The organism is Gardnerella sp. DNF01198P (genome assembly GCF_049244165.1).
Taxonomy (GTDB): Bacteria; Actinomycetota; Actinomycetes; order Actinomycetales; family Bifidobacteriaceae; genus Bifidobacterium; species Bifidobacterium swidsinskii.
In genome coordinates, this window is record NZ_CP058382.1 from 634,384 (window position 1) to 749,726 (window position 115,343).

General features: G+C 39.3%; 75 protein-coding genes, 3 tRNA genes and 1 pseudogene (2 of these 79 only partly in view). 56 read left to right on the forward strand and 23 right to left on the reverse strand.

Translation table 11 applies throughout. The features are described from left to right. On the reverse strand, positions 1-2,983 hold the 5' portion of the coding sequence (gene hrpA, locus HXT44_RS02845; protein WP_421783116.1) for an ATP-dependent RNA helicase HrpA. 1,103 nt of this gene lie to the left of the window's left edge; 2,983 of the gene's 4,086 nt are visible here — the first part of the coding sequence; it begins with the start codon at positions 2,981-2,983; its stop codon lies off the left edge, out of view. Positions 2,984-3,045: 62 nt separating this feature from the next. After that, the gene (locus HXT44_RS02850) at positions 3,046-3,744 is read right to left on the reverse strand and encodes a class I SAM-dependent methyltransferase (RefSeq protein WP_004110795.1); all 699 of its coding nucleotides are present in this window, start codon (positions 3,742-3,744) and stop codon (positions 3,046-3,048) included. Positions 3,745-4,008: 264 nt separating this feature from the next. On the opposite strand from HXT44_RS02850, the gene hflX reads away from it, so the two are divergent. The 4 genes from hflX to HXT44_RS02870 all read left to right on the forward strand — a co-directional run bounded on the left by hflX (position 4,009) and on the right by HXT44_RS02870 (position 8,638). Beyond that, entirely contained in the window at positions 4,009-5,463 is a 1,455-nt protein-coding gene (gene hflX / locus HXT44_RS02855; RefSeq protein WP_119504550.1) for a GTPase HflX, read from the forward strand. 143 nt (positions 5,464-5,606) lie between these two features. Next, a complete protein-coding gene (locus HXT44_RS02860) occupies positions 5,607-6,569 on the forward strand; it encodes an L-lactate dehydrogenase (RefSeq protein ID WP_004107125.1) in 963 nt (320 codons plus the stop codon). Positions 6,570-6,694: 125 nt separating this feature from the next. Then, entirely contained in the window at positions 6,695-8,179 is a 1,485-nt protein-coding gene (locus HXT44_RS02865) for a sensor histidine kinase (RefSeq protein WP_004110792.1), read from the forward strand. 186 nt (positions 8,180-8,365) lie between these two features. After that, on the forward strand, positions 8,366-8,638 hold the full coding sequence (locus tag HXT44_RS02870) for a WhiB family transcriptional regulator (protein WP_004110789.1): 273 nt from the start codon (positions 8,366-8,368) through the stop codon (positions 8,636-8,638). Between the two features lie 6 nt (positions 8,639-8,644). On the opposite strand, the gene HXT44_RS02875 is transcribed toward HXT44_RS02870, so the two are convergent. The 3 genes from HXT44_RS02875 to HXT44_RS02885 form a co-directional block, all read right to left on the reverse strand. After that, positions 8,645-10,468, reverse strand: coding sequence for an FtsK/SpoIIIE domain-containing protein (locus HXT44_RS02875; RefSeq protein ID WP_421783118.1), 1,824 nt, complete (start codon positions 10,466-10,468; stop codon positions 8,645-8,647). A gap of 235 nt (positions 10,469-10,703) precedes the next feature. After that, positions 10,704-12,002, reverse strand: a complete 1,299-nt coding sequence (locus HXT44_RS02880; protein ID WP_421783120.1) for an LCP family protein — start codon at positions 12,000-12,002, stop codon at positions 10,704-10,706. Between the two features lie 104 nt (positions 12,003-12,106). Further along, a complete protein-coding gene (locus tag HXT44_RS02885; protein ID WP_421783122.1) occupies positions 12,107-13,540 on the reverse strand; it encodes an LCP family protein in 1,434 nt (477 codons plus the stop codon). Positions 13,541-13,862: 322 nt separating this feature from the next. Here HXT44_RS02885 and HXT44_RS02890 point away from each other — a divergent pair, with 322 nt between their 5' ends. Next, entirely contained in the window at positions 13,863-17,264 is a 3,402-nt protein-coding gene (locus tag HXT44_RS02890) for a glycosyltransferase family 2 protein (protein ID WP_421783124.1), read from the forward strand. Next, a complete protein-coding gene (locus tag HXT44_RS02895) occupies positions 17,251-18,837 on the forward strand; it encodes a DUF5719 family protein (RefSeq protein ID WP_421783126.1) in 1,587 nt (528 codons plus the stop codon). Before HXT44_RS02890 ends, HXT44_RS02895 begins: the two co-directional genes overlap by 14 nt. A 76-nt stretch (positions 18,838-18,913) precedes the next feature. Here the strand turns inward: HXT44_RS02895 and HXT44_RS02900 are convergent, their stop codons facing one another. Next, on the reverse strand, positions 18,914-19,342 hold the full coding sequence (locus tag HXT44_RS02900; protein WP_012914044.1) for a metallopeptidase family protein: 429 nt from the start codon (positions 19,340-19,342) through the stop codon (positions 18,914-18,916). Positions 19,343-19,461: 119 nt separating this feature from the next. On the opposite strand from HXT44_RS02900, the gene HXT44_RS02905 reads away from it, so the two are divergent. Both HXT44_RS02905 and HXT44_RS02910 read left to right on the forward strand, forming a co-directional pair. Beyond that, positions 19,462-20,283, forward strand: coding sequence for an HAD-IIB family hydrolase (locus HXT44_RS02905; RefSeq protein ID WP_012914045.1), 822 nt, complete (start codon positions 19,462-19,464; stop codon positions 20,281-20,283). Between the two features lie 91 nt (positions 20,284-20,374). Continuing rightward, a complete protein-coding gene (locus HXT44_RS02910) occupies positions 20,375-21,268 on the forward strand; it encodes a ComF family protein (RefSeq protein WP_102155267.1) in 894 nt (297 codons plus the stop codon). Here HXT44_RS02910 and HXT44_RS02915 read toward each other — a convergent pair. The 3 genes from HXT44_RS02915 to glgB form a co-directional block, all read right to left on the reverse strand. After that, positions 21,265-22,440 (reverse strand): sensor histidine kinase, encoded by a 1,176-nt coding sequence (locus HXT44_RS02915; protein ID WP_004110763.1) that lies wholly within the window; start codon positions 22,438-22,440, stop codon positions 21,265-21,267. The two genes, HXT44_RS02910 and HXT44_RS02915, sit on opposite strands and share 4 nt — an antisense overlap. A gap of 87 nt (positions 22,441-22,527) precedes the next feature. Beyond that, positions 22,528-23,280 carry a response regulator transcription factor gene (locus HXT44_RS02920; RefSeq protein ID WP_004110759.1) on the reverse strand — a complete coding sequence of 251 codons (753 nt, stop codon included), beginning with the start codon at positions 23,278-23,280 and terminating at the stop codon, positions 22,528-22,530. A gap of 16 nt (positions 23,281-23,296) precedes the next feature. Continuing rightward, on the reverse strand, positions 23,297-25,570 hold the full coding sequence (gene glgB, locus HXT44_RS02925; RefSeq protein WP_041160487.1) for a 1,4-alpha-glucan branching protein GlgB: 2,274 nt from the start codon (positions 25,568-25,570) through the stop codon (positions 23,297-23,299). Between the two features lie 134 nt (positions 25,571-25,704). On the opposite strand from glgB, the gene HXT44_RS02930 reads away from it, so the two are divergent. After that, the gene (locus HXT44_RS02930; protein ID WP_012914048.1) at positions 25,705-26,301 is read left to right on the forward strand and encodes a CarD family transcriptional regulator; all 597 of its coding nucleotides are present in this window, start codon (positions 25,705-25,707) and stop codon (positions 26,299-26,301) included. A 212-nt stretch (positions 26,302-26,513) separates the two neighbouring features. Here HXT44_RS02930 and HXT44_RS02935 read toward each other — a convergent pair whose 3' ends face one another. After that, on the reverse strand, positions 26,514-27,566 hold the full coding sequence (locus HXT44_RS02935) for a metal ABC transporter solute-binding protein, Zn/Mn family (RefSeq protein WP_116994806.1): 1,053 nt from the start codon (positions 27,564-27,566) through the stop codon (positions 26,514-26,516). Between the two features lie 121 nt (positions 27,567-27,687). On the opposite strand from HXT44_RS02935, the gene HXT44_RS02940 reads away from it, so the two are divergent. The 20 genes and pseudogenes from HXT44_RS02940 to glgX all read left to right on the forward strand — a co-directional run bounded on the left by HXT44_RS02940 (position 27,688) and on the right by glgX (position 57,766). Next, positions 27,688-28,572, forward strand: a complete 885-nt coding sequence (locus HXT44_RS02940; RefSeq protein ID WP_004110747.1) for a bifunctional methylenetetrahydrofolate dehydrogenase/methenyltetrahydrofolate cyclohydrolase — start codon at positions 27,688-27,690, stop codon at positions 28,570-28,572. Positions 28,573-28,718: 146 nt separating this feature from the next. Further along, entirely contained in the window at positions 28,719-30,221 is a 1,503-nt protein-coding gene (gene rpsA, locus HXT44_RS02945) for a 30S ribosomal protein S1 (protein WP_012914051.1), read from the forward strand. A gap of 250 nt (positions 30,222-30,471) precedes the next feature. Continuing rightward, entirely contained in the window at positions 30,472-30,801 is a 330-nt protein-coding gene (locus HXT44_RS02950; RefSeq protein ID WP_012914052.1) for a TM2 domain-containing protein, read from the forward strand. Between the two features lie 70 nt (positions 30,802-30,871). After that, a pseudogene (locus HXT44_RS02955) lies at positions 30,872-30,988 on the forward strand (dephospho-CoA kinase); the annotation flags it as partial. Between the two features lie 224 nt (positions 30,989-31,212). Beyond that, positions 31,213-31,785: a TM2 domain-containing protein gene (locus HXT44_RS02960; RefSeq protein ID WP_004111293.1), complete on the forward strand. Its 573-nt coding sequence runs from the start codon at positions 31,213-31,215 to the stop codon at positions 31,783-31,785. A gap of 69 nt (positions 31,786-31,854) precedes the next feature. Next, positions 31,855-32,559: a dephospho-CoA kinase gene (coaE, locus tag HXT44_RS02965; RefSeq protein ID WP_103013973.1), complete on the forward strand. Its 705-nt coding sequence runs from the start codon at positions 31,855-31,857 to the stop codon at positions 32,557-32,559. Between the two features lie 52 nt (positions 32,560-32,611). After that, on the forward strand, positions 32,612-34,726 hold the full coding sequence (gene uvrB, locus HXT44_RS02970) for an excinuclease ABC subunit UvrB (protein ID WP_421783130.1): 2,115 nt from the start codon (positions 32,612-32,614) through the stop codon (positions 34,724-34,726). Between the two features lie 235 nt (positions 34,727-34,961). Further along, positions 34,962-36,401, forward strand: coding sequence for a pyruvate kinase (gene pyk / locus HXT44_RS02975; RefSeq protein ID WP_004111304.1), 1,440 nt, complete (start codon positions 34,962-34,964; stop codon positions 36,399-36,401). Between the two features lie 232 nt (positions 36,402-36,633). Then, positions 36,634-36,707: transfer RNA gene (locus tag HXT44_RS02980), tRNA-Leu, on the forward strand. A 224-nt stretch (positions 36,708-36,931) separates the two neighbouring features. Continuing rightward, positions 36,932-38,509, forward strand: coding sequence for an alpha-amylase (locus HXT44_RS02985; RefSeq protein WP_421783207.1), 1,578 nt, complete (start codon positions 36,932-36,934; stop codon positions 38,507-38,509). A gap of 258 nt (positions 38,510-38,767) precedes the next feature. Continuing rightward, the gene (gene pulA / locus HXT44_RS02990; protein ID WP_421783209.1) at positions 38,768-44,422 is read left to right on the forward strand and encodes a type I pullulanase; all 5,655 of its coding nucleotides are present in this window, start codon (positions 38,768-38,770) and stop codon (positions 44,420-44,422) included. A gap of 669 nt (positions 44,423-45,091) precedes the next feature. Beyond that, positions 45,092-45,718: a hypothetical protein gene (locus tag HXT44_RS02995; RefSeq protein WP_421783132.1), complete on the forward strand. Its 627-nt coding sequence runs from the start codon at positions 45,092-45,094 to the stop codon at positions 45,716-45,718. 143 nt (positions 45,719-45,861) lie between these two features. Then, positions 45,862-46,443, forward strand: a complete 582-nt coding sequence (locus HXT44_RS03000; RefSeq protein ID WP_012914058.1) for a tryptophan transporter — start codon at positions 45,862-45,864, stop codon at positions 46,441-46,443. A gap of 202 nt (positions 46,444-46,645) precedes the next feature. After that, on the forward strand, positions 46,646-48,529 hold the full coding sequence (locus HXT44_RS03005; RefSeq protein WP_064621540.1) for an ABC transporter ATP-binding protein: 1,884 nt from the start codon (positions 46,646-46,648) through the stop codon (positions 48,527-48,529). A 59-nt stretch (positions 48,530-48,588) separates the two neighbouring features. Continuing rightward, positions 48,589-49,362 carry an energy-coupling factor transporter transmembrane component T family protein gene (locus tag HXT44_RS03010; RefSeq protein WP_064621539.1) on the forward strand — a complete coding sequence of 258 codons (774 nt, stop codon included), beginning with the start codon at positions 48,589-48,591 and terminating at the stop codon, positions 49,360-49,362. A 54-nt stretch (positions 49,363-49,416) separates the two neighbouring features. Continuing rightward, positions 49,417-50,502: a 1,4-dihydroxy-2-naphthoate octaprenyltransferase gene (gene menA / locus HXT44_RS03015; RefSeq protein WP_102704498.1), complete on the forward strand. Its 1,086-nt coding sequence runs from the start codon at positions 49,417-49,419 to the stop codon at positions 50,500-50,502. Between the two features lie 232 nt (positions 50,503-50,734). Further along, complete coding sequence (locus HXT44_RS03020; protein WP_004111325.1) at positions 50,735-51,523, forward strand: ANTAR domain-containing response regulator; 789 nt, start codon at positions 50,735-50,737, stop codon at positions 51,521-51,523. Positions 51,524-51,601: 78 nt separating this feature from the next. Then, positions 51,602-54,649 (forward strand): DNA polymerase I, encoded by a 3,048-nt coding sequence (polA, locus tag HXT44_RS03025; RefSeq protein WP_421783135.1) that lies wholly within the window; start codon positions 51,602-51,604, stop codon positions 54,647-54,649. A 21-nt stretch (positions 54,650-54,670) separates the two neighbouring features. After that, complete coding sequence (locus HXT44_RS03030) at positions 54,671-55,555, forward strand: Nif3-like dinuclear metal center hexameric protein (RefSeq protein WP_004106979.1); 885 nt, start codon at positions 54,671-54,673, stop codon at positions 55,553-55,555. 81 nt (positions 55,556-55,636) lie between these two features. Continuing rightward, positions 55,637-57,766, forward strand: coding sequence for a glycogen debranching protein GlgX (glgX, locus tag HXT44_RS03035; RefSeq protein WP_032835386.1), 2,130 nt, complete (start codon positions 55,637-55,639; stop codon positions 57,764-57,766). 107 nt (positions 57,767-57,873) lie between these two features. Here glgX and HXT44_RS03040 read toward each other — a convergent pair whose 3' ends face one another. Next, entirely contained in the window at positions 57,874-58,977 is a 1,104-nt protein-coding gene (locus tag HXT44_RS03040; RefSeq protein ID WP_421783137.1) for an ABC transporter permease, read from the reverse strand. 184 nt (positions 58,978-59,161) lie between these two features. On the opposite strand from HXT44_RS03040, the gene HXT44_RS03045 reads away from it, so the two are divergent. Continuing rightward, a tRNA-Pro gene (locus HXT44_RS03045) sits at positions 59,162-59,235 on the forward strand. A gap of 81 nt (positions 59,236-59,316) precedes the next feature. Beyond that, positions 59,317-60,678: a 3-phosphoshikimate 1-carboxyvinyltransferase gene (gene aroA / locus HXT44_RS03050; RefSeq protein WP_033888764.1), complete on the forward strand. Its 1,362-nt coding sequence runs from the start codon at positions 59,317-59,319 to the stop codon at positions 60,676-60,678. 80 nt (positions 60,679-60,758) lie between these two features. On the opposite strand, the gene HXT44_RS03055 is transcribed toward aroA, so the two are convergent. The 3 genes from HXT44_RS03055 to HXT44_RS03065 all read right to left on the reverse strand — a co-directional run bounded on the left by HXT44_RS03055 (position 60,759) and on the right by HXT44_RS03065 (position 66,610). Continuing rightward, positions 60,759-61,988, reverse strand: coding sequence for an acetate/propionate family kinase (locus HXT44_RS03055; protein ID WP_064621523.1), 1,230 nt, complete (start codon positions 61,986-61,988; stop codon positions 60,759-60,761). A 150-nt stretch (positions 61,989-62,138) separates the two neighbouring features. Next, positions 62,139-63,845, reverse strand: a complete 1,707-nt coding sequence (pta, locus tag HXT44_RS03060; protein WP_410310462.1) for a phosphate acetyltransferase — start codon at positions 63,843-63,845, stop codon at positions 62,139-62,141. Between the two features lie 287 nt (positions 63,846-64,132). Beyond that, entirely contained in the window at positions 64,133-66,610 is a 2,478-nt protein-coding gene (locus HXT44_RS03065; protein WP_004111342.1) for a phosphoketolase, read from the reverse strand. Positions 66,611-67,012: 402 nt separating this feature from the next. On the opposite strand from HXT44_RS03065, the gene guaA reads away from it, so the two are divergent. The 11 genes from guaA (at position 67,013) to HXT44_RS03120 (ending at position 81,860) form a co-directional block, all read left to right on the forward strand. Next, positions 67,013-68,575, forward strand: coding sequence for a glutamine-hydrolyzing GMP synthase (gene guaA, locus HXT44_RS03070; RefSeq protein ID WP_004111344.1), 1,563 nt, complete (start codon positions 67,013-67,015; stop codon positions 68,573-68,575). Positions 68,576-69,544: 969 nt separating this feature from the next. Then, positions 69,545-69,676: a lacticin 481 family lantibiotic gene (locus HXT44_RS03075; RefSeq protein WP_004111352.1), complete on the forward strand. Its 132-nt coding sequence runs from the start codon at positions 69,545-69,547 to the stop codon at positions 69,674-69,676. A 34-nt stretch (positions 69,677-69,710) separates the two neighbouring features. After that, positions 69,711-72,416: a DUF4135 domain-containing protein gene (locus HXT44_RS03080; protein ID WP_116440595.1), complete on the forward strand. Its 2,706-nt coding sequence runs from the start codon at positions 69,711-69,713 to the stop codon at positions 72,414-72,416. Further along, a complete protein-coding gene (locus tag HXT44_RS03085; RefSeq protein WP_004111355.1) occupies positions 72,403-74,493 on the forward strand; it encodes a cysteine peptidase family C39 domain-containing protein in 2,091 nt (696 codons plus the stop codon). Before HXT44_RS03080 ends, HXT44_RS03085 begins: the two co-directional genes overlap by 14 nt. A 52-nt stretch (positions 74,494-74,545) precedes the next feature. After that, the gene (locus HXT44_RS03090; RefSeq protein ID WP_421783139.1) at positions 74,546-75,427 is read left to right on the forward strand and encodes an ATP-binding cassette domain-containing protein; all 882 of its coding nucleotides are present in this window, start codon (positions 74,546-74,548) and stop codon (positions 75,425-75,427) included. Beyond that, positions 75,424-76,176: an ABC transporter permease gene (locus HXT44_RS03095; protein ID WP_421783141.1), complete on the forward strand. Its 753-nt coding sequence runs from the start codon at positions 75,424-75,426 to the stop codon at positions 76,174-76,176. Before HXT44_RS03090 ends, HXT44_RS03095 begins: the two co-directional genes overlap by 4 nt. Continuing rightward, positions 76,173-76,913: a hypothetical protein gene (locus HXT44_RS03100; RefSeq protein WP_004111359.1), complete on the forward strand. Its 741-nt coding sequence runs from the start codon at positions 76,173-76,175 to the stop codon at positions 76,911-76,913. The genes HXT44_RS03095 and HXT44_RS03100 overlap by 4 nt, the downstream gene beginning before the upstream one ends. Then, a complete protein-coding gene (locus HXT44_RS03105) occupies positions 76,910-78,139 on the forward strand; it encodes a sensor histidine kinase (RefSeq protein WP_004111360.1) in 1,230 nt (409 codons plus the stop codon). The genes HXT44_RS03100 and HXT44_RS03105 overlap by 4 nt, the downstream gene beginning before the upstream one ends. Further along, complete coding sequence (locus HXT44_RS03110) at positions 78,132-78,815, forward strand: response regulator (RefSeq protein WP_004111361.1); 684 nt, start codon at positions 78,132-78,134, stop codon at positions 78,813-78,815. The genes HXT44_RS03105 and HXT44_RS03110 overlap by 8 nt, the downstream gene beginning before the upstream one ends. Positions 78,816-79,524: 709 nt before the next feature. After that, positions 79,525-80,913 carry a PTS ascorbate transporter subunit IIC gene (locus HXT44_RS03115; RefSeq protein ID WP_421783143.1) on the forward strand — a complete coding sequence of 463 codons (1,389 nt, stop codon included), beginning with the start codon at positions 79,525-79,527 and terminating at the stop codon, positions 80,911-80,913. 215 nt (positions 80,914-81,128) lie between these two features. Then, positions 81,129-81,860 (forward strand): GntR family transcriptional regulator, encoded by a 732-nt coding sequence (locus tag HXT44_RS03120; protein ID WP_421783145.1) that lies wholly within the window; start codon positions 81,129-81,131, stop codon positions 81,858-81,860. 94 nt (positions 81,861-81,954) lie between these two features. Here HXT44_RS03120 and HXT44_RS03125 read toward each other — a convergent pair. The 5 genes from HXT44_RS03125 to HXT44_RS03145 form a co-directional block, all read right to left on the reverse strand. Beyond that, positions 81,955-82,042: transfer RNA gene (locus HXT44_RS03125), tRNA-Leu, on the reverse strand. 114 nt (positions 82,043-82,156) lie between these two features. Next, complete coding sequence (locus HXT44_RS03130; protein WP_004111364.1) at positions 82,157-84,103, reverse strand: FAD-binding protein; 1,947 nt, start codon at positions 84,101-84,103, stop codon at positions 82,157-82,159. Between the two features lie 40 nt (positions 84,104-84,143). After that, complete coding sequence (dprA, locus tag HXT44_RS03135) at positions 84,144-85,688, reverse strand: DNA-processing protein DprA (protein ID WP_415692968.1); 1,545 nt, start codon at positions 85,686-85,688, stop codon at positions 84,144-84,146. Next, the gene (locus HXT44_RS03140) at positions 85,685-87,328 is read right to left on the reverse strand and encodes a YifB family Mg chelatase-like AAA ATPase (RefSeq protein WP_004111366.1); all 1,644 of its coding nucleotides are present in this window, start codon (positions 87,326-87,328) and stop codon (positions 85,685-85,687) included. The genes dprA and HXT44_RS03140 overlap by 4 nt, the downstream gene beginning before the upstream one ends. Next, positions 87,328-87,876 (reverse strand): YraN family protein, encoded by a 549-nt coding sequence (locus HXT44_RS03145; protein WP_285089296.1) that lies wholly within the window; start codon positions 87,874-87,876, stop codon positions 87,328-87,330. Before HXT44_RS03145 ends, HXT44_RS03140 begins: the two co-directional genes overlap by 1 nt. Before the next feature lie 320 nt (positions 87,877-88,196). On the opposite strand from HXT44_RS03145, the gene HXT44_RS03150 reads away from it, so the two are divergent. The 4 genes from HXT44_RS03150 to HXT44_RS03165 all read left to right on the forward strand — a co-directional run bounded on the left by HXT44_RS03150 (position 88,197) and on the right by HXT44_RS03165 (position 95,673). Then, positions 88,197-89,519, forward strand: a complete 1,323-nt coding sequence (locus HXT44_RS03150; RefSeq protein ID WP_102703033.1) for an O-acetylhomoserine aminocarboxypropyltransferase/cysteine synthase family protein — start codon at positions 88,197-88,199, stop codon at positions 89,517-89,519. Positions 89,520-89,788: 269 nt separating this feature from the next. Further along, entirely contained in the window at positions 89,789-90,628 is an 840-nt protein-coding gene (locus HXT44_RS03155; RefSeq protein ID WP_004111369.1) for an ABC transporter ATP-binding protein, read from the forward strand. A 17-nt stretch (positions 90,629-90,645) separates the two neighbouring features. Continuing rightward, the gene (locus tag HXT44_RS03160) at positions 90,646-93,339 is read left to right on the forward strand and encodes an ABC transporter permease (RefSeq protein WP_421783148.1); all 2,694 of its coding nucleotides are present in this window, start codon (positions 90,646-90,648) and stop codon (positions 93,337-93,339) included. A 381-nt stretch (positions 93,340-93,720) separates the two neighbouring features. Then, entirely contained in the window at positions 93,721-95,673 is a 1,953-nt protein-coding gene (locus HXT44_RS03165) for a chromosome partitioning protein ParA (protein ID WP_421783150.1), read from the forward strand. A gap of 81 nt (positions 95,674-95,754) precedes the next feature. Here the strand turns inward: HXT44_RS03165 and HXT44_RS03170 are convergent, their stop codons facing one another. After that, the gene (locus HXT44_RS03170; protein ID WP_410310459.1) at positions 95,755-96,528 is read right to left on the reverse strand and encodes a response regulator; all 774 of its coding nucleotides are present in this window, start codon (positions 96,526-96,528) and stop codon (positions 95,755-95,757) included. A 12-nt stretch (positions 96,529-96,540) separates the two neighbouring features. Beyond that, complete coding sequence (locus tag HXT44_RS03175) at positions 96,541-99,090, reverse strand: sensor histidine kinase (RefSeq protein WP_421783152.1); 2,550 nt, start codon at positions 99,088-99,090, stop codon at positions 96,541-96,543. Between the two features lie 117 nt (positions 99,091-99,207). Between HXT44_RS03175 and HXT44_RS03180 the strand changes: the two genes are divergently transcribed. From HXT44_RS03180 to HXT44_RS03195, 4 genes are all read left to right on the forward strand, one after another. After that, entirely contained in the window at positions 99,208-100,590 is a 1,383-nt protein-coding gene (locus HXT44_RS03180; protein WP_421783154.1) for an alpha/beta fold hydrolase, read from the forward strand. Positions 100,591-100,716: 126 nt separating this feature from the next. Continuing rightward, positions 100,717-101,520, forward strand: coding sequence for a pyrroline-5-carboxylate reductase (gene proC / locus HXT44_RS03185; RefSeq protein WP_064621611.1), 804 nt, complete (start codon positions 100,717-100,719; stop codon positions 101,518-101,520). Between the two features lie 54 nt (positions 101,521-101,574). Further along, entirely contained in the window at positions 101,575-102,663 is a 1,089-nt protein-coding gene (gene ychF / locus HXT44_RS03190) for a redox-regulated ATPase YchF (protein WP_012914083.1), read from the forward strand. A gap of 146 nt (positions 102,664-102,809) precedes the next feature. Beyond that, positions 102,810-103,595: a L,D-transpeptidase gene (locus HXT44_RS03195; protein ID WP_421783156.1), complete on the forward strand. Its 786-nt coding sequence runs from the start codon at positions 102,810-102,812 to the stop codon at positions 103,593-103,595. 102 nt (positions 103,596-103,697) lie between these two features. Here HXT44_RS03195 and HXT44_RS03200 read toward each other — a convergent pair whose 3' ends face one another. Continuing rightward, complete coding sequence (locus HXT44_RS03200) at positions 103,698-104,759, reverse strand: YeiH family protein (RefSeq protein ID WP_033888753.1); 1,062 nt, start codon at positions 104,757-104,759, stop codon at positions 103,698-103,700. A gap of 221 nt (positions 104,760-104,980) precedes the next feature. On the opposite strand from HXT44_RS03200, the gene HXT44_RS03205 reads away from it, so the two are divergent. The 3 genes from HXT44_RS03205 (at position 104,981) to HXT44_RS03215 (ending at position 110,346) form a co-directional block, all read left to right on the forward strand. Then, positions 104,981-105,346, forward strand: coding sequence for a DUF488 domain-containing protein (locus HXT44_RS03205; protein WP_116431753.1), 366 nt, complete (start codon positions 104,981-104,983; stop codon positions 105,344-105,346). Positions 105,347-105,684: 338 nt separating this feature from the next. Next, on the forward strand, positions 105,685-106,974 hold the full coding sequence (locus HXT44_RS03210; RefSeq protein ID WP_004119362.1) for a uracil-xanthine permease family protein: 1,290 nt from the start codon (positions 105,685-105,687) through the stop codon (positions 106,972-106,974). Positions 106,975-107,295: 321 nt separating this feature from the next. Further along, entirely contained in the window at positions 107,296-110,346 is a 3,051-nt protein-coding gene (locus HXT44_RS03215; RefSeq protein WP_421783159.1) for a UPF0182 family protein, read from the forward strand. 101 nt (positions 110,347-110,447) lie between these two features. On the opposite strand, the gene HXT44_RS03220 is transcribed toward HXT44_RS03215, so the two are convergent. Beyond that, the gene (locus HXT44_RS03220; RefSeq protein WP_421783161.1) at positions 110,448-111,239 is read right to left on the reverse strand and encodes an ABC transporter permease; all 792 of its coding nucleotides are present in this window, start codon (positions 111,237-111,239) and stop codon (positions 110,448-110,450) included. A 309-nt stretch (positions 111,240-111,548) separates the two neighbouring features. Here HXT44_RS03220 and HXT44_RS03225 point away from each other — a divergent pair, with 309 nt between their 5' ends. From HXT44_RS03225 to mfd, 3 genes are all read left to right on the forward strand, one after another. Further along, entirely contained in the window at positions 111,549-112,601 is a 1,053-nt protein-coding gene (locus HXT44_RS03225; RefSeq protein WP_421783163.1) for an ABC transporter substrate-binding protein, read from the forward strand. 139 nt (positions 112,602-112,740) lie between these two features. Next, the gene (pth, locus tag HXT44_RS03230) at positions 112,741-113,340 is read left to right on the forward strand and encodes an aminoacyl-tRNA hydrolase (RefSeq protein WP_064340215.1); all 600 of its coding nucleotides are present in this window, start codon (positions 112,741-112,743) and stop codon (positions 113,338-113,340) included. After that, on the forward strand, positions 113,330-115,343 hold the 5' portion of the coding sequence (gene mfd, locus HXT44_RS03235; protein ID WP_421783165.1) for a transcription-repair coupling factor. It continues 1,595 nt past the right edge of the window; 2,014 of the gene's 3,609 nt are visible here — the first part of the coding sequence; the start codon lies at positions 113,330-113,332; the stop codon falls past the right edge of the window. Before pth ends, mfd begins: the two co-directional genes overlap by 11 nt.

A 115,343-nucleotide genomic window follows, 5' to 3' on the forward strand; every position in this document is an offset into this window, starting at 1 on the left:
TGCTTTCTGTTTCTCCAGTCCCAGGAAGCTCGTCGTAATGTTCGTCAATCCAAGAGCGAATTTTTTGAGCAGTATCAGGAGCTGGAACAAACTGTACTCGTAGAGCTTTAGGCAAAGATTTAATCATGCCAATAATAAGCTCATCTAATAAACCTGGAACATTCCAAGTAAATTCTTCAGGAGTTAAGCGCGAAAGTACGTAAAGCGGCACATGCACAGTTACGCCGTCCAAAGGATTAGCCGGATCATACACATAACTTAAACGCAACCTTATAATCTGACCATCTGTACCAACTGTATCCCAATGGTCAGGATAGTCAGCTAAATCAGTACTTTGCGTAGTTTGTAAACGTTCAACTTCATCGGGATTAAAGTCTAACTTGTGTGGATTTTCTTCGCGGTTATCTTTCCACCATTTTGCAAGAGCTGCAATAGTAGTTGCTTCTTGAGGAATGCGAGTGTCGTAAAAAGTAAATAAATCTTCGTCGTTTACAGTTTCGCTTATTTGACGAGTGCGATTTGCTTGATTATCTGCATCTTCAAGCACATTGTGATTATTTACAATAAACTCATCGTGTGCAAAACGCTGTTGCACATCTGCTTCAACTAAGCCTTGACGAATCATAATCATACGAGCTTCGTAAGGATTAACTCTAGTCCATTGAACTGTACGATCTTGAACAATAGGCAATCCGTATAGTAATACTTTAGATTTTGCTACAGCAGCACCTTTAGAAGCACTCCAATGAGCGTCAGAATACGTGATTCTAGTAAGATTTTTAGCAAGAGGCTCGGCCCAAGCAGGATCGACTTGTGCGCAATATCTTGCCCAAAGTCTAGATGTTTCAACTAATTGCGTACACATAACCCATGAAGGAGTTGTTTTCGAAACAGATGAAGCTGGGAATATTGCGAATCTTCCTCCGCGTGCGCCTTGATAGTCGTTTTTAGCCATTTTTTGAGCGCGTTTCATAGCTCGAATTTTTGCTGATCCATGCAAATTAGCAAAATCTGAAGCTTTTGGTTCACGCACTACTTGCATTCCCAACATAGAAAGCAATCCTGCAAGCATCGACGAGTGTATTCCTTGCGAATCCCAAGAGCAGCACAAGCTGTGAGCAGCCTGTTGATTATTAGGAAGCTGACGAATTTCCAAAGATACTCTTTTAGATGGAATAGGCTCGCCAACTTTATAATGCAACTCTTTACACAAGTCTTGAAGTTGATTAACTAAATCTTTCCACTGTTTTAAACGCAAAAAGTGGAAGAATTCCGCTTTACAAAGTTTGCGAAGAGCATTATTGCTCATATTTCCGTCTGCTTGGAAAATATAATCCCAAATATTTAAAGCAGTTAAGAAATCGCTTGTTTCATCCGCATAACGATTATGAAGTCTATTCGCTTCTTCACGCTGTTCTTCAGGACGCTCGCGAGGATCTTGCAAACTCAAAAACGCAACAATTACCAGCACAGCTGCAAGAGTATTCGGAGTTGTTTTACGCGCCGCTTCAATAATCATGCGTCCTAAACGAATGTCAATCGGCAATTTAGAAAGCTCGCGGCCAATATGAGTTAAAGTGATGAAACCTGTTTTTCTACTTATTGCGCCAAGCTCGTTAAGCTCATTAAAGCCATCGCTTACAGCTTTTATGTCTGGCGGATCAATAAAACCAAAATTAGTAATATCTTCGCCAGTTTTAGCAACACCAACCGAAAGCATATGCAAAACTACTGCACCAAGAGAAGTGCGCAAAATTTCAGGATCGGTAAAACGAGGGCGAGTTTCGTAATCTTCGCGCGAGTAAAGTCTAATAGCAATTCCGTCCGCGATTCGTCCGCATCGCCCAGAACGCTGATTTGCGCTCGCTTGAGAAATTGGCTCTATAGGAAGTCTTTGCACTTTTGCAGACTTAGAATATCTGCTAATTCTCGCAAAACCAGGATCGACAACGTATCGAATCCCAGGAACAGTAAGCGAAGTTTCAGCAACGTTCGTAGCAATAACAATGCGTTGATGAGAGTGATGTTCAAATACTCGATGCTGATCTTTTGCAGAAAGACGCGCAAAAAGCGGCACTATTTCAATAGCATCAGCTCGCTTCATATCACTTGCTCGAGTGCCAAAATATGAGCGTAATCCTGCTTCAAACTCTCGAATATCGCGCTCGCCAGAAGCGAAAACCATAATGTCGCGCGCGCCTTGCTCGTGGTTTGAATGAATCACTAATTGAGCACATGCGCGAGTTACTGCAGATGTCATATCTTCATCTGTAATATCGTCTCGATTGCTTTCGTTAGATTGGCTTTCTGCAACAGTTTCCTCATCCATTGTTATGTCTGCAAAGCCGGGGACGTGTTGCATAAGTGAAGGAGCGGATCCAAGTGGTTCATAAAGAACTCGCACAGGGTAAGTGCGTCCAGAAACTTCAATAACAGGAACTTTTGTGTGTAAAGCTTGCTCAAAATGTTCACGGAATTTTGCAGAATCTATTGTTGCTGAAGTAATAATCAGCTTCAAATCGCGTCTTTGCGGAAGTAAAGTCGTTAAATATCCTAGCAAAAAGTCAATGTTAAGACTGCGTTCGTGAGCTTCGTCAATAATAATCGTGTCGTATTTAGTAAGAAGAGGATCTCGCTGAATTTGCGCAAGTAAAATACCGTCAGTAACAATTCGAAGCTTTGTTTTAGGTGAACTTTCGTCGGTAAATCGCACTTGATAGCCGATTTCTTCGCCTAGTTTTACTTCCATTTCGTTTGCGATTCGCTCAGCAACAGTGCGTGCAGCTAAACGGCGAGGCTGAGTGTGCACGATTTGCTTACCTCTTCCGCCTCTTCCAAGCTCAAGCACCATTTTTGGGATTTGCGTAGTTTTACCGGAGCCAGTCTGTCCGGAAACAATCACGACTTGTGAAGACTTAATTGCTTCTATTATTTCGTCGTGTGCTGCGCAAATAGGAAGCTCAGCAGGGTAGTCGAATTTCATAGTGTATATTTCTTTTCGTAGATTTTTGCTTTTTAGTACTTCTTTAGTATTAGTACGTTTTATTATTTCGTTTTTATTACTTCTATAATTCGGTATCCTTTAGAACTTGCATATTTTTCAACTATGTAGTTTTCGCCAAGATTTTCAGCAAGCCAAGGAATAAGTGAGTCTGAGCCAAGATTTTTTTGCACAACTAAGTAAGCTGCTCCTCCTACTTTTAAACGCGGAATCCAAGTCATCAAAATGTCGTGCAGCATTTCTTTTCCAACGCGAATTGGGGGATTGGACCATATGAGATCAAAATTATTAAATTCCAAAGTATTATTTTCTTTTAAAGCGTCATCTACTAAAGAAGTGCGAATATGCTTTAAGCCAGCGTTTTTTGCGTTTAGCTCAGTAAGCTCTAGCGCGCGCTCATTTACATCTACAGCTACAATCTCAGCTTCTGGAGATTCTAAGCCCATTGCAATGCTGATAGGCCCCCATCCGCATCCAATATCAAGGAATTTGCCATTTTCCGGTGGTTTTGGAGCATGTTTTAGTAGCACAGACGTGCCTAGATCAAGCTTAGAAGCACTAAATACTCCGTTTGAAACTTGTACAACAGTTTCATGATTTCTCAAAGTTACATGTAACGTTCTTCGCTCATCGCAAGATGATGGTGTTGCAGAAAAGTATTGTTCGCCACTGATTTTTTGCGTTTTTTCTGATTTTGGTGATTTGGTTTTATCGTATTGTTTAAATTGTTGATGACTGTCCATGATCTCGCTCAAAAATACCGTATTTCGCCTATAAATTTAGATTTATTAATATACTTTTTTCTATTGTATCTTTATTTACATATCATACATATATGTTGTGTTCATATATTGTCGTCTCAAGTTACCATAATAAGACAAACGTTGTAAAACGCTATTTACAATGAAATAGAGGAGGGACAGTTGGCGGATAGTAATGTGGCATCCGGGCGAGATGATGTGCTTAATTCAAACGATTTTTCCTCCCTCGAAAATGATTCTAATAATATGAATGAGCATAATCTCACCAATAATGCAGTGCTTTATGCTCATTCGGATGTGCTTCTAGACACTACTTCTGACAGTGAAAAGCATGATGAAGTTTGGCAGGAGCGTGAATCTCGTAATGCTTTAAAGCGAGTAGCTGGTCTTGGCGAATTACAAGATGTTACCGAAGTTGAGTATAGAAAGCTTCGTCTTGAGCGCGTTGTGCTAGTAGGAGTGTGGTCTAGCGCAAAAGGAACTCTTGCTCAAGCTGAAGAATCGTTGCGTGAGCTTGCAGCGTTGGCACAGACTGCTGGTGCTGTTGTTTGCGATGGCATGTTGCAACAAAGATATAGGCCGGATGCTGCAACTTATGTTGGTTCAGGTAAAGCGCGTGAGCTTGCAGCAGTAGTTGCTCAGCATGATGCGGATACGATTATTGTTGACGATGATTTACCTCCTAGCCAGCGTAGAGCTTTAGAAGATGCGACTAAAGTTAAGGTTGTCGATCGCACTGCTGTTATTTTGGATATTTTTGCTCAGCACGCTACAAGCCGTGAAGGTAAAGCTCAAGTTGAGCTTGCTCAATTGCAATATATGCTACCTAGGTTAAGAGGCTGGGGTGCTGCTCTTTCTAGGCAGGCTGGTGGTAGAGCTGCAGGAGATGCTGGTATTGGTTCTAGAGGTCCTGGCGAAACTAAAATCGAAATGGATCGTCGAGCTATTCGCAATCGTATTTCTAAACTTCGTCACGATATTGCGAATATGGCACCTGCGCGCGATGTAAAACGTGGTTCTCGTAGACGACAAGATATTCCAACTGTAGCTGTTGTTGGATATACGAATGCTGGCAAGTCGTCTATTATAAATCGCCTTACTGGATCACAAGAATTAGTAGAAAATGCACTGTTTGCAACTCTTGATACTGCAGTACGTCGTTCTCAAACTCAAGATGGTAGAAGCTATACTTTGGTAGATACTGTTGGTTTTGTTCGCAGACTTCCAACTCAACTAGTTGAAGCATTTAAATCCACTTTGGAAGAAGTTGGACAAGCAGATGTTATTTTACATGTAGTTGACGGTTCGCATCCAGATCCTATTTCGCAAATTAATGCAGTAAACGAAGTTCTCGCTAATATTTCTGGTGTAGAAGATATACCTCAAATTATGGCATTGAATAAATCAGACATGATGAGTGATGCTGCGCGAGAACGTTTTTCTTCTCTTTATTCTGATGCCGTTATTGTTTCTGCATTTAGTGGCGAAAATTTGCAAATATTGCGCAATCGTTTAGAAGAATTGTTACCGTCTCCTCGTGTTCGTGTAGATGTAACTTTGCCGTACGAGTTTGGTGGATTATTATCAAAAGTTCGTGAAAATGGTGTAGTTGAAAAAGCAGAATATGTAGATTCGGGGGTTGAACTTATTGCTTGGGTTGGACCATCGTTAGCTGCAAAACTTATGAAAGTAGCGTTGTAATAATAAATTCCGGTGGTGCGATTAGAGTAAAGGTGTTCATACCAAAAGCTCTTAATGTGAGAGCAGCCCTTAGTAATGCATAAATCGTGGTATTTTGTGTGCTTATAAGGGTGTGATAGGTTGTTGAAAAGAGGTTTTTGCTCATGGTGAGTTCGCAGGTTAAGCCAACTAAGCTTGCAATTATTGGTGCCGGCGCGGTCGGATCTACTCTCGCTTTCGCTGCTGCTCAGCGTGGTGTTGCGCGTGAGATTGTGCTTGAAGATATTGCTAAGGAACGTGTTGAAGCTGAAGTTTTGGATATGCAGCATGGTTCTAGCTTCTATCCTGCAGTTTCTATTGCCGGTTCTGACGATGTGGAAATTTGCCGTGATGCTGACATGGTCGTGATTACTGCTGGTGCTCGCCAGAAGCCAGGTCAGACTCGTTTGGAGCTTGCAGGTGCCACTATCAACATCATGAAGTCAATCATTCCGAACGTTGTGAAGGTTGCTCCTAACGCAATTTACATGTTGATTACTAATCCTGTTGATGTTGTTACGCACGTTTCTATGAAGCTTTCTGGTCTTCCAGCAAACCAAATGTTTGGTTCTGGTACCAACCTTGATTCCGCTCGTCTTCGTTTCTTGATTGCTCAGCACACTGGCGTTAATGTTAAGAACGTTCACGCATACATTGCTGGCGAACACGGTGACTCTGAAGTTCCACTGTGGGCTTCTGCAACCATTGGTGGTGTTCCAATGTGCGATTGGAACGCTCTTCCAGGTCATGAGCCACTTGATGCTGCTAAGCGCGAAGAAATCCATCAGGAAGTTGTTAACGCTGCTTACAAGATTATCAACGGTAAGGGTGCAACAAACTATGCTATTGCTATGTCTGGTGTAGATATTGTTGAGGCTGTTCTTCGCGATACTAACCGCATTCTTCCAGTGTCTTCTTTGCTCGATGACTTCCACGGCATTTCTGATGTGTGCATGTCTGTGCCAACATTGCTTAATCGCAATGGTGTAAACTCTCGTCTAAACACTCCAGTTTCTGATCGTGAGTTGGCTGCTTTGAAGCGTTCTGCTGAAACTTTGCGCGAAACTGCTGCTAAGTTTGGTTTCTAGTTTTAAAGAGTAATTTATAAATTATTAAACCGCTTCTTCTTTTAATTGAGGAGGAGCGGCTTTTCTTATTTAAAACAACAACATACCTCACAGAATTTTCTGTGAGTTCGATATATTATTACATTATGGCTGATTTTTCTAACATTCTTGCTACTCGTCCTGATTTTAATGACAGTGATCGTGAGTGGCTTCACCATTTGGTGGTCGATTGGCAGGTTATTGCAGATTTGAGTTTCGCAGATTTGCTGCTGATTATTCAAAATGGTGACGGTGATTATGTTGTTGCTGAACAATGTCGTCCTTCAACAGCTATTACTTTGCGTACTGATGATTTGTTAGGTAAAAAATTAGATGATTCTTTAGTACCTGAGCTTAATGAGGCGATGAAATCTGAGACAAGTTTCCACTCTTCGACCTTACGTTCTATTGGTAGAGCTACTGTATGCTACGTTTATGCTCCAGTTCGTCATAGGGGTAAAACTCTTGGATTGGTTATGCGCGAAACTAATTTGGCAACGCGTGAATCTAATGGTCGTTATGAAACTGAAAGTATTAATGCTGGTAAGACTTTATTTGACATGATTCCTCGTGAACAATTCCCATATCGTGAATCTGTATTAAATCAACGACATAATGCTCGAGTATCCGATGGTTTTATTGTGCTAGAAGACGATGGAATAGTTCGTTATGCTTCCCCTAATGCCATTAGTTGTTTCCGCAGACTTGGCGGATTAAACACTATGCAAGGTGAATATTTAAGCGAATTTGGCACTAGGTTGTTGCATACGAACGATAATGTTCCCGAAAGTTTACCTCTTGTATTAACTGGAAAAGCTGATGTAGATTGTGAACTTGAAGCGAACCATTCTATAGTTTCCATGCGCTCCTTGCCTCTGTGGGGTCCAAATAATCGTGTTGGAGCTGTAGTGTTATGCCGTGATGTTACTGAAGTTTTGCGGCGCGAACAAGAATTGCGTACTAAGAATGCCACTATTTCTGAAATACATCATCGCGTAAAAAACAATTTACAGGCTGTTTCTGCTCTTTTGCGTTTGCAAGCTCGTAAAACAAAATCTATTGAAGTTAGAAAAGAACTTGAGGAAGCTCAACGTCGTGTGCAAACTATAGCACTAGTTCATGAAGGCTTGAGTCAAACTGCTGACGAAATTGTTGATTTTGACAAAGTTATTTCGAGTTTGTTGAAGATGTCAATTGAGTTGGCATCTCAGAATCAAAATATCGATATTGATTTTGTTGGAAAATTTGGCAGATTAGCAGCTCAGGATGCTACACCATTATCTCTTGTTTTAACTGAGCTAGTGACGAATGCAGTTGAACATGGTTTTGAAGGTCGTGAAAAAGGTCATATTCGTATTGCAGTTGGTAGGGGCGGAGACAATCTTAATATTGTCGTTGAAGATGATGGAGATGGTATAGATAGCGAGTCTTCTCATGGAATGGCTAAACCATCTGGCTCTGGCCTTGGAACGCAGATTATAAACACATTTGTCACTAACGATTTTGGTGGTACAGTTCGTTGGTCTCCTCGAAGAGAGGGCGGAACTAGGGTAGTGTTAGACATTAAATTGCGCGTATCTGGTATTGAGTAGCTTTAGTAAAAATTGTTTTCCAACGTGCATTAAATGTTATACATTTAGTGTAAAAAGTACAGGAACAATTAAAATTGCTAATAAAGATGCAAAATACCTTGAAAAAACTTTCTTTTCATGATTTCCTTACATTCAGGGGAACTTCTAAAGCTCACCGTTGTAGGTAAGAAATGAGGATAATAATTCATGAGCAACTCGTTTGATTGGCGCACAACAGCAGCATGTAGTGACAAAGATCCTGAACTGTTCTTTCCTCTTGGAAGTGCTGGTACAGCAGTTCAACAGCTTGAAGAAGCAAAAGCAGTATGTCGCTCATGTGATGTTGCAACAGAGTGTTTAAAATGCGCATTAGAAACTAACCAAGATTACGGTGTGTGGGGAGGATTAAGCGAGGATGAGCGTAGAACTCTAAAGCGTCGAGCAATGCGCGCACGTAAAAATCAAGATGCGTCACTATAGATAATTTTATTCTAGGTGCACTATTTGAGTTAAACTTGCTGATCCTGGAGTGATTAAAACGCATCGTCCTGGAAGTTGATAGTCTTCAATATCAAAACTTTTAGATAAAGCAGAAGGTATTCCAAGCATTGTATCTGTGCCCACATCTCCTGTTGGAAATATTATCCTTACTGGTGCTTGCTCAGGTAAACGTAAGTAGCGAGAAGTGCTAGTGCTCATAATAACTGGGCATTGTTTACTATTTAATCTTTTTTGAAAAGCAATAGCAGTTTGTTTAGTATTTAGCGGATCAAGCAATTCATCTGCATCGTCAATAATGATTGGCGTATTTTCGTTGTAAATGTTATTAATGTTTTGTTCATATAGTGATTTTCCTGAATATATTGGCAGGTTTAAAGTTTTAGAAATTATTTTTAATATTGTTGTTTTGCCTTGTTTCCTACTACCAATAACAGCTATATTTCCAAGGTGAATTGGTAATAGAGCAGGATATAAGTGTATGGTATCGTCTTGCAACCCAATAATAATATGCTTCGTATAAAATTCTTGAGTACGTAAACTTTGAGATATTTTTTGCTCCGAATTTTTGTATTTGTAATTATTTGAATACTCTGCAAGTTGTTTTGCTGAAAGAATCGACGGCAATGGTTTGCTAAATAATTCTGGAGAATGATCATGATGGCAGAATCTACCAGCTAACTGTATTGCTCGTACTAAATGTGCAGGATTGCTGCTTTGAGCACATCGCAAAGCTTCTACTCCTTCTCCAATATTGTAATATGCGGCTCCTGGCGTATTTGGGCTTATTCTAGCTGCATGCGCTGTTCCTAATAATTCTTGCGATTGTATTCCGTCTCTAACTCTCAAGCAAATATTAATAGAAATATTAGCTTTCATATCTGCGCTTACTTGTGCGAGTGGATTTTGAGTTCCAGCAATAATATGCATTCCCAAAGATCTGCCTACTGATGCAATTCGTATAAGACGAGGCATGTAGTTGGGAAGTTGATCTTTTAGAGCATGAAATTCGTCAATAACAATAAGCAATGAAGGTTCAGCTGGGGTTACTTGTGCAATATTATTACATCCATGATGAGCTACTAGTCTTTCTCGTCTATTTAGTTCTAGTTCGAGACCTTTTAGAGCGCGTATTGCGTGTTTAAGATTTAAATCTCCCACATTTCCCATAGCATGTGGGAGTTTAGATAGTATGTCAAAAGTTGCTCCTCCTTTAAAATCCATAAAAACAAACCGTAGCTGCTGCGGACCGTATTGAAAAGCCAAAGCTAAACACCAAGTCGTAAGAAGTACTGATTTACCAGAACCAGTTGTTCCAGCAACTAAAGCATGTGGCCCATTGTTAATTAAATCTAAATAGCAGTAGCCATTATTACTTATTCCAAGTGGAGCTATAAGGTGTTTAGTTTTTGAATTAGGCAAGTAGTTATAAATATTTGTATTTAGATTTTCCTTCATACTATTGGATTTGTTTTTTATGTCGTATGTTCCTGCATTTTTTAACCATGTTTGCAATACTTCTTTCCAGTGATGTTGCGTATTAGAAATTGCATTTCTTCTCATAAGTAATGTTTCTAAACTTACTGGTGTAATAGTATCTGGCAAACTTTCTACAGTTTGTTGATTATAAGTTACGTTATTTGACGATTGCGTGGTGTTTAATAATTGAATTTGCTGATTTTGTTGAACATTTTGAACAGAATTTTTCTCAGATATGTATTGAAAAATTTGTGGAATAAGACTTGCTATGTACATCATAATGCTTGGAATAATCATGGTTAGCATCATCCAATTATCTTGCATCCATGCCATTATAGCCAATGCTACGTGAGCGAATATGGGAACTATACTCGCTGTCATCTGTACATGCATAAGTACTTTAGTTGTAGACATTCCTGTATTAGATTTGTTACTCATAAATGTATGAGACAATATTTTTGATTTTTGTGCAATACTTATGCAAGATTGTGGTTAAAAGATACGAGTTTAGTGCTTTCTAAGTTGTGGTATCTAATTAAAGTGTTGTTTACACAACAATACTTCGAAATTATTGTTGCTCTGCAAGAGTTCCAACTGATCCAGGTTTATGAGTTCCTGATGCAAGTTGGTTGAATAAATCTAAGTTTTTAGCATCATCGAGAAGCACGGATGAACCAACTCCTGGAACTTGATAATCAGGATTCGTCCAATATATTGTTCCAGATATGCCTGACGGCCCAGTTGCTTCTTTGAATGCTTGAGCCATTTCCCATAATGTTCCTGGATTGGTTTTCTCGTCAAAAATAACTGAAGCAAGTCCCGTTTCAGCAAGTTTTTTTACTTTTCCAAAATTCAATAAGGTATTGTGATCTAATGCTTTTTTCATAATAGATGCAATAACCATTCGTTGACGTGCAGCTCGTCCAAAATCAGATTCTGGATCTGCGTATCGCATTCGCGAAAATGCCAACGCTGTATTCCCATCAACGTGATGGCATCCAGAAGTCCAATTTAACCCGCTAAACTTATCACTTACTGTACGGTTGTAGCATAAATCAATGCCATCTATAGCGTTAACAACATTAGTAAGACCGCCAAAACGTATTTCTGCAACATGGTCAATGCGATGACCTGTAATTTTTTCTATTGCTGCTGTTAATGCTTTATCTCCAGCTGCTTGCGCAACGCTATTAATTTTTACTTGTTCGCCATTTAAAGAAACAAGAGAATCTCGAGGAATAGAAATTAGAGAGCTGTGACCATTGCTCGGCTTTGTCAATACAAGAATAGTATCTGTTCTAAATCCTGTTATCTCTTTAGCTTCTTCGCCTTCTCGTTGATCAGAACCAAGAATAAGCCATGCTTTGCCTTGAGTGCTAGGAGTACTAGTAAGCCAAGTAGTGCGGTTAATTCTTGAGTCAACCCAGTTCCATGAATATACCCCAAAACCAGTTACACCTATTGCCAGAACAACAAAAAATGCAATAAATGCATGTAAAATTCTGTGCGGTTTGTGCGGTAGTATTTTTGCTGTACTTCCAACTGCTTTATTTATAGTTGTTGGAATACGCATTTGTGAAATAGAACTTGTGCGCGGTGCTGGTCTTGGTTGCAATTGCGATGTGTAAGAAACAGGTCTAGAAGAACATTGTTCTGGACTTTTTAAGATTCTTGTTCTTTGAGTTGTAGGCGCAAAAGACGGCGCTTGTGATGGAAGCGCATTAGACTCTATTTTGCCTCTTTTTACGCGTTTTGGAGTGAAACTAGGAGGCACGTTCGAGTTAGATGAATCGTTATTATGAGAAGGAGTGAAGATAGGTGGGTTTATATTATCTTCAGAAGGGTCCTCATACAATCTCGAATTCATTCATCCTCCAAAATAAGCATGTATCTTCAATGACTATGAATACATAATATATAAATTTTATGTTCGTACATTATATATTCATAGATTACATCTTGCTTAAGTGTTTATTTTTTTCTAGGCACAGCGCAAAGTACATTGTTTGCATACTTGTCTGCAAAGCCAACGTATTGTCCTGTTTGTGGATTGTGAATAGTTCCATTTTCAGGATTTACAATTCCTCCAGTATTTGGATCAATAAGTTGTCCTTGAGAATTTTTTATTAATCCTGTTTTTGGATCAACACGTCCCATCTTCTTTGGATCTGTAGTTTTATTAAGCTTGTCGTTTTCGTTTATATTGCTATCGTCATCCGTATCTTCATTGTCTTGATTATTCGTATTCTTAGACGAATTATTTGCATTCTTTTTGTTAGTGCCGTTAGTTTTATGATTTAGCGATAGCGGTTTATTTTCACGCATCAAATCCCAAATATTGTTTGCTTCATCAGACCACACAACACGATTTGGATCATAAGAATCTGGAATAACAGGAGTAGTACGAGCATAAATATGTGAAGAATCTAATTTACGCATGCTTAATGCCAAACCGACCAAAGTGGTAGGATTTGCCAAGCCTTCACTTATATTCAATGCTCCCAACGATGCTTTTGCAAGCTGGTAAAGCTCACTTGTCTGAGTAAATAAGTTTTTAGACAGTGCTTGATGTAAAAGCTGTTTAATCAAGTATTGCTGTCTTGTTGTTCGCATTATGTCAGAGCCATCGCTTGCTGTATCGTGACGCATTCTAGCGTATTGAGTAGCAAGTCGACCATTAAGATGCTGCATTCCTTGTTTGAAATTCACGCCCGTATAGGCATCGCGAGTTGCTGTTGGGATGCACACAGATACTCCACCAACTGCATCAATCATATTGCTTAATCCACTGAAATCAGCGACTATAAAATGATGAATATTTAAACCAGTAAGTGAATTAACAGCTTTTAACGAGCATGATGCTGCTGAAGCTAAATCTCCACCTTGCGCATATCCTAAGGCGAAAATTGAATTAAACATCACATGTTTTCTTGCAGGAATATGTCCTTTTGTAGTGTCGCATGCTGGTGCGTTTACCATAGAATCTCGTGGAATAGAAACGATATTCATGTATGATCTATCTGCGCTAATTTGAACTACCATAGTAGTATCTGACTGATGATCACCAGTTTCGCCGTCATGTGTAAAGCTCTGATTATTCCCATCTCGAGAATCTTGACCTAAAACAAGAAAAGTTACTGGTTTGCCTGCGTTAATATCAAGTGTTTGATTAGCTTCTGGATCTTTAGATATAACGTTTATGACTCTGTTACTTACAGCAGAAGAAAAATCTAACCACACTGCAGCTATGATTGTTGAAAAGAATGTAAGTACTGAAATAACAAACATGCACAGTATCTTGCGCGTGCGGTTAATCATTCTATAACCAAGACTATGATGAGGAGTTGAGTTCCAATCTTCGCCTGGTTGGTACCGCATGTCTTCAGGATACCGTGAAGTTGTCATCGTACCTTCTTTCTCAATAATGAGTAACCTTTTAGGTTGTGGCAATATCATTTCTTTTGTCATCAAATAAATCAATATTCAATGGACACATATAGCGTGTAATTATAGCATGCTGCAGTGAGATTTATGACATCTGGTTGTGTTGAATATTATTTGATATTTTAAAGAAAATTTTAATAAGTTTACGCAAATATTCTAATTAAATTTATATGAAGCATACTGGTTAATATGAGCAAAAATAATTAATAAAATATGTATAAATTTATTTAGAATTACGACTTGTGTTTTGGCGGATACATACCCCCTGCGTAAACTGGTAAGTATGGATTCGATAACCGCTCATAATCTTACATTTGAAGACGAAGTTTTACAGGTGCTGTCATCTGCGAAAGATGCGCATCCTCATGATGTGGATTCGTCCATTATGGCAATGATGTGTGTGGAGCGAGATACTCGTTTTTATGCTGATACGTTACATGCAGTACTAAGTCAATCAATTCTTCCTGGAACTTTAGTAATAGTCGATTGTGCTAGTCGAGTAAAGCAGACTATGCAAACGAATTTACAAATAAAAATTAATTCATCTAAGCTTGCGGGAGCAATTAATACTAGGAAATCATTATTGCAGAATGCTAATAATATCGATTCCAATAATGCAATTGATAGCGATTCAAAATATAGACCAAATACTAATCGCGTAAATAATACTCGCGTAAACAATAGTGAAAATAAATCTGTACACATAATTATTATTCCCATTTCTTATGCTCATTCTTTTGGAGATGCAATAGAAAAATCTTTGCGCAAGATTTTGCCTTGTGCAGGAGTTTCTGCATTATGGCTTTTGCATGATGATTCTCGTCCTGCAGACTTCCATTGCTTAGAATATTTGCGTGAAACTTGGCGCAATACTCCGACTGCATCAGTATTGGGAGCTAAACAAGTTGATTGGCAAGGAAATATCTTGCACAACGTTGGAATGTATGCTTGGCGTCACGGTGTTCATACTCTTACTGTTGACGGCGAGCCAGATCAAGAACAGTATGATGGGCGTGGAGATGTGTATGCAGTATCGCTAGCAGGTGCTTTAGTCACATTAACTGCATGGCAGACTTTACGCGGTACGCAACAATGGATGACAACTTTTGGCGAATCAAGAGATTTTTGTCGTAGAGTATGTCTATCTGGAGGTCGTGTTGTTGTAGTTCCTTCAGCTCGTATCGCACACAGGCGTGCAAGGTTAGAAGGTATCCGTACTCGTAACGGTGATGCTAGAAATCATAATAATTCAGGATCTAAGTATGGTGTAGCAGCTTCTCTCGTAGCTAAGCAGCGTTACAAATACACTGATATTAGTATTTTTTTGTGGCCTCTTATATGGATTCTTAGTTTGCCTGCTTGTTTCGTTGGCGCTTTGCATTCGCTGTTTGCTAAACATCCTTATATAGCGTGGATTCGTCTGCTTTTGCCATGGCTTGCTATTATGCAATTACCTAGAGCAGTTTTTGCTCGCAGAAGGGTTGCAAGGAATACTCGTGTTCCATTAAAACGACTTGTTCCTCTTATCGCAGATCGTCATCAAGTTGCACGTTGGCGTGATCGTAGTTCTGCTTTCCAAGCTCAACAGCATTTCGTGCTGTTGAGTCCTCTAGCGAAGCGGCATTTGCATATTCGAGTGTTGCGTAGGTGGAGTGCTGTTATTCTTGCGTCTCTTCTTCTTTTTGCAGTCATATTGAATTTATATGGCTCTCCATGGCGTGAAATTTTAAGTGGCGCTTCTTGGAATGCACAGCAATGGTTACCAACGGGTGCAGATTTCAATCAACTATGGAATTCTGCTATTGGTGCATGGGTTCCTGATGATGGTTTTGGACCTGCAATTCCTCCAGCACCATGGCTAAGTATTTGGGCAATCGCATCAATTGTGGTTGGTGCTAACCCGTTATTGGCTGTCACATTAATGTTCTTCTTAGCTGCTCCAGCTATGTGTTTAAGTTTTTGGGCTCTTGCTGGCGTATTTACGCGCTCGGATACTGTGCGTGTATGCGCTGGTATTTGCTGGACTATGATTGCTATTGCTTTTGGTTTGTTTGCACGCGGTGATTTGCCAATGTTAATGACTATGGCATTTTTGCCTGCAGCATTTGCTTTTGCGTTCCATGCTGTTGGAATGTACGTAACAGAAGATCCTGTGCGTCCTGTTAAATCCACTCAATGTGCAGCATGCGCAGCATTATGCTTTATGGTTCCAGTAGCTGCAGAACCGCAGCTTGTTTTGCCTCTTATTGTTATTTTTATTGCGTCGTTTATTATGGTGCGCTCTCATCGTATTATGTTCGCGCTTATGCCTATACCATCGATAATTGTTTTGCTTCCTACAATAGGAAGTGCTATTAGATATGGCGAATCTGGAATGTGGCGTCAATTGTTCTCTAGTATGGCTTTGCCATTGAGAAGTGTGCAAGGTGCTCCACGCGTAAGCGATTACGCTGATGTTTTGTTGCACGCTTTTAATATGGCTTCTCCTAATGTTGAAATTAATATGCCATTGATGAGCTTAAGAACAATAATAATGGTAATTTTTGCAATTCTAGCTGTTGTTATGGCTGTTACGTCATTAACTTTGCCTTTTGCTTTGCGAGTTTCTCGAATGATGTGGGTTGTGATTATTTCCGGAATGCTGTTATCTCTTATTGCCGCTCGTGTTGTAGTTGCATCCGATATTTCAGGACCTGTTGCTGCAAGCGTTTTGCCTGGAGTCGCATTATCTACTGTCGGCATTTTATCTTGTATGTGCATGGTTGCCGGTCAAGCTGTTCGACGCTTTGAGCCACTACGTACTTCGAAGGAATCTGAGTCTCAAATTTTTGATAACTATAAAACTCGTGCAAGTAGACGTGCTGCAATGCGTCGTTCTGCGGCACAATTGTTGCAGCGCATAATTCGCATAGCACGCGCTGTTCTTGCAAGTAGCATGTTGACTATGGCGGTTCTTTTGGGTCTTTTTGCTGTATTGAGCGGACCTGCTACATCTATTTGCGCAAATAACAATGAGCTCCCTATGGTTGTTTCTGATTATTTGCGAAAAGACGATACTCGGCGAATACTTGCTTTAAGAGCTCAAAGTAGCCATGATTTGTCAATCTCTATTATGCGAACATCTAAGGGAGATGCAATAGACGAATCTCCAGCACTTCGTGTTAGACAAGTAATGTTTGGTGATTCATCAAGCAATAAAGCAATATATCGTGCCTCAGCACAATTGTTATCTCATACAGATAATGGCGCAATTTCAACGTTAAAGCAACTTGGAATTGGCGGTATTTATATTGTTAATAGTTCAGAAAATAAGCAGGTTTCCCATAAAACTTCTATGTCAATACAACAATTGTTACATCCTTCTGTGCAAACAGTGAGTAATGTTAACAAAGAAGCTACTGAACAATTAATTGCACACGTTAACGCTTCTGACGGTACACAATTGGTTGTTTCATCACCGCAAGGAACTTATTGCAGATTTGATGGTGTGCCTGATTCTAAGTCGTTGTCTTCTACATCTCCGTATTATCGATCTAGGCCTCTTGCGTGGAGAGTTCCTTGGATTATTGTTTCTTCTATGGTATTACTGCTGTACTGTATTGTTGCCGTGCCTCGATTTGGCAGACATGCAATGATAGAACGTTCAGATGACAGGCATGAGGAGGAATTAGATGAACTGGCATAAAAATCCTCATGAGGGCTCTAAGCATGGTGAAGTAAATGCGGATGTAGATATTAATCGCAAGAACAAAATAGTCAGTATTGTCTCACTTGCTATTTTTAGTGCAATAATACTTATTGCTTCTGCATGTGTTGTTGCATTATGCTTACCAATGTCTCACTTTGTAGACAATCCTAATACTCCATCTAGTGGCGTTATAAGTAGTGTTGGTTCTACTCGTTTGCAAACTATTTGTCCTATTCGATTGTCTCTTCCAGATTTGACTCAATATGGTGATAGCGAATATAACGAATCAGAAGGCGATTTACAATCTTCTGCTCGTTATGGTGCTTTTGGAGATGTGTATAGTTCTAGCTTGCGTAACATACGAGATAACAATGATCAATCTATTACGTTGAATTCAAAATCAACTGATGATGATACGTCAGCTTTTATTGCTAACAATAATGTAAATCATGACGCTCAAGTTCTAGAAGGACATTTGTCACGAGTTGGATCTGGCACTGGAATATCTGCTTCCATGGTTTCATGGGCTACTAAAGGTGACGTAAAAGGTTTATCTGCAACTACCTGTTCAATGCCGTCTATGAAACAGACATTCCTAGTTCCGGAATCTGCTGATGGAATTTCTATTCGTTTAGAAGCGTTTAATGCTGCTTCAAAATCCACTGTTGTTCGTGTTAGAGCTTGGTCTGCAGAGCATGGCAGTAATCAGTTAAATCTTTCTACAGGAAGTGCTTCTACTGTTCCTGCTCGTTCTCATGCATATTTTGATCTTGCTGCTGCCTCTCCTAAGACTTCTGGATTATACGTGCAAGTTGAAAGCGAGCAGACACCTATAGCATCATTTGTAAAAGTCATTCATATGAGTGGCTTATCTGTAAAAGGTGTAGATATTGTTCATGAATTAAGCACTCAATCTAATACAAATATTCTTTCAGGTATTAGTGAAGGCGATCAATCTAAGTTATATGTATGGCCAAATAAAGATGGTAATGTAACGCTTTCATGGATGAATGATACAGGTTCTAAAGAAGTAAAGAATTTGACGTTAAAAGCACACCATTTGCAAGTTGTCGATCTTGGAAAAGTTCCGGAGCATGCTAATGCTTTGAGCGTAAGTGGAGATGTTCCTACTCAAGTAATGATGTCCATTACTAAAGATGGCAAGGATAATCAATCAGATGTAGCTTTTATTACACCATCTAACGTACAAGGTAGTGGCGCAATTGTATCGCCTGTTTCTGCTAATGAAACAGCTCTATACCTTTCTTCTTCAAGTGATAAAGATACTGCTGTGCGTTTGCAAGGATTTGATTTAAATGGTGTATTAGCTGCTACAAAAAACGTAACGATTCCTGCGAATGCATCTTTAAGAATTCCTGTTTCAGAAATTTCGCACGATGCAGTTATGTTTATTGCGAAATCGCATAGCAAAGTTGCTTTGTCTGCCCGTATTCATAAAGATGAAATCGATAAGGCTGGTATAGCAGGTATTTCTTGGCTTTCTGCGCAATCTTTGGAACCGCAAGAAATGAAGGTATACGTTAAAACTGACAATCATATTGTGCAATAATACGAATAAAAATATTGCTATAAGCGACTATAAATTAATTAAAATACTTAATAATTTTAATTAATTTAAAAATTGTTTACAAACCCCAATCTGGATCAATTTCTTCTGGTCTGCGACCGTATAGTTCTGCTAAGCATTGCACAAGCTCATCTCTGATAGCATATTGAAGTTCACTTCTGCTGCTTACATGAGTGCATAGCGGAAGCCTATACAATACAATTCTAGATTGCATACCACGGCTAGCTGGAAAAGCTTGCGAAAGTATTCTGCGGTTTTGCTCCCATAACAGTGGTTGCGAAGGCGGCACATCTTCTACCGCGAATTGAACGTCTTTAGTTAATGCTTGCCAAGCACTGTTAAGGCGTCTAATTTGAGCTGCTACCATGGCATCAAACATTCCGCTAGCAGTTCTATATTGTGGAAGTCGAGTACCAAATATTGGTGCCCTAAGACCTCTACCATGCCTATTTCTATAGTGACGTTCTTCCCAAATTAGACCTGTCATGCTTCCACTTTACGAGAAGGCTAGGGCAATAATATGTAAATAATTAATATGCGGTGTGTGAAATACGCTCACACTATAGAATACTGTATATATGGTTTTAAAAGTCAGGAGGATTTGTAATGCTCAAACCAATAGTGCATGATTGGAATGAGTTTAATCTTGACTTGAGCATTGCTAAATCGTCTCTTATTGCTTTTGATTTAGATAACACACTGGCATGTTCTAAAAAACCTATGCTTAAATCGATGGCTGAATCATTAAGTAAGCTGATTGATATAATTCCTGTTGCTGTAATAACAGGTGGCTGCTTAGAGTTAGTTAAGAAGCAAATTTTAAATATGCTAACTATTGGCACTAATCTTAAAAATATTCACATAATGCCCACTAATGGAACTAGTTATTATCGTGTGAATAATGACATGTCATTGCAATCTGTTTATGAACATACTATCGATTTTAAGCAAGCGCAATGCGTTATTGATGCAATACACAAGTGTGCAAAAAATATAGGCGTTTGGAAAGAACCCGGCGATCCAATGCTGTGGGGAGAACAGATAGAGAACCGCGGTAGTCAAATTACTTTTTCGGCACTAGGACAACTAGCTCCTATTGAATATAAAAAAACTTGGGATCCTAGCGGTTGTTTGAAAGCTCAACTTGCACAAAGCATTTCTCAAGCTTTACCTAATTTTGCTGTACGCGCTGGAGGAGATACTAGCATCGATATATACAGGCGCGGTGACGATAAAGCTCAAGCTTTGCGAATGCTGTCTCAATATTGTGATGTTAATATTGAAAAAATTACTTTTATTGGCGATCGTATGTATCCTGGAGGAAACGATTATCCTACTGCCTTTACAGGAGCTTTAATTATTAAAGTAAGTAATCCTTCGGATACTTTAGAGCTTTGTAATAAGGTACTTAATATTTTAGAAATATAGAATTTTATTAATTTTTCATTTTAAGATACCTTTTATCCACAATAACATTTTTTATTTGCATAGCCAATAAGCTATCGCATATGCTGTCATTATGGTTGGGAGACGCAAGGTTATAAACCACCAAAACAAAAAGAAGTATAGAAGCGTGACATCTCATGGGGGATTAGCATGTCACGCATCTGTACCTTGTGGTGTATGTGAAAACAAGGATGTTGATTTTATAAATTGGCGTTTTGCTAGTTGGAAGAATGTAGCGATTGCTTTATTTAATTTATTTTTGCCTCGCGCATGTGCAGGCTGTGATACTCCAGATTATATATTGTGTGAAAACTGCAAGAAAGCGTTGCAATGCTGGAAACGTGCACCATTTGCCAGAACAGTATGTGGATATCGCTACGCGTGTGGTTCGTATTCTACGGTTGTTCGCCGCTCAATATTATTGTGGAAGGATCATTTCGATATTGCATGTGACAAAATATTTGGTGAACTTATTGGCGATTTAGTAGTAGAAGTTATATCTAAATTTTTGCGCTCGCATTCTTGTTATATAAGTGAAAAACCTATATTTGTTATACCAGTCCCGTCGTCTAAGCATTCATCAAGGCATCGTGGACGTAAGCATATGTTGCCTGTTGCAAATTGTGTTGCTAAACGATTGTGTAATAGTGGCATTAGAGCATACGTTTTAGATATTGTAAGTATGGATGCTAGAATTACTGCGAAATCAGTGCAAACTTCCGGTTTTCGCGGAAGGTCTAACAGAATTTCTAAGGCGTTTAGCATCGATTTTAAAGAATTGAGAAAGCAAAAGTTTGAAAATCAACGCGAGTACAAAGCTATTGTATTGGATGATATTGTAACTACTGGCTCAACTATGAATAGCTGCGTTTCAACTTTACAGAATAGTGGAATTACTGTTTTAGCATGCTTTTCTTTAGCATGTGTATGCAATAAGGATAATCGTACAGCAAATTACAAATGTTAGTTTGCTATTGTATTGCTATAGTTTAGCGGAAGCGCAATTTCAAAGTTCGGACCGCGTTTATCGTCTACTACTTTTACAGTTCCATGGTGCAATTGTGCAGCCCAACGAGCAATTGATAATCCTAATCCTGTTCCTCCTGATTCTGTGCCAATTCGCTGATTTCCTTTAACAAATCTTCTGAAAATATCGGCGCGATCTTCTTGAGGAATTTGTTCTCCGAAATTCACAACATTGCATATTACAGAGTTTTGGCTGTGATTAATATGAGCACTTATAAGAACACGAGTTCCATCGTCTGAATGTTTTAGAGCGTTAGAAATAATATTAGTAAAAAGTTGCGAAAGGCGAGCTTGATCTCCTGTTAATTCAATCTCATCATTAATTTGAACTTCAATATTATGATTATGACCTGAATCAGCTATTTCTAGTGGTTCGATAATTTCGTCAATAAAGTCTGTGAAATTAAATGAAGTTATATTAAGGCTTTCCGCGCCTGCTTCAACTCTAGATAAATCAAGAAGGAAAGTAATAAGATCAGCAAGTCTATGAGTTTGGTTTAATATAGCTTCCATATTAGATGGAGTAGGATCAACAACTCCGTCTGCAAGATTTTCAAGCATCGCTTGTAAAGCAGAAACAGGAGTGCGCAGTTCGTGACTTACGTTTGCTATAAGCTCTCTACGCATTTGATCTGCATGTTCAAGTTCTTCTGCCATTTCATTAAATGCAAGAGTTAATTTACCTACTTCGTCACGACGATTTTCTACAGCAACTCGCACAGAATAGTCGCCGTCAGCCATAGCTTCTGCAGCATTTTTCATTTGACGAAGTGGTGCTGTAAGTCCTCTAGAAAAAATGTATGTAATTCCCAGAGCAACAATAAGTGTTAATGGCATTGCAATCCAGCCATTTAGACCAGTTTTAAGTAAAAACCATGCCATTACGAAAGCAATTGCTGTTGCAAAAACAATAATTGCCGAAAGTTCAATTTTTAGAGATGAAAAAAATCCGACAGGTCGATTTGGATAATTATGCTTTACAGAAGAATTCGTAAATCGCATTTTTGACTTATTTTTAAGTTGAGCATTTGAGTTTTTATTTAATAAATTACGTTGTTTAGTATTTTTATATTGCTCAGAATTAGCATTATCTATTTTATTTTCTAATACCATTTACGAATTTTCCGAAGCTAAAGTGTTGTAATTATTTACTATTTATGAAAGTAATAATTATTTACTATTTATGAAAGTAATAATTATTTATGAAACTTGTGATTGCAGAACTTTGTCGTAATCACTAATAGGTGGCTCGAATGCGTATCCTATTCCGTGTACAGTACGAATCCATTCCGATCCAATTTTATGTCTCAAAGACTTAATGTGTGAATCTACTGTGCGAGTTCCAGAAGCATCCGGCCAATCCCACACCTCTTCAAGTAACTTTTCACGCTTAAATACAGTATGAGGATGACGAGCTAGAGTAGCGAGCAAGTCAAACTCAGTTGGTGTAAAATGTACCTCTTTGTCGTTTAAAGTTACAAGTCTTTGACGAGGTCTAATAATAAGTGACCCAAAATTAATTGTGCGTTCATGTTCCATTGTCTTTGCTATTTGCGATGCGCGTTCTACGCGTCTCAGCAATGCTGCGCAACGAGCAATTAACTCACGTGGCGAAAATGGTTTAGTCATGTAATCATCTGCGCCTGCGCTTAAGCCAACAATTTTATCGGCTTCTGCGTCGCGTGCTGTTAACATGAGGATAGGAACAGGCATTTTGGAGATAATTCGTCGAGTTGCTTCAATCCCATCCATAATAGGAAGCATAATATCCATAATTATGAGATCAGGTTTTAGTTGTTCGGCAGCTCTAACAGCAGACGCTCCATCTGTAGCGACTCTTGCTCTCCAGCCTTGTGCAGTAATGCGTTGTGCAATTGCTGTAGCAAGATCTGGCTCATCCTCAACAACGAGAATTGTACGAGCATTTACGCTAGCTGATGGAGCGTTTAGCATATTTTAAAAAGACCTTTCAGTGTTGTACTGGCTTCAAGAATACCGCACCTAACGCTGGAACAGTGATTCTTGCAGAGTATGGTCGAGAATGATACTCTGCAGCAGTAGCAGTGAATGTGCCGTTGTGAATATTAGATCCGCAATACTTTGCATCATCAGTTGTGAGTATCTCTTCCCACTGTCCGTCTTTTGGTAACGCAACCTGATAGTCTTGCCAAGCTTGACCTGAGAAGTTTACTACTACAACGATTTCTTCTCCGTCGTCGCCAATACGCATGTAGCTTAAAGTATTGTGATCGGAATCGTCGCTTGTAAGCCACTGGAAACCATCAGGAGTAAAGTCTTGACTCCAGAATGCACGAGAGCTCTTATATAGAGTATTCAAATCTGCAACAAGCTTTTGCACACCTTGATGGAACGGCCATTGCAGCTCATTCCAGTTAAGCGAAGTATTGAAGTTCCATTCGCTGGACTGTCCAATTTCTCCACCCATGAACAGAAGGTTCTTGCCTGGATGAGACCACTGGTATGCAAGCAATGCTCGCAATCCTGCGAACTGTTGCCATTCGTCTCCTGGCATCTTTCCAAGTAACGAACCCTTACCGTACACAACTTCATCGTGGCTTAATGGCAACACATAATGCTCAGAGTATGCATAAACCATTGAGAATGTAATTTCGTTATGATGCCAACGACGATTAATTGGTTCCTCTTTAAGATATTGCAAAGTGTCGTGCATCCAGCCCATATTCCACTTCAAGCCGAATCCTAAGCCGCCCATATCGGTTGGTGCAGTTACGCCTTGATAAGCAGTGGATTCCTCAGCAATCATCATGATGCCAGGATTATTCTTATATGCAGTTGCGTTTGCTTCCTTAATGAAGTCAATTGCTTCAAGATTTTCGCGTCCGCCGTAGATGTTTGGTCTCCACTGTCCTGCTTCACGGCTGTAATCCAAGTAAAGCATTGAGGATACTGCATCAACGCGCAACGCGTCAACATGGTATTCATCAAGCCAGAAGCAAGCATTAGCAACCAAGAAGTTACGAACTTCATGACGACCAAAGTTGAAGATGTAAGTACCCCAATCAGGATGCTCGCCTCGCATAGGATCAGGATCCTCATATAATGCTGTGCCATCAAAACGACCGAGTGCAAAGTCATCCTTAGGGAAGTGAGCTGGAACCCAATCCATAATGACGCCAATGCCTGCTTTGTGGAGTTTATCTACCAAGTACTTAAAGTCATCAGGGGAGCCAAGGCGAGAATCTACTGCATAATAACCCGTTACTTGATATCCCCAAGATCCAGAGAATGGATATTGTGTCAACGGCATAAACTCGACGTGAGTAAAGCCTTCTCTTTGCACATAATCAACTAAATGATCAGCAAGTTCGCGATAATTACCCAAATCGCGATTCCAGCTGTTAGCTTGTACTTCGTAAATGCTTATTGGACCATTGTGAGCATCTGTTTTTGCGCGCTCATCCATCCAATCAGTATCGTGCCACTTAAACTCAGAATCAACAACAACAGATCCTGTGTTTGGTGGAACTTCATGAGAGCGCTCCATTGGATCGGCTTTCATAATCCAATTGCCAGATTGTGTAAGAATTTCGTACTTATATACTTCTCCTGCTGTAACTCCTGGAATAAAAAGTTCCCAAATGCCAGAAGAGCCGAGTGAGCGCATAGCGTGGCGACGACCATTCCAGTAATTAAAGTTACCAACTACGCGTACTGCACGAGCATTTGGTGCCCACACTGAGAAAGCAGTACCAGTAACTTTCTTTACCATCTTTCCAGTTTCAGGAGATATAAGTCCCCATGAATCTGTTATCGTTTTGACGTGTGCGCCTAATGCTTCCCAAAGACGCTCATGACGACCTTCTCCAAATAAGTACATGTCAAGTTCGCCAACTTGAGGCAAATAACGGTAAGGATCATCATCTGTGGACTCAGAACCGTCTATTTCCACAGTGTAAACGCGATAACTAGGAACAGACCAAGACTTTGTTTTTGTATGCTTTACTGCAGGAATAACAGCTGTAAAGATGCCGTTATATTCGTGTTTAGCTTCGTATTCACCGTTCTTAGTAAGAATAACAACTTTCTTTGCCATAGGGCGCAATACGCGGACGGTTACAGTGTCGGCACCTTTGCCAGTTCCAAGGTGACCTCCAAGAACCTCATGTGGATTGTAATATTCTGCATTGCTCACCGCAGCTAATACATCCTGTCGGACTGGAACTGCGACTGCATCTTCATTGATGTTAGTAACTGTACTCATGCTGACTATCATACATGCTTTATTGCTGTAAGTCGCGTGTGTTTCGCGCTATTGTGAAAAAAATATGAAAATTTTTTCAAGTCGTGACCTTATGGGAAACTGTTATGAGTTTTTCTGTGCATACGGAGGGTTCTGTGGAATATCAAGTCGGCGATATGGTCGTCTATCCTCGTCATGGTGCGGCTCGTGTTGAAGAAATTAGTGAGCGCACCGTAAAAGGTGTAACTCGTCAATATTTACGATTGGTAGTGTTATCATCTGATGGTTTAGAAATTAACGTACCTGTCGATAATGTTAAAAAAGTTGGCGTGCGAGACATTGTTGGAGCGCAAGAAGTTGCAAAAGTTTTTGAGATTTTGCGTACTCCAATAGTTGAAAAAGAGATGAATTGGTCTAGACGCTACAAGCTTAATGTAGAGAAGATTGCTACTGGCGATGTTAACAATATTGCTGAAGTAGTTCGTGATTTATCTCAGCGAGATGTTGATGAACATGGTTTATCTGCAGGAGAAAAGCGAATGCTTGCTCGCGCTCGCAGTATTTTAATTTCCGAAATTGCTTTGTCTGAAAAGATTGATGAGATTGAGGCGGAGCGACTTTTAGATGTGAATCTTGGATACAAGGAGCCTCAAGAAGGCGATGAAAATCACCATACTGTAGCTCCAGAAGAGCCTGCATCGCGAACTTTAGCGCTGTTAGAAGAGCGTAGCAAGAAATCTAAGAAAAAATGATTTGCGATATGCAAAATAAATAAATATTAATTGTTCATATTATTTAAGCCCTTCTAAATGTCGGTATATCGGCGAGTTAGAAGGGCTTTTGCTTATATATTTGCTTACGTATTTATTGTATGTTTTGCTTTTGTTCTTGCTTAAAACAGATAATAAAAAATCCTTGCATTTGTAAAATACAAGGATTTTTATGTTTATAGATTCACCTAAATTTACTTGCCTGGATCTTGCTGACCTTGGTTAGAATTTTTAGGATTAGTATTCTTTGCTACATGTGGCTTCTCAGTGATTGGCTTTTTTTGAGGCTCTTTATCATCAATGTCTTTACGCATATCCTTTGTTGCTTTTACAGCATTATGTAGGTCGTCACAAATCTTCATAATCCATTTATCAAGCTGATCTGCGTATTTTGGCATAAGTTCGCTTACTCGTACTGTAGACGTGTAGCTGCGTCCTGCGATTCCGCTTAGCAAGTTCAGAACATCGTTTCCTTGCTGGCTATCGCTAATCAACACATCAATTTTGCGACCTTCAATAAGCTTCTGAAACTCCTCAACGCTTGAATGTTCTGGTTCATTATTGTTATTTACTGAGTCAACATATTCTTTAGGTGAGCTATCTTTCAAATTGGCATCAGACATTAGCCAGAAAAGAATAGGAGATGTAGAAGCATACTTTGCGTTACCATTTTCTTTAGAGAAATCACTTAAGTAGGTGGTTAATTTCTTTTCCTTTTCCTGCCATTGTGCTAGTCGCTTAGAAAAAGCTTGCTTTTTTGATGGCAAAACTTTGGAGAAGGTGTCAGTCATGGCAGATGCCATAGCATTCCTAGCATCGTGAGAAAACCAAAGATATGGATTGTCTCCGTTAAGTGCTCCTACAGTACCTGCTGCACTAAGCACTTCAGCTTTAGCTGGGTGTACTTTGTTTGCCCAATCATCGTAGCCTGCACCATTTGTAACTAATACTTGTGCATTCTGCATATTTTTTAAATCTTTTGAGCTAGGTTTAAACGACGATATGTCTGTATCTGAACCAGTCATAACTGATTCAACTTTGACGTCAGAGCCACCAATCTCTTGAGCTAAGCTACCCCAGGTGTCAACAGTGGATACAACAGAAATATTTGTTGCAGCTTTTGGTTTTTCTTTTGGTTTTTCCTCAGTTTTTCCACAAGCTGCAAATCCAAGTATTACTGCAGAAGCAATAAGGCATGTTATGGCAGTTTTTCCAAACTTCTTTACTGCACAAAGAACGGTACGCATCACTGTGACTCCTCCCGTGATAATGGTGCGTCGGCGCACGTAAAATTGTTAGTCGACCCATATCTTCTATACTTCACGATAGCCTATCCTTACGAATTGTGCGAGTTGGGAGGAATTTTTTATGACTATTGTGCTAGATGGTAAGGCTTTAGCTAGTAAAATTAAAAAAGATTTGGCAGCGCGCGTTGCTATTTTACATAAAAAAGGCATTAATCCAGGTTTGGGTACGTTGCTTGTAGGTAGTGATCCTGCTTCGTTGAAATATGTTGCTGGTAAGCATCGTGATTGCGAAGAAGTGGGGATTAATTCTATTCGTTGCGATCTGCCAGAAGATGCTAGTGAAGATGAGATTCTTGCTGCTTTACAGAAATTAAATAATGACCCTCTTTGTACTGGATTTATTGTGCAACTGCCATTGCCAAAAGGTATTGATGCTCAAAAAGTTATTTCTTCTATTGATCCTGCAAAAGATTGTGATGGAATGCATCCATATAATTTGGGTGAACTTGTTACGCATATTTCCGGTAATATTACAACACCTTTGCCGTGCACGCCGCGTGGAATTTTAGCTTTGCTTGATGAGTATGGTATTGAACTTTCTGGTAAGGAAGTTTGTGTGCTTGGTCGTGGCATTACGGTTGGGCGTACTATTGGTCTTCTGTTAACACGCAGGGGAGTAGATGCAACTGTTACGTTGTGCCATACTCATACTCGGAATGTTCAGGAGATTATGCGCCGTTCTGATGTAATAATTGCAGCAATGGGTTGTGCTGGTTTTGTTAAGCCTGAAGATATTAAACCTGGCGTTGTTCTTGTTGATGTTGGTGTATCTCGTGTTTTTGATGAAGAGGCTGGCAGATATCGTGTAAAAGGTGATGTTGATTCAGCTTGTCGAGAAGTTGCTGGAGCGTATTCTCCGAATCCTGGTGGGGTAGGTCCGATGACTCGAGCTATGTTGCTGGCGAATGTTGTAGATATGGCTGAGCGAGCAGCTAATTGCAAATAAAATGCGACACGCCCGAAGTAAAACGTAAATTTTGGCTATACCTGTATATAAAATCGACAAAGCGTGTGCATAGTATGCACATGTAGCATAAATACATAATTAAATATCGAGTAATATCCACCCCAAGAAGAAACCACTAATAACTAATGGCAGAGAATAATAACGAAGTCGCCAAGGTTGCGATTAATGATATTGGCACCGAAGAAGACTTCATCAAGGCAGTCGATTCAACCATCAAGAATTTTGATGATGGTGATTTAGTTGAAGGTACAGTCGTAAAGATTGATCACGACGAAGTATTGCTGGACATCGGCTACAAAACTGAAGGTGTAATTCCTTCCCGTGAACTTTCCATCAAAAAAGACGTTGATCCAGATGATGTTGTCGAGGTTGGCGACACCATTGAAGCCCTTGTTGTAACTAAGGAAGACAAGGAAGGACGTCTTATTCTCTCCAAGAAGCGTGCACAGTATGAGCGTGCTTGGGGTGACATCGAGAAGATTAAGGATGCAGACGGCATCGTTGAAGGTACCGTTATTGAAGCTGTTAAGGGCGGCTTGATTGTTGATATCGGTCTTCGCGGCTTCTTGCCAGCTTCCTTGGTTGAGATGCGTCGCGTGCGCGATCTTTCTCCATACATTGGCCAGAAGATTAAGGCTAAGATTCTCGAGCTCGATAAGAACCGCAACAATGTTGTGCTTTCTCGTCGCCAGTTCCTTGAGGAAACCCAGTCCGAAGTTCGCGAAACCTTCCTCTCGCAGCTTAAGAAGGGTCAGATTCGCGAAGGCGTTGTGTCTTCTATCGTAAACTTCGGTGCGTTTGTTGACCTCGGCGGTGTTGACGGTCTCATTCACGTGTCTGAGCTTTCTTGGAAGCACATCGATCACCCATCTGAGGTTGTTAAGGTTGGCGATAAGGTTACCGTTGAGGTTCTCGACGTTGATCTCGATCGCGAACGTATTTCCCTTTCCCTTAAGGCAACTCAGGAAGATCCATGGCAGCGCTTCGCTCGCACTCATGTTCCTGGACAGGTCGTTAAGGGCAAGGTCACAAAGATTGTTCAGTTCGGTGTGTTCATCTCCGTTGAAGATGGCATTGAGGGCTTGGTTCACATTTCTGAGCTTGCAAACCGTCACGTAGAGAACCCAGAAACTGTTGTTAAGGGTGGCGAAGAAGTATTCGTGAAGGTTATCGACGTTGATCTCGATCGTCGTCGCATCTCCCTCTCCTTGAAGCAAGCTACTGAAGCTGTAGATCCAAATTCTGAAGATTTTGATCCAGCTCTCTACGGTATGCCAGCTGAATATGATGCTGAAGGCAACTACAAGTACCCAGAAGGCTTCGATCCAAACACTAACGAATGGATGGTCGGTTACGAGCAGCAGCGCGAAGAGTGGGAAGCTCAGTATGCTGCAGCACACCAGCTTTGGGAAGAGCACAAGGCATTCGCTGCTAAGGAACTTGCGGCTGCAGCTGAATCTGCTGCTGCTGACGGTCAGAGCGAAGAAGCTGAAAAGAAGCCAGCTAAGGAAGAAAAGAAGGAAGAAGTTGCTTCCAACTATTCTTCTGAAGCAACTAGTGAAGGTGCTTTAGCTGATTCCGATCAGCTCGCAGCTTTGCGTGAACAGCTTTTGAACGAAAAGAAGTAGTTTCTACTTTCTACTAGAAGCTTGTAAATAAAACAGTAAGATGCCCTCGGTGAGTAATCATCGGGGGCATCTTGCGTATTGTTGTTCATAATGTTTTACGAGTATCTTGAGTATATTTGACAAGTATTTTATAACTCAAGTTTTGTAATTAAATATAGGTACAATCAATTTTCTTTTAATAATCGTGATTATATGATGTAAAACGTCAATCGTATTTACTAATCGTATTTACTAAAAGGATGGTTAAAATATGAACACTTTGGAAAACAACCAGCAAAATGCTCAGTTCCCTTCGTACGATGGAAATAGTGAGGAGAACACTAAAGCAACTTTAGTAAGCTCGCGCAAGAAAATTGTTGCAGGTTTGCTAGCGATTTTCTTAGGCACATTGGGTATTCACAATTTTTACCTTGGTTTTAAAGGAAAGGCGATTGCACAGCTGCTTATTTCTGTTCTTTCCTTTGGGTTCCTGTTGATTATTACGGGAATATGGGCATTGGTTGAGGGTATTTTGATTCTTTGCTCAAAGCCTGGAAGTAAGTGGCACAAAGATGCTGATGGTGCCGAGTTAAAGGATTAGTGTTTTATAATTATTGTTAATAAACAATGCCCTGGTAATTATTTGCTGGGGCATTATTTATAATTCATATATGACAATGATGCGGATTGCGGTAAAGGGCGGAATTGCAGCTGGAAAATCTACAGTAGTAAATCATTTGCGTTCGCTTGGCGCGTTTGCTATAGATTACGATGTTTTAGCGCGTGAATGAAACTTCTATCGAAGGTGCTTTAGCTGATTCCGATCAGCTCGCAGCTTTGTGTGAACAGCTTTTGAGCGAAAAGAAGTATTTTTCTACTAAAAGCTTATAAATAAGATGCCCTCGGTGAGTAATCATCGGGGCATCTTTTAATATCTTTAGTAATAACGCTTTGATTTATTAATTTTTTATTATACAGTTTTTAAGAAAATAAATTTCTTACGAGAGAAAGTGTGATTATTGTGAGTGATTTAGATAATCAAACTGGAGATTACTCCGGCTCTGACGGACAGACTCAGTATGGACAACCACAGTACAATGATCAGTCCCAGCAGTATAACCAGGCTCAGCCACAATATAACAACCAATCCCAGTATGGTGCTCATACTCAGTACAATGCTCAGCCACAGTATGGTCAGACTCAGTATGATCAGAATTCATATGCTCAGCCGCAATACAATGCTCAGCCGCAATATGGTCAGTACTCTCAGTCTACTCCTCAGTACAATCAAGCATCTTCATACTCTAACTATGGGTCTAATTATTCATCAAACACATACAGAAGCTCTCGTAACAAGATTGCTGCAGGCCTGTTAGCCATTTTCTTGGGTGCTTTGGGTGTGCACAATTTCTATCTTGGTTTTAAAGGCAAGGCTGTTGCTCAGCTGCTTATTTCTATTCTTTCTTTCGGCTTGCTGGCTTTTGTTTCTGGAATTTGGGCATTTATTGAAGGAATTTGCATCCTTTGCTCTCAGCCTGGTTCTAAGTGGCATAAGGATGCCGATGGAGCTGAACTTCAAGACTAATTTTACAATTATTATTTAGCGTATAATGCTCCGGTAATTAGTTACTGGGGCATTACTTATAATTTATATATGACAATAATGCGTATTGCGGTAACGGGCGGAATTGCTGCCGGAAAATCTACAGTAGTAAATCATTTGCGTTCGCTTGGCGCTTTTGTTATAGATTACGATGTTTTATCGCGCGAGGTTGTGAAGCCAGGAGGTTACGTATTTCAGCAAATCGTAAGCATTTTTGGGGAGAATGTCGTTTTGAATGATGGCTCTTTAAATCGCGAGTTTATTGCAAAGCATGTTTTTGGGTACTCCGATGAGAGTTGTGCAAATCGTAAGAAGCTTGAGTCGCTTATTCATCCTGCTATTTATGATTGCGCAAAGCTCTTAGAAAGCAAGTATGAAAGCGAGTATATTAGTAAAATTTCTAAGGAAAATCGCAACGTGTTGGACAGTATAAATTCAGTTATTGTGCACGATATTCCGCTCCTTGCGCAAGTAATCGACAGCATTCCATTTAGTTTTGACCATATTATTACTGTTGAAGCGCCTCAAGAAATTCGCGTTAAACGAATGATAAGCGAGCGAAATATGACTGAGGATCAGGCTTTGGCGCGCATAAATAGTCAGCTTCCTAGTAAAATGCGAAAAAATATCGCAGATTTTGTAGTTGATTCCACTAAACCAATGGAATCGATGCTTAACAGTGTTGACAATACGCTAAAATCATGGTTGTGTGACGCAAACAATAAAAGTGCTGAAATGACGAAACTGGGGAAGTAAAAAACTGGGGAAGTAAAAAACTGGGGAAGTAAAAAACTGGGGAAGTAAATACATGTCGAATAAAATTCAGCGCACAAACAAGCCTTTTGTAGTAAAAGCGCCATACAAGCCTTCAGGAGATCAGCCGCAAGCAATCGACGAGCTGGCTAATCGCATTGAAAACGGCGAAAACGACGTTGTTTTAATGGGTGCTACAGGAACTGGTAAAACCGCTACAACCGCTTGGCTTATTGAGCGTTTGCAAAGGCCTACCCTTATTATTGAGCCGAATAAAACTTTGGCAGCTCAGCTTTGCGCAGAGTTTCGTGAGCTTATGCCAGATAATGCTGTGAGCTATTTTGTGTCTTACTACGATTACTACCAGCCAGAAGCGTATATTCCGCAAACAGACACGTATATTGAAAAAGACTCGAATATTAACGACGATGTTGAGCGTCTTCGTCACGCAGCTACAGCAAATTTACTTACTCGACGGGATTGCGTTGTTGTGGCTACTGTTTCTTGCATTTACGGCCTTGGTACTCCAGAGGAGTATGCCGAGCGAATGCTTATGCTAAGCGTTGGCGAGCAGCTTGAGCGAGACGATTTATTACGCCAATTTGTGAGCATGCAATACAAGCGCAACGATATTGCGTTTACGCGCGGAACTTTTAGAGTGCGAGGTGACACAGTCGAGATTATTCCAGTGTACGAAGAATTAGCTGTGAGAATTGAGTTCTTTGGCGACGAAATTGACAGAATTACCATGTTGCATCCGCTTACAGGAGAAGTAATTCGCCAGGAGAGTAGCGTTCATATTTTCCCAGCATCTCACTATATTGCAGGACCTGAGCGCATGGAGTGCGCGTTAAAGGCGATTGAAAAAGAGCGTGATGAAAGAGTAGCGCAGCTTAAAAAGCAAAATAAATTGCTGGAAGCTCAGCGTTTAGAGATGCGAACTACGTATGATTTGGAAATGCTTCGCCAAGTTGGAGTATGCCCAGGAGTGGAAAATTATTCTAGGCATTTTGACGGCCGCGCGGCTGGCACGCCTCCGCATACTTTGCTTGACTTTTTCCCAGACGACTTTCTGCTTGTTTTAGACGAGTCGCATGTAACAGTGCCGCAAATTGGAGCCATGTATGAAGGCGACGCTTCGCGCAAAAGAACGCTTGTAGAGCATGGCTTTAGGCTGCCTTCGGCAATGGATAATCGCCCGTTAAAGTGGAACGAATTTTTGGAGCATGTTGGTCAAACTGTGTATCTTTCTGCAACGCCTGGAGATTACGAGCTTGGGCTTTCGGATGGTGTAGTTGAGCAGATTATTCGCCCAACTGGCTTGCTTGACCCTAAGATTGAGGTTCGCCCTGTAGAAGGCCAAGTTGACGATTTGCTTGCGGAGATTAAGGCTAGAGTTGCAAAAGATGAGCGCGTTCTTGTTACTACGCTTACGAAGAAAATGGCGGAAGACTTAACTGATTACTTCCTTGAGCTTGGTATTAAAGTTGAGTATTTGCATTCGGATGTTGATACTTTGCGCAGAGTGGAGCTTTTGCGCGAGCTTCGCGAAGGCAAAATTGATGTGATTGTTGGCATTAATTTGCTTCGTGAGGGTTTGGATTTGCCGGAAGTTTCGCTTGTTGCGATTTTGGATGCAGATAAGGAAGGTTTCTTAAGATCTTACCGTTCGCTTATTCAGACGATTGGTCGTGCTGCTCGTAACGTTTCTGGAACTGTTCTTATGTATGCGGATACTGTTACTGATGCTATGAGCAAGGCTATTAGCGAGACAGAGCGCCGCCGCGAAAAGCAAATCGCGTATAACAAGGCTCATGGAATTGATCCTAAGCCTTTGCGAAAGAAGATTAGCGATGTGAACGACATGCTTGCTAAAGAGGATGTTGATACTCAAACTTTGCTAGCAGGCGGTTACAGGAATGCTAATAAGGCTGGGAACTCGCATTATGGCATGCCAAAAGAGCCAAATCTTGGGCAGCAAAGCAAAGAAAAGCGTATGGCGAATATTTCTGAGCTTCCGCAAGACGATATTATGTCACTGATTAAAAATTTGAGCGAGCAGATGCATGTTGCTGCGCAACAGTTGCAATTTGAACTTGCAGCGCGATTGCGCGACGAAATACGCGATCTAAAGAAAGAGTTGCGTCAAATAAGCGATGCTCAAAGTTAGAAAATAACTATTATTCTCAATTATTATTCAACTATTGTTCAAGCATTATCTGAGCGTTATTCAAGTATTATCTGCGATTTTATGTTATTTTCTGTGAGCGTTCACAAAACGCCGAATAAATACAATAAGCGGTCACAATACGTTGATACACTGGAAAGCGGAATTGGGCGTTTTATGGTTTCTATCATTAAATCGCTCATAAAAAATAAACAGAAATAGAAAATAGGTAGGCATTATGCGTAAAGCCAAAATCGTTGATACTATTGGTCCAGCTACCGAATCCTTGGAAGGTATTACCAAGCTTGTTGAAGCCGGTATGGATGTTGCTCGTTTGAACCGTTCTCACGGCACTCCTGAAGATCATTTGCGCGTTTACAACAACGTTCGTGCAGCTTCCAAGTCCACTGGCCGCAATGTTGCTGCTCTTGTTGATTTGCAAGGTCCAAAGATTCGCTGCGGTTGGTTCAAGAAGAACGCTGAAGGCGAAGATAAGGTTTATTTGGAAGAAGGTCAGGAGTTCATCATCACTACTGATGATGTTGAAGGTGACGAGCACCGCACTTCTACAACCTTTAAGGGCTTGCCAGGAGATTGCCACGCAGGCGACCCAATCCTTATCGATGACGGTAAGGTTCGTCTTGAGGTAACCAAGGTAGAAGGCAACGACGTTCACACTAAGGTTATTGTTGCTGGTCCAGTTTCCAGCCACAAGGGCATTAACCTCCCAGGTGTTGCAGTTTCTCTTCCAGCTTTGACTGAAAAGGATGAGGCTGATCTTCGTTGGGCTATTCGCACCGGCGCTGACATTATTGCTATGTCCTTCGTGCGTTTCGCTACCGATATTGATCGCGCTCACGAAATCATGGACGAAGAAGGTCGTCGTATTCCAATCGTCGCCAAGATTGAAAAGCCACAGGCTGTTGAAAACTTGGAAGAGATTGTTAAGACCTTCGATGGCATTATGGTTGCTCGTGGTGATATGGCTGTTGAAATGCCTCTCGAAGAGGTTCCACTGGTCACCAAGCGTTGCATCGAGCTTTCTCGTCGCTATGCAAAGCCAGTTATCGTTGCTACTGAAGTTCTTGGCACAATGGTTAACTCTCCAGTTCCAACCCGTGCAGAAGCTTCTGACTGCGCTAACGCTGTTCTCGACGGTGCTGACGCAACAATGACTTCTAACGAAACTGCTGTTGGTAAGTACCCAGATGTTACCGTAAAGACCATGTCCCGTATTTCTCAGTACGCAACTGAGCACGGCTATGATCGCATTCCTGCTGTTGAGCTTGATATGTCTAGCACCGGTGCTGTTTCTTCTGCAGCTGTTGACTTGGCAGATAAGCTTAATGCTAAGGCTATTGTTGCTTACACTCAGACTGGTCGCACAGTTCATCGTATTTCTCGTGAACGCCCAACCGCTCCAATCTTTGGCTTGACTAACAATGAGCACACTTATCGTTGGTTGGCTTTGAGCTGGGGCACTGAAGGCTTCTTGATTGATGAAGATTACCATGACATGAATCGTCACGATTTGATGATCTTCACTGACAAGGTTCTTCGCGAAGCCGGTAAGGTTTCCGATGGTGATCAGATTGTTATCTTGAGCACTGCTCAGGGTGAACGCCAGGCTGGTCGTACTGACTCCATCTACGTTCACACCGTTGGTGCTTGCGACTAATTATTTGATTCTGCGTTCTTGTACTAATACGCTAGTTCTTCTAGTTTAAGTGCATTTGCGCAGTAGTATAGTTTGCATAATGCGCGCTAGCTGTTTTGCAGTTTGCGCGCATTATGTTATGTATGATTAATATTATTGATTTGCGACACGCGCAAAATGCTTTAACTATTTGCATGTGGCTTAAAGTGTGCTATAGTCGACAAGTCGCAAAAAAATGCGGAAAATTAAAAATGCCCCTGTATCCCAATTGGTAGAGGAAACAGCCTCAAAATCTGTGCAGTGTGAGTTCGAGTCTCACCGGGGGCACGTGCACGACGTCGCTTAGCTTGCTAGGCGACGTTTTTATTTTGTATTTTAATGTCTCGTACATAAACAATAAGCGTATAATAATAAAAGTATTCTCGCACAATGAAAGTGCTGTACGTGATGTGAAAGGAACAACGATGATCCACAGTGCACAATTGCAAGTAAGTGAGCGTAAAAAAAGTAATTATGCTTGCGAATTAATCGATAATTACAAGCGCAATGTAATGTGCTCTTTTACTGCAATTGCTGCAATTGCTGCTGTAGCAACAGTATTAATGTGTATTTTTGCTATTGTTCCAAATTCTTCGGCATTTGCTTCAACTAAATCAACAGACGGTCTTCCGCCAAAAGGTGTGATTGTTACTGCTTTTCAGCAAAATTGGAAAAGTATTGCAAAAGAGTGTAAGCAAACTTATGGTCCTGAGGGTGTGAGTTATGTACAGGTTTCGCCGCCGCAGGATCATATTAAAGGTACAGCGTGGTGGACTTCTTACCAGCCAGTTAGTTACAATCTAAATTCAAAGCTTGGCACTGAAGACGAGTTTAAAAATATGATTACTGCTTGCAAGGCTGCTGGTGTTGGAATTGTTGTTGATGCTGTAATTAATCACACAACCGGTGATAGCAATAAAGATAGTGTAGGTGTTGGCGGTAGTAAGTATGATGCGGCAAATCAAAGCTATCCGGATGCTGGTTACACAAAAGATGATTTTCACCAAATAGATAAAGATATTTACACATATAAAGATGCGCAAGTCGTTTGGAATTATCGTTTAGTTGGTTTGCTTGATTTGGATACTTCTAAGCCTCATGTGCAAAAAATTCTTGGTAACTATTTTGCAAAATTGCTAAAAATGGGTGTTGCAGGCTTTAGAGTTGATGCCGCAAAACATATGTGTCCTGAGGATGTGAAAGGCATAAAAGAAGCTGCTGCTAAAGCTGCTGGAACGAAGCCTGAAAACATATGGTGGATGCAAGAAACAATTGGTTTCCCTGAACAAGATCCTAAAATTCAGCCGAATCAATATGTTGGTACAGGTGAAGTAGATGAGTTTGAATACTCGTATCGCTTGCGTAATTATTTCTATGGCTCAATTGAGAATTTGTCTCATATTACAGATCAGCTTATTCCTAATAAGAAAGCCGCTATTTTTGTGACTAATTGGGATACTGAGCGTGACAATTCGACTCGAGTTCTCACTTATAAGGATGGAGCAAAGTACGAGTTAGCTAATGCTTTCATGCTTGCTTATCCTTATGGAACACCAAATATTTATTCTGGATATAAGTTCACGCAGCGCGATGATGGTGCTCCTGGTGCAACTGATACGCACATTCCAGATGTAAAGTGCGGCGAGAATTCAAAGTGGCAATGTGCTCAGCGTTGGACTTCGATTCGTGGAATGATTGGATTCTACAATGCTGTTAAGGGCACGAAAGTGACTCAATGGCAGGATGACAACGATAATAACATTGCTTTTAGCCGCGGAAACAAGGGATTCTTGGCGATTAACAATACTGATAAGCCTAAAAATGTGAGTTATAAAACTGATTTGCCTGACGGTGAGTATTGTAACGTATATGCTTCACGTAAATGCTTTAGCACAGTTACTGTAAATGGTGGGAAAGTTGAGACAACTATTCCAGCTTATTCTGCTATTGCTTTGCATGTTAAGGCTGTAGAGCATTTTGGAAGTACTTCCACGTTTAGTACTGTTACGATGATTGTAATTGTTTTCGCTGTGCTATTGATTGAACTAGCTTTGATTTTGCACAAAAATAAGGCAGGTTCTAATAAGTAGGATGTGAAGTAAAAGACGATTTGGAAATAAATTTATATTGATATTATTACAGTTTTTGTATAGTTATTGCAATATTGTCAGTATGTAGATGTTATAATTTTCTCCGCTGATTATACACATTATGGGCGATGGTTAGCATCATGGTTGTGCTAGCCATCGCTTGTGTATTAAGGCTATTAATGCATCCAAGGAAGAAGCGCGTTAATACCAATGGAGGAAAGGATACTGATGAGTCATCGTCGACACTTTGCATCGAAGATGGTTGCTGTTGTTGCGTCTGTTGCAATGCTTGTAACTGGTTTTGCTGTTACAATTAGCGCAAACGCTGCGACTAGCGGGGAGTCTAGCAATAGCAAAGAAACTTCTTCGAATGTAACTCTTAAAGGTAAAGGTGTTATTGTTACTGCTTTTCAGCAAAATTGGAAAAGTATTGCAAAAGAGTGTAAGCAAACTTATGGTCCTGAAGGTGTGAAGTATGTGCAGGTGTCTCCGCCGCAGGATCATATTAAAGGTACAGCGTGGTGGACTTCTTACCAGCCTGTGAGCTACAAATTAAATTCTAAACTTGGCACTGAATCTGAGTTTAAGAATATGATTACTACTTGCAGGGCAAAGGGCGTTGGGATTATTGCTGATGCTGTGATTAATCACATGGCTGGCGTTGATAATAAGGATACTGTTGGCGTTGGTGGTAGTAAGTATGATGCTGCTTCGCAGACTTTTGAAGACGCTGGATACACTAAGGATGATTTCCATAAGAGCACTGAAAATATTAAAGATTACACGAATGCTGAAGAAGTTTGGACTCACAGACTTGTTGGTTTGCTTGATTTGGATACTTCTAAGCCGCATGTTCAGCAAGTTTTAGGTAAGTATTTTGCAGATTTGTTGAAGCTTGGTGTTGCTGGTTTCCGTGTTGATGCTGTAAAGCATATTTCGCCAGAAGATATGAGGGGCATTAAAGCTTCTGCTATAAGGCAATACAACGAAAGTGTTGAAGATAGCAAAAAGATTCATGACATCTGGTGGATGCAGGAAACTATTGGCAATCCTTCAGAAGCTCAACAAATTCAGCCAGCTGCGCATTTGAATGAAGGCGAAGTTAACGAGTTTGGCTACTCTTACCAGCTTATGCAAAGTTTCAAAGGCTCGCTGATGAAGGCAAGTAAGCCTTTGAACAAAGTTCAAGACGGAATGGTTAAGAGCGATAAAGCTGCTATTTTCGTTACGAATTGGGATACAGAGCGCGGTAACAGCGTGCTTACGTATAAGGACGGTCGTCGTTACGCTTTAGCAAACGCTTTCATGCTCGCGTGGCCATACGGCACTCCAAACGTGTATTCAGGATACAAGTTCGATGCTCATGATGAAGGTGCGCCTGGTGCAACTGAAACGTCTGTTCCAGATGTGAGTTGTGGTAAGGATTCCAATTGGCAGTGTACTCAGCGTTGGACTTCTATTCGTGGAATGATTGGATTCTACAATGCTGTTCAAGGTGCAAAAGTCACCGATTGGCAGGATGATGGTGATAACAACATTGCTTTTAGCCGTGAAGGCAAGGGCTTCTTAGCAATCAACAATTCGCTTGACGAAAAAGAAGTTTCTTATAAGACTGATTTGCCTGATGGTGAGTACTGCAATGTGTATGCTGCAGGAGACTGCTCTAAGACTGTTAAAGTTGAAAAAGGTGAAGTTAAAACCAAGATTGGCGCTCGCGAAGCTGTAGCTTTACATGTTAATGCAACAAAAGCTAATCATCCAAAAAGCTCTGCCGCTGATCCATCTGATCCTAAATATGGTGAAGAAAAGCCTGATGCAGGTATGCCAGAAGATCCTACAACAACTATTTACTTTAAGCCAGATGAAAAGTTTAAAGATAAAAAAGTATATGTTCATTACGGCATAGGCTCAAGCTGGACTACAGTTCCTGGCGAAGAGATGCAAAAGGCTTGCGATGGTTGGTATAAGAAGACAATTACAACCAATGGCAAAGCTTATGAAGCAGTATTTAACGATGGCAAAGATTACTGGTATCACGAAGGAGATAATAATAACTTTAAGATTCCAGCTCACACTGATTCGTATGTAGCTCAAGATCACAAGGGTAGCGTTGGAGTAAATCCTTGCCCAGTAGCATATAATCCAAAGACTACTGTTCGCATCCACTACGCACAAAAAGTGAGTGATACTCGCGATATTGGCGTTTATTTGTGGGGCAAAGACAAGGATGGTAAAGATTTACCTGGAGCTTGGCATGAGTTCAATGGCAGTGATAAATTCGGCAAAGTTTTTGAAACTACAGTTGATGGAGCTTTTGAAAACAAGTCACTTTCCTTTATTACTACTACAAAAGATTGGAATAAAGACGGTGGCGATCGTGCTATTGAAAACTGCGCAAGTGGTCTTGCTGAAGCTTGGGTAACAGGCGGATCGGATACTACGCAGTTTACTGCTCCAGACAATCTTAAGAAGAAGCCAAAAGAGCTAAAGGTAACAGTTCATTATCGCAGGAATGCTGGCGATTATGAAGGCTGGAACATGTGGACTTGGAATGACGGAACCGGTGGTACTGCTCGTTACTTCACTTCGCATGACGATTATGGCAAAGTTGCAACCTTTACTGCTAAGAATGATGCTGGTATTGACAGTGTTGGCTTCAAAGTTAGAAAGTCTACGCCAAATAATGATTGGGATAAACAAGATCCTAGTGACCGACTTATTCCAAACAACGCGATTAAGCTAGATCCAAGTGATCCAAACAAGGGTAGTGCTGAAGTCTGGTTAATGCAAGATGACATGACAGTATACTTAAACGCTACTATGCCACAACTTACAGCTCACGTGATGTCTGCTGATATTGTTGGCTTAAAGAAGTTAGTTGTAAAAGTGTCTGGTGACGTGTCTTCTGTAAAAGATTCTGACGTAACACTTTTGGATGCTAGTGAAAATCCTAGCAAGAAAGTTGAAATTGCTTCTGCTAAAGCTAATGGTTCAGAGATTACTATCGAAACCAAGAATGAACTTAATATTAAACACAAGTATGAGTTGAGTATTAAGGGATTAGCTAAAGATATTAAGCTTTCTGCTTCCTCAAAAACTGGTGCTAGCGTAATTCGTACCGATGAATTCGATAAGAAATACGCTTATACTGGCGATGATTTAGGTGCTGTGTATTCTGCTTCTTCAACTACTTTCAAGCTTTGGGCTCCAACAGCAACTGAAGTAAAGCTGATTACTTATAAGTCGACTGATGAAAAAGCTGAAAAAGACAAAGAAACAGCTATGAAAGCAGAAGATCGTGGCGTATGGTCTGTAAAGCTTGAAGGTGACAAAGCTAATACAGCTTACGCATATGAAGTTCATTTTGCTGATGACACAGTGAATGTTTCTGCTGATCCTTATGCGAAAGCTGCAGTAGTAAACGGTGAGCGTTCTGTTGTATTAGCAGATAAAGACGCAGGCAGTGCTGGAAATCGTATGCCAAAGTTTACGAATCCAAGTGACGCAACAATTGCAGAAATGGATGTTCGTGACTTTTCGATCAATCCAAACTCTGGTATTAGCGATGCTCATCGTGGCAAGTATCTTGGCGTAGTAGAAGAAGGCACTAAGACTAAAGATAAGCAGAATGTTTCTGGCTTTGATTATTTGAAGTCGCTTGGTGTCACTCACGTACAAATCATGCCAATGTATGATTTTGGTTCTGTGAATGAAACTGGTGACTTGAGCTATGGAAAGCAAGGCGCTCAAAACTGGGGTTATGATCCGCAAAACTACAATGTTCCTGAAGGATCTTACTCTACAAATCCTGCCAATCCAACAACGCGAGTTCAGGAAGCTAAGCAAATGATTGCTGGCCTTCATAAGGCTGGTTTGCGCGTGATTATGGATGTTGTTTACAACCATGTTTACAACGCACAAAATCATTCGTTTAACAAGACAGTTCCTGGATACTACTTCCGCTATAAGGATGGTGCTCTGAATGGTAATTCTGGATGCGGTAACGATACTGCGTCTGAACGTCAAATGATGCGCAAGTATATTTTGGATTCTGTGAAGTATTGGGCTACGCATTACAACCTCGACGGCTTCCGATTTGATTTGATGGGCTTAATTGACCTGAAGACTATGCAAGAAGTGCGTGCTGAGCTTAATAAGATTGATCCGTCAATTATTGTGCTCGGTGAAGGCTGGGATATGAATGAACTGCTTCCTAAGAGCGAGTCTACTATTCAACCTAATGCTTATAAGATTCCAGGAGTAGCGTTCTTTAACGATTCATTCCGCGATTCTGTAAAAGGTTCTGTGTTTGCTGCTAAGGGTACTGGTTTTGTCAATGGCAATACAGATAAAGGTGTTAAGGCTTTGCTTGAGCATAATTTGCTTGGTTGCCAATTTGGCACGAGTAGTACTGTTAAGTGCTGGAATGGTAATGCTGAAACGCACTTTGCTGATGCAGGTCAAATTGTTCAGTATGTTGAAGCTCACGATAACTTGTCGTTGTACGATAAGCTAAAGGTCTCTGCTCCTAACGACACTGAAGACGTACGATTGAGACGAGTAAAGCTTGCAAATTCAATGATTTTGCTTTCTCGTGGCATGCCGTTTATTCAGCTTGGTCAGGAATTCTTGCGAACTAAGAATGGTAACGATAATAGTTACAATGCTGGCGATAAAGACAATGCTCTTGATTGGAATCGTGCTGCTGACAAGTCTGATTCCGTGACCTATTTCAAGGGATTGTTGAAGCTACGCAAGAGCATTAAATCTCTTCGTGATTTTGATTATGCAACAATTAACAAGAACATGAAGATGATTGATGGTACTCCTGATGGTGTAATTGCTTACACACTTAACGATGCAGATAAGCAATATGTTGTAGTGTTCAATGCTAATAATGCTGAAACTCAAGTAAAGATTCCAGCAGGAAAGTATTCTGCACTTGTTGCTAATGGCAAAGTGAATGATACTGCTCAAGATGCAACTGTTGCTGATGATGGCACATACAAGATTGCTCCTGTTTCTACAGCAGTATTGCTTAGTAAAGATAAGGAATCTAAGCCAATTCCTCCGGATGCAAAGCCTGGTGATGAGCCTGGCAAACAGCCTGAGAATCCGTCTGAGCCTGGTGAAAAGCCAAAGCCTGGTGAGGATCCTAGTAAGAAGCCTGAGAAGCCAAAACCTGATCAGCCTGGCACAAAGCCAGCTCCAGCTCCAAAACCTGGTGAGCATCAGCAAGTTCCTGCTCCTGCTCCGAAGCCGACTCCGTCTGAGTCCAGTGAACAATCAAAGCCGTCTAAGCCTTCTGTTCCGTCGGAAAAGCCAGTTCCGTCAGAAAAAACAGAAAAGCCGGCTCCAGCTGATTCTGCTAAACCAGCTCCAGCTAAGCCAGCAGAATCTGCTCCTGTACCTGTTGCTCCGAAAACAGTTCAGCAGCTTAATCCAGAATTAAAGGGAACTCTTAGCATTGGTAACAATAATGTTGCAACTGCAGGTGTTGTTAACAGTGTGAGAATTAATGTTGTAAACAAAGAGTTCACCGAGCGTTTGCAGCGTGATGGAGTAGTTTACGCATACGCGTACATTTACTCATCTCCTCGTTTGCTTAAGGGTGCTGATGGTTCAAAGTTTGTGACTGTTCGCATGGTTAATGGCAAGCCTCAATTTGATGCTCAGTTCCCAGCTGGATATACCGGAAAGCATACGGTTGTTTTGGTTGACGAAAAAGGTAATCAAGTTGCTTGGACTGAAATAACAGTAGTAAATAATGCTGTTAAGAAGAATGTTCATGCGTTAAGTTCAACAGGCAGTAGTGTAGCGCAAATCGCATTTATTATTGCAATATTGTTGCCTGTTGCAGGTGCTTTCTTGATTAAAGTAAGGCGTTCTAAGCATCTGTCTTGCAATTATTAAAATCCAAAGTGCTTTTCGCATAATTTTGTGTTTTGTGATTAAGTACTGAGGTTTTAATAAAAAATGAGGGTAGTAGCAATTGCTAAGCTATTACCCTCATTTTTTATTTTTGCTTGCGTGTTGCGCTTATTTTTAGAAATTTTTTGCTTTGAATAATTTCGGGCGTTTTTTAAAATTATAGTAGCTGTTTTCCTTATGTAAGAATGGTTTATAGGAGATTTTTAAAAAGTAATGTTTTGCTTATATTTTTGAAAATATGATTATATTTTACGAATCAATATTTGCATTTGTACTTTTGCAGTGTTAGCATCATTTCCAACACAAATAAATATCGAATACTTCGGTTGAGGTTTGTGTGTGAGCCACAGTCAGCTAATGAGCTTAAGGAGGCAGTTATCATGCGTAACATGAACATGAATGCTGAATCTCACAATGCTCTTAACGCTGCTCGTATGTGGTGGTGGCAGTCTTCTCTTTGGTGTGAGTTTACTCTGAAGTTTTAGAAGCTGCGTATAAAAGCTTATAAAAGACCTCCGGGGTAAGCCCGGAGGTCTTTTTGTATATAAGCTTAAATTTTAAAAAATAACCAAATCACAAATCACAAATAACAACAAAATATTCGATAGCTTTGTATTCAAATAATATGAAGCTTAAACAAGGAGAGAAATCATGGCTCAAGAAATTAACGAAACCGTTAAGGAAGCTTACAACAATGGTGCAAACGCAACTACAGATGCTGCAGCTGCAATGATGCAAAATGTGAAAGTTAAGAATCACGCATTAGATATTACTTCACTGGTGTTAGTTGCAGTGCTTTTTGCAGCTGGATGTATTCTTGATTTTACTGTTGCAAAATCTCTTTCTATTGGAAATATTCAGCCTGAGTTTGTTATTGCTTCATTCTGCTTGTCGATTTTGCTTGTTAGGCCGAAGCTTTACCAGGGTGCTATTATTGGTGCTTTGGCTGCAACGTTAATTCAATTTAATACTTCGATTCCGTTCCTTGAGTATGCTTGTGATATTCCAGCTGCAATCATTATGACTGCAATATTAATTGGTTATATTCGCGTGTTCCCAAAGGATGCAGCTCGTAAAGTAAGTGTATTCCCATTTATTGCTACTTTCATTACTACAGTAATTTCCGGTTGCATTTTTGCTCTTATTGCTGCTTTCTTCATTTTTCACTCTCCCAATATGGTAATGGTTATGTTGCCAATTATTTTGGGCACTGCAGTATTTAATGCAGTTGTTGTTGAAGTGCTTTACGCTCCAATTCGACTTGTTTTGCACAAGTAAAACAACATTGAAGAATAAGTAAATAAATTAACTTGAATAAACGCAAACAAATATAAACAAACATAAATGAATGTAAGTAAGCATAAATAAATATCAAAAGTCGATAATTAAAATTTGATTATCGCATTATGAAGGAGAAGATTATGAATCAGGAAATTAGCGAACATGCAGATAGCATGATTAATGCTGTAAGCATTAAAAAGCATGCTTTAGATATTACGTCTTTAGTGTTGGTTGCAGTTCTTTTTGCAGCAGGATGTATTCTTGACTTTACTGCTGCAAAAGCACTTTCAATTGGAAACATTAAACCAAACTTTTTAATCGCATCATTCTGTCTTGCAATCTTGCTTGTTCGTCCAAATGTTATTCAGGGCGCGATTATTGGTGCTTTGGCTGCAACTTTGATGCAATTTAACGCATCTATTCCTGGTCTTAATTATGTTTGCGATATTCCGGCAGCGATTGTTATGACTTTGATGATTATGGCTTATGTTCGCGTTTTCCCTAAGGATGCTGCTAGAAAGTTCAGTATTTTCCCACTTATAGCAACTTTTATAACTACAGTTGTTTCTGGTTTAATATTTGCTTCTACTGCATCTTTCTTTGTTCTTCATTCTCCTAAGACGATTTTTGTTATGCTTCCAATCATTTTTGGAACTGCTGTGTTTAATGCTGTTGTTGTTGAAGTGCTTTACACCCCAATTCGACTCGTTCTGCATAAGTAAGTGTTTGAATTTGTTTTGGATGATTTATTTTAGATGATATGTATTTTGGATGATATGTATTTGATGATTTTGTTGAATAGTTTGTGCTGGATAATATGCAGCAAGTCATATAATCATCAAAGAATATAATCGCAGAATAAATATAATCGTAAGATATCATTAGTAATTGTAATTGTTAGGTTTCTAAGAGTTAGGAATTATTGTGCCTTTGCTTGAGCTAAAAGATGTGTCTTTTAAGTATGTGAATCGGAATAAAGATGATTCTTTAGACTCTTCAGAGGCACAAGATTCCACTTTTGCACTAAAAGATGTAAGTCTTAGCGTAGAATCTGGCGAATTTGTGGGAATTATTGGTCCTTCTGGCTCTGGAAAAACAACTCTTGCTTCGCTTTTTTCTGGCGCGATTCCGCATCATTATTCTGGCGAACTTTTAGGAAGCGTTAAGATTGCGGGTCAAGACACTAACAATCTTGCTTTAACTAACATTGCTTGCTTGGTTGGATCTGTTATTCAAGATATTGATGCGCAAATGGTTGCCGCAAATGTTGAAGATGAGATTCTTTTTGGCTTAGAAAATTTTGGCGTTGCGCATAGCGAAATACCAAGTCGAATAGATGAAGCTTTGCAAATTGTTGGCATTAGTGATTTGCGTAACCGTGATTTAGACACTTTGTCTGGAGGTCAAAAGCAGAAGGTTGCAATTGCTGCTATTCTTGCGCTAAAGCCTAAAGTTATGGTGTTAGATGAGCCGACGTGCGCTTTAGATCCTGTTTCTTCTAAAATGATTTTTTCGATTCTTAAAGATTTGAATAAGAATTTTGGAATAACGGTTGTTGTAATTGAGCAAAAAGTTGCGCTTTTAAGCGAGTATTGCAAGCGTTTAGTTGTGCTTTCTAATGGCATTTTGTCGCTTGATTTGCCTGTTAGCCAAGCGTTGAAAAATATGGATTTGCTTTATTCTATTGGAATAAATTATCCGCGTACTACGCATTTGGTTAATGATTTACAGCGTGAGAATATTTGCTCTAAAAGCGATTTGCCTGTGTCTGTAGAAGATACAGTAAATACTATTGTTAATACGATTAACAGTGAAAAATCTTTGACTTCACATGTTGATTCACATAGTGAATTTGATAATCGTGAATGCGATTCAAATAAATCGGCGCTTGCTTGCGACTTTTCACACGAATCGCAAGTCTCTACACAATCTTACGCACAAAATAAATCGAAAAACGATTCACCATGTCTTTCGCTTAAAAACGTCAGTTTTTTGTATCAAAGTGGCGTTAGTGCGCTAAAAAACGTGTCTTTTGAAGCTTACGCTGGAGAGCTCGTAACTCTTGTTGGTAGAAATGGTGCTGGCAAAACAACTATTACCAAAATTATTAATGGTTTATTAAAACCAACAGAAGGCAACGTAACAATTGATGGCGTTGACACTAAGTCTCTTCGTATTAGTCAAATAGCAAAATATGTATCTACCTTATTTCAAAATCCTGACCGACAATTATGCAAAGAAACGGTACTTGAAGAAGTTACTTTAAGCTGTATTTTGATTGGTCAGAATGAGGACGAAGCTAAAGCTCACGCAATGGAAATTATTGATGAGTTGGAGCTGGATTCTGAAGCTAGCCCGTTTATGCTCTCTCGTGGCCAGCGTCAAATGGTTGCTTTAGCTGCAACAGTTGTAACAAATCCTAAGATTCTTCTTCTTGACGAGCCAACTTGCGGTCTTGATTACAAGGAATGCATGAGAATTATGCAAGTTGTAGAGCGTTTAAGAAAAAACGGTTGCTGCGTGATTATGGTTTGTCACGATATGGAAGTTGTGCTTGATTATGCAACTCGACTTATAACAATTAATGATGGAAGGCTTATTATTGATGGTTCAGCGTACGATGTGTTTGAAAAACCGGAAGTGTGCTCTGCTGCAGCATTGTATCCACCATTATTGTGTTCCGTTTCTCAAGGCTTGGTTGCGCATGGATTTAATAAGTGCAATGGCTTGTATGTGCGCGAAGAATTAGTAGAAGCGTTGCGCGGCGAAAAAATCACAAAACAGACTGTACAGAATCAGCAGAATTAACAGAAGCAATAGCAAATAAAAGTAGCAAATAAAAGTAGAAGTAAAGGCGTCTGATATTTATGAAAACGAGATTATTAACTTACCAACCAGGTAACACTTTTCTTCATCGCACTAATCCTATTGCAAAACTAATTCTTGCTACGAGTGTTGTAATAAGCGTGTTTATTGCTAAACAGTATTCCGCGCTTATTGCGCTTGCAGCTATTATTTTTATTGGCATGGCTTTTACTCGTGTTGTTAAAACATTATCTGGTCTTATTAAAGCTATGCTAATAATTTCTTGCGTAATGTTTTTGCTGCAGACTGTTATTGCTCAAAGTGGCAACTATATTTTCTTGTGGTTCACATTGCACGGCATTGATATTGGTGCAAAAGCTGCTTTGAGATTGTTCTGCTTTGCTTTTCCTCTTGTTACCGTACTAACAGTAACTAAATTAAACGATCTTGCAAATGCTGTAGTGCAATATTTGCATGTGCCATACTGCTACGCTTTTACTATTACAACGGCAGTGCGTTTCGTGCCAATTTTTGCTTACGAAATGTCTCAAATCACAGAAGCTCAAATGGCTCGTGGTGTTGAGTATGATACTAAAAATCCGTTTAAAAAATTAAAACTCATGATGCCTCTTATTGTGCCTCTTTTGGTTTCTTCAGTGCGTAAAGCAGATAGTTCTGCGCTAGCAGCGGAAGAGCGCGGCTTTTATTTGCGTACACGCAAGTCTTCGTATTATAAATACCCATTCGGATGGCGTGGATTCTTGTCTTTAGTTATTTCTGCACTTATTATTGCTTTACCAATATGCACTTCAATCTTTTTGCCAAATTTAGTATAAAATATTTGTGTAAATCATAAATAAATAAATCATAAATAATTTATGAGGCTTTTGATGAAAAGTGTAAAAATTTGGCTTAAGGGTGCAAGAATTTACACGCTTCCAATAGGCTTAGTTCCTGTTGTTATGGCGTTTGCGGTTTCATTTAGAATGATACGATTTTCGTATTTTGAAGAACCAGTTATGCATCTAGAGCAATGTTTTATACAATTTTTCTTGTGCTGCATGGTTGCTGCGTTTATACAAATCGCCGTCAATTATGCCAATGATTATTGTGACGGATTGAATGGCTTGGATGATAATCGTAGTTTGCGTGCTTTAAGTAGCAATAATTCAAAACCTTTGTGCGATGTATCTTGGCGCCTTGCAAATGCTGGAATTTCCGCGAAATCTGTGTTTAAAGCCGTAATAATTTCTGCTTTTATTTCTTGTATTTTTGGTTTGATTATTGTTTTGCGAACTGGAATATATTGGTTTATTTTACTTGGAATTGCGTGCTTAGCTGCAGCATGGTTTTATGCAGGAGGTAAACATCCTTACGGTTATAAAGGTTGGGGAGAAGTAAGTGCGTTTGTATTTTTCGGTCCTGTTCCTTTTATTGGTTCGTTATGCGCAATTACATACGGAATTGGTATTCCAGAAACTAGCATATTTATCAATAACAGGCAAAGGATTTTGGCATGTGTGCTAATATCTTGCATTCCTGGTGCTTATTCGGCATGCTTAATGATGATAAACAATCTTCGAGATATTAAAAGCGATAAAGAGCATGGAAAAATAACTGCTATGGTTAAAATTGGCGAGCGCAATGGCAGACGTTTATGTGCTGCTATGAGCATTGTTTCTGCTGTTCTTTTGATTGCATATTCTGTTTTGATTATTGCGTTACCTTCAGCAGTGCCGTCAATATGGCGCTTTTATAGTGTTGAAATTTTCCTCAGTTTTAGTGCAATTGTATGCAATTCTTCGTGGCATTTATTTTTTGCTACTTTTCAGTGGATTTTATTGTTAGTTATTATTATTAAAGCCTATAAATTTACTAAATGTGTGCTTATGGGTGACTATAAGGATGCTTTTCCTATGTGCGTTGCTCAGGCAATACTTGGTGCGTTGGCTGTATTATTATCTGCGATTATATAAAATAAGCAAAATAGTGCTAATTGTATGTGCTTGTTCGCGCGTCTTGCAATTCTTATGATATTATTAATTGACACGAACATGGTGCGCATGCGGTATTTTAATGACTTGCAGATTGTGTTATGATGCGCAATTTTCGCTAGTGTTTGTGAGTGTGCCGTTGCGCGAACGCCATGTTAAAGATGCATGGCGATGTTGTCCTGTGAATGTGTGGCAATGAAGTGAGGTTTTGGATATGCCAGGTATGGATGAAAATGAAGGGACAGAGCCAGCAATGCCTGAGGTACTTACTGATGATGAGCTGCGCAAAGCTGCAGATGATGAAGCTGTTCAGCGAGAAGCTAAAGAAAAAAAGGCCAATCATATTCGTACTGTAGTAGTTGCAGAAGATGAATCAGTTAATCGTATGGATTTAGTTGCAATGCTTGAAGATAACGGATATCAAGTTATAGGTCAGGCTGCTAACGGTCAAGAAGCTATTGAGTTGACTCGTGAAAATCATCCAGATGTTGTATGCATGGATGTTAAGATGCCTGTTATGGATGGCATTACTGCCGCTGCAACAATCTGTGATGAGAATATTGCTCCTGTAGTAATGCTCACTGCTTTTTCACAGTCAGATTTAGTAAAACAAGCAACTGGTGCTGGAGCGATGGCGTACGTTACTAAGCCATATGAAGAATCTAAACTTCTTCCTGCTTTGGAAGTTGCTATGGGTCGCTTTAGTGAAATCAACGATTTATTAGATAGTGTTGAGCGTGCAGAAAACAAGTTACACGATGCTGAAGATCAGTTGAAGAAAACAGAAGAAAAGTTGAAGAAAGCTGAAGATACTTTAGAAGAACGTAAGCTTGTAGACCGTGCTAAAGGTCTTCTTATGGATAAGGCTGGATTCTCTGAGCAGGGTGCTTTCCGCTGGATTCAAAAAACTTCTATGGATCAGCGTATCCCTAAGAAGCGTCTTGCAATGGCTATTATTGCAAAGTATAGCGATGATAAAGTAGAATCTTCATCTGAAAATTAGTAGGGTTATATTTATTCATTTTTATATAAGTGCATAGTTATTTATTAGTAATTACGGAACGTGGGTGAGTAGTCAACAGTGAATACCGACATCGTTGAAGAACATTCTTCGGAACTTAAGAATGAGAAAGGAACGTTGTTGGTTGTCGATGGCCATTCTCTTGCGTTCCGTGCTTTTTTTGCAATATCTGCGGATAATTTTTCTACTCGCTCTGGGCAAGCAACAAATTCCATTTGGGGATTTATTACTATGCTTTCACAGGTTGTAAAAAAAGAGAAGCCTGACCGCTTAGCTATTGCTTTTGACGTTAAAGGTGGAACTTTTAGAAATACTATGCTGCCTCAATATAAAGGTACTCGTGATGCTGCTCCACAGGAGCTTCTTTCGCAGCTTCCTATCATTCAACAGATGCTTAAAGCTCTTGGTGTCACTTATATTGAGAAACCCGGTTATGAAGGTGATGATGTTATTGGCACTCTTGCAGTAATGGGTTCGAATGCCGGTTATAGAACTTTAGTACTTTCTGGCGATCGTGATGCATTCCAACTTATAGATGACAATATTACTGTTTTATATCCAGGACAGCATTTTAAAGACTTAAAAGAAATGGATAAGAATGCTGTTTATGAAAAATATCATGTTACGCCTAAGCAATATCCTGATCTAGCAGCGTTAAGAGGAGAAACTGCAGATAATATTCCAGGAGTTCCAGGTGTTGGAGATGGGTACGCTGCTAAATGGATTAATCAATTCGGCAGCCTAGAAAATATTATTGAACATTCGAATGAGATTAGCGGTAAAAAGGGAGAAGCTTTAAGAGAAAATATTGATCAAGTTCGTTTAAACCGTAAAGTTAATGCTTTAGTTTGCGATTTGGATTTAGGTGTAACTGTAGATGATTTGTGCTTTGGTGATGTTGATGCTGCAAAATTAGGAATCTTGCTGTCTCAACTTGAATTTGGCGAATTAAAAAAGAGAAAGATTCTCAAAACTTTTAGCAACGGTATGCAACAATCTATCGAAAATAATATGCGTATAATGTTTTCGTCTACGTATGAAGGTGACGCTAATAATGATAAGCTAGCTCAAAGTGCTCAATCAAATATTGACGCAGAAAATTTTCAAGAAATGCTAGCAGGCATTGACTTACATCATGTTAAAACTGTAGAGGACTTTATTGATTGGGAGAATTCAGTTTCTTCTTTGCTTTATACAAAAATAAAGAAAGATTCAAAAAATACTGAAGACACTTTTGAAGAATTAAATTCCGAAAAAATTATAAATAATTCTCGTAAATGTGCCGAACCTATACTGAAAAATCAAGAAGTTGTAATATACGCTCATGAGTGCAATAAGAATTCAAAACATCATTTTGAGTTGATTGCAGATTGTTTAATAATTCTTATTGCTAATAAAGCTGCAATATTATATACGACTGATTTGCAATCGTCAGATCAAGCTTTGCTTGAGATGTTACGAAAGTTCTTGCAAAAAAATTCCTCAATAACAGTATTGCATGATTATAAAAAGCATTTGGGATTGCTAAAATCGCTAAAATTATTCGATTCGAATAATTCATTTGGCACTCCACTTCTTGATACTCGATTGGCATCATATTTATTGGAGCCTGATTTTCGAGCTGAAACGTTAGAAAATATGGCTGAACATTATTTAGATATTCAGTCAGATGAAGATAATTTGGGTGAAAATGAAGCTAAGCAGGGTGAGCTTGATCTTCTTATTGACGATGGAATGCCAGCTAGTGAAGAAGAAACTAATGAAAAGCAAACTCAAGCGTGTGAAGCTAAATTCTTAAGAACTACGCTTCTTATTCGTCTTTTGGCTCTTCATTTTGCTTCAACACTTGATGATAGAAAACAAACTGGTTTGATGACTGATTTGGAAATGCCTATTTCGCGAGTTTTGCGTGGCATGGAAGACGTCGGTGCTGCAGTTGATATGCAACGTTTAAGTGGTATGCTTAAGCAATTTTCTGCAGATGCTGAGTTTGCGCAAAATATGGCTTGGAAAGTTGCAGGTAGTTCTGTTAATTTACAAAGCCCTAAGCAGCTGCAGCAAATACTTTTTGAGCATTTTGGTCTTAAACCTACTCGTCGCACAAAGAATGGCTCGTACACGACTAATGCCGAAGCTTTGCAAGCTATGTACGTTAAACTCGATCCCGAAGAACCTGCAAGTCAATTCTTGGGTGCTTTACTTAAACATCGCGAAACTAATAAATTGAAACAGATTGTGCAAAGTTTAATTGATGCAGCTCATTATGACGATAGGCGCATCCATACAACTTTTGAGCAGACTATTGCAGCAACTGGACGTTTAAGTTCTGCTGATCCTAATCTTCAAAATATTCCTAATAGGAATGCTGCTGGTCGTGAAATTCGTGCTGCTTTTATTCCAGGAGAAGAATTTGAATATTTAATGAGTTGTGATTATTCACAAGTTGAGCTTCGTATTATGGCCCATGCATCTCATGATAAAACTCTTATTGAAGCATTCCGTTCCGGCGTAGATTTTCATAAATATGTTGCTAGCTTAGTTTATAAGATTCCTGTTGAACAAGTAACGCCGGATCAACGTTCTCACGTAAAAGCTATGAGCTATGGATTGGCATATGGATTGAGTACTTATGGGCTGGCAAAACAACTTTCTATTAGTCCGGCTGAAGCTGAAATGTTAAAAAATAAGTATTTTGATACTTTTGGCAATGTTCATGACTATTTGGAATCTCTTGTGTCGAAGGCAAAAGAACTTGGGTACACAGAAACTATGTTTGGTCGACGTAGGTATTTCCCGCAACTTTCTTCCAATAATCGTGCATCTCGTGAAGCTGCTGAGCGCGGAGCTCTTAATGCTCCAATACAAGGTACTGCAGCAGATATTATGAAACTTGCTATGCTTCGTGTTGATTTGGGATTGCGTGAAGCAAAAGTGCGCAGCCGCGTAATATTGCAAATACATGATGAATTGATTCTGGAAATTTCACATGGTGAGCAAGCGCAGGTAGAAAATATTGTGCGTAAAGCTATGGAAAATGCTGTGCATTTAGACGTTCCTCTTAATGTTTCTACTGGAGTTGGTGTAGATTGGCAACTAGCAGCGCATTAGCACTGCTTAAAGGTAGAAGAAATGATTAGATTAAGCAAAGTAATTGAAGCTATAGAAACATTGTACCCATTAAGCTTTGCTGAAGAGTGGGATGAGCCTGGTCTTATTGTTGGAGACTTGAATTCCCAAATTCAGCGAATCGTATGTGTTAGTGATCCTACGATTAGCGCAGTTGATCGAGCGTTATCAATGGGTGCAAACCTATTAGTGACTCATCATCCGCTATTTTTCAAAGCTGTGCATGGAGTTTCAAACGAAACTGTTCGTGGCGAAATTGTACAGCGCTTAATTAGTAATAATTGTGCGCTATGGGTTGGTCACACTAATGCGGATGTCGCGTGGCGCGGAGTTGCTCATGCTGCGGCAGAGTATTTTGGTCTTCATAATTTGCGCCCAATTGTTGTTTCTAAACAGATTGATTCTGCTGGACGTAACATTGGCTTAGGCAGAATTGGTGTTTTGGATGTGCCAATATCATTGCGTGATTTTGCGCAAAATGTTTTTAACGTTCTTCCTCATACAAAAGTTGGTGTTCAAGTTGCTGGAAATCTTGATGCGAAAGTTAGTACAGTAGCTGTTTTGCCTGGTTCTGGGGAAAGCTTGTTAGATGAAGTTCGCAAGGAAAAAGTTGACGTATATGTTACAAGCGATTTGCGTCATCATCCTGCACTTGATGCAATTGAGCGAGCTAAATATGAATCGAAACTGCGTCTTTCTTCTGGTGAAGATTACATTCAACACACATATCCTATGATTATTAACACTTCTCATAGTGCTATTGAATCATTGTGGTTTACTTATGCGATTAATGATATTGCTGATTGCATAGAAGAAATGTATGGAGAGCGTCCAGAAGTTGCTTGGTTAGGTGAAGCTTGCGATCCATGGAATTACGTTATTAATTGAGGCTTTCATTTAAATTCAATCTTTTTTTAAATAACGTCAACATGACGTGAAAACTACTCGAATATATGAGATACTTATATTATGCATATACGACCAGGTTCCATGTATCCGCTTGGCGCAAACTATGATGGCGCTGGCGTGAATTTTGCGCTGTTTTCCGAAGTTGCTAAGCGCGTTGAATTATGTTTATTTGATGAGCATGATAACGAAACACGTATTGATATGACTGAGCAGAACTCATACGTGTGGCATAACTATGTTTCAGGCATACAGCCTGGTCAGCGTTATGGTTATCGTGTTCACGGACCTTATGATCCTTCTCATGGTTTATGGTGTAATCCTCATAAGTTGTTGCTTGACCCATATGCCAAGGCGATTGAAGGAAATATAGACGGTGATGAGAGTCTTTTCTCGTATTGGTTTGATAATCCAGATGATATTTCAGCAATGAATACTTTAGATTCTGCGGATCATACGATGAAGGCTGCAGTTATTAATCCGTATTTTGATTGGGGTAATGATCAGCACCCTATGATTCCGTATCATGATTCCGTTATTTACGAAGCTCATGTTCGTGGAATGACTAATCTTGATAAACGTGTTCCTCCAGATATTAGAGGCACTTATGCTGGACTTGCACATCCAAGCGTTATTTCTTATTTAAGGAAGCTTGGTGTTACTGCAATAGAATTGATGCCTATTCATCAGTTTGTAAACGATTCTTTCTTGCAAAATAAAGGATTAAGTAACTACTGGGGATACAACACTATTGGTTTCTTCGCTCCTCAAAATTCTTACTCCAGTTCTGGTCAGCGCGGAGAGCAAGTTAACGAATTTAAATCAATGGTTAAGGCATATCATGCTGCAGGTATGGAAGTTATTCTAGACGTGGTTTACAATCACACTGCTGAAGGCAATGATCGTGGTCCTACTTTGAGTTTCCGTGGTATTGATAATCGCGCATATTATCGCCTTGTAGATAATGACCAGCGTCATTATTTTGATACTACCGGTACTGGTAATTCCTTACTTATGCGTTCTCCAAAAGCATTGCGGTTAATCACAGATAGTTTGCGTTATTGGGTAACTGAAATGCATGTTGATGGCTTCCGTTTCGATTTAGCAGCAACTCTTGCGCGTCAGTTCCAAGAAGTAGATAAACTTTCTGCATTCTTTGACATTATTGAGCAGGATCCTATTATTTCAAGTGTAAAACTTATCGCTGAGCCTTGGGATATTGGTGTTGGTGGATATCAAGTTGGTGGATTCCCTCCAAGTTGGTCCGAATGGAATGGAAGATATCGCGATTGTGTCCGCGACTTTTGGCGTTCACAACCATCTACATTACCTGAATTTGCCAGTAGACTTATGGGTAGCTCAGATTTATATGAGCAAAATGGACGAAAGCCTGTAGCTTCCGTGAACTTTATTACAGCTCACGATGGCTTCACTATGAACGATTTAGTTAGCTATAACGAAAAGCATAATGAAGCTAATAAAGAAGGCAATTGCGATGGTGCGAACGACAATCGTTCGTGGAATTGCGGTGTTGAAGGACCTACTAATATTCACGATGTTAACGAATTGCGTGAACGTCAAATACGTAATTTGTTCTCAACTCTTTTGATGAGCCAGGGCATTCCTATGATATGCGCTGGTGATGAAGTCATGCGCACGCAGAATGGTAATAACAATGCTTATTGCCAAGATAATGCTATTTCGTGGATAAGCTGGGATTATAACGAAACTCAGCGAGATATGTTCGATTTCGTTTCTAAGCTTATTCACCTGCGTTTGAAGCACCCTGTGTTGCATCGTCGTCGTTTCTTTACGGGTCGTTCTGCTGGAGATGATGTAAGCGATATTCCACAAGTTGAATGGCTTGACCATAACGGTACTGTTATGGATATGGAGGACTGGTCAAATACTCATGCTTTATCTGTGATGATTTATTTGAATGGTTCGGATATTCCAGAAACTGACTGGTATGGAACGAGAATGGTTGATAATGACTTTATTCTTATTTTTAATGCGCATTATGAACCTATTACTTTTACTTTGCCAGATAAACGTTATGGTGAGAAGTGGAAGTTGATTGTGGACACATATAATCCAAAGGGTCCGGAATTGTTATATGAAGCAGGATTTAATATTGTCGCACAATCTCGTAGTTTCTTGCTTCTTATGAGCGAGCATAAGCCAGAATGTTGAGTATTATGCTTTATTCGTAAAGAAGTTCGTGACTTGTAAAAACTAAAAGCAGCGCAGAAATTTAAGTTTCTACGCTGCTTTTGTTAGTTTAATTTATCTTTTTGTTCTTATTCTATTTGTGCTTTTGAGCTTCTATTTAATACTAAAGCTTGATTTATTTTTGATTGAAGACGATCGCTTTGCATAGCCGCAACTTGTCGTGAAAATACAATAATCCATCCAAGAAATAGCAGACACGATAATGCTTCAACATTTGTAAGAGTATTATTTCCATGTATCCACTGATTTCCTGCCCACGCAGTAAGAATAACCGCTAAATCGGAAGCAATATAGAATGTGCGAGAAAGCTTAGGCGCAAGCCATGGAAGACATACAAGCATTGTGCAAATTAATCCTGTTACTCCTCGAGCACACAAATCATGTAAGAAAGGATGTGGTGTGTATCTAAAAGTTCCTATTCCAATAAACGATATTCCTCCAAGAATCAGCAAAGCTGCCATAACAGTTGTGCGCATCTTGAAGTGTTTAATTAGTTTTTGGCTATTGTGTTGCAGCATTTCATGCTGCGTTGCAACGAATTCAGTAATAGCAAAGTAGCTCGTTATGATAATGCAAATTCCTGACAAAACAAGTGTTGCATTAAACATACTAGCTGCAAATGTTGTGCGGTCTCCAAGTTGAGAGAAATTATTGTTATACCAGCACGGATCATCTGTCGTAAGACCTGCAGTTGCAGCTCCAGAAATAACGAATAATGGCAGGAGAGAAGCCACTGTTTTAGCTTCGAGAAGTTCAGCCTGAATAAGAGTTGCGTATCCAACAATTCCAGATAATGCTGAGCATAATACTGGTAAATAACTGTTCATTGCTGCTCTGCCAATAATACTATTAATAATAGATAGCAAAGCAAAAGACATAAGAAACATTGTCGCGCCGTAAATCGTAGAAAGTGCTGTTATTTCAAACGCATGCTTAGCTACTCGAATTAAGTGATGGCTGATAACTTTTTTATTTGTACGCAAGTATCCAACAATAAAAGCGCCTACGCTGCACAAAGACACAATAGTTGAAGCTGTAAGGAATAGTCGCTGACTAATTTGCCAAAACGCTGGCATTGTTACCATATACATTCTCATAATAATCATTCCACAAGCTGCGCAAACTATGAATGATATTAAGCCCATTGCCTCTGTTCGCTGGAAGCGTCCCATACTTAGCCCCTTTTTCTTCAAACTAATTCTATTGTATCGTTTGGTAGCTAGTAATGAGTTTTGCTAGTTGAATTTTGTAATGAAGAAAAAATTTTCATAATACGTGTGTCGTAATTTGCATTTGTCTGCAAAGTGCGCTATTGTAATTGATTGTGCTTGGAACTGGTAATCAGTTCAAAAGTCTCGGGGTGTAGCGCAGTTTGGTAGCGCGCCTGCTTTGGGAGCAGGATGTCGCAGGTTCGAATCCTGTCACCCCGACTTTTTATATCTAATGAAATATGCGTATTTTTGCTTTTTATTCTTATTTAGCAGTACATGTTAATCGATAGTATTCATAGTATGAGTGATATTAACGATATTGCAGATTGCACTACTCCTTGGAAAGCACCGTATGCTAATCATCAATTAAAAGCTTATATTGAGGTTCCTGGCAGTAAATCTTTGTCGAATCGTTATTTAATTTTGGCAGCTTTGGGCACAAAATCAGTAGTTTTACAAGGATTATTGCGCTCGCGCGACACGGATCTTATGATTAACGCTTTATCTACATTTGGCGTTAGATGTGAGTCATTAAATGAAGATGGAACTAAGCTTCGTGTAATTCCTCCAGAAGACGGAGTTTTTAGAGTTCCAGATAATGCTGAAGTGTATTGCGGTTTAGCTGGAACTGTAATGCGTTTCGTTGCAGCTTTAGCTTTATTTGCAAATAAAGCTGTGCGATTTGATGGCGATAAGCAAGCTTATGCTCGTCCTATGAAGCCAGTTCTTGACGGTTTAGAGCAGCTTGGTGCTCGCGTAAAATATCACGAAGAAGAGGGTTTTTTACCTTTTACTATTACGCCACCTTCAGTCGAATTTAAAATAAATAATTTTTCTGAAAAAATCGTGCAAATTGATTCTTCTTCATCATCACAATTTATTTCTGCGCTGCTTCTGATTGGTTCACGTATTCCTGGTGGATTAGAGCTTAAACATATTGGTGACACATTGCCAAGTATGCCACATATTCGCATGACTATGGACGATATTTGCAAAGCGGGTGGGTCTGTAAATATGACTAGCAACGCAATGTGGCATGTTAAAGAGAGTAAAATAAATCTAGCTAACGTTGTTACTATAGAGCCTGATCTTTCTAATGCTGCGCCATTTTTAGGAGCATCATTGATTGCTGGAGGAAGTGTCAGTATACCTAATTGGCCGTTTTCTTCAACTCAACCTGGAGGATTGCTTCCTGGAATATTAGAAAAAATGTGTGCAAAAGTTAATTTTGAAAAAACAGGTGATGATGCTGGAATAATGCATGTGGAAAGCGATAGTGCGATTAAAGCAATTCCATATCTTGATTTGAGTGCAGCAGGGGAGATTGCTCCTAGTATTGCAGCTATTCTTGCTTTTGCGGACGGTCCAAGTGAACTTCATGGTATCGCGCATTTGAGAGGGCATGAAACGAATCGTTTGCAAGCGTTAGTTAATGAATTGAATCGAGTTGGGATTGGCGCTAAAGAGCTCGAAGATGGAATTCGTATTGAGCCAAGTAACCATATGCATGGGGAAGTAATGGAAACTTATGCGGATCACAGAATGGCAACTTTTGCTGCAATGCTTGGATTGCGCATAGAAAATATAAGAATCAAAAATATTTCTACTACTCGCAAAACGATTCCTGATTTTCCAGGCATGTGGCATAAAATGCTTGAATAACAAATAATCCCGAGCCTTTTTGACCCGGGATTATTTATATCTATTTATTTGTTTGTTCTACGCAGTTAAGCGCAAACAATTTAGTGCTTGAACTTGTTGCCGTAGCTATCTTCGCCAGCTTCAGCAATAGCTGCAGCCTTGCGTGCGATAGCCAACTCTTCGTTCGTTGGAATTACAGCAATAATCACAGAGCTGTCTGGAGTGGAAATAACGCGTGGCTCCTTAGAACGAACCAAATTCTTTTCCTTATCGAGCTTAACGCCGAATGGCTCAAGCTTTTCGCATACGCGAGCGCGTACAATTTCGTCGTTTTCGCCGACACCAGCTGTGAAGGTAATGACATCAACGCCGCCCATTTGAGCAGTATAGTTGCCAATATAACCAACAATGCGGTGCACGTATACGCCGAGAGCGAGCTTAGCGTTTTCATCGCCTTCTGCGATGAGCTTGTGAATATCACGCAAATCGCCATGACCAGTCATACCCATCATGCCTGAACGCTTGTTGAAGAGAGTATCAAGTTCGTCCACGTTCATGTGAGCGTTGCGAATAAGGTGGAAGACTACAGCTGGATCAATATCGCCGGTACGGCCACCCATCATTAAGCCTTCGAGTGGGGTTAAGCCCATAGAGGTTTCAACTGGCTTGCCAGAAATCTGAGCAGAAGCAGAAGCACCGTTACCAATGTGCAAAACAATCTGCTTCAAACCTTCTGCAGGCTTACCTACAACGCTTGGAACAACAGAGCCAATGTATTCGTGAGAAGTGCCGTGAGCACCGTAACGACGAATATGATAGCGGTCTGCAATTTCCTTATTCAAAGCATAAGTTGCTGCAACCTGTGGCAAAGCATGGAAGAAGGAAGAATCGAATACCATAATCTGCGGAACGTCTGGCAAAAGTTCAGTCATGACTTCAGCGCCAACAGCTTCTGGGCCGTTGTGAAGTGGAGCCAAAACTGCCAAATCCTTAACCTTATTGATTGTCTTTTCATTGACTAATGCAGGCTTAGGGAATGTTAAGCCACCCTGAACAACGCGGTGACCGACAGCAACAATGCCAGACTCTGAAAGCTTTGGACCATATTCTTCGAAGAATCCAAGTACGCGTTTTAAGCCCTGCTCGTGGTCGTGAACTGGCTCATCGAACTCATGCTTTTCGCCATTGAATACGTGCTTGTAGTGTCCGTCAACTGGCTCGCCAATCTTCTCAACGATGCCGGAAGCGATACCTTCACCGCTTTCTAAGTCAACGAGCTGATACTTAATCGAACTGGAACCAGAATTGATAACAAGAACGGTTTTTGCCATGTGGGCATCCTCCATAAGTATTGATAAGGCTTGTAAATTGCCACGCTCTAGTTTAGCGTTAAGTTCCTACAAACTTAAAGATATTGAGTGCAATGCAATACCTAAAAATCGTGTATGCACTGTGGTGCTGTTTTAGGAGCTTTATTATGTTTATTCTGATTGTGCTTCTAAAGCGGTTAAAGCAACAGTATTAATAATATCTTGTACTAAAGCTCCTCTAGATAAATCATTTACAGGCTTATTTAATCCTTGCAAAATTGGACCAACAGCCAGCGCTCCGCTAGAGCGTTGCACGGCTTTATAAGCGATATTTCCTGCGCACAAATCAGGGAATACGAATACATTCACATGACCAGCAATACTATTATTTTTTGCTTTTGCTGCAGCAACTGTAGGAGACCATGCTGCATCAAACTGTATAGATCCAACAATTGCTAAATCAGGTGCCTTTTCTTTCGCAATGCGTGTTGCTTCTTCTACAGTATCAACATCTGGTCCTTTGCCGGAACCAAGCGTTGAGTAGGATAGCATTCCAACTTTAGGGTTGAGCCCGAAAGTCTCAGCAGTGTGTGCAGACTGAATAGCAATATCAGCAAGCTGTTCTGCACTAGGATTTGGGTTGATTGCACAATCTGCAAATACAGATACGTGATCTTTGAAGCACATAAGGAATGCTCCAGAAACCAGCTTAGAACCAGGCTTAGTTTTGATAACTTGAAGAGCAGGACGTACAGTGTTAGCTGTTGAATTTACTGAACCAGAAACAAGACCGTCTGCCTGTCCTAGTACTACTAGCATAGTGCCGAAGTAGCTTGCATCTGTTAGTTGTTCACGTGCTTGTTTTTCTGTCATTTCTTTCTTTGCTCTTAATTCGCAAAGTTTTGTAATCATATGGCTTAGCATTGCTTCATCGTGCATAGATTGGAAACTAGCTTTGCAAAGAGAATTGAGATTTAGTTCTTCTGCTCGAGCAAGAATAGATTCGCGTTCTCCAATGATAATTAGATTTACAATATCACGTTCTAGCAAATAGTTTGCTGCTTTAAGAATGCGATCTTCTTCTCCTTCTGGAAGAACTATAGTTTTCTTATTTTCTTTTGCTTTTCCTAATAAACTGTATTGGAAAGCATAAGGTGTAGTTGGAGCTTTAAATGGTTGGTGGAGAGCATTAAGAACATCATTTTCTCGAACGCAATTTACGAATGTTTCTAATGAAGAATTTTTAGTTTCTTCATCTATTGGTGGCAAAACCCATAATGGAGTTTGGCTTACTCGGGATGCTTCGTCGTCTGAGTTTGCATAATTCCTAGAGCTATAGTCACGCATCAACTCAGCTCCAAGTTCTGGATCGCAGTTTGTAACAAATACTCCTAAAACCTGTGTGCATGATTTAAGAACGCAAGCATTAGCAGAATCTATAGTTTGTAAAATTTGTTGTGAGTTTCTGCCTTGAGCTGAAACTGTGAGAAAAACAGGTGATGCCAAGTCAGCTGCAACAGTTGCGTCGAAAGAAAACAGTTCTGGATCATATGCTGGGTTTGCGTCACTAGAAACAATAATAGAAGCTTGAGCAGAAGTGGATTGCAATAATTCGTTATAGCGTGCAACGATATCTCCGCGCACTGTATCTTTATTTGTTCTAACTATTTCTGGAGTTGTTGCAATAACTTGCTCTAATTTCGTTGAAGTATTTGCGATACCCAAAAGTTGTTTAGTAAAAGTGTCATTTGGTTGAGCGCATGGACGAAAAACAGTAGTGCTGTAGTTATTAGACAGAATATGTGTTATTCCGAATGCAACAGCATTTCTGCCGTACATATCTTCGTTGCCGATAATTGTTACATTAATATGCGACACGATGCGTTCTCCTTTGATACTTCGTGTTACTGCTAGGTTTATATTGTTAATGTAAGTTTTGCATTTTGCAATATAAACAAACTTTTTCTATTGTACGGCTTATCTACGTTGTACACGCACAAAATAGTAATTATAAATGTAATTTATTTTGCATATAACCAGTTTTATTGCATTGTTTGTTTTTAATAGATGAAGCTTTTTTGTTTTAATACACAAAACGGGAGCCAACCTTTTGATTGACTCCCGAAATGTTTTAGCTAACCAGTTTTAACTTTATCAGCTTAAAACTACTCGTTATCGCCTGCGGTTGCAGCGGTAGCGGTGACAGCGCCTGGCTTGTCGGTCTTAACGCCTGGCCATACCCAATCGGTGTAGTCTGGGTGATCAAGACCCTTGTCGACTGCATACTGGAAGGCTTCGAGGCGGAAGTCCTCGAGCTTCTTGATTTCGTCGGCATACTTAGCTGCGTCAACCATGCGCAAAGCTTCAGCGGTAAGCTCGTAACGATCCATGTCGTTCACGCGAACCATGTCGTATGGCGTGGTGGTGGAGCCCTGCTCCTTGTAGCCATGGACGTTGAAGTTGTCGTGGTTTGGACGATCGTAAATCAAGCCGCGAACGTCATGTGCATAGGAGTGATAAGCGAAGAGGACTGGCTTGTCAGCAGTGAAGAGTTCAGTGAACTCTTCGTCAGTCAAAGCTTCGTTGTTTTCCTTAGCGGACTGCAACTTGAGCAAGTCAACAACGTTAACAACCTTGAACTTAACGCCAAGCTTGTTCAACTTGTCGGCAGCTGCCATCAATTCCTGCTGTGGAACATCACCAACACCAGCGAGAACAACCTGAACTTCGTCATTGTTCTTAGCGTTGGAAGCCCACTTCCACTCAGCAGCACCCTTCTCGAGCTCTTCGCGAGCTTCGTCGAGAGTCAACCAAGTAGCAGCTGGCTGCTTACCAGCGAAGATAGCATTAATCATGTTGGTGGACTTGTAAGCCTTTTCAGCAACAGCAAGCAACATGTTGGAATCTACTGGGAAGTAAATGCCAATTACGTGATCGTTGTTGAAGGTCTTGTTCAAGAGCACGGAGGTTACGCCTGGATCCTGGTGCGAGAAGCCGTTGTGATCCTGACGCCATACGTGAGAGGATACCAACAAGTTCACAGAGGAGATTGGCTTACGCCATGGAATCTCGCGAACGGTAGCCTCAAGCCACTTTGCGTGCTGGTTCAACATGGAGTCGATAACGTGTACGAAGGACTCGTAAGAGCTCCAGATGCCGTGACGACCGGTGAGCAAGTAACCCTCGAGGAAGCCTTCCATCTGATGCTCGGAAAGCTGCTCGGTAACCTGGCCGGTAACAGCCATGTGCTCATCAACTAAGCCGGAGAGATAGCCAGCATCCCACTGCTTATTGGTTACTTCGTAAGCAGCCTGCAAACGGTTGGAAGCAGTCTCATCTGGTCCGAAGATACGGAAGGAATCTGGGTTGTTCTTGATGATGTCACGAGTGTAAACACCAAGACGACGGGTAGCTTCGAGCTGACCCCAGCCGTGACCGAATTCCTTAACTTCCTTGACTTCGTAATCTTCAAGCTTTGGAAGCTTCAAGTCTTCACGAATACGACCACCATTGGCGTTTGGATTTTCGCCAATACGGAGTTCGCCCTTTGGCATGAAGGAAAGAACGTCTTCCTTAACAGCACCCTTTTCATCGAAGAGCTCTTCAGGCTTGTAGGACTTCATCCAGTTCTTCAAAACCTCGAAGTGAGCTTCGGTATCGCGAGCAGATGCCAGTGGCACCTGGTGTGCACGCCAAGAACCTTCGGTCTTCTTGCCATCGATGAACTTCGGGCAGGTCCAACCCTTTGGAGTGCGGAAGATAATCATTGGGTAGTAAGGACGAGTTACATCGTTAGTTTGAGCCTCAGCCTTAATATCGCAAATTTCATCGAAGATAGTTTCGAACATGTCAGCGAAGCGACGGTGGATGGACATATGATCCTCATCGTCGAAGCCAGCAACGAACTCGTATGGTTCGTAACCCATGCCATGGAAGAACTCATGAAGCTCTTCATCGGAAATACGGGAAAGAATTGTTGGGTTAGCGATCTTATAGCCATTCAAGTGCAAGATTGGAAGCACGATACCATCGGTACGTGGGTTCACAAGCTTGTTGGACTGCCAACCGGTAGCCAAAGGACCGGTCTCAGCTTCACCATCGCCAACGATTGCTGGAACGAACAAGCTTGGGTTGTTCATAACAGCGCCGTAAGCGTGGGAGAGTGCATAACCAAGCTCGCCACCTTCGTGGATGGAGCCTGGGGTTTCAGGAGCGAAGTGAGAAGGAATACCGCCTGGGTAAGAGAACTGGCGGAAGAACTTCTGCAAACCAGCTTCGTCCTTTGTAATCTTTGGATAGTACTCAGTGTAAGTACCGTCGAGGTAGGACTGAGCAGTACCAGCTGGACCGCCGTGGCCTGGACCCATGATAATCACGGTATTCTGCTGGTGGTCAGCAATGAAACGGTTGATGTGGCCAATAAGGAAGTTAAGACCTGGAGTGGTGCCCCAGTGGCCCACCAGGCGATGCTTAACGTCTTCGCGAGTGAACGGCTCCTTCATTAGAGGGTTGCTGCGAAGATAAATTTGGCCAATTGCAAGATAGTTGGCAACGCGCCAGTACTTGTCTACGCCTTCGATAGCTGCCTCGGAAACTGGAGCGTTGAGCTTCTTCCAAGGTGTGCCAATAACAGGACTCGTCATGTGTACTCCTGTACTCAAGCACTTTTCAGTGCAATTTGATCATTACCATTTGGTTATAGAGACTGGAAAACAAATGTATTACAGCTCTTTTTCCATCCGTTTCAGTATAGTGCCAGCGTCTGACTTTTGTTCGTTTGGTTACTTCTTCGTGCATTTGTGTTGAAAAAATGTGTGATTATGTGCGTAAAAAATGAGCCATTTGTATAGATTATGTTATATTTAATGTTCATTTTATACTTTATAGTTAAGCGTTTCGCACAAAAATCTGTCAACGTTATTTTGCAGTGTTAGACTGTACGTGTAACTTTTGTGTTTAATTTTCGGCGTTTTGTAATTACGTAACGTCGCAAAGTTTCACTATTATAAGTTGAATCGTATTAGAACTTATATATAAGGAGAATCATGGCAAAAGGACCAGTGCTTGTCGTTGATTTTGGCGCTCAATATGCTCAGCTTATTGCTCGTCGAGTGCGCGAAGCAAATGTGTATTCAGAACTTGTTCCTCACTCTATGCCAGTTGACGAAATGCTTGCTAAGGATCCTCAAGCTATTATTCTTTCAGGCGGTCCTGCTTCTGTTTATGAACCAGGTGCTCCTGACATTGATCCAAAGATTTTTGAAGCAGGTGTACCGGTTCTTGGTATTTGCTATGGCTTCCAGGTAATGGCTCATGAGCTTGGTGGCGATGTCGATAAAGCTGCACTTGGTGAGTATGGCAAGACTGCTGCAACTATTGATGATTCTGAAGGTTTACTTTCCGGATCTCCATCTGCGCAGAATACTTGGATGAGTCACGGTGTTGCTGTTAAGCGTGCTCCAGAAGGTTTTACGGTCTTGGCTCACACAGAAGGTGCTCCAGTTGCAGCAATGCAAGACGAAAGTCGCAAACTTTACGGTGTGCAATGGCATCCAGAAGTTAAACACACTCCATTGGGTCAGGAACTTATATCTACATTCTTACATAAGTGTGCAGGACTGAATAATAATTGGAATCCTTCTAACATTATTGAGGATCAAGTTGCTAAGATTCGCGCAGAAGTTGGGAATGCACAAGTTATTTGTGGTCTTTCTGGTGGCGTAGATTCTGCTGTTGCTGCAGCATTGGTGCATAAAGCAATTGGCAATCAGCTTACTTGCGTTTTTGTTGACCACGGTTTGCTTCGTAAAGGCGAAGTTGAGCAGGTTAAGCATGATTTTGTTGAAGCAACAGGCATTAAACTTATTGCAGTTGATGCAGAAGATGACTTTTTGAACGCACTTAAAGGCGTGAGTGAGCCGGAGCGCAAGCGCAAGATTATTGGCGAAAAGTTTATACGCACTTTTGAAAAAGCTCAGCGTCAAGTTATTGAAGAAGCTGGTAAAACTGGAGCTGAAGTTAAGTTCCTTGTGCAAGGCACACTTTACCCGGATGTAGTTGAGTCCGGTGGTGGTGATGGTGCTGCAAATATCAAATCTCATCACAATGTTGGAGGTTTGCCAAAAGATTTGAAGTTTAAGCTTATTGAACCTTTGCGTACTTTGTTTAAGGATGAAGTTCGTGCTATTGGAACTGAGCTTGGACTTCCAGATGAAATTGTTTGGCGTCAGCCATTCCCGGGTCCTGGTTTAGGTATTCGTATTGTGGGTGAGATTACACGCGAACGCTTAGCTGTTCTTCGTGAAGCAGATGCTATTGCGCGCGAAGAGCTCTCTAAAGCTGGATTGGATCGCGATATTTGGCAATGCCCAGTTGTTTTGCTTGCTGATGTTCATTCTGTTGGTGTTCAGGGTGATGAGCGCACATATGGTTCTCCAATTGTTTTGCGTCCTGTGAGCTCTGAGGATGCCATGACAGCTGATTGGTCTCGTGTGCCTTACGATGTATTGGCAAATATTTCTACTCGAATTACGAATGAATGTCGTCAAATTAATCGTGTAGTGCTTGATGTAACTTCTAAGCCGCCTGCCACGATTGAGTGGGAGTGACCGTCAAAGTAAATATGTAATCTGTAACGATTATTTAAGTCTTCTTAAATTAAGATTATATAAATTAATTTGTTTATAACTGAAATAGATCGTCAATGACTTTCAAAAGTAGCATGCTTAATTTTAGAAGTTTTATTTTATGAGTCGCGTTTACTATTACCAGAGTGTTTTTAAAATGACGTGGATATGTGTGCCCCTTTCCTATAAATGTTTAGAAAAGGGGCACATGTAGTATCAGAGTGAGTTGCAGAAAGTATATCTGTTAATGATTTTGTATCGTAACTTTTTCATTTCTTATTTGATGTATCATGATTATAATTAGTTTTGTATTGGTAAAGATCTTGGATAATACGTATCAATTAATAGATATTTATCTATAATCTATAGATTGAATTATTGTTTATATTTGTTGTTTAAATATTATGATTCTTTGTTTGCTGTTTTGCAAAAGTAATATGAAAAGTTTTTTTATACTCTTATAAATGGGAGTTTTCAATAAAAGTTGTCTTTTGTCTGGTCCTCATCGAATTTTTTTTCGCCTATAATCCGAGTTGTGTGCACGGCTCATTAATAGTTGGTGTTTTACTCTAGAGGTTTTTATTTTGCAAAGACATAGGCTATGACAAACTTAGCTATTCCTGTATTGTTTGAAGAGGATCCCTAACGTTGTTGAGTGGTGAAGTTATTTGTAGATATGTTTTAAAAGCTATCATTTTAGTATGAGGAATGTTTATGATGCTGTGTATTCAATAGCTTAGGTGAGTTGCATGTATCAAAAACTAACATGAAGATATATATCTTATGCATAGAACTACATGTACCCTATAGTGGACAAAATATGCATGTTGATGGATAGGCACTTTTATATTTGTGATTATTAAATTGTCCTAAGTAACTAGGAATAGGTGAAGTTCTTCCTAATCTCTATTAACTACATTATTTTATTTGGATACCTCAAAGGAGACGAACATGAAAGATGTACTTGTTGAGATTACAGATGCTGAATTAGATGAAATTCTCGGTGCTGGAGATGGAGTCATGCATACATTGACTCATGAATGCCATATGAACACTTGGCAATTCTTGTTAACCTGCTGTTAAGACCATAAAGAAGTTAGGAAGGATTTCACCTAAAATGGTTACTGATGAAACCAATGAGCTATATCAGTTTAATGGTGTATTCGAAAAAGTTAGAAGTGCTGATATTCGTCTTATAGATACTTCTAATCTGGAGCTGGAGCATGTGCTTGGGCCAACGATAGTACTGTTCCTAGCGAACTATAAAGCCAAGAATGGGAAACCGTCTTTTGCTGATTTCATCAGTCGTTTAGAGCATGATGATACTTTCTTTTCAGAATTCATGCATTTAGCAAGGCATAGGCTAGAAAATGTAGCAAAACTAGAATTAAAAAAGAAAGAATATAAAAAATGGGTTACAGGTTGTTTGCATAGTGATGTTCATCAGATAAACAAGGTTTTCAATTATTCTTTCAATAAGAATAATAAAATATTAACTAAAGTTTGCGGTGATTTACATGAAACACCTCCTTCTTTCCTAGTAGAATCAAAAGACTTTAAGTTGTATTTGAAGCGTGGCTCAAATGGTAATTTACAAGTATTGGAAGTTCTATGGAGCTTAATATCTGAAGATGAGAAAATATTGGATTTGGTTTGGCCAAAAAGTTTAAATTTGGGGGATCATTCTTGGTATGAATCTATTGATCGCAAACCATTATCATCAAAAGAACAGGCTTCAAGATACTACCGGAGATTTGGACAAATTATGTGTTTGGCTTATGCGTTGCGTATGAGCGATTTGCATTATGAAAATATTATTGCTCATGGAGAATATCCTGTAATTATTGATTATGAGACACTAGGTGCGTTAAATATAAATGAAAGTTATCGCAAGAATGATGTTAGTTTTAATTATAAACTATTGAAGCGGATAAATAACAGTGTTCTTATGACAGGAATGCTTCCACTAGCTGCAAATCAATCTGAGCGTGATGATGTTGGTGCTATATCTTCAAAGAGAATACTTAGATCTGTTAAGGAACTGGTTGATATAGGAACTTTAGATATGAGGTTTGAGAGAAAAGATAGAATAGTCTCTACTAACACTGCCTCTCCCTTCTTAAGTAAATATGATGGTGAAGAAAATTTGGCATGGGAAGATTATTACGATGATATATTAGATGGTTTTCATTATACGTATACAGCTATTCTTAAAGTGCGTAAGGAGTTGATTGCTAAGTTAGAAAGTGTTGCTACATCTATAGAAAGTAGAATTTTATTACGTAATACCCGAGAATATGCTGCTGTTATAGAGGCGTTGAAATCATATCGTTTTCAAGAACGTAAGGAATATATTTGGAAGATTTTTTGCGAAAAGAAGTATGGTATTTTATCTTCAAATTTAGTTGACTACGAGCGTTCGGTTCTAGAAGTTGGACTTATTCCGTCTTTTTACTGTAGAGCAAATTCAAAAGATCTTTATGGTGGGAATAAACAGCTACTATGTGAGCTTTCTTTGACTCCTATGACTTTAATGAAACAACAACTTGAAAGGCTGAATACAAAAGATCTTAAATTTCAAGTTGATGTGATTGAGTTTTCTCTTAAAGGTGTAGCTACAGTGCAAAACACGCAATGGATAACCTATTGTGAGACTTGCAAAAAAAATAGTTTAATTGCGCTAAAGTCACAAACACAGATAGCTTCCGATTTATCTTTTAGTATTGAAGAATTCTTTACAAAGTATGCTGTAATTGATAAACATAATTCGAAGAATAGATATTGGTTTGGAGCCAATGTTGATGATCGGGACAATCTAGTTATTGATGTTGTTTCCAGTAATTTATATTCTGGAAGAGACGGTATTGAGACTGTTCTTAAAAATAGTCTTCCCGATGATAAGAATGGTCAATTTACATCTAGTTCAGTTTATTTGAGTTATATGTCTCGTTTGATTGTTGGTGAAGATCGTAATCGATTTTTATCGTGCAATATTAATGAAATCTTGAATTGTGTTCGAAAAGATAGTGTTCATGATGTTCTTGGAGGGAACGCGGGTTTTATTTTTTCTTTGGCTGATATGCACACTGATTATACGCATGTTCTTATTCAAGAAGCTGCATACAGTTTAAAGAAAAAAATGATCTGTGAAGAAGGGATTTTGCGATGGCCTATCGGAAATGAAGTAAGAAAAGCTAATGCCAGCTTTGCGCATGGTAATGCTGGCATAGGATTGTCGCTTCTTAAGGCTGGAATAGTTCTCCATAACGAAGAATACGTCGATCTTGGATTAAAAGCTATAAAGACAGATGATTCATTTATAAATGCAAGTGGTTTATGGGTGGATACGCGTCATATTCCATCAATTCCAACTGCTAACTGGTGTAATGGAACAACTGGTATGGTTCTTAGCCGATATTTATTATTGGAATTGGATAAAACAGTAGGATTTCTAGATTATTTTGAACGTCAAAAAGCTCGTGAAGAAATTCATTTAGGGATTCAACATATTCTTTCTAGCTTTTATTCATTAACAAGTTTTTCTATGTGCCATGGCATTTCAGGTAACCTTAAGTTGCTAATATTTCTTGATAAGCAAGGTCTTTTATCTGTAAATCAAAGTGTTGAATTGAGTCGTCAGATTAAACTATTCCTACGTTATATTGTTGATTTTGGATGTGGGTTCGGTAATAATCGTTTTCAATCTTTAGGACTTATGACAGGACTAGCAGGGATTAAATTGTTCCTCGATGAACTCTCTAATGACAAAGCAACTTTGTTTCCTCTTATTCCAGTAAGGAGTGATGCAAATGAAAATGATTAAACAACAGTCAGAAAAAGATTGTTTACTCGCATGTTTTGCCATGGTTTTGTCTGTTTATGGGATTAGCAGAGATCCATATTCGATTAATCCTGAACACTACCTATTTGAGTCTGATGGATTACGAGCATCTAGTTTGCGATCTTTATGTGAAAAATATGGTCTACTGTTAAAAGCATATCGTATTAATTCTTTAGAGTTGTTGGAATATGCCAAGCAAAGTGATTCAATCTTGATTTTACATTTGATCAACAATCATTATGTTGTGCTATCAAAAGTAAAAAAAGAGTTTTTAGTTATAAACGATCCAGCATACGGTATAAGACGTATTCGTATTGATGAACTTAGTAGAATTTTTTCAGGAACAGTGTTGTCGATTTCTAAAGATTCTTCATCAAAAGTGAAAATCGATAAAAAAGATCCTGTGAAAAAAACTAATGTTTTTTCTTTATTTTCAAAAACTGGTTTTTTGTGGATGCTGCTTTCTTTTATTTGTATTCAAGGTGTTTCATTATTATACGCTGCGTTATTGCGTTGTATAGTTGAGAAAAACAATAGTTTTAACTATTTGTTTATAGCAGTAGGGTGTATAGGGCTAATTACTGTATTGAATTATTTTGTGCAGGTAAAAGCATTAGAAAAAGGGGCTAGAGATTTTGATAGGGCTTATTCAAATCGTCTAATCAAATCAATGACACAACAGCCATTATCTTATTTCGAACGTTCCAGCATAGGTGCTTTAATCGAGAAGTTAGCTTTACGCACTACGGTGCGTGATACGCTACAAAAGGCAATCATTCCTCAACTGTTTTCAGCTATATCTTCTACTGTCCTTCTTGGATTCATAGCCTATTTTACCCCTATTATTTCAGTCGTTCTACTTTTAGGGTTAGCTTTTTTTGCAACCATTAACTATTTCATTGTTAATAGACAAAAAGAATTGACGTTTGATTTTATTCAATCTCAGCAAAACTTATCAACTAGAATTCAACATGATATTGAAGATATTGCTGTTCTTATTTCTACTCGTAAAACCAATTATATTGCAGATAAATGGATTCAATTAAATGATTCACTAACGTCTAGTTATCTATCGCTAACAAAACTAGTTACGTTAGCTCAGTCGTTCTCTTCTTTTTTCACATATGCTTCAAATATTTTTCTGGCCGTTTATCTAGCATTTTGTTTCAAAATGGGCAGTGTTAACCTGGGTGAAATGCTAATGATACAATCATGTGCAGCACTATCTGTATCAGGATTAAAAGATGTGCTTAACTCGTTTACTGGATATGTAACTGTACGACAAAATCTAGATAGGAATAATGACCTTACTGCTACGCAACCTAAACAATTATTTGTCGAAGATTCTTCTAGCTCTGAATTAGTTGCTACAAATTTGAGTGTAACTTTACCAGGAAATAAACATTTAGATTATGGGACTATTCATTTCACTCCTGGAGAGAAGGTATTTCTAATAGGCAGATCTGGTATTGGAAAAACAACCTTTATTAAGACTCTGCTTGGTTTAATACCTCATCAAGGTCTGTTGTATCAGCCGAGTAGTTTTAACGATAAAGTTGGAGTTTCGTTAGCTGATACACCTTTAGGCGGATCCACCATCCGAGAATTTCTTGTGGGTGAATATGATAAAAAAGATGCTAACTTACTTTGGTCGGCACTGGAAATAGTTTCTTTAGATCAACGTATAAAAGAATTTCCTTTAAAATTGGATTCCTTATTGTTGGAAAATGCTTCTAATTTGTCAAGTGGAGAAAAAAAGAGATTAGCTATTGCTCGCGCTCTTGTTTCGGCTCAAAACGGATGGGTTTTTTTGGATGAGCCTTATATTGGGTTAAATCAAGAACTTATAAAAACTATTCATTCGAATCTTAAAAACAACAAACAATTATCAATTATGTTAGTTACGCACAACTTGCGAATGTTGAAACCGCAAGACAAAGTTATATTTTTCAGTGATATTGCATCACCAGAAATTGGTACACATTCGCAGCTATTGAATAGTAGCGAAATGTATCGAAATTATTACAAATCACAAATGAATGGAGATATTAATGTCTAAGTACGCAATTGAAACTTGTAGACTATCAAAAGTCTATGGTGATCAGGCTGTAGTGCGGGATTTGTCTATTCATGTTCCACGTGGAAGCATCTATGGTTTTCTTGGACCAAATGGTGCTGGCAAATCAACAACTATGAAGATGTTGCTTGGTCTTGTTAAACCTTCAAGTGGTCAGATTGTAGAGTTTCGGAATTCTGCAAGTAATGGTAGCTCTAAGAAAGTGTTGCCGGGGTTATTGGTAGGATCGTTGATAGAAGGTCCGGCATTTTATCCTAATTTAAGTGCCTTAGAGAACGTTGATTTGGTTTGCGATTATCTTGGCATTGTTCGTGCTCAAGGTCGAGAAGCACTCGACATGGTTGGGCTTTCAGGTATAACTGGTAAAAAACCAGTGAAAGCGTTTTCTTTAGGAATGAAGCAGCGTCTAGGTATAGCGCTAGCTTTGGCAGCGAATCCACCTGTGTTGATTTTAGATGAGCCAACAAATGGTTTAGATCCTGCTGGTGTAGTAGAAATGCGTCAGCTAATTGTTAATTGGGCGCATAACCGTGGTACGACGGTGATGATTTCATCTCATATACTTTCTGAAATTGAACAGATGGCTGATTATGTGGGGATTATCTCAGCAGGAACTTTACGCTTTGAGGGGCGTATGCAGGATATTTGTTCTGCAGGGTACTTGCAACTACAAGTTTCTGATATGCAATCTGCAGTAGTTCTATTATCTAATTGTGGTATTGATTATAAAGTGGAAGAGACTAGTAGATCCCTAATATTGCCAATTATATCTAATGAAGTAGTAGCAAATTTGGTTGCACATCTTGTGAATCAAAATGTGAAAGTATATAGGGTACAAATGGTTCGTCAATCTTTGGAAGAAGCATTCTTAGAACTAACAGATCCAATTTACACATCAAAGGTGGTCGCAAAATGAAGCAGTTTATTTTAACGCTAAAAAGTTTGCGTCATCGACAGATTTTGCTGATTACATTATTATTCATTGCTGTTGTTGGCTTATGGTTGGGTGCAGCGCTTGCTAAACGTGCTCGTGGCCCCAAAGAGATTCACCTTTATTTGCTAGCATTGAATGAGGTGATGATGTTAGCTATCTACGTGTTACCGATTATTGCTGCAATTGTCGCCTCTAGGGTGGTAACCACATCGCGTGATGGTGGTATGGATACTAAACTGCGTTCTATGGGAATTTCTGCTAGTCGCCAGTTTGGTGCAAATCTTGTTGTAACTATAATGATTACTACGCTAGTTGCTGTTTTCATTTTGGCATTAGCGCTCGTATCATCGTTAATATATGGATTTAATAGACCAAGCAACATTACAATAATATCATTATCTGCTTTACTTGCACTGGTAGGAGATGCGATTGCTGTAAGTGCTATACATACATGGGCTGCTACACAATTTTCACAACAAGGTGTGACTCTTGGAATGGCTGTGGTTGCTGCTATAGGTACATCTGCACTTCCATTTGCTGGTTTAAATTATTTATCTTGGATTTTGCCTTGGGGTATTGTTAGTGCTGCGAATCCGGTACTTGGTTCAACTGGTGGCGTGGTTACTATTAGCTCCGAAGCACTACTGTTTGGCGTAGTAGCAGTGATTGTTGGGATTTTCTGGTCTAGTGTGTGCATGTTTTTGATTAAAATTAGAAAGGTGGAACAATGATAAAAAAAACATTTGCTTGGGAATGTAGGAAAAATAACATTACTTGGTATTGGATTGCTTTATTGTGTACGTCTTTTCTTGGATTGCTTATGGGAATTAGTCAATATGAGTCATATGAAGCAGAGTTCAAGGCTCAAGGAGTTACCTATTTAGCAGTATGGGGTCAGTCTGCGTTGTTGCCAACGACATTATTCTTTCCTATATTGCTTGGTGCACTGCAAGCGCAGAAAATGTCTAATGAGCATAATGGCCGTAATATTGCTCGTTTAAAGGCTATTGGAGTTGTTAATAAGTATATTACAACATTGACGCTTCATTCCTTTGTTATTTCTATGTTTTCTGTATTGCTGTTTGGCACTTTACAACTTGTTGCTGGCATATTTCTTCATTTTCATATTTCTGATGTATTTTCTCTAGTTCCTCGTTTATTTGCGATTGCATTAGCGATGACAGCTTGGCAACTGATTGTAGTGGGTATTGGGGTTCGCCTTTCAGGATTTTCTTCAATTGTTACAGTTGTGTTGGTTTCATCACTCATAGGATTTGGAATGGCTATTGTTGCACCCGCATTATCTGTTGTTTATCCACCGGCTCTTCTTGCGTATGCAAGTGCTGTACGTTGTATAGGTGATTTTTATGCGGTAGGTTCGATTGTTATCTCTGTTATGATGAATCTAATGTGGATAATTTTAGGAATGATATTCATAAAGGTTCAATTCAAACGAGCAAGGCTATGAGCACTTATATGCGTGAGAAAGCTTTATTTCATCACGATTATAACGCTAGACGAATATCCTCAAGTAGTTACCGGCTTGGGTTCTTTGACCAAATATATGCAGCTTGGATAAATAACTCTGAGCCGGTATGGATTATTGGAATACTTTCGACTATCTATCAAATAATAATTGGATTACGTAGTGATGCTGATCCGATTATAGTGTGGATGACGGTTGTGCTAACTTCTATTGCAGTATTTGGTAGGCGCCGATATTGGCATATTTCTGTTGCTTTATCTCTTATGGCCGCTAGTATATCTGCCTATTGTGGAGATGTAAATATTGGATTGCTTACCATGTATATTCTGGCTTCTTCAGGTATATGTTTGCTTGATATGCGAAAAATGTTAATAGGTATATTAGCCTTAGGTGCTGGAGTTGTCTTATCAACTCTTTATGGATATGTAGTCTTCGGCAGGAAATTAATTATTCCTGCCATTTCTGTTTTTGTATTTACATCTCTAACTGCTGCTCTAATACGAATGAGAGCAAATCAGGTCAGAGAGAAACAACAAGAACAAGCCATATTATCTGAACTACATGAGAGTGAATCCCAAGCACGAGTTAATGAGAAAGCTACGAGAATGGCAACTGTGCTACACGATTCTGTTGGACATTGTCTTACCGCAATTATTAGCCTCACTGAGGGTCTGCAAGTAGATGATGATTTAGATGTGAAACAGCATGAAATAGTGAAACTTATCAACGAATATGCTAGAAGTGGCTTACGGCAAACGAGAACTCTAGTTAACTCGATATCTGGTGGAGAACAAGATAGTAATAAGGAACATTCTATTACCGATATTGAAGAACTGGTTGCAGGAATCAATAAACTTGGAATACGTGCACAGCTAGAAATAACACCAGTAGTTCCAGAAGTGGGGGTTCAAATTCAATGGGCATACAGGATTATTCGCGAATCTATAACGAATACTTTGAAACATGCTACACATGCTACAGAAATTAGTGTTCAAATCACCATAACGTTGAAAGGAGAACTCGAAGTTGTTGTAATTGATAATGGCAAACAGATGGGTATTCATGAACAGACTCCGTCTACTGGTTATGGTCTTGCTCATATCGCTGCTGATTTAGTCAGTATTGGAGGCTCTATTACTGCAGGGGTCTATGCTAGAGGTGGCTGGAGAGTGCATGCAATTATACCAAAGGAAAATATCTATGATTGATCGCAAAAAAATCCGAGTTATTATTGTCGATGATCAGAAAGCTATCCGTTATGGATTTTCAATGATAATTAACAAATCTGCTACATGTACTGTCATAGGATCTTGTGAAAACGGGCTAGTTGCATTAGATATGCTTGAAAGGTTATCTGCATCGGGTGAGCAGTTGCCGGAAATAATAATTATGGATATTAGGATGCCTGTTATGAATGGGATCATTGCGACAAAACATATTAAAACTAAATACAGAAATATTAAGATTCTTGCACTTACTACTTATGATTATGACGACTATGCATTTAAAATGCTAAGTTCTGGAGCTTCCGGTTTCCTACTAAAGGATGTGCGCGGACCGCAACTTATATCTGCTATTGAAGCTATTAATGCAGGAGATGCTGTGCTAACTCCAAGAATAACAGGAAAGATATTAGCTCGTCATGTTTCTCAAATCAGTGCAAGTCAAGATGTGCAAATAGCTAGAGCTAAATTTGATGCTCTAACAGAACATGAAATTGAAATAGTAAGCCTTGTGTCATGTGGTCTCAATAATGCAGAAATTGCTGAGAAGCTTTTTATTGAACCTGATTCAGCCAAAAAAGCTGTCTCTCGTATTCTTGCAAAACTGGGGATGCGTGATCGCGTGCAACTAGCTATAGAATGGATAAAAACTTCTAATTGAGTAAAAATAAAAGTCATACTCTAATTAGACATATGTAAGACAATTCACATTTACGAAATAAATCGAAAAATTTAATAGTTTTGCACTCAAAAACGATAAAAACAATTATGTGGTATGAACTGTGCTAAAAATTAAAAATATTTTACTCAGCAGTTTTATATGTATTGTATATTTGAAAAAGTGGGAGTGACAGTTTTTGATGAGAATTATTGACCGAAATATAAACATATGTTTATACAGTAAAACATATGTTTATTTTCATTAAAAACTGTAATAATTACTGATTTTATAAAGCACTTCGTGAAAATGGAGTGCTTTTTTCTGTATATTGGTGTGTCGAATTTTCTAAAAACAGGTAAAAATTTCGAATTTTATTGATATTTAATAAATACTTTAGTTATAAATAGTGTTATTTTAATTGTTTATAATGTTTAAACGATATAATGAATTTGACATGAAACAACAGTATGAGCTGTAACAGTAGTTGTTGGCTGGGTATAAAAACTACTGCTCGTAGTAGCTCTTACTACTTTGCTTCATTGCGGAACCGTGAATTTTGTATGTGTAGTTTTACTGTGCTACGAAACTAATCGTGTATTTCGAATAGTTTCGCCTACGGTATCGTTTGCGAAGTTTGTAAGATATTTTTGCCGCCAATAATTGCGTAAGCCGCTCAAACTATATCGATTAATATGGTAAGGAGAGTTACGTGGACGGAATTCTGTCAGTACTGCTCGATATTTTCAGACAGCCATCTGTTATAGTTGCGCTTATTTCTTTTATTGGGCTTGCAGTGCAAAGAAAGAAATTCTCGGATATTTTGCAAGGATCAATCCGTACTCTTGTTGGTTTTCTTGTTTTAGCAGCTGGTTCTGGAGTTATTACTGAAGCGTTGAACCCCTTTGGCAAAATGTTTCAATACGCATTTCATGTGCAAGGCGTAGTGCCGAATAATGAAGCAATTATTGGAACTGTTTTATTGAAGTATGGCTCTGAATCTGCGCTTATTTTCTTCTTTGGAATGATTGTTAATATTATTCTTTCTATTACTTCTCGTTTTAAATTTATCTATTTAACGGGTCACGTAGCTTTCTATATGGCAAGTATGCTTGCAGTTATATTTAATGTTGCAGGATTTAGCATGTGGGAAGTTCTTTTATGGGGTTCAATTGCTCAAGGATTGTTTACGACAATTTCTCCAGCACTGGTGCAGCCGTTTATGAAGAAAGCTTCAGGCAAAGATGATGTTGCTTTAGGACATCCTGCTGGTACTGGTGTTGCTTTAGGTGCGTTAATTGTAAAGCTTACTGCTTCAAAAAAGCGTCCTTCTAAGTCAACTGAGGATATTAAATTCCCAGCAGCATTGGGATTCTTGCGTGATACAACAGTTCTTATCACGCTTTCTATGGCTGTTATTTATATAGTAGTGGCACTTTTTGCTGGATCTTCGTATGTCGAAACACATTTATCTAATGGTCAAAACTTCATTGTTTTCGTTATGTTGAAGGCTGCAACTTTTGCTGCAGGTGTTTATATTATTCTTGCAGGCGTGCAGATTGTTCTTGACGAAATTGTTCCAGCTTTTAAGGGAATATCGGAAAAGCTTGTTAAAAATGCGCGTCCTGCTTTAGATGCACCAATGACTTTTGGCTTTGCTCCTAATGCTGTTCTTATTGGTTTCTTAGCTAGTTTCTTTGGCGGTTTGCTTGGAATGACGCTTATGGCGATTTTGGGAACGACAATTATTATTCCTGGAATTGTTGCGCATTTCATGGCTGGTGGTGCTGCAGGAGTATTCGGTAATGGTCAAGGTGGAATACGTGGTTGCTTGACTGCATCATTTATTAATGGTCTTTTTATTACTTTCCTTCCGTTGTTCCTTTTGCCAGTGCTTGGCGATTTGGGAAGCGCAAATTCTACATATTCTGATGCGGATTATGGTGTATTTGGTGTAATACTTGGTCACGCAAATATTGTCGGTGGTCGTACTGTTTTAATTTCTGTAATACTTATTGCACTAATATTGTTCTATTCTGTTTCGATATTGATGAATAAACGCGATTCTAATAATTTTGAAAAGGTTGAAGAAATAAAATAAGTAAAGAAAATAAAAATACAATTAAATAATTGTATATACATATAAAAATTAAAAATTTTTTTACTCATTTTCTTATTTATTTGTACATTTTATTGTATGACTGGTAGGATAACAGAGTTATTAGTTTTGCATGAGCCGTTGTTACTATGCTGTGTTTTACACAAACTAGTATCAACGGCTTTTTCATATTAGCGTTTAGCTAGGGGAGAGTGATAATGGTCGAAGGTGTGCCTAAATACATTGCTGTGCGAGATAATCTACGCGCTCGCATTGATTCTATGGAAGCGAACGAACAATTACCTCCTGAAATTGAATTGTGCAAACAATACAATGTGAGCCGTATTGCTTTGAGGCATGCAGTCGATAACCTTATTACTGAAGGATTACTTGTTCGTGAGCAGGGTAGAGGAACATTTCGAGCTTCTTCAATTATTCCTAGTTATAGTCAAGAAGTAATTTCTGATCGTGCGCAAGGATTTTACGAGCAGACTTATTCTAATGATGCAAAAATTAGAATAAAAGTTATTGAAAACGATGTTATTCATGATGAAGATGCTGCTGCTCGTTTAGGCCTTGATCCAGTAGATGAATTGATATGTTTGAAACGCTTGCGTTATGTTGACGATGTTTTATCGCGTTATAGTGTGCTCTATTTGCCTGCTTCTCGTTTTCCTAAAATTTTGACGCATGATTTTTCAGATGAGTCGTTATCTGATTTTTTGCTTAAAGCGTACGCTGTTCAACTTGTAGAAAATGAAGTGTCTGTGCATATAGAAAATCTATGTGACAGGCTTGCAGCAGTACTTAACCTTGAAGTTGGAACTCCTGCAATTACAGCTTATTCTACTGTAAAAGATAAGTTTGGTACGATTATTGCTTTTGGTGCATCTGTTTATGCGCCAAATTCTGGTGAGATTCGTTTCCACCTGCATTCAAATGCTGCTTAATTAAACTTTAGGGCTAACTAAGAATGTCTTAGCTAGCCCATTTTTGTGTTAAAAAACAATAAAACCTTGCTGGTTTTCCAGCAAGGTTTTTTCGTGTCCGGAGCGGGAGTTGAACCCGCACGCCTGTAACAAATAGGCACTAGCACCTCAAGCTAGCGCGTCTACCATTCCGCCACCCGGACAGGTGTTTTAGACAACAGATAAGACTATAACATCTTTTTTTCTTCTTCGCTTCGGCGTGTTGAAAAAATTACGAATTTTCAAAATATTTATATATGAAAATAGTAATAATAGTTTTAAATTATGCTATTTTCAGTATAAAAATCTCCTTTACTATCTTGTTTAAAATCAATAATATTCACTGACTTTTTTGCCAAGTTTCCATCAAAGTCAATGAACGAGTGTTGTGGCAATGAAGAAATATCATGTTTTGGATAGTCTCTTCTAAAGAAAGCACCTCTAGATTCATGTCTAGCAAGTGAAGATTGCAATGCTGCTTTTGCAAGTAGTGACATGTTCTTTATTTCCCATATTGCAGTAATTTCTTGGTTAAAAACTAAATTATTGCTATGGATGTGTAATGATTGAATTTTAGGATCTATAAATTCTTGTATGTCATTGAGTGCTTTTTTAATTGATTGTTCGTCACATGATATTGCAACAGCGTTTTCCATGATTTTTCCTAAATCTGCAAATAATTTATAAGGATTATCTTCTTCTATTTGTGAAGACTCGCCGTTATAGCTGTTGTTTGTAAAATCTGTAGCTTGCTTCGCACTTGTTTCCATAAGCTGATTAAGTTCATTATTTCTTTGTTTATATAAGACTTGTAGTGCAGTATTATTTGAGAAAGTTTTATTGGTTTCGTTGGTTTCGTTGGTTTTGTTACTGTTAGTTTCGTCATCCTTGTTTAAGTTTTTCAATTCTTTTGCTATTGTTGCTCCCGCGCGATTTCCAAAAAGGCATGCGTCAAGCAAGGAGTTTCCTCCTAATCGATTAGCTCCGTGCACTCCTACGCATGAGCATTCTCCGGCAGCGTATAAACCATAAACAATAGTTTGGTTGTTATTTTGCCATCTATATACTTTTCCATCCAAAGTTATCGGTATTCCGCCCATTGTGTAGTGAGCTGTAGGACGAATTGGGACTAAATCGCAAGTTGGGTCAAGATGAGCATATTTTTCAATAGTTTCTGTGACTTGTGGCAAGTATTCTAGCATATTTTCTCGGCTGATATGTGTCATATCTAGCCAAACGCAATCGTTATGTGAATTGCTTTGTTGCGTAGTTGTTGAATCGTTTACACCTCTGCCTTCGCGAATTTCTTGGGCAATTGCACGAGAAACAACATCTCTTGGAGCTAAATCTGCATGTGCTTCATCGTATTTTTTCATAAAAGCTTCGCCATTTGAGTTCCTAAGCACGCCGCCTTCAGCTCTTGCTGCTTCTGAAAGCAGAATACCAGTATGAGCTAGTCCAGTAGGGTGGAATTGAATGAACTCGCAGTCTTCAAGTTGTAATCCTGCTTTTAAAGCTAAAGCCATGCCATCGCCTGTTAAATCCCACGAATTAGATGTTGTTGCAAATAATCTTCCCGATCCGCCTGTAGCTAAAAGTAGGAATCTAGACTTTATTGCTCGCAAGTTTCCTGCAGATAAATCAAATGCAACAATTCCTTCAACGCTCATAGTTTGATCGTTTATAGCAACATCTGTTACGTAACAATCTTCAGCAAATACAATATTCTCGGAAACACATTGTTGCCATAAGCTATGTAAAATTTGGTGACCAATACGATCTGCAGCAAAAGCTGCACGTTCAATTGGATTCTTTCCAAAATTAGCAGTATGTCCACCAAAACGGCGTTGGTTAATATATCCATTTTGTGTTCGAGAAAATGCTACGCCATCATGTTCAAGCTGAATAACTGTTTTTGGTGCTTCTTTTGCAAGTAGCTTTGCTGCATCTTGATCGCTTAGCCAATCTCCGCCATGAACTGTGTCATAATAATGCCATTGCCATTTGTCGTGCTCTACATTCCCAAGGCTTGCTGCTATACCTCCTTCAGCAGAACCCGTGTGTGAACGCAATGCTGGCACTTTAGAAATCACTAAAATTGATGGTGTTTTTCCTTCTTTTTTCATGCATGCGTATTCTTCGGATTTAATTAATCCTAGTGCTGCAGATAATCCTGCAGCTCCAGCGCCAACAATAATAACATCGTAGTATTCGCTTGATTGCATACTTTTATTTTCTCACATATCTTGTATTGAGCGCGTTATTTTACGCTACTTTTTGCTGTGATAATGTTAAATTTTCTTTATTTTGTACAATAATTCCTTCCAATTCTAGCAATGCAATTTTTCCAGAAATTTCAGCAATAGATGGTATGTAATCTAATTGTTTTTCTTTGTAAGAAGTTTTTATTATTTCGTATATTCTGTCAACATTTGCAAGTTCGTGTTTGCGTTTGCACGTTGTAATTGCGTCGATAATTAGTTTTTGTGTATTGTCATAATTTTTATAGTCTATACTTAATTTTTCTGGTTTAGGTTGAGAATAAGCAAAGTAGTGATGAGATTGAGGAAACAGAATATCTATATCTTGAGTTGAACACAATATTATAGCTTGTGAATCGTGTATTAGCTTGTTGCATCCCGCATTATTAGGCTGATTGATATCTCCTGGTATAGCGTATAGTTCGCGATTTAAATCCGTTGCCCATGTTGCAGTATTTAGCGCTCCGGATTGTAATCTTGCTTGAGCAACTATAATTTTTGATGCTAGAGCTGCAATAATTCTATTTCGCAATAAAAATCTGTGGCCTACTGGTGTTGTATCTGGGCATAGTTCGCTAATACACACTCCGCCTTTTGCAATAATTTGTTCAAAAAGCTGATAATTGCATCTGGGGCCCATATGATTTAATCCTCCTGCAAATACAGCAATGGTTTTTCCTGTAGGCTTATTTTCATCTATATCTTGTGCATCTAATGCGCCCCAATGTGCTGCTGCATCAATTCCGTACGCTCCACCAGAAATAACAGTATGACCTTTCGAAGCGCAATCATAAGCAAATTGATATGCGAGTTCTCTTCCGTAGTCTGTGCAAGAGCGTGAACCAACAATAGCAAGTGGATTATGACATTGTGTTAATGTTTGTGGATTCCCTACGCCCCACAAGCATAAAGGTGGTGAGAAATGACTCTGAAAAGCCAAATCTTGTAATTGTTTCGGCCAATATTTGCTGTGTGGTGCAATAATCCATTGCTTTCCGCTACAAGTGAACCATTGACATAGTGATTCACTATTCCATGTCGGCAAATGCAATAATCGAACGCACCATGTTGAAATAGAATTGTGTAGCACTTCTAAAGATTTAGGCGCATTATTGTTGTGATAACCCCACGCTGTTAAGCCCTTCTTGAAATAATTTTCTAAGAGAGCAAGCTCTTTATGTTTTTTTATGAAACTTAACATTGTAGATACTAATTCTTGATTTTTGTTACGTTTTCTTGAGGTAAAAGTTTTAGAATTGGCATCGTTTTCTTGATCTGCTACTTCACTAATAATTGGAAGTTGCATTTGTTGAGCTGAGCATGCTGATTGTTGTTTCGTATAATTTTTCACAATTGTTTTTAATAGAGAAACAATTTCTTTAGCGCTTTTAGATCCCAATAGTAGTGTGTACATAATTGCATCCGCTCCTTCAAGGCAGAATGTAAGTATTGCACGAGATATTGTTTCTTCGTCTGGTGAAGAAAAATCGCTAGATGTACTAATGGTTTCTTTAGTGTTATCCGTGTTGTTTATGCTCTTAGTATTCATATTCGTGTCCTTAAACTGATAGCTTGTGCAATGTCTGTCATGTCTGGTGAAGTGTGTCCAGAAAGATCAGCAAGCGTCCACGCGAGTCGCAATGCTCTATCTGCTCCGCGCAAACTCAGTTGATGCTTTTCTAATGCACGGTTGATAAGTCCTACAGCTTGCTGTGAAGTGTATTTTCTAAGCCATGTTCCAGATGCTTGTGCGTTGCAATCCCAGCCTTGTTTTATAAAACGGTCGCGAGCAATTTTACGAGCTTCTATTACGTTATCTCGCATTGTTTTGCTATTCAGATACGTGTTTTTAACTGAGTTTTGTGCATTGTCGTGATGATGGTTTGAAATAATAATTCGTTCTACTGGAGGCACATCCATTTGAATATCGATACGGTCAAGAATTGGACCTGAAAGGCGTGAAAAATATCGTGCTCTTTCGCGCTCTTTGCAAGTGCATCGTTCTCCATTTCCGTATGCGTATCCGCAAGGACAAGGATTTGCAGCAACAACAAGCTGGAATTTAGCTGGATAAAGAGTTGTTCCTTTTGAACGAGAAATAGCAATATGCCCTGATTCCAATGGTTCTCTTAGGGTTTGCAATACTCTAGGAGAAAACTCTGGAGCCTCATCCATAAACAGCACTCCGCAATGTGCTCTAGTAATAATCCCAGGTTTTGCAACTCCTGTTCCTCCTCCAATAAGAGAAGCTGCTGAAGCAGTATGGTGAGGTGCTTCAAATGGTGGAATATTGCTAATTCCGTAGTAGGGAAGTGTGCCACAAAGTGAACGAATTGAAGCAACCTCAAGCTGTTCTTGTTCGTTAAGTGGACACATAATGCTTGGTATTCGTGAAGCTAGCATGGTTTTTCCAGATCCTGGAGGTCCAATCATCATCACGTGATGTCCTCCAGCTGCAGCAACTTGTAGAGCCCATTTTGTATGTTCTTGCCCTATTACTTCAGACATATCTCCAATTTCATGTTTTGGTTCAATTTGTAGTGGGGAAGTGCTTTCTTCGTGAATTGACGGATTATAATCTTCTTCTCCATTGTTATAATTTCCATTTCGTTCAAGAACTTGCATATGTTTATACGCAGGGTCTTCTTCAATAAGCTTTAATGATTCCTCGCTCAAACTGCCATGCAATTGCGTCACTAAATCTAAAATATGGTGTATTCCAATAGATTCAATTCCATCTACAAGTTGTGCTTCGGCAAGATTTTCTTGTGGAATAATCATTCGTTTAAAATGCATCTTTTTTGCGTAAAGTGCAATAGGAAGAATGCCTTGAATAGGTAATACTGTCCCGTCAAGATTTAGTTCTCCTAAAATAATTGTATTTTCTAATTCTGTAAGTGGAATATACTTTTCTGCGCTTAGTATGCTTGCTGCGATAGCTAAATCGTATGATGCTCCGCTTTTTGGCATTGAAGCAGGTGATAAGTTTACTGTTACCCTTCCTTCAGGCCATTTGCAATGCAACGCAAAATGAGCTGATTTAACGCGCTCTCTTGCTTCGCTTAATGAAGTGTCAGGTAAGCCGATAATAGAAAAGTTTGGCATATTTCCAGATATAAAAGCTTGCAGCTGAATAGTAAAAGCTTTAAGACCAATAAGCCCTATTGACGTTGCGTTTCCAATATGCATTAGAATGCTCCTTGAACATGCTTGAATTGGATTGATGAATTATCTTCAATTTCTTCCAAAGATTGCAATTCATATGCAGAATCTGGATAAGTGTATTTGTTAATAATAAGAATTGATACAGCGTCAAATCGAATACGGTAATGAGGTATGTCGCTTCCGAATTCTTCCAGCCATTTCATACCAGTTGTACGTAATTTGCTACGTTTTTCTTGAGTAATTGCTTCAAGTGGAGTGCCACAACGTACGCTTCTTCGAGTTTTTACTTCCACGAATACCAATTTTTGTTCTGGAGTAATCATCACCAAATCTAGCTCTCCATTACGGCAATGCCAGTTTTGGTCAATAACGTGCCACCCTTTTTGTATGAGTCGCAAAGCGGCGTATGTTTCTCCCAGTTTTCCCAACTCTTTACTTTCAAGAGAATCATCTTGAAGCTCGTTGGACACTTGTTCAAGTTTTTCTTGCAAAAATACTTGAGCAGTCTCAGCGTCGTGAATCTCGTCAAGCGAGATAATTTCATCGTCAATAATGTGTTTTTGTGTAATCATGCTGCTATTTTCTGTGCTTATTGAGCAGTAATCCAGATTTTTTAAGCATTGTGGATAAAAGCTGCATACGGCGTGTTGTATTAGAAATTCAGTATATTTTCTGTATTTTTCTAAAACAGATTTCGCTATTTTTTGCAAACTGTTAATTCGTTATAGCTAATTTTGATAACCGCAGGTATGTACGAATGAACCATAGTGGCATATTGTCGTTATCACTTAAATAAATATGTAAACAGAAAACGGAAAAGTAAGTGGATGCGCAAAGTAAGCTGAAGCAAACTAATCTACTGTTTAAAAAGTCGCAAAACTGGAGGGGTATTATGAGCGATATTGAAGAAACGCAAGGAAAGTATCATTTTGAAACCTTGCAATTGCATGTTGGCCAAGAGCAGGCGGATCCGGCAACTGATTCTCGTGCAGTTCCTATTTATCAAACAACAAGCTACGTGTTCCATGATTTTGATCATGCTGCAGCTCGTTTTGATTTGCGTGACGCTGGGAACATTTATGGTCGTTTAACGAATTCTACTCAAGATGTTTTTGAGCGCAGAATTGCTGCTCTCGAAGGTGGAACTGCTGCTTTGGCTGTTGCTTCTGGCGCGGCCGCTGTAGACTATGCTATTCGTAACATTACGCAGCAGGGCGATCATATCGTGTCTTCAAAGAATGTGTATGGCGGCACTTATAACCTGCTTCGTCACACTCTTCCTAGAGATGGTGTAACAACCACTTTTGTTGATCCTAAGAATCCTCAAAACTTCGAGGATGCTATTCAACCAAATACAAAGCTTGTGTACTTTGAAACTTTTGGTAATCCTAATGCTGATTTGCCTGATTTTGAGGCTATTTCAGAGATTGCGCATCGACACAACATTCCTGTTTTTGTTGACAACACTTTTGCAACTCCATATCTTTTCCGTCCGCTTGAGCATGGTGCAGATATTGTAGTTGAGTCTGCTACGAAATTTATTGGTGGTCATGGTACAACTCTTGGTGGCATTATTGTTGAAGGCGGCAATTTTGATTGGGCTAAAGTCCCTGGAAAATTCCCAACTCTTACAGAAGCTGACCCAAGTTACCACGGTTTGAACTTCTATGAAGCTTTAGGACCTGTGGCTTTTGTGACGCGTATTCGTGCGATTATTTTGCGCGATACTGGTGCTTGCATTAGCCCATTTGCAGCATTCTTGCTTTTGCAAGGCACGGAAACCTTGAGCTTGCGTGTTGAGCGTCACGTTGATAATGCGTTGAAGGTTGTTCAATATTTGCAAACTGTGCCAGAGGTTGAATCTGTAAGTCATCCTTCTATTGAAGGTCGTTCTGATCACGAGCTTTATAAGCGTTACTTCCCGAATGGTGGAGGCTCTATTTTTACGTTTGATATTAAAGGTGGAAGGGATGCAGCTCGCGTATTTATTGACAATTTACAGCTTTTCTCATTGCTTGCAAATGTTGCTGACGTGAAGTCATTGGTTATTCATCCTGCATCTACTACGCACTCTCAGGAAACTCCTGAAGAATTGGAAGATCAAGGCATTCATGAAGGCACTATTCGTTTGTCTATTGGAACTGAACATATTGACGATATTCTTGCTGATTTACAGCGCGGGTTTGATGCAGTTCGTAAAGCAGGACTTGCTTAAATAGAAAAGAGAAAGCAAAGCAAAAATTATTAATTAAAAATATTCCTGAAGATCCATTACCGTTTTATTCGGAGCGCATATTGTATTTGTATGTGCTCCGATTTTTATACATTTTGTAAATTTGTGCATCATACTTTAGGATGAGATGCTGATTTTTTCTCAATAATTTCCGCCTTACGTACGATGGTAATCAGCTGTATTTTTCCGTAAATTTAAGTATTAGCAATAGATAACTATGCGATTACTACTTTTTAAGAAAAGGAGCAGTTATGAACAGTCCGTACGAAACAAGCTCATATGAGCAAGAAAATGCTTTAGATTTTAGAGCAGATTTTAATCAAAATTTGATTGGTGAGACTGCGGTTGCAGCTTTGCATGTTGTTAAAGATTTTGGCAAGGGTGCAGGCATTGTTCACGCTTTGCGAGATGTAAGCGTAAGTTTTGAACGCGGCAAGTTTACGGCGATTATGGGTCCTTCTGGTTCCGGAAAGTCAACTTTAATGCACTCTTTGGCTGGTCTTGACAGCGTTAATTCTGGAAAAGTTTTGGTAGATGGCCTAGATATTACAGGCATGAGCGATAAGCAGCTTACGCTTATGCGACGCGAAATGGTCGGATTTATTTTCCAAAGTTTTAATCTTCTTCCAATGTTTAGCGCTGAGCAAAATATTCTCATGCCTCTTACTTTGGCGGGCAAAAAGCCAGATAAGCAATGGTTTAATACTTTGGTTTTAACTCTTGGATTGCAAAATCGATTACATCACAGACCTGCTGAGCTTTCAGGCGGTCAGCGTCAACGTGTTGCAATTGCTCGAGCTTTAATCTCTAAGCCTTCCGTAGTTTTTGCAGACGAGCCTACCGGAAATCTTGACTCTGCTTCCAGCTCAGAAGTTTTGCATTTCTTGAAGAAGTCCGTAACGGAGCTTGGTCAAACTGTGATTATGGTTACTCACGACGCTGTTGCAGCCTCTTACGCGGATCGAGCAATCGTGTTTGCAGATGGCCAAATCGTTGAAGATGTGCAAAATCCTACTGCGGAAGGCATGAGCAAGATGCTTATGGAACGCAGCGAGGCTGGTATTAGTAATCAGTCTGCTCAATTGCAATAAAAGGTGGTGAAGTTAGAATGTGGAAAATCGCGCTAAAACTTATGCGTAAAAGCGTGCGCATGCTAATCGCCTCTGGAATTGCAATTCTTATAGGCAGCATGTTTATGAGCGCTACTTTGCTTTTTGTAAACAGTGTTGACGACTTGATGGTTCGCAATGCAACGGAAGAATTCCATAGCGCAAATTATGCAATCTCATCTAAAAGCTCTAACAGTTCTCCGAATAGTGGAATTCATTATAAAGACCTTCATTTAGACGAAATATCGAAGATGCCTGGTGTCAACGGTATTCGTAGTGACGATGCGACTGCGCTTGTAGGAGTAGAAAAAGGTGATAAATCAGTTACAAGTATTGCTTGGTCTAGTGGTTTGTATGGAAATCTTCCTGTGTATAAATCAACAGAAGGTAGAGATCCGCAAAAAATAGGCGAAATTACGCTTATTAAAAGTATTGCTAAATCCATACATGCAAATATTGGCGATACTATAACCTTGGTTAAAGTAGATGAAGCTGGCGGAAATAAAGAAAAATCATACGATGTTCGTGTGGTTGGTCTTGTTGACGATGGAGAACATTCTCAAATACCAATTTCAAATCGCGGCACGTATCTTGGTGGCATAACGAATGATTTTTGTGCAAAACTCAACAATCTTAAAAATTTTGACAATCAAGTTGTGCAAAGCAAAGTGTACATGAGTATTGATGAATCTAAAATAAACGATTTATCTCCTAAGATTAACGCTTTGCTTCCAGAGCAATTTTCTCTTATGTCTAGGCACGAAGTTGGTGTAAGAGCTGTTCGAAGTGTGTCAAACGGCACAAATTTTGTGACTATGTTCTTGCTATCGTTTGGTGTTCTAGCGTTGCTTATTTCTTCGCTTGTTATAGCAAACACATTCCAAGTTTTGGTTGCTCAACGCAGACGCACTCTTGCGCTTTTGCGCGTAATCGGTGCACAATCGCATCAGCTTTATACAGCAGTTTTGCTTGAAGCTGCAATACTTGGAGTTATTTCTGCGGCTATTGGCGTGCTTTGCGCAATAGGATTTATGGGCGCAATTAGTAACTTGAATATTAATTCTGGACCATTATCTAAAATTCCTTTGATTGTTTCACTTCCGGCGATTGTGTGGCCAATAGTAATTGGCGCGATTGTAACAGTTCTTGCATCTATGGGTGCTGCGCGATCTGCTACAAAAGTAACGCCTATGGAAGCGTTGCGACCAATGGATTTGATGAAAGATAAGCGTGCAAGCATTATTCGCGCTGTTTTTGGCGTTCTATTTATTGTTGTAGGTATTTTATTTACGGCTTTAAGTTCTACTTCTTTAGCAAGCATGATTGCTCAGCAGTCACCTAATGCTGGTGCTGACTCTTGGAGGACTTTGATTGGAGCAGTTTTTGGATGCGCGCTTGTGTTTATTGGAATTATTATTACAGCAACATTCTGGATGCCGTTTGCTATGAAGGCCACTGGAGCAATCATGGCGCTTTGTGGGCCTGCATCTAAGGTTGCTAACGCAAACGTGCAAAGGAATCCTAGAAGAGTTGCAGCAACTGGAACGGCTTTGCTTATTGGCGTAACGCTTGTTTCAACAGTAGTAACGGGCGCAATGTGCGGTAAAGCAACTCTTAAAGGTGTTGTTGATGATCGTTACAGTGTTGACATTATTATTCAAGGCAAGAATGTTGATGAATCTCTAGCTGCTGATATTTCAAAGATTAGTGGAATAAAGCATACTGAGTTGCTTCCTGCAGTTCCTATGACTTTTAAGAATGCTAAGGGTAAAACTGAGTACGCTATGGCAGCTGGAGTTGATAATACAGATCAACTTAAAAATGTAATGCACACTGACCTTGATGGCGTTAACATAAACAAAGATTCTATACTTTTGCCTAAGTTTAATAATGAAGGTGGAGAACCTTTTGAGCTTAAAAAAGGAAACCTTAGTCTGCAAGCTTATGTAGAAAAGTACGATTCTAGTGAAGATAGTGTAGATAGTATTACGCCATTTACTGGCATGAACACAGACTCTAGTAATAACGATAAGAGCATTACTGTAAAGCAAGTTCAGTTTAAGAAGTATAGAAATGTTAATATATATTCAAGGAATACTGCTTTTGTTAGCAAATCTTACTTCAATAACTACCTTAAGCCTACAACGCATATTTTGCTTATTTCGGTAGACTCTAGCAAAGCTAATCTTGTAGATATTGTTAAGAATATTAGAAATATTACATCTAGCTATGCGGAGGTTATGGCTGGTGGAAGCGTGTTCCAACGAGCGCAGTGGGAGAGTGCTATCGACATAATGATGATGTTGCTTGTTGGCTTAATAGCAGTAGCTGTTGTGATTGCTTTAATAGGCGTTGCAAACACATTAAGCTTGTCTGTTATTGAGCGAACCAAAGAATCTGCAACTTTGCGCGCAATCGGCATGACAAGAGGACAGGTTAGAAGATCTCTTGCGTTGGAAGCAACGTTGATTTCCCTAACAAGCACTGTTTCTGGCTTGATTGTTGGAACAGCGTTTGGGTGGATTGGATCCTACATGGTGTTTAGCGCAATTGGCAAAGTTCCGTTTGTAATTGATTGGACTATTTACGCGGTTCTTGCTCTCATCGCTTTACTTGCAGCTCTTCTTTCTAGCGTGCTTCCAGCTCGTAGAGCAGTGAAGTCTTCGCCAGTAGTTGCGCTCGCGGAGGACTAAATTTCACAAAAACTATATGTGAAAGATAGTCTGTAGAAGTTAAGTTGCAGAAAATAAAGATAATGCCGGTGTGTAAATTTTACGTGCCGGCATTATCTTTTTCTTAGGCTTTTTCGACACTCTGAAAAAATTTGTAATATTGTTATTATTTTTTTATTAAAACGTGCGTATAATTATGCGACTAGCATAATATTATGTAAAAAAAGAGCATTTTTTATTAGTAATATTCAAAAATAATACGATTATTATTCATCATGACAAGTTTTATCGGAAATATTCCGAATAAATGGCATTGAAAATGTATTTATTTCTTTGTTATGCTCAAAATGACTGCTGACATAAGTTAGACATGAAGGCCGCTACGAGCAAGGAGTAACAAATATGGTAACGGTCAAGAAAAAATCTGCCGCAGCAATCGCAGGATTTGTTTTGTTCCTGCAAGGTCCAATGCCAGCATGGGCGCAAGAAGCTGCTGAGGTTGTACAAAATACGCAAGCTCAAACAGAGGTGACTGCAAAAGCATCTACTGAAGAAGCAATTGAAAAAGCTGAAGAGCAGGTTCAGCAATTAGAAGCTCAAATTGAAGAGTATAAGAAAAAAGTTGCAGAATTTGACGATCTTTTAAATAAAATCTCTGAAACTGAAAAAAGATTTGAAAACGTTGAGAAAGATAAGGAAAAGGAACTTTTAGAAGCTGAAAATGCATTGAAAATGGATTCCGAAGCTGCAAAAGTAAAAATTGCAGAATTTGAAAAATCCAAAGAAGAAAAGGATAACGAACTTATTGGATTAAAAGCCGCATATGAACTTTTAAAAGAGCAATATGATAATGCAAAATTTGCTCTTGATGCTTTGCAAAGTGACGAAGAAGAAAAAAGTCAAACAAAAGAAAGAGCTGCAGCTAACATAAAACAATATGAATCACAGATTTCAAATCTTCACAAAGAAGTAGATAATCTTAAGGAATCTATTGCAAGCGATTCTGCTCAAATTAAAGAGTATGATACAAAAATCAGTGAATTAGAAACTGCGTTAGAAAAAGTTGATCAAAACGATGCCGGTAATATTTATTCTCTAGCGGACCAGTTTAGAAAAGTCTCTAATGATCAAGTTTCGCTTAGCAAAAAAGTTGAAGAAAATAAGAAACTTGTTGCTGATAAAGAAAGAGCTTTGAACGAATTAGAGACTCTTTTCACAACAGCAAAACAAGAATTTGAAAAAGCAGATGAAGAACTTAAAAAGATTAAAGATCAAATTGATGAGTCTAAGAAAAATGTAGCTAGTAAGCTTGAAGCTTCTAACAGTAAAGATTCTGAAGTAAAGAAAGCAGAGTCTGAAACAAAGCTTCTTAATAATATTGTTGAGAACTATAAGTTAGTTGACGACAAAAAGAAACTAGATGAAAAAATTAAATCATTAAGAAATGGCTTTGAAGGCGCTAAAACATTTAAAAACAATCAGATTCAGCAGAAAACTGAGAAAAGTGATTTAAAGAAGAAAGCTGAGGATTCTTTAAAGGACGCAGAAAAGAATCTTGAGGAAGCTAGAGTTAAAGTTGCTGCCCTCAAAGCTCAATTGGAACAGGAAAAAGTTCAAAAGAATCAGCAAAGTGGTAGCAGCTCTGATGGTAATAATAATGCCAAAGAATCTGAAAAACAGACTAATCCTGTTGCTCCAGTACCTTCTGATTCTGAATCTAAAGAGCATGTTGCTCCAGTACCTGTACCTCCTGAAGCATCTGCTCCGAAAGTAACTGCTCCAGTTCCTACAGTGCCTGAATCTAAGATTCCAGCTCCGTCTATTAAAGCTCCAGCTATGCCACCTGCTTCTGTTGTTCCTGCTACCCCAGTAGTGCCAGCAGTTCAGGTTGAAGATAATTCAGCTCCTGCAACGCCTTCTGCACCTGTAGTTCCTGTAGCACCTGCAGAAAATCCTACTGTTGCAAATACTCAGAAGGCAGTAACTCCAGCTGCTGAATTGGTTAAAAGTGTTTCTTCCGCAGTTGCATCTCATGCTCCAGCTGCTGCTAGTACTTCAGCTGCTGTGGCTCCGTCGAACAATACTTCGCAAGCAGATAAGTCAACTGAATCTCAAGTTTCAGAAGAAAACTCGAAGAAGCCTGAAGATAATAATGGTGAAACTGAGGAAGTTGAAGAAAAGACTCCTGTTGAAAGCAATAAGCCACAAGCTCAAGCTAGTGCTACAGCCGAGAACAAGTCTTCTGGCAATATGCTTAGCACTATAATGCTGGGTGTTTTGGGTGTGCTAACCATTTCTGGAGCTGCTGCTGCCGGCGTTACTGTTATGCGTCACCGTCGCCTTCCGAGAGCATAAATTAAAAAACTACTCGGTACGTTGATAATCTGAATTTGCGGCTATTTGTGTCTATGCATAAATAGCCGCATTTTTATATGCTTACGACTTAACTAAGCCATTTTCGTAAGCGAAAACTACAGCCTGCACGCGGTCTCGAGCACCGATTTTTCCTAAAATATGCGCAACATGAGTTTTAACTGTTGGTAAGCTAATAAATAGTTTGTCAGCAATTTCCTGATTTGAAAGTCCGTGAGCAATTTCAACAAGAACTTCGCGTTCTCTATCAGTAAGTTCTGTAATAGCTGAATTTGTGTACGCGCAACTTTGTGTTTCTTGCGCAGCCGGATTTGCTTGTACGTCGTAACTTACTTGTGCAGTGTAATTCGCAGCACTGTTTTCTGTAGTATTTGTTGCTACTTTGCCTTGCTGAATCATATTTTCAATCAAACGCTTCGTAGCAGTCGGAGCAATAATTGCGTTTCCTTGATACACTGTTCGTATTGAATTAAGCAAAGTTTCAGGTTCAGTATCTTTCAAAAGGAACCCGGAAGCACCAGCATGAATTGCAGCCATAACATATTCGTCTAAATCAAAAGTTGTTAGAATAATAATTTTAGTATTTTCGTTAGTTTTTTGCTGCAGAATTTTGCGAGTTGCTTCCAATCCGTCCATTACAGGCATGCGAACGTCCATAAGAATAATGTCTGGATTTTGGCTTTTAGAAAGCTCCACAATTTGTGATCCATTAGAAGCCTGAGATACAACGTGCATATCTTGCTGCGAATTTATTACCATCGCAAATCCTGCTCGCACAAGCTCCTGATCGTCTGCTATTGCAACGCGAATTACTTCATTGTTTTCCATATTTTCCATAGTATCAACTTACTATTGCTTATTTAATGCGTTGTGTTGAATTTGCTCATCAAGTGGGGCAGCAGGGCGAATAGCAATCTCAGTTACATTCGCAGCATTATTTGCTGAATGAACGCTTGAACCTGTTTCTCGCAAAACTCCAAGCAATTTTCGCATATATTTCAGTGCCGAACGACCTTCATCTCCAATATTTTTAAAGGCTTTACTAATTTCTTCACTTTGTTCCTGTGATTGCTTTGGTTCTGATAACTTTCGATTTTCTGCATTGCTATTTGTTTTTTCGTATTTATTTAGCATATCAATTCCGCTATTTGCGGCATCGATTACTTTATGCAATGTAATAGCAACTTTTTGCTGAATATTTGAGCTAAGTCGTTGCCTTTCTGCGTTAGCTGCAAGTACTTCTAGCTGTTTTTGCTCTTGCTCTAATTCTGTTCTGCGCGCTTTTAGAATCAGCAAATTATTGTCATCGTTTCTGCGGGAATAAGCAAATGCAATGGCCGCAAAACAAATTAACGCAACTATAAAACCAAAAACTAATCCAACGGACGCAAATTGCATAAAGTCATAAAAATTGGTTGTGGCAATATTTGATGTAAAGAATCGTATTGGAGTTTCAGTTTGTGGAATATTTTTTGATGAAATACCAATTTTTACGGCGAAAATAGCAGATTCGGCAAGCACTACTGCGCTAACCCATTGCCATGCGCGTTTTTTACCGTAGAGCACAGCAGCGTAAATAATATTTGGTATGAAAAAATTAGCGAATAAAATATTCGGCAAGAGTATAAGCTGTATTGCAGAAAATACTGCTGCAACAATTGCGCATGCGGTTGGAGCTTTTCTGCGAAACATGAATGGCACCATGGTTGTAAGAGTAAATACTTTATAAAGTATTTGTAATGAAAGCGAGTTGGAATATTGTGAAGACATTCCAACTCCAACAATAAAATCGTAGGTTGGCAGAAAGAGCATCATAACAACCCAAGGTGATGCATAAATAATGTCTCCAATAAGCCAATGTTGTTCAAACCATTGTGATACTTTCTCAATCCTATTTTTTGAAGTATTTGCTTCTGGTAAAACGTATGGCAAAACGTTTGTCGAAACTTCCGATGATGTTGAAACGTTTGCATTTTCCGGTTTTGTTTGTGCTTCTGCTTGATTATTAACTTTTGCATTCTTATGAGTAACGTTATGAATACTATTTAATACAGAAGCAGTACTGTTTGACTGGTCTGCGCTGTAGGAATATGGAATAAAAGCAACAATACTAAACGTTCCATCATTCATTTTTCCGTAATCAAGCGTTCCGTGAAGATTTTCAATTCGCTCTTTCATGCCAATCAAACCATAACCGTTTTTATGCTGCGCACCGCTATTTCGCTCTTGATTAGCTTCTAGCTTGTTTATTTCATTTGTAATTTTTAGTGTTAAGCCTTGGTCCTTCCACTGTTCGTGAATGTTTATCTTAATGCCATCTCCTGCATGCTTTCGAATATTAGTAAGAGACTCCTGAACAACGCGGTATGCAACGGTTTGTGCGTCCGCGTTAAGCCTATTTTGAGAATTTATGCCATCAACAGTGTGCCAAAAAATATTTTTAGGAGATGCAATTTTTGCTTGCTCAATAAGAGAAGGCACGTGATTGAAGTCCAATTGACCCGATGGAGCGTCTGTTAAAGCTTCTAGAAGTCGGCGCATATCGTGAACGGCTCGCTCGGCTTCGTTTTTAATAATATGCATTGTTTTTTTAGCAAGCGAAATATCTTTGGTTGCTGCATAACGACCACCATCTGCTTGCACAATAATAATAGAAAGCGTGTGAGCAACAATATCGTGCATATCTCTGGCAATTCTTGCGCGTTCTGCAGTAACAGCAATATGCTGAGCTTTTTTGCGGTATGCGCGAATAGAATTATTGTGATCTTGTAAAAGTTGAATAGTATGCACGTGAGTGCGCTGCCAGTAGCCAATAATAATCGTAATAGTGGTAGTAATAATCGCAAAAATTATTGAAGGAATTGCAAAATTAAGTATATTTGAAACGCAATTTTTTATATTGCTGCTATCTATATTTCGTACACTGCAAGTATAACTAGATTTCGAATGATTATTGCCATATATTGGTCCCATTACAACATTCCACGATATTAATGCGCAAGATAATACGGTTGTTACGTAAGATGCAATAACAAAAGCTTTTGAATGTTCTGGATTTCCTCGCGCAATAGCGTTAACAAGCAGTACGAAACCAAAGAAATCAGCAAAAAGTTGAGTAGGACCAAAGATTACTTGCACAATGCAAATAACAATAAAAATAGTAGCCGTTTGTTCAGGCCATAGTTTTCGTACTGAAAGTAGTAGTGCAACAACAATATTTATAAGCGTTACTGTAATCAGAGAACTTTGTGTCAAAAAACCGTCAACATAGCTTATACTATATCTATCGCTTGAAAGTATAAAAAGAATAAATGGAATGATACCCCATAATATGTCGTTTAATGAGAGCTCTTTTCGTAAGCACTGTATAACACTTTGAAACATATTAGGTACTTTCATAATTACTAGGCTAGTGCATAGCACTTTATAGAACAATCGAACTTGAGTATGATTTATATAAGAGTGTGTAATTTGTAGTTGCAATGTAGCACGCGAGTACAGAAAGGCAGTATTAATATGGCATTACTTACAAGCTATTATGTTCCGGGATTGCATATCGAAGAACGCGCAATTGACGTGCCGCTTGATTGGGAAGGAAACACTCCTGGTGGTGCTATTAAAGGTGAAACAATTCGATTGTTTTGTAGAATAGTTTGTGCTCCTGAGCATGTACATGATAATTTGCCTTTGTTAGTATTTTTGCAAGGAGGTCCTGGTGGGCAGTGTCCGCGACCACTTTCGCCTTCTAGTGATGGTTGGATTCAAGAAGCTATTAAACATTTTCGCGTAGTCTTGCCGGATCAGCGTGGTGTTGGGCGTTCTTCAAGAGTGGACGCTTCAACTATGAAGCGCATGGCAGATGACGGTGTAAGCGTTGAGCGACAAGCATGGTATTTAAAGCGTTTCTTGGCTGACTCTATTATTCGTGATTTTGAGCATTTGCGTCTTACTGAGTTTGATGCTAAGCCGTGGGTTTCTTTAGGGCAAAGTTATGGCGGATTCTTAACGCTTACTTATTTGTCGCTTTTCCCACAAGGCTTGATTGCAAGCTTTACAACTGGTGGTATTCCTCATGTTCCAGCAAATGCGCGTGAAGTATACGAGCATACTTTCCCACGCATGGCTCGAAAAACGGAGCAATTCTATGAGCGTTATCCGCAGGATGTTGCTCGTGCTGCTGCTATTGCAGATCGTATTGCGCAAGGTGATGTTGCGCTTCCAAATGGCGAGAAGCTTACGGTTGAACGATTCCAAATGTTGGGCTCTTCCTTTGGTATGAAACCAAGTTTTGAGCGAGTGCACTGGCTTCTTGATTCTGCGTTTGCAGATGGTGATGGTTCCTTGAAAGCATTTAAGCACGGCGGAGGAGCTTCTGCAGGTAGCTTAAGTGACGAATTTGTGTACGGTGTCATGGATTCTACAGCTTCTAGTCCACTTTATTGGCCGCTGCAAGAATTTATTTATGCTGACGGTGAATTGGAACACCCAATTTTGTGGGCTGCCCAGCAGGTTCGAGAAACTATGCCAGAGTTTTCTGGTTCTGCACGTCCGCTTCTTTTCACTGGCGAAGCAATGTTCCCTTGGATGTATGATCAAGAGCTTGCTTTGCAACCATTCCTTCCAGCTGTTGACTGCTTGATGAAAGATAAGCAGTTTGGCAAAATTTACGATCAAGATCAACTTGCTAATAACGAAGTTCCATTGCAATCTGCAGTTTACTTTGATGACATGTACGTAGATTCTGGTCTTCAGCTTGACACTCTTTCTCATATTGCCAACTCTCACTATTGGACGACGAACGAGTTTGAGCATGATGGTTTACATGGAGATATTGTTTTCCGTCATTTGTTTGATGAGGCGTTGAATCGCGGCGATTTAGAGGGAATTTACAAGAGATAAGCCGTATACAAAGGTAATAATTTTAATATGCGCAATGATTATAGTGCACTCTTTGCTATGCTATACATCTGTTTGCTTAGTAATGAGTGCACTACTGTTTTATCAATGCGCTAAAGGGGGTCATGTATGGGTACTTGTGTATCTGGAACTGTTGGTTTTATAGGCTATGGCAATATGGCACAAGCAATCGCTAAAGGTGCGCTGAATGCAGGAGTATTGCAAGGTGAAAATATTGTTGCGTGCGCGCATAATTTTGAAAAACTCGAGCGTAATACTTCACTAATTGGCGCTCGCGCTATGCGTACTGCTCAAGAAGTGTGTGAAGCAAGTGATGTGATTATTATTGCTGTAAAGCCGTATCAGGTTGCTGAAGTGCTTAAGCCAATTTGTGAAGTTATTAATGAACGAGGTATTGCTGTTATTTCCGTTGCAGCCGGTTGGACGCTTGAGCGTTACATGGAACTGCTTGGCAAGAATGCTCATGTTCAGTGCATTATTCCGAATACTCCTATTGCGGTCTGCCAAGGCGTGACTTTAGCTGAAACTACTCATACGCTTAGTGATAGTCAACTTTCAATGTTTAGTGCTTTATTTGAGCCAATTTCTTTGGTAGAGCGAGTGAATAGTGATCATATGAATATTGCAATGTGTATTTCTAGCTGTGCTCCAGCTTTTACAGCAATGTATATGGAAGCATTGGGCGATGCTGGTGTGAAATATGGTTTGCAACGTGATTGTGCTTACCGTTTGGCTGCAAAAATGATTGAAGGAGTAGGTGCGTTATATATGGATTCGCGCACTCATCCAGGGATTATGAAAGATGCAGTGTGCTCTCCTGGAGGAACAACTATTCGTGGCGTTGCTGAGCTAGAATCTCGCGGATTTAGGGGAGATGTGATTGCTGCAGTTGATGCTATTGAAAATAAATAGTAAATAAAATCAAGTTGTGTCGGCTTTCCCGGCGCTGGTCTAAACTAGGTAAATATGTCTTTAACTATTGGAATTGTTGGATTGCCAAACGTTGGTAAGTCCACTATGTTTAATGCTTTAACCCGCAACAACGTTTTGGCGGAGAATTATCCGTTTGCAACTATTGAGCCTAATACTGGTATTGTTCCGCTTCCGGATCATCGTCTTCCAGTTTTAGCTAAATTAGTTAATACTGAAAAGATTGTTCCAGCAACAGTTACTTTCGTTGATATTGCAGGAATTGTTAAGGGTGCCTCCGAGGGTGAAGGCTTGGGCAATAAGTTCCTTGCTAATATTCGCGAAGCAGACGCTATTTGCGAAGTTGTTCGCGCGTTTAATGACGACGATATTGTGCATGTTAACGGAAAAGTAGATCCTGCTGACGATATTGACACGATTAATACTGAGCTAATTCTTGCCGATATGCAAACTATTGATAATGCTTTGCCAAAGCTTGAAAAAGATTTGCGCGGTAAGAAAGTTACGCAAGAATACGTAGACGCTGTAAATAAAGCTAAGGAAATTCTTGAATCTGGCAAAACTATTGACCAGGCTCATAACGAAAAGCTTATTGATAAAAACGACGTGTATGATTTGCACTTGCTCACTGCTAAGCCATTTATTTACGTGTTTAACGTGGATGATTCGGAGTTGGCTGATGAAGATTTAAAGTCTAAACTTTCTGCATCTGTCGCTCCTGCAAAAGCAATATTCCTTAATGCTCAATTTGAGTCCGAACTTACTGAGCTCGACGAAGCAGATGCTCGTGAAATGCTTGAAGATGCTGGTTTGAAGGAATCTGGTTTGGATCAACTTGCTCGCGTAGGATTCGATATTTTAGGTCTTCAAACCTATTTAACTGCCGGTGTTAAGGAAGTTCACGCCTGGCAGATTCATAAAGGCTGGACTGCTCCACAAGCTGCTGGTGTGATTCACACTGATTTTGAGCGTGGATTTATTAAGGCAGAAATTGTGTCATATGATGATTTTGTTGCTGCTGACGGTTCTATGGCAAAAATTAAGGAAGAAGGAAAGCTTCGTCTTGAAGGTCGCGACTATGTGATGCAAGACGGCGATATTGTTGAATTTAAGTTCAACGTATGAGATTGTTTGCGAAAATAAAAGCAGTATGATTCATATTTAATATTGCTGAATTAATAAGTGAAAAATATTGCTTTTTGCGCGTTGCATCTAATAATTTCCTGCTAAACTATTGGATGCAACGCTTTTGCATTTATATAGGAGACATAATGCAGTTTATTCGTAACATAATGAATGACATTAAAAAGTGCATTCGCATTGCTGCGAAAATGCGCAATTGGTGGAGGAGAAGCTCTAAAGCTGCTCGTATTACGTCTTCTGTTTTATTAGCTTCTTTGCTGATTGCATGGTTGTGCTTTATTATTTTCGAAACTGTTAATATGGTTTCTTACTCGTCTAGATACAGCGCAAAATTGCAGAATTCTGTATTAATTCAGCGCGAAAAAAATGCTTATAGTAACAATCTTGGTAATAAAGACAATGAGGTTGCTGATAATAAGTCGTTTGAAAAATATTTCGATAAATATTGCAAACAAAAGTTAGATAAATCAACGGTTAATCATGTTTTTTGGAAACATCCTACTGGTGGTGAATATCCAAATCTTTCAGGAGTTAAAGTTTCTGACTTAAAAGTTAATGTGGACTTAAAAAAGCAACGAGTGCATATTCTTGCCAATGGTAAAACTGTATATACAATGATTATGAGTTCTGGAATGGATGATTCCACTCCTCATGGTGATTATCACATTAATATGCGCGGAAAACATTTCTTTAATCATGAGGAAAAAGTTGGTGCTGATTATTGGGTTGGTTTTATTGGTGGAGAATACTTATTCCATTCGGTTCCAACGCGCTACAACTTTGGTGAATATATTCCGTCGGAAGGCATGAAGCTTGGAAAGCCTGCATCGCATGGCTGTGTGCGTTTAAGTGTTGCGGATGCCAAATGGTTTTATAAAAATATTCCTGATGGAACGGCTGTGCATATTAGATAGATTTTTCAAGAATACACGAAAATAAATTATCGAGAATATAAAATGAGGGTCTTCAAACGAAGACCCTCATTTGTTAAGCAAAACTATTTTGTAATGTTTTATTTAGAAGAACAGTACTGCAGCTGCATAAGCCAAAGCAACTAAAACAATAGAAGCTAGGAAGCTTGCTGCAAATGCTGCGCGACCTTGCTTGAAAATGGCTCGGAAGTTTACGTTAATTCCAAGTGCAGCCATAGCCATGCCAAGGAAAACGTATCCTGCTTCTACAAGAGTTGATGCGTGTGCTGCTACGAAAGGAACGTAAGTTCCAATAACAGATGCTGCAATAAAGCCAAGCATAAACCATGGGAAGCTAATCTTATGCTTTCCGCCATTTTCAACTTTGCTATGACGAGCATTCCACCAAATTGCAATAAAGATGGAGGCTGGAACGAGCATAAGAACTCGCGAGAGCTTCATGATTGTTGCAACATCGATACTATTGAACGCTCCGCCAGCTGCAACAGCATGTGCAATTTCGTGAAGTGATGCACCTGCTGTAATGCCAAGCTGCTGCTTAGTCATGCCAAAGTTAGGCAGGATGAAGATTTCAGCAAGAGCGTAAATAGTGCCCATAATTGCAACTGTTGCAACAGCCATAACTTCGTTCTGTTCTTTCTCATCTTCCTCTTCTGGAAGAACTGGCATTGAGCCAGAAAGACCCATAACTGCAGCAGCTCCACAAATACTTGTGCCTCCTGCTGTAAGCATTGCAAGCTGAGGATTTACTTTCAAGAGTTTAGCAATGTTATAAGTTACGCAAACCATTATTGCAACTAACACAGCTGCAATAGGCAAGCATTTAATGCCCTTGGTAAACAAATCATGCAAATTCAGCTTAAATCCGAGGAGAATAATACCTAGGCGAAGAAGTTTGTTTGCAATCAAACCAGCAGCGCTTTTAACGCCTGCTCGCCTTGAATCATTATTCATTTTGTACACGTGCAATGGCAGCTGCAGAGCCATGCCAACAAGCAACGCAATAATAAGAGCACCAAGTAATTGGAAACCTGGGTACTGCTTAAGCCAGCTGCCAATAAAGGAAGCTAGAAGTGTCAATACAGCAATAAGAGCCATATCGATGGTGCAGATTTTCTTTTTCCATGTATCAAAGAAATTAACCATTTAGCCAAGTATTCTCCCATAATCGGACAAAAACGAACATAAATTAAAAAAATTAAGCAAATTTTATATAATTTTGCTGCAAATAAACGCGACACGCCGACATAAAATCACATAATCGAACATAATAACTCAATTTATATCGCAGATATCTTTTGCTAGTAAATAATTCCTTGAAAAAATAAATAAAGCTGCGATTATGGTAAACGTATAAAGGAGATTTTATGAACAAGTGCACTGTGAAGATTAAGCGTGTGTATGAAACGATTAGTAAAGATGATGGTGTGAGAGTCTTGGTTGATAGACTTTGGCCGCGTGGTATAAGCAAAGAATATGCTCATATTGATAAATGGCTTAAAGATATTGCTCCTACTTCGCAGTTACGCAAGTGGTTTAATCATGACCCGGAGCATTTTGAAGAATTTTCACATCGTTATGTTGAAGAACTTGATTCAAATCATGAAGCTGTTGGTGTGATTATGGATTTGTTTAATAAGTATCAAACTATAACTTTGTTGTATGCTGCAAAAAATCCAAAAGTAAATCACGCATTAGTTTTGCAAGAATATTTACAAAAATTACTTGCTTGAGTATGTGTTTACTAATTTTGCGATTGTTTAACTTTGCTTAACTTTAATTATTTTATAAACATAAGTTAGTAAGTATCAACTTTAGTTGGTGTTCATTGCATTCTTTTCAACACGCCGACCTTGCTTGATATTCCAACAAAAATAAAAAACAAAACTGTAATTTTTTTCTTATGCTCGACACTTTCGTTTTGCGACATTAGAATGTCCCTTTGGCATATGGGTCGGTGGTGCAATGGACCTCCCAGAAGCTGCCATCCCAGCGCTCAATGAGTGCTTGTTTTTTAGCGACACTTGTTTTACACAACATTTTGCATAGCTTGTTTTTGCAAGGAGAAGAAATGAATTCATTATTCACGTGGCAGCTTCACGGTAATGGCAAAACGTTAAAGCCTGGTGAAGTTGTAGAGCCAGACGAGCGTTTGACTTGGACTCGTACTGCTGGAATTGGTGCTCAGCATGTTATTGCAATGTTTGGTGCTACGTTCTTGGTGCCTATTCTTACGGGCTTTGATCCATCAACAACATTGATGTTCACTGCTATTTCTACAGCACTGTTCTTACTTATTAACGCAAATAAGCTTCCTAGTTATCTGGGAAGCTCTTTTGGTCTTATAGCACCTGTTATGGCTGTAACAACAGCTCATAAAGGTATTGCAGTTGCAAGCTTTGGCATTATGTGCACAGGTTTGCTTCTTGCTCTTATAGGTGTGCTTGTACATTTTGCAGGAGCTAAGTGGATTGACATTATTATGCCACCTGTTGTAAACGGTGCAATCGTTGCAATTATTGGTTTTAATTTAGGACCTGCAGTTTGGACTAACTTCCAGAAAGCTCCAGATACAGCTCTTGTGACATTAGTTGCTGTAATGCTTATTGCTGTAGTATTTCGCGGTCTTCTTGGTCGTTTAAATATTCTTTTAGGTGTTCTCGTTGGTTACGCTTATGCATGCTTCCAAGGTCAAGTCGATTTTAAAAAGATTGAAGAAGCTTCTTGGATTGGTTTTCCTAAATTCCACACGCCACAAGTTGATTTCTCTGTTCTACTTATGTTCTTGCCGGTAGTACTTGTTCTCATTGCAGAAAATGTTGGTCACGTAAAGTCTGTAGCTCAAATGACTGGTCGCGACTATGACTCTAAGATTGGAACTGCATTATTCGCAGATGGTTTTGGTACAGCTATTGCTGGTTTATTTGGCGGCTGTGGTACCACCACGTACGGTGAAAATATCGGTGTTATGGCTGCAACAAAGGTTTATTCTACTGCAGCTTATTGGTGTGCTGCAGCTTTTGCTTTTATATTGAGCCTTTGCCCAAAGTTTGGCGCTGTTGTAAATTCAATCCCAGCTGGTGTTCTTGGTGGCGTGACCACTTTGCTTTACGGCATGATTGGCATGATTGGCGTAAGAATCTGGGTAGAAAACAAAGTTAACTTCGATAAGCCAGTGAATATTATGATTGCTGCAATCGTTATGATTATTGGTATTGCTAACTTCCAGTTTGCTATTTCTGGAATTCAGTTCAACGGTATTGCAATCGGAACCGTTGTGGTGTTGGTTGTATACCACTTACTGAAGGCTATTGGAAAGCTTACTGGTACGATTGCTAAAGATGATCCTGATGTTGCCTAGCTTAAATACTCCAATTTGATTTAATTTAATCGCTTTAAGCGCGTTCGCATTAACTTGCGGGTGCGCTTTTTGTAATTAATTTTGATTACATAATATATAGATTGGGAATAATTAGTATAGTATCATTAACCTTATGTTGAAGCTCATCATAGAAGTAATTATTGGCATTATGTGGGTTGTTGCTGGTGCATATATGGCTAAAAATAATAAAAATAGTAAGAGCAGTGCGAGCAATAAAAGTAACAAAAATGTACAGACTATATTCTCAATGATGATGAGAAAGATAACAACAATAAGCTTAAGAATGAAAGAAATTGTTCTATGAAAGTTAATCTGAATTTTGCAAAATTTACTTATACTGCAAAAAAGTGGAGGTGGATTCTTGCGATAGTAGTGTTAATTGTCGCGTTTGCTGTAGCTGCAATATTTGCTCTCGCAAGGTTCATAACTGATTGCATGTGGTATTCGCAGCTTGGATTTGAAAGTGTTATTTGGATTCAGCTTGCAGCAAAAGTGGGCGTTTGGGTGCTTTATGCAATATTAATGTCTGCTTTTGGATACTTGTCTGCAGCTTTGGCAATAAAAGCGCGTCCAAGCAATGCAGATGGAACTTATATTCGAATTAAAGGCAATGTTATTGATTTAAAGCAGGGAATTAGTTCAAAGCTTGCTTTGCATGTTGCAGGAATTTTTTCATTGATTGTAGGCGCAGTATTTGGATTTAAATTCTACAATCATTGGGCGCAAATTTTGTTAATGTTTAACGCCCAACCTTTTGGCATTAAAGATCCGCAATTTGGAATTGACAATGGCTTCTATGTATTTGTGCTTCCAGGATTAAGGTTATTTATAAGCGCATTTGTGCTTTTATTGGTAATATCTCTTGTTTTCTCTATTATTACGCACATTCTTATGGGAGCAATTCGTTTTAGTATGCCTATCGATGGTAAAGGCATATTAAGTATTACAAAACGAGCACGTAGACAAATTTCTGTATGGTTTATGCTTGTGATTTTGACATGGGCACTTCAACAGATTTTAGACATGTTCGCTTTAGTAACTCTTGATGGATCTCGAATTACAGGCGGCTCATACACTGACATGAATGCTGGTGTTCCTGGAAGCATAGCAATGGCAGTGATAACAGTGTTAGTTGGTTCTGTTATTGCATTTTGGTTTATGAAATCTCATGCTTTATCTGTAGAAGCACCAATTTCAGTGCGTTTTAAAACAGCAATTAAGGCATGGAAAACACCAATTATTGCTTTAGCTTTTATGATTGTTTGCTCAATTGTTATATCTTTCGCTTGGCCGGCACTTGTGCAGCGATTTAAAGTTGCTCCTAATGCTCAGGAATTGGAAGCTACTTATATTCAGCGTAATATCGATGCAACAAAGTTTGCTTACGGGCTAAATAACGTAAAGAAAGAATCGTATAACGCTACTTCTAAAGGTAAATCAGGTGCATTATCAAAAGAAGCAGAGTCAACTGCGCAAATTCGTTTGTTAGATCCACAAGTTACGTCTCCAACGTTCCGTCAATTGCAGCAATCGAAGCAATATTACACTTTCGCAGATACGCTTTCAGTTGATAAATACGATATTGACGGTGTAAGTCAAGATACGGTTATTGCTGCGCGCGAGCTTGATTTAGCTGGCAACGATAATCGAAACTGGGTTAATGATCATACAGTTTATACGCATGGCTATGGAATTGTTGCAGCTTACGGAAATAAAGTAACAACAGATGGACAGCCACAATTTATGGAGTATGGTATTCCTGCTCAAGGCAAACTTACTAAGTCACAAAAGTATGAACCGCGTATTTACTTCTCACCAAATGCTCCTGAGTATTCTATCGTTGGTTCTCCAAAAGGGACATCTCCATGGGAGTTTGATTATCCGACTGGCTCTCAAGGTGCTTTAACTACTTTCAAAGGCAATGGTGGTCCAAGTTTAGGAAACTTCTTCTCTAAACTTTTGCATGCAATTAGATTTGAGTCTGATCAGATTCTTTTTTCTGACCGTGTGACTTCTGAATCTCAAATTTTGTATGATCGTGATCCTAAGACACGCGTGTCTAAGGTTGCTCCTTACTTAACTTTGGATGGTCGAGTTTATCCTGCAGTAGTAGATGGTCGCGTTAAGTGGATTGTTGATGGCTATACTACTTCTGATTCTTACCCTTATTCTCAAATGACTGATTTTGGTAAGGTAACTCAAGATTCCACAACAACAACTTCTCATTCTATTAAAGGGTTGACAAATCAGCGCGCAAACTACATTCGTAATTCTGTGAAAGCTACAGTTGATGCTTATGATGGATCTGTTGATTTGTATGTGTGGGATACGAAAGACCCTGTGATTAAAGCATGGCGTTCAATTTTCCCAGGTCATTATCATGACATTTCTAAGATTTCTGGCGATTTGATGAAGCATTTGCGTTACCCAGAAAGCTTGTTTAAAGTTCAACGTCACTTATTAGCAAAGTATCACGTCGATACAGCAAGCCAATTCTTCTCTGGAGAAGACTTCTGGCAGATTCCTGTTGATCCAACTGAATCTCAAAAAGCACAAAAAGAAGATATTTTGCAACCTCCATACTATTTGACTTTGCAAACTGGAGACGCAAAGAAACCAGTATTTTCGCTTGTTTCTACTTATATTCCGGCAGGTAAAAGTACTCGTGAAATATTAACTGGTTTCTTGTCTGTTGATTCAGATGCGGGGGATACTCCTGGAAAGATTGGTCCAAATTACGGTAAGATTCGTTTGCAAGAATTACCTAAAATATCTAATGTTCCAGGACCTGGTCAAGCTCAGAATAATTTCAACGCTAATGCAAATGTTTCTAAAGAATTGAATTTGCTTGAATCCGGTTCTACTAAAGTTAAGCGCGGCAATTTGATTACATTGCCTCTTGGCGGTGGGCTGGTTTATGTAGAGCCTGTTTATGTGCAATCTAGCGGTTCTACTAGCTATCCTTTGCTTAAGAAGGTGTTAGTTGCGTTTGGAGATCAAGTTGGATTTGCAGATACGTTAGATGAAGCACTTAATCAAGTATTTGGCGGAAACTCGGGCGCTTTGGCTGGAGATGCTTCTAATAATTCTTCTTCAAACAATGCTGCTGAAAATAATGAATCTAAGGATGCTGATTCTAAAGAAGGTACTTCTAAGGAAAATGAGTCTAAGAATTCAGAAAAATCTCATTCTATGAGCCAAAAAGCTAAAGAAGCGCTTAAACGTGCGGCTCAAGCGTTAAAAGATTCTGATTCTGCTATGCGATCCGGAAACTGGGAAGCTTACGGAAAGGCACAAAAAGAGTTGAGCGATGCTATTAATGAAGCAATGAAAGAAGAATCAGGTAAGTAAGTAGGTTTTCGTTAATATATCAGTTTGTGAGTTACAAGAGTAGCGAATATTGCGTTATTTTCGTTACTTTTGTAGCTCACATGCGCTGTTTTAATGCAATTTCATAATTGGTTATCTGGATCATCATCTTCGTCTACTGAACCAAGCAGAATTCTTTCGCAAGCATTAACAATGCACATAAGAAGCGCAGTAAGAATTATTATTACTATTGTTGCAGAAAAAATAAGTGGTGTTCTAAATGAGTTATAAGCGAATTGAAGCCAAATTCCTAGCCCATCTTTAGCTCCCAAATATTCTGCAGTTGAAGCAGTTCCGAAAACATAAGCTGCACTAATGCGTATGCCACCAAAAATTTGGCGAGCTGCAACCCTTAATTTAACATGCCACAAAGTCCAAGTTCTACTTGCTCCACAAGTTAAAGCAACATCTGTATAAAAACTTGGAACAGCGTCAAGACCTCGTATAGTTTGCACAGCAATAGGGAACATGCTGAAAACCATTACGATTACAATTTTTCCAGATATTTCAAAACCAAACCAAATCAAAAAAATTGGCGCAATAGAAATTAGTGGCATAGTTTGTGCTGCACATAAAAGCGGGAATAAAGCAGATTTAACAAGCTTACAAACATGAAAAATAACGCCTAAAAGAATTCCAACTACTATTGCAATAGAAAAACCGATAACTGTTTCTTGTGTTGTAATTAATGCTGCAGGTAATAGAGTTGGCAAAGCGTCAGCTGTTGATTGAGCAATTGAAGATGGTGTTGGAATCAAATTTTCCGAAATTTTATAATATTCGCATGCGTACTGCCAAAAAACAAGTAAAACTATTACAGAAAATACAGTTGGCAGATATTTAATTAGCATACGTTTAAAACGCGATTGCGTCATGAAAACTCGATTCCTTTCTGTAAATGACTTCGATCGCTGCCCCAACCGAATTATTTAAGACTACAAATAGCATGTACATTCTATTAGAAGCGCACAACTTCTGTGAGTTTAATAGTGTACGAGATTTTTTATTTGTCTATTTAATCATGCATAATCTAAATGTTTCGTGAGTCAATGTGTGGCAAACTGTAGCAGATTGAATCTGCTCAGGGGCATTGAACGGCGCGGGCTAGGCCCTTTGTTACCGTTTTCTGCCGAGTTCGTGTCACTTTCCCAGAAGAACGGTACAAGAAACAAAGTAGGGAACTCATGAATATGCGTATTGTAAAGCGTACTCTTGCGTTTATTCTTTCTGCGTGCTGCGTATTTTCTTTCTCGGCATGTGGATCTGCAAGTAGTAGTAAGAATGCAAATCTTCGTAAAGTGTCGTTTATGCTATTTTGGGCACCGGATACTAATCATATTGGTATTTATGTTGCTAAGCATAAAGGATGGTTTAAAGATGCCGGATTAGATGTCAATATACTTGCTGTTGCTCAGACTGGTTCGGAACACGCAGTTGATAGTGGTGTTGCTGATTTTGCTCTTAGTACTTTGACAAATGCTGCTGATTTTTCAACAAAGGGAGCAAATCTTGAGCAAGTTATGCAAGTTCAGCAAAAGCCAAGTGCTATTTGGTGTTCACTTGCTTCGAACAATAAGATTCATTCTCCAAAAGATTTTGATGGTCGTACTTTTGCAACTTTTGGTTCAGCTGAAGGTGATGTTGTAATTCGTAGGATGATTCAACACGATGGCGGTCAAGGTAAGTTCGACAAAGTTACTGTTGGAACTTCAACTTTTAGAACTCTTGAATCTGGTAAAGCTGATTTTGGTGGCTTCTACGGCACTTGGGAAGGTGTACAGTCTGAAATGTTTGGACCAAAGCTTCGCTGCTTCATGGAGGGCGACTACGGTGTGCCAGGTCAGCCAGATACTATTGGAATAATTGCAAATAAGCGTACTGTAGCTAAAGACCCTAAGCTTGTTCGAGCATTTGTTAAAGCTGCAAAGCGCGGATATGAATATGCTTATGAACATCCTGATGAGGCTTCTGAAATTCTTGTGAAAGAAGCAAAAGATGCTAATCTCGACATAAAGTTTGTTAAGCGTAGCATGAAGATGATTGTTGACGGTCAATATTGGGGCAATCGCGCGGATATTAAAAGCGGAAAATTTGTGTTCGGAACCACTGATGTTAAAGGCGCTCAAGCTTACTTTAACTTCTTAAGTAAGGAAGGTGCTTACACTGATTCTAAAGGCAAAGTAACTCATAAAACTCCGCAAGCAAAAGAATTGTCTACTGACGAATTTTTGAAATAAATAACATAATGACTTGAGTCTTGATAGAATAGGCTGAAGTATATAAGGGCGTATCGAGTAGTTGTGATTTTACGTTCATCTACAATCGATGCGCCCGTTTTGTTGTTTTGCTAAATATTTGAATGGGGAGTGGTCTGCCATGACATCGGATTTTTGGCTTATTGCTGGCTTGGGAAATCCTGGTACAAAATATGAGGGTACTCGACACAACATGGGTTTTATGGTTGCAGACGTTTTGGCACAACGTTGGTCAGTATCTCTTTCGGATCACAAAGGTTTAGCTAAACTTGGCAAAGGTGTTATGAATCTTGATGGTCGCGTAGCAAAGTTTTTCCTTGCCAAACCGTTGACTTTTATGAATGATTCTGGTGCTGCAGTATCTTCTATAAGCTCCTATTATCAAATAGAACCAGATCATATTGTGATAATTCACGATGATATGGATTTAGATTTTGGGCGCATTAAAGTAAAAGCAGGAGGCTCTGCGGGAGGACATAACGGTATTCGTTCTATCGATCGCTCTCTTGGTACTCCTCAATATTCTCGAGTGAGAATGGGTGTTGGTCATGCGCAGCGTGGTGCTCACGCGCACGATAATACCGTCAATTGGGTTCTTGGAGGTTTTGCTGCAGCTCAAAAATCTGATCTTCCAAACTTTTTAGCAGATGGTGCTGATGCTGCAGAGAGTATTATTTTCCATGGATTAGCAGCAACGCAGGAGAAGTTTAATGGCCGCTGATAGCAGGTCTAATATCAGAAACGACAAGAATGATAATACTGATGATATTTCAGTAATAAGCTTGAGAGATATTCTTAATGATTTATCAACTAAGGACTCACTTTTTAAAGCTTTATCTGAATATGATCTTGATGCGATATCTGATTATTGTTGCGAAAGTGCAAATAAAAATCGTAAAGATTTAGATTCAATAAGTGAAGATTTAACAATTTCTTCTCCTATTGGAATTCGTTCTGCTATTGTTGCTGCATTAGCTAAGAAAAAGCCAGTTGTTGTTATTGTTCCATCGAGTAGAGATGCTGAAGATTTTATTGCGTCTGTGCGTGATTGGTACGATGGTGATGCTCAAGACGTTGCTAAATTAGAAGCGTGGGAAACGTTACCTCATGAAAGGCTTTCGCCTAGGGCAGATACTGTTGCTAGCAGGATTGCAGTGTTTCGTAGGCTTTGCCATCCTGAAAATAACACATCACTTTTTGGTCCGATTCGCGTGTTGGTTATGCCTGTGCGATCGCTTATTCAGCCTATAGTTGAAGGCATTGGTGATATAGATCCTCTGTTATTTGAGTGCGGAAAAGAATTAACTCTTGAATATGCTGTGAAACGTTTGGTAGAAAACGCATATACTCGTGTTGATTTGGTTATGGAACGTGGAGAGTTTGCTGTTCGTGGTGGAATTATTGACGTTTTTGCGCCAACGATGACGCATCCTGTGAGAATTGAATTTTTTGGTGATGAAATTGATACTATAAAGCAATTTCATGCTTCTGATCAGCGTACTTATGGCAATAATATTGCAAGTATTTGGGCTACGCCTTGCCGTGAGCTTCAGATTACAGAAAAAATTTGCAAGCGTGCGCGTTCTCTTATTGGTGCAATTCCAAATGCTGACGATATGCTTGAATCAATCGCAAATTCTATACCTGTAGAAGGTATGGAGTCTTTGTTGCCAGCACTAGTGGATCGCATGGAATCAGTGCAAAATATGCTTCCGAAGGAATCTGTTATTATTCTATCTGATCCCGAAAAATGCCGTAGAGCTGCAGATGACGTAACTGCTACAGCTAACGAATTCTTAGCAGCTAGTTGGCATGTTGCTGCTTCTGGACACGGTTCTGGAGCTCCAATAACATTCGATCAAGCTAATTTCTTGGATTTTGATGAAACGATTTCATCGTTAGAATTGTCTAATCATGACGTATGGAAATTAACATCTTTTGGTGTTGACAATCAAATTTATGGAAATATTGCTTTGCCAGCATCGGCGCCACAAGAGTTTCGAGGAGATGAATCGAAAGTTTCTGGCGGCATCACTTCTCTTGTTGACAATGGTTTTGCTGTAACTATTACTGCAGCGGCTTCTGGTACTCTTGCACGCTTGAGGCGCGCTATATATGCGACTGGTGTACATGAATTTACTACAGTGCGCTCAAGTATTTCGGATGGCTTCATTGATAATGTTGCGCGTATCGTGATTCTTACAGAGCGTGATCTGACAGGTAAATCTTCTGCATCAGCTCAACTAAAAACTCCAAAACGCAGGCGCAAAGCAATCGACCTAATGGAACTAAAGCCTGGTGATTTCGTTGTGCACGAGCAGCATGGTATTGGACGTTTTGTCGGCATGAAGCAACGTAATATTGCTGTTTCGGGTGGTAGTGCAACGCGCGAATATTTAGTCATTGAATATGCTCCTAGCAAACGTAACGCTCCTAACGATAAGCTTTTTATTCCAACTGATCAGCTTGATTTAGTGAGTAAATATATAGGTGCAGAAATACCAAAGCTTAACAAGCTCGGAGGTTCTGACTGGGCTCAAACTAAAGCAAAAGCTAAAAAGCATGTTCATGAAATTGCTGAAAATCTTATTAAACTTTATTCAGCAAGGCAGCAATCTCGCGGATTTGCGTTTAGTAAAGATACTCCTTGGCAAAAAGAGTTGGAAGACGCATTTCCTTATCAAGAAACTGCTGATCAGCTTACAACTATTGACGAAGTAAAAG

Bases quoted from the DNA above. Each gene is read 5' to 3' on its own strand.
- HXT44_RS02850 (WP_004110795.1), bottom strand. From the start codon at position 3,744: ATGGACAGTCATCAACAATTTAAACAATACGATAAAACCAAATCACCA.
- hflX (WP_119504550.1), top strand. From the start codon at position 4,009: ATGAATGAGCATAATCTCACCAATAATGCAGTGCTTTATGCTCATTCG.
- HXT44_RS02860 (WP_004107125.1), top strand. From the start codon at position 5,607: ATGGTGAGTTCGCAGGTTAAGCCAACTAAGCTTGCAATTATTGGTGCC.
- HXT44_RS02865 (WP_004110792.1), top strand. From the start codon at position 6,695: ATGGCTGATTTTTCTAACATTCTTGCTACTCGTCCTGATTTTAATGAC.
- HXT44_RS02870 (WP_004110789.1), top strand. From the start codon at position 8,366: ATGAGCAACTCGTTTGATTGGCGCACAACAGCAGCATGTAGTGACAAA.
- HXT44_RS02875 (WP_421783118.1), bottom strand. From the start codon at position 10,468: ATGGCATGGATGCAAGATAATTGGATGATGCTAACCATGATTATTCCA.
- HXT44_RS02880 (WP_421783120.1), bottom strand. From the start codon at position 12,002: ATGAATTCGAGATTGTATGAGGACCCTTCTGAAGATAATATAAACCCA.
- HXT44_RS02885 (WP_421783122.1), bottom strand. From the start codon at position 13,540: ATGACAACTTCACGGTATCCTGAAGACATGCGGTACCAACCAGGCGAA.
- HXT44_RS02890 (WP_421783124.1), top strand. From the start codon at position 13,863: ATGGATTCGATAACCGCTCATAATCTTACATTTGAAGACGAAGTTTTA.
- HXT44_RS02895 (WP_421783126.1), top strand. From the start codon at position 17,251: ATGAACTGGCATAAAAATCCTCATGAGGGCTCTAAGCATGGTGAAGTA.
- HXT44_RS02900 (WP_012914044.1), bottom strand. From the start codon at position 19,342: ATGACAGGTCTAATTTGGGAAGAACGTCACTATAGAAATAGGCATGGT.
- HXT44_RS02905 (WP_012914045.1), top strand. From the start codon at position 19,462: ATGCTCAAACCAATAGTGCATGATTGGAATGAGTTTAATCTTGACTTG.
- HXT44_RS02910 (WP_102155267.1), top strand. From the start codon at position 20,375: ATGGTTGGGAGACGCAAGGTTATAAACCACCAAAACAAAAAGAAGTAT.
- HXT44_RS02915 (WP_004110763.1), bottom strand. From the start codon at position 22,440: ATGGTATTAGAAAATAAAATAGATAATGCTAATTCTGAGCAATATAAA.
- HXT44_RS02920 (WP_004110759.1), bottom strand. From the start codon at position 23,280: ATGCTAAACGCTCCATCAGCTAGCGTAAATGCTCGTACAATTCTCGTT.
- glgB (WP_041160487.1), bottom strand. From the start codon at position 25,570: ATGAGTACAGTTACTAACATCAATGAAGATGCAGTCGCAGTTCCAGTC.
- HXT44_RS02935 (WP_116994806.1), bottom strand. From the start codon at position 27,566: ATGCGTACCGTTCTTTGTGCAGTAAAGAAGTTTGGAAAAACTGCCATA.
- HXT44_RS02940 (WP_004110747.1), top strand. From the start codon at position 27,688: ATGACTATTGTGCTAGATGGTAAGGCTTTAGCTAGTAAAATTAAAAAA.
- rpsA (WP_012914051.1), top strand. From the start codon at position 28,719: ATGGCAGAGAATAATAACGAAGTCGCCAAGGTTGCGATTAATGATATT.
- HXT44_RS02950 (WP_012914052.1), top strand. From the start codon at position 30,472: ATGAACACTTTGGAAAACAACCAGCAAAATGCTCAGTTCCCTTCGTAC.
- coaE (WP_103013973.1), top strand. From the start codon at position 31,855: ATGACAATAATGCGTATTGCGGTAACGGGCGGAATTGCTGCCGGAAAA.
- uvrB (WP_421783130.1), top strand. From the start codon at position 32,612: ATGTCGAATAAAATTCAGCGCACAAACAAGCCTTTTGTAGTAAAAGCG.
- pyk (WP_004111304.1), top strand. From the start codon at position 34,962: ATGCGTAAAGCCAAAATCGTTGATACTATTGGTCCAGCTACCGAATCC.
- HXT44_RS02985 (WP_421783207.1), top strand. From the start codon at position 36,932: ATGTGCTCTTTTACTGCAATTGCTGCAATTGCTGCTGTAGCAACAGTA.
- pulA (WP_421783209.1), top strand. From the start codon at position 38,768: ATGGTTGCTGTTGTTGCGTCTGTTGCAATGCTTGTAACTGGTTTTGCT.
- HXT44_RS02995 (WP_421783132.1), top strand. From the start codon at position 45,092: ATGGCTCAAGAAATTAACGAAACCGTTAAGGAAGCTTACAACAATGGT.
- HXT44_RS03000 (WP_012914058.1), top strand. From the start codon at position 45,862: ATGAATCAGGAAATTAGCGAACATGCAGATAGCATGATTAATGCTGTA.
- HXT44_RS03010 (WP_064621539.1), top strand. From the start codon at position 48,589: ATGAAAACGAGATTATTAACTTACCAACCAGGTAACACTTTTCTTCAT.
- menA (WP_102704498.1), top strand. From the start codon at position 49,417: ATGAAAAGTGTAAAAATTTGGCTTAAGGGTGCAAGAATTTACACGCTT.
- HXT44_RS03020 (WP_004111325.1), top strand. From the start codon at position 50,735: ATGCCAGGTATGGATGAAAATGAAGGGACAGAGCCAGCAATGCCTGAG.
- HXT44_RS03030 (WP_004106979.1), top strand. From the start codon at position 54,671: ATGATTAGATTAAGCAAAGTAATTGAAGCTATAGAAACATTGTACCCA.
- glgX (WP_032835386.1), top strand. From the start codon at position 55,637: ATGCATATACGACCAGGTTCCATGTATCCGCTTGGCGCAAACTATGAT.
- HXT44_RS03040 (WP_421783137.1), bottom strand. From the start codon at position 58,977: ATGGGACGCTTCCAGCGAACAGAGGCAATGGGCTTAATATCATTCATA.
- aroA (WP_033888764.1), top strand. From the start codon at position 59,317: ATGAGTGATATTAACGATATTGCAGATTGCACTACTCCTTGGAAAGCA.
- HXT44_RS03055 (WP_064621523.1), bottom strand. From the start codon at position 61,988: ATGGCAAAAACCGTTCTTGTTATCAATTCTGGTTCCAGTTCGATTAAG.
- HXT44_RS03065 (WP_004111342.1), bottom strand. From the start codon at position 66,610: ATGACGAGTCCTGTTATTGGCACACCTTGGAAGAAGCTCAACGCTCCA.
- guaA (WP_004111344.1), top strand. From the start codon at position 67,013: ATGGCAAAAGGACCAGTGCTTGTCGTTGATTTTGGCGCTCAATATGCT.
- HXT44_RS03075 (WP_004111352.1), top strand. From the start codon at position 69,545: ATGAAAGATGTACTTGTTGAGATTACAGATGCTGAATTAGATGAAATT.
- HXT44_RS03080 (WP_116440595.1), top strand. From the start codon at position 69,711: ATGGTTACTGATGAAACCAATGAGCTATATCAGTTTAATGGTGTATTC.
- HXT44_RS03085 (WP_004111355.1), top strand. From the start codon at position 72,403: ATGAAAATGATTAAACAACAGTCAGAAAAAGATTGTTTACTCGCATGT.
- HXT44_RS03095 (WP_421783141.1), top strand. From the start codon at position 75,424: ATGAAGCAGTTTATTTTAACGCTAAAAAGTTTGCGTCATCGACAGATT.
- HXT44_RS03100 (WP_004111359.1), top strand. From the start codon at position 76,173: ATGATAAAAAAAACATTTGCTTGGGAATGTAGGAAAAATAACATTACT.
- HXT44_RS03105 (WP_004111360.1), top strand. From the start codon at position 76,910: ATGAGCACTTATATGCGTGAGAAAGCTTTATTTCATCACGATTATAAC.
- HXT44_RS03110 (WP_004111361.1), top strand. From the start codon at position 78,132: ATGATTGATCGCAAAAAAATCCGAGTTATTATTGTCGATGATCAGAAA.
- HXT44_RS03120 (WP_421783145.1), top strand. From the start codon at position 81,129: ATGGTCGAAGGTGTGCCTAAATACATTGCTGTGCGAGATAATCTACGC.
- HXT44_RS03130 (WP_004111364.1), bottom strand. From the start codon at position 84,103: ATGCAATCAAGCGAATACTACGATGTTATTATTGTTGGCGCTGGAGCT.
- dprA (WP_415692968.1), bottom strand. From the start codon at position 85,688: ATGAATACTAAGAGCATAAACAACACGGATAACACTAAAGAAACCATT.
- HXT44_RS03140 (WP_004111366.1), bottom strand. From the start codon at position 87,328: ATGCATATTGGAAACGCAACGTCAATAGGGCTTATTGGTCTTAAAGCT.
- HXT44_RS03145 (WP_285089296.1), bottom strand. From the start codon at position 87,876: ATGATTACACAAAAACACATTATTGACGATGAAATTATCTCGCTTGAC.
- HXT44_RS03150 (WP_102703033.1), top strand. From the start codon at position 88,197: ATGAGCGATATTGAAGAAACGCAAGGAAAGTATCATTTTGAAACCTTG.
- HXT44_RS03155 (WP_004111369.1), top strand. From the start codon at position 89,789: ATGAACAGTCCGTACGAAACAAGCTCATATGAGCAAGAAAATGCTTTA.
- HXT44_RS03160 (WP_421783148.1), top strand. From the start codon at position 90,646: ATGTGGAAAATCGCGCTAAAACTTATGCGTAAAAGCGTGCGCATGCTA.
- HXT44_RS03165 (WP_421783150.1), top strand. From the start codon at position 93,721: ATGGTAACGGTCAAGAAAAAATCTGCCGCAGCAATCGCAGGATTTGTT.
- HXT44_RS03170 (WP_410310459.1), bottom strand. From the start codon at position 96,528: ATGGAAAATATGGAAAACAATGAAGTAATTCGCGTTGCAATAGCAGAC.
- HXT44_RS03175 (WP_421783152.1), bottom strand. From the start codon at position 99,090: ATGAAAGTACCTAATATGTTTCAAAGTGTTATACAGTGCTTACGAAAA.
- HXT44_RS03180 (WP_421783154.1), top strand. From the start codon at position 99,208: ATGGCATTACTTACAAGCTATTATGTTCCGGGATTGCATATCGAAGAA.
- proC (WP_064621611.1), top strand. From the start codon at position 100,717: ATGGGTACTTGTGTATCTGGAACTGTTGGTTTTATAGGCTATGGCAAT.
- ychF (WP_012914083.1), top strand. From the start codon at position 101,575: ATGTCTTTAACTATTGGAATTGTTGGATTGCCAAACGTTGGTAAGTCC.
- HXT44_RS03195 (WP_421783156.1), top strand. From the start codon at position 102,810: ATGCAGTTTATTCGTAACATAATGAATGACATTAAAAAGTGCATTCGC.
- HXT44_RS03200 (WP_033888753.1), bottom strand. From the start codon at position 104,759: ATGGTTAATTTCTTTGATACATGGAAAAAGAAAATCTGCACCATCGAT.
- HXT44_RS03205 (WP_116431753.1), top strand. From the start codon at position 104,981: ATGAACAAGTGCACTGTGAAGATTAAGCGTGTGTATGAAACGATTAGT.
- HXT44_RS03210 (WP_004119362.1), top strand. From the start codon at position 105,685: ATGAATTCATTATTCACGTGGCAGCTTCACGGTAATGGCAAAACGTTA.
- HXT44_RS03215 (WP_421783159.1), top strand. From the start codon at position 107,296: ATGAAAGTTAATCTGAATTTTGCAAAATTTACTTATACTGCAAAAAAG.
- HXT44_RS03220 (WP_421783161.1), bottom strand. From the start codon at position 111,239: ATGACGCAATCGCGTTTTAAACGTATGCTAATTAAATATCTGCCAACT.
- HXT44_RS03225 (WP_421783163.1), top strand. From the start codon at position 111,549: ATGAATATGCGTATTGTAAAGCGTACTCTTGCGTTTATTCTTTCTGCG.
- pth (WP_064340215.1), top strand. From the start codon at position 112,741: ATGACATCGGATTTTTGGCTTATTGCTGGCTTGGGAAATCCTGGTACA.